We start from the raw sequence: 115343 nt of genomic DNA, 5'->3' as shown, positions 1-115343 counted from the left end.
GCGTTCTTCGCCACGCGCGCGGTGTTGCGCAGCGAGCGGAAGATCAGGTTGGTGTCGAGCTCGGTCGCCTCGACGATCCGGTCCTTCACCACCTGCGACACCGGCGACTCCACCGTGCACATGAAGCGCGAGCCCATGTTGACGCCGTCGGCACCTAGCGCGAGCGCCGCCGCGAGCCCGCGCCCGTCCGCGAAGCCGCCCGACGCGATGAACGGGATGGTGAGCGCGTCCGCCGCCGCGGGGATGAGCACCAGGCCGGGGACGTCGTCCTCGCCGGGGTGGCCCGCGCACTCGAAGCCGTCGATGGACACCGCGGTCACGCCCACCCGCTCGGCCTTGAGGGCGTGACGCACCGACGTGCACTTGTGGATCACCTTGACGCCGTGCGACCGGAACATGTCCATGTGCGGCTCGGGGTTGGAGCCCGCGGTCTCGACGATGGTGACGCCCGCGTCGACGATCGCCCGCCGGTACTCGTCGTACGGCGGCGGGTTGATCGACGGCAGGATGGTGAGGTTGACCCCGAACGGCTTGTCCGTGAGGGTCCGCGCCCGCTCGATCTCCTTGACCAGGTCCGCGGGCGTGGGCTGCGTGAGCGCGGTGATGATGCCCAGGCCGCCGGCCTCGGACACCGCCGCGGCGAGCTCGGCCCGCCCGACCCACATCATCCCGCCTTGGACCACCGGGTGCTCGATCCCGAGCGCCTCCGTGAAGCGTGTGCGCAGCATGGCCGCCTCCTACTCGTAGATCTCGCCCACGGCGGCGCGCGCCACCAGCGAGGCGGGCGGACGGAACCGCTCGCCGTAGCGGTCCGCGAGCTCGTGCGCGCGGGCGACGAATCCCGGCAGCCCGCCGGGGAACTGGTTGACGTACTGCAGCACGCCGCCCGTCCAGGCCGGGAAGCCGATCCCGAAGATCGACCCGATGTTCGCGTCCGCCACGGACGTGAGCACCCCGTGGTCGAGGCAGTCGATGGTGTCGAGCGCCTCCGCGAACAGCATCCGGTCCTGGAGATCCGCCAGCGGCATCTCGACCGAGCCCGACGCGTACCTCTCGCGCAGTCCCGGCCAGATGCCCGTCCGGCGGCCGGCCTCGTCGTAGTCGTAGAAGCCCTGACCCGCCTTGCGCCCGGGGCGCCCGGCCTCGTCGACCATCCAGTCCTCCACGGCCTCGGCGGGGTGCGCCACCCACTCGCCACCCTCGGCCACCTGGGCGGTGCGAGTCTCGGTGCGGATCTTCTGGGTCAGCGCGAGCGAGAGCTCGTCGACCAGCTGCAGCGGCCCGGCGGGGTAGCCCGCCTGCAGCGCCGCCTGCTCGACCGACGCGGGCTCGACGCCCTCTCCCACGGCCGCGACAGCCTCGTCGATGAAACGCCCGATCACGCGCGACGTGAAGAAGCCACGCGCATCGTTCACCACGATCGGCGTCTTGCGGATCTGCAGCACGAAGTCGAACACCTTCGCCAGCACCTCGTCCGACGTGCGGCGCCCGCGCACGATCTCGACCAGCGGCATCTTGTCGACGGGGGAGAAGAAGTGGATGCCGATGAAGTCGTCCTCCCGGTGCACGCCTTCCGCCAGCAGCGAGATCGGCAGCGTCGACGTGTTGGACCCGAGCACCGCGCCCGGCAGCACCACGTCCTGGATCTCCTGGAACACGGCCTGCTTGACCGGCACGGACTCGAACACGGCCTCGATCACGAAGTCGACTCCGCCGAAGTCCCGCGGGTCGCCCGTGGTGGTGATGCGGGCGAGCAGCTCCTCCGAGCGCTCGGGCGTGGTCTGGCCGCGGCTCAGCGCCTTCTCCTCGAGCCGCCGCCCGTAGTCCTTGCCACGCTCCGCCGCCTCGACCGAGACGTCCTTGAGGACCACCTCGATGCCGGCCTTCGCTGACACGTACGCGATCGCGGCGCCCATCATGCCCGCGCCGATCACGCCGACGCGCTTGGCCTGGTAGGTCGGGTAGCCGAGCGGTCGGCTCGCGCCCTTGTTGATGCTCTCGAGGTCGAAGAAGAACGCCTTGATCATGTTCTTGGCGACCTGCGTGTGGGTGAGGTGCACCAGGTAGCGGGTCTCGATGGACGATGCGGTGGCGAAGTCCACGTACGCGCCCTCCACCGCGGCGGCCATGGCGGCACGCGGGGCGGGTAGCGGGGCGCCCTTCAGCTGGCGGCGCAGCATCGCGGGCATGGCGGCGAGCACCGGCGCGAGACCGGGCGACGTGGGCGCGCCGCCCGGGATCCGGAAGCCCTTCTCATCCCACGGCTTCACCGGCGCGGGGTTCGCGGCGATCCACGCCTTCGCGCGGTCGCGGATCTCCGCGGCGGGCGCGACGTCGTCGATCAGGCCGGCGGCCATCGCGCCCTCGGCGGTGAACTTGGTCGCGGGCAGGATCACGTCCGCGAGCGCCTTCTGCAGGCCCAGCATGCGGACCACGCGGGTGACGCCACCGCCGCCGGGCAGCAGGCCCAGGGAGACCTCGGGCAGCCCGAAGCGCGCGCCCTTGACGTCCGAGGCCGCGATCCGGTGGTGCGTCGCGAGCGCGACCTCGAGGCCTCCGCCGAGCGCGGTGCCGGTGAGCGCGGCGACCACGGGCCGCCCGAGCTGCTCGAGGCGGCGCAGCAGCGCCTTGACGTGGTCGATGTGCGCGGCCTCCTCCGCGGCGCGCGACGGGTCCGCGGCGCGCAGCAGGTTGAGGTCGCCACCGGCGAACCAGCTCTTCTTCGCGGACGCGAGGATCACACCGGTGATCCGGTCCCGCTCGGCCTCGAGCCGCTCCACGGTGACCTCGAGCGCGGACACGAAGTGCGCGTTCATGGTGTTGACCGCGCTGTCCGGGTCGTCCATGGTGACGGTGACCACGCCGTCGGCATCCTGCTCCCAGGCGTAGCCGCGTGCCAGCTCCGCCGTCTCCTCGATGACGCTCATGCTCAACCCCTCTCAGACCCGCTCGATGATGGTCGCGACGCCCATGCCGGCGCCCACGCACAGCGTGGCGAGGCCACGCGTCAGGTCCCGGCGCTCGAGCTCGTCGAGCAGCGTGCCCAGGATCATGGCGCCGGTGGCCCCGAGGGGATGCCCCATCGCGATCGCGCCGCCGTTGACGTTCACCTTGCTGTGCGGGATGCCCATCTCGCGCTCCCAGCGCATCACCACGGACGCGAACGCCTCGTTGAGCTCGAACAGGTCGATGTCGTCGACCTCGAGGCCCGCCTTGGCGAGCGCCTTGCGGGTCGCCGGTGCCGGGCCGGTGAGCATGATGGTGGGCTCCGAGCCCGCGACCGCGGTCGCGACGATCCGCGCGCGCGGGGTGAGCCCCAGCCGCTCGCCGATCTCCGCGCTGCCGATCACCATGAGCGCCGCCCCATCCACGATCCCGGACGAGTTCGCCGCCGTGTGCACGTGGGAGATCCGCTCGACCCGGTGGTACTTCTGCAGCGCCACCGCGTCGTAGCCCGCCTCCACGCCCACGGTCGCGAACGCCGGGGCCAGCGCGCCCAGCGACTCCACGGTGGACCCGGGCCGGCGGTGCTCGTCCGTTTCCAGCAGCGTCACCCCGTTGAGGTCCTTCACCGGGACCACGGAGCGATCGAACCGGCCCTCGCGCCACGCATCGTCCGCCCGTCGCTGCGACTCGACGGCGTAGGCGTCGACGTCCTCGCGCGAGAAGCCCTCGAGGGTCGCGATGAGGTCCGCGCTGACCCCCTGGGGGATGAAGTGGAGGTCGTAGTTGGTGGTCGGGTCCTGGACGTACGCGCCGCCGTCGGAGCCGAGCGGGATGCGCGACATCGACTCGACGCCGCCGGCGAGCACCAGGTCCTCGAAGCCGCTCGCGACCTTCTGCGCCGCCGTGTTGACCGCCTCGAGGCCCGACGCGCAGAAGCGGTTGAGCTGCACGCCGGCGACGGTCTCGGGCAGGCCGGCGACCAGTGCCGCGGTGCGGGCGATGTCGCCTCCCTGCTCGCCTACGGGCGAGACCACGCCCAGCACCACGTCGTCGATCAGCGCCGGCTCGAGGGTGGGGTTGCGCGCCTCGAGGGCGTGGATGAGGCCCACCACGAGGTCGACGGGCTTGGTGCCGTGGAGCGCGCCGCCCCTGTTCCTGCCGCGCGGGGTGCGGACCGCGTCGTAGATGAATGCGTCTGCCATGGCTTCCTCTCAGAGTCCCAGGCCCCGACCGACGATCTCCTTCATGATCTCGGTGGTGCCGCCGTAGATGGTGGTGATGCGCGCGTCCTCGTAGTCGCGCGCGATCCGGTACTCGCGCATGTAGCCGTAGCCGCCGTGGAGCTGGAGGCAGCGGCCCACCACGTCGACGTACTGCTCGGTGGTGTGGAACTTCGCGGCCGCGGCGTCCTCGGGCGAGAGTCGTCCGTCGTTGTGCCGGACCAGGCAGGAGTCGATCCACGCGCGGCTCGCGCGGACCGCCGTCACCATCTCCGCGAGCTCGAAGCGCGTGTTCTGGAAGGACCCGATGGGCTTGCCGAACGCCGTGCGCTCCTTCACGTACGCGAGGGTGCGCTCGAGCACGCCCTCGCTCGACGCGACCGCGGCGGCCGCGATGGAGACGCGCTCCTGGGGCAGGTTGTTCATGAGCCCGGCGAAGCCGGAGCCCTCGGGACCCAGCAGGTTGGCCGCCGGGACGCGGACGGCCTGGAAGTGCAGCTCGCTCGTGTCCTGCGCGTGGAGGCCGATCTTGTCGAGCTTGCGGCCGCGTGAGAAGCCAGGGGAGTCGGTGGGGATGACCAGGAGGCTCAGCCCGCGGTGCGGGTCGGGACCGGTGCGCACCGCGGTGACCACGAGGTCGCAGTTCTGGCCGTTGGAGATGAACGTCTTGGAGCCGGTCACCACGTAGTGGTCGCCGTCGCGCACCGCCGCGCAACGGATGCCCGCGAGGTCGCTGCCGGTGCCGGGCTCCGACATCGCGACCGCGACGATGCTCTCGCCCGCCGCGATGCCCGGCAGCCAGCGGGCCTTCTGCTCGTCGGAGGTGAGGTCGGTGAAGTAGGGGATCACGATGTCGTTCGACAGCGCGATGCCCGCCATCCCCGAGGACACGGGGTTGCGGGCGAGCTCCTCACCCATGATCGCGTTGAAGCGGAAGTCGTCGCTCCCACCGCCGCCGTGCTCCTCGGGGATCCCGAAGCCCAGGATCCCGGCCTCTGCGGCCCTGGTGAAGAGCCAGCGGTCCACCCGGCCCTCCTCGTCCCAGCGGTCGGCGTGCGGCCGGGCGTGCTGCTCGACGAACGCGGCGACCATGCGGCGGAACTGCTCGTGCTCGTCCTCGTACAGGTCGCGCGGACCCGTGGCTCCCGTCGTGGCGCTCAGTCCGGGGCGGCTGGCGGTGGCGGTCATGCGGTCTCCGATCCTCGTTGATCTCGACGTCACATTTTTTATATCACATTAGAAAGTTGACCCGCCAGACCTTGTGTCGCGGCGTTTTGTTGCCATACTGGCGGCGTCGGTTTGAATCGCGATTAAGCAGACGCGCAACGGAGCGCGGGCGAGGGAGCAGCGATGACGCGGGTGGACGATGCGCCGGGCAGGCTGGCCGGGAGGGTCGCCGTGGTGACGGGCGCGAGCCGGGGGATCGGGTTCGCGATCGCGCGCCGCCTGGCGGAGGAGGGCGCCTCGCTCGTTCTCACCGCGCGCGGCGAGGAGGGCCTCGCGGAGGCCGCCGCGGCCCTCCCCGCGGAGAGGGTGCGCACCGTCGCCGGGCGCGCCCAGGACCCCGACCACCAGGCGGAGTCGGTCGCGGTCGCGGTGCGGGAGTTCGGCGGCCTCGACATCCTGGTGGCGAACGCGGGCATCAACCCGGTCTACGGGCCGCTGCTCGGGCTCGAGCACGAGGCCGCGCGGAAGGTGCTCGACGTCAACGTCCTCGGGACGCTCGCATGGGTGCAGGCCGCGTGCGCCGCCGGGCTCGGGGAACGACCCGGCGCCTCGGTGCTCGCGATGTCCTCGGTCACGGGCGCCGTCCCGTCGCCGGGGATCGGCTGGTACGGCGTGAGCAAGGCCGCGGTCTCGCACCTCACGGTCACGCTTGCCGCGGAGCTCGGTCCGCGGATCCGCGTCAACGCGCTCGCGCCGGCGGTGGTGCGCACCCGGTTCGCGCGTGCGCTCTACGAGGGGCGCGAGGAGGAGGTGGCCGCACGCTACCCAGCCGGACGCCTGGGCGAGCCGGGGGACGTCGCGAACGCCGCGGCATTCCTGTGCTCGGACGACGCGGGCTGGCTCACGGGCCAGGTGCTCACGCTCGACGGAGGGCTCCGCGCGGCCGGGGGCGTCGCATGAGCGCCGCGGACGTCGCGGAGGTGGTCGCGCGATCCCGGAGGTTCGTGCGCGACGTCGTCATCCCGGCTGAACCCCTCACCGGAACCCCGTTGGACCCCGAGGCACGGGCTGCGCTGCAGCGGCAGGCGCGCGCCGCCGGGGTGTTCGCCCCACACGTCCCGGTCGAGCTCGGCGGGCTGGGCCTGCCCCTCACCGCCTGGTCGCCCGTGTTCCAGGAGGCGGGGTACTCGCCCATCGGCCCGGCGGTGCTCAACTGCATGGCGCCCGACGAGGGCAACATGCTCCTGCTCGAGCGCCTCGCCACCCCCGCCCAACGCGAGAGCTTCCTGGTGCCGCTCGCAGCCGGGGACGTCCGATCGAGCTTCGCGATGACGGAGCCGCACCCGGGCGCGGGATCCGACCCGGCCGCGCTCGCGACCGTCGCCCACCGGAGAGGCGGCCGCTGGGTGATCGACGGCGAGAAGCGCTTCATCTCCGGCGCGGAGGAGGCGGCCTTCGCGATCGTGATGGCGCGCACCCCGGACCTGGGCGAGCGCGCGGCCACCATGTTCCTGGTCCCGATGGACGCGCCCGGCGTCGAGATCGGCCACGCGATCCGCACCCTCGAGACCGCCATCACCGGCGGTCACCCCCACGTGCGCTACCACGGCGTCGAGGTGGGGGAGGAGGCGGTGCTCGGGACCCCCGGCGAGGCGTTCCGGCACGCGCAGCTGCGCCTGGGCCCCGCGCGTCTCACCCACTGCATGCGGTGGCTGGGTCTCGCGCGCCGTGCCCAGGACACGGCGCTCGACCGGGTCCGCTCCCGTGAGCTCTTCGGCCACCCGCTCGGGGAGCTGGGCCTCGCGCAGGCCCTGCTGGCGGACTCCGAGATCGACCTCGCGAGCAGCGCGGCCCTGATCGACCGGGCCGCCGCCTCCCTGGTGGCCGACCCGCGGGAGGGGGCCACCGCATCGTCCCTCGCGAAGGTCCACGTGTCGGAGGCGGTGGGCCGCGTGATCGACCGTGCCGTGCAGCTGTGCGGCGGCGACGGGGTCACGCACGAGCTGCCGCTGCTGGGCTTCCTCAACGAGGTGCGGCCGTTCCGCGTGTACGACGGCTCCAGCGAGACCCATCGGTGGGCCATCGCGCGGCGGGCGATCGCCCGGAGGCGCGCGGAGGTGGAGGACGGCGAGGCGGCCCTCGACGTCGCCGAGGGCGCGCGGTGATCCCGCTCCCCGAGGCGCCGCTGGGGCGGTACCTCGACGGGCTCGGCGTGCCGCCGGGGGAGATCGCGTGGCGTCGCATCGGGGACGGCCAGGCGAACCTCACCTACGAGGTGACGCGCGGCGGGGACCGCATGGTGCTGAGGCGCGGCCCTCGACCGCCGTTCCCGCCCTCGGCGCATGACATGGTGCGCGAGGCGCGGTTCGTCGCCGCGATGGGGCGCGCGGGCGTGCCGGTGCCACGGGTGCGGGCGGTGTGCGAGGACCCCGAGGTGATCGGCGTGCCGTTCTACCTCATGAACCTCGTCGACGGGCACGTGATCACCGACGCCCTGCCGCCCGGCTTCGAGGCGCCGGGGGCGGGGCGCGCGACCGTCGACGCGGCCGTCGACGCGCTCGCCGCGCTTCACGCGGTCCCGCTCGAGGGCGACGTCGCCGCGCTGGGTCGCCCCGACGGCTACCTTGAGCGCCAGGTGCGCCGCTTCGCTCAACTGTGGCCGCTCAACACCCGCCGCGAGCTTCCGCGGCTCGAGCGCGTGGGGGAGGAGCTCTCCGCGACGCTGCCCGCCACCTCGCGGTGCGCCGTGGTCCACGGCGACTACCGGCTGGGCAACCTCATGTTCGCCGCCCCGGGGCGGGTCGCCGCGATCCTCGACTGGGAGATGGCCGCGCTGGGCGATCCGCTCGCGGACCTGGGCTACCTGGTGGCCACGTACTCGCAGGAGGGGTGGCCCGTGACCCCCATGGACCTCACGCCCGTGACGGCCGCGCCCGGCTTTCCCACGCGCGCCGATCTGGTCGCCCGGTATGCCGTGCATACCCAGGCGGACCTGTCGGCACTAGCCTGGTACGAGGCGCTCGCGCTGTGGAAGTCTGCGATCTTCTGCGAGGCCATGTACACGCGTTGGCTCGACGGGCAGCGGCCCGGAGATGGCTTCGCACCGACGCTCGTCACCGGTGTCCCCGCGCTCGCGGACGCCGCTGCCGAGGCGCTGGCACGGTTGGAGAAGGGAAGTACATGAGGATCCTGGTGCTGATGAAGGTGGTCCCGGACACGTACCGGGACCGCTCGTTGTCGCTCGAGACCGGCCTGGTGACGCGCGTGCCGGACGACGCGGTGCTCGACGAGATCGACGAGCGCGCCCTCGAGGTCGCGCTCGCGTACGCCGACGGCAACCCGGACACCGAGGTGGTCGCGCTCACCATGGCGCCCACCTCCGCGATCTCCAGCATCCGCAAGGCCCTCGCGATCGGCGCGACCGACGCGGTGCACGTGGTGGACGAGGCCCTGGTGGGCGCGGACACCATGCTCACCGCCGAGGTCCTTGCCGCCGCCGCCCGCCATGCGGGCTTCGACCTTATCATCGCCGGCAACGCCTCCACCGACGGCTGGAGCGGCGCCGTCCCGGCCGCCATGGCCGAGCTGCTCGGCCTCCCCGCCGCGACCTTCCTGTCCTCCGTCGAGATCACCACCGACGGCGTCTCGGGCGTCCGTGCCTCGGACGGCGCGGAGGTGAGCATCACCGCCCCGCTCCCCGCGCTCGTGTCGATCACCGAGCAGCTGCCCAGCGCGCGCCTGCCCAACTTCAAGGGCATCATCGCCGCGAAGAAGAAGGAGATCGGCACCCTGTCCCTCGCGGACCTGGGCGTCGACGCCGACGACCCGGAGAAGGCGCGGTCCATCATGATCGCCGCCAAGGAGCGCCCGGCCCGCGAGGCCGGCGTGAAGATCGTGGACACGGGCGACGCGGGCGAGCAGCTCGCCGCGTTCCTGGTCGAGAACAAGCTGGTGTGAGGGGATGACCATGACCGACAACGCTCCGATCCTGGTGCTCCTCGACCGCGACGCCGACGGCGCGCTCGCGGGATCCTCCGCCGCGCTCCTGGGCGCCGCCTCGACCGTGGGCACGCCCGTCGCGCTCATCGTGGGCGACGGCGCCGCCGATCTCGCCGCGACCGCCGGCTCGCTGGGCGCGGCGCGCGTCCTGCTCGCCCCCGCCGGTGAGACCGGTGTGGGCGCAGTGGACGCGCTCGGCGCGGCCGCGACCCTGGTGCGCCCCGCCGCCGTGCTCGCCTCGCACTCCATCGAGGGGCGCGAGGTGGCCGCGCGCTACGCCGCCCGTTCCCGGAGCGCCCTCGCGGTCGACGCGGTCGACGTCTCGCGCGACGCCGAGGGCGTGGTCGCGCACCACAGCGCGTTCGGCGGCACGTTCCTGGTCGACTCCGCGCCCACCTTCGGGGCGCCGGTCATCACGGTCCGCCTCGCCGCCATCGACGCCCGTGCCGCCGCCGTGGCAGCGCCCGTGGTCGAGGAGCTCGCGGTCGAGCCGTCCGGCCTGCCCGGCATCACGGTGACCGCCGTCGAGCCCATCGTCGAGACCTCCTCCCGCCCCGACCTGCGCAGCGCCAAGACCGTCGTGTCCGGCGGCCGCGGCCTCGAGTCGGCGGAGAAGTTCGTGCTGGTCGAGCAACTCGCGGACCTGCTGGGAGCCGCCGTCGGCGCCTCCCGCGTCGCCGTCGACGAGGGCTTCATCCCCACCTCCCACCAGATCGGCCAGACCGGCGTGACCGTGTCGCCCGACCTCTACATCGCGCTCGGCATCTCCGGCGCGATCCAGCACCGTTCCGGCATGCAGACCTCCAAGACCATCGTGGTGGTCAACACCGACGGCGACGCGCCGATCTTCGAGATCGCGGACTTCGGCGTGGTGGGTGACGTGTTCGAGGTGGTCCCGCAGCTGATCTCCGCGATCGAGGCGAGGCGCGGCGCGTGACCACCTACCAGCGGCGGGGCCTCCCGCGGTTGCCCGGCGGGGAGCCGTGGCCGCCCGAGCGCGAGGTCCCCTTCGCGGTGGACGATGCGCGGGCCGGGGCTCCCGACACGGTCGCCGCGGTCGCGGAAGAGCCGGGTACGGCGACCACTGCCGTCGCGGCGAGCGCTGCCGCCGTGAGCGCCGTCCCGCTGCGCCGGGGCCTGCCCCGCGTCGAGGGCGGCGAGCCGTGGCCCGCGGAGGGCTACGCGCCCGCGTGGGCGGTGGACGTCCCGGTGGAGGCGGAGGCGTCCGTCGCCGTCGAGTCTCCCGAGGCTCCGCCCGCCGCGATCGAGCCCGGCACCGTCCCGCTGCGCCGCGGCCTTCCGCGTATCGAGGGCGGCGAGCCGTGGCCTGCCGCCGGCTTCGCGCCGGCCTGGGCCGTGATCGCGGAGGCGGAGCCCGAGGTCTCGCCCGAGCCGGAGCCGGAGTCGCCGGTCGAACCCGCGTCACCCGCCCCCATCCCGGAGGCGAGCGCGCCGGAGAAGCCGGCCGGCGCATCGTCCCCCGTACCCACCCCGACCCCGCGCCGCCTGGGACGCGGCGGCCGCGCCGCGATCGGGATCGCCGTGCTGGTCGCGGTGCTCGGCGTCGTGGTGCTGATCGCGCGTTGGCTCATGGGGCTCGACGCGGTCGAGTCGTTCGTCGCGGACTATCCGGGCAACTACGAGCTGCCCGCGGACGCTCCCGTCGGCATCCCGACCTGGCTGTCCTGGCAGCACTTCTTCAACGTGTTCCTCATCGTGCTGATCGCCCGCACGGGCCTGCTGGTGCGGACGCAGGCGCGCCCGGAGGCGTACTGGGCGCCGCGGTCCGGCCGGGGCGATCGCATGAGCCTCATGGCGTGGACCCACCAGGCGCTCGACATCTTCTGGGTGGTGAACGGCGCCGTGTACATCGGGCTGCTGTTCATCACGGGGCAGTGGATGCGGATCGTGCCCACGGACTGGGCGGTCATCCCGAACGCGATCAGCGTGGTGCTGCAGTACGCGTCGCTCGACTGGCCGGCGGAGAACAGCTGGGTCTACTACAACTCGCTCCAGCAGCTGGGCTACTTCGTCACGGTGTTCATCGCCTCGCCGCTCGCGATCGCGACCGGCGTGCGCATGAGCGCGGCGTGGCGTGGCAGCGAGCGCCTGGACCGGCTCTACCCCAAGAGCGTCGCCCGCGCGCTGCACTTCCCGGTGATGCTGTACTTCGTGGCGTTCGTGATCCTGCACGTCGGGCTCGTGTTCGCGACCGGGGCGCGGCGCAACCTCAACCACATGTACGCCGGCACCGACGAGGTCAGCTGGGTGGGACTCGGGATCTTCGCGCTGTCGCTCGTGGTGATCGTCGCGGCGGCCATGGCGTTGCGGCCGCTGTTCATCGCGCCGGTGGCGCAGCGCTTCGGCACGGTGAGCAGCCGGTAGCCAGTCGCGACCAAATTCGCGGTTTCTGTATACAGAACTCGCCCAACGGTGTTAGGTTCGCATCGTTGGGCGAGTTTTTGTATGCAGAACCGCGAGGAGGCGGCGTGAGGACCAGCGAGCGCGTGTACGGGTTGCTCCGCGAGGAGATCCTCGACGGCACGCTCGCCCCGGGCGCCTCGCTCGCCGAGATCGAGCAGTCCGAGCGGCTCGGCGTCTCCCGCACCCCGCTGCGCGAGGCCCTCTCGCGGCTGCAGGGAGACGGCCTGGTCGCCGCGCGCGGCGGCCGCGGCCTGGTGGTCGCGGGGCTGTCCCTCGAGGACGTGCGCGAGCTTTTCGAGCTGCGCGAGGCGCTCGAGGTGAAGGCGGCGTCCCTCGCCGCCGCCCGGCGCGACCCCGCCGTGTTCGAGGCCCTGCGCGAGGAGGTGCGCGCGGCGGGGGAGACGCTCGGCCCGGCCACCGACCTCGAGGGCTTCTACGCGCTCACCGGCCGCATGGACGCGGCCATCTCCGAGGCCGCCGCCAACCCCTACCTCGAGGCCGCGCTGCGCAGCGTCCGCGCCCACGTCGCGCGCCTGCGCCGCGTCTCCCGCGACGACGAGTCGCGCCTGCGCGAGGCCACCCACGAGCACCTGCTGATCCTCGACGCGATCGTCGACGGCTCGCCCACCATGGCCGCCCACGCGACCGAGCTCCACCTCCACCGCAGCCTCGCGAGCATCGTCCGCTCGCTGGGCGCCCATCCCGTCCCCGAGGAGTCCCGTCAGTGAAGACCGTCTCCGTCCGCGCCCACACGTCCGCCGAGGCCCTGCCCCGCGAGCAGCAGCTCGCCTGGAGGATCGCCGAGGTCGCCGCCGAGCGCGTCGACGTCACCCCCGACGTCGAGGACATGGTGATCAACCGCATCATCGACAACGCCGCGGTCGCGGCCGCCTCGTACGCCCGCCCGGCCCCCGCGGCCGCTCGCGCGCAGGCCCTCGCCCACCGCGCATCGTCCGGCGGGGCCGGCGCGACCGTGTTCGGGGAGCCGGGCGCCACCCGCGTCAGCGCCGAGTGGGCCGCCTGGGCCAACGGCGTCGCGGTGCGGGAGCTCGACTTCCACGACACGTTCCTCGCGGAGGAGTACTCGCACCCGGGCGACAACATCCCGCCGCTGGTCGCGGTCGCCCAGCACGCCGCGGCGCGCGGCCTCACCGGCGCGGACCTGCTGCGCGGGATCGTCACCGGCTACGAGGTCCAGATCGACCTGGTCAAGGGCATCAGCCTCCACCGGCACAAGATCGACCACGTCGCGCACCTGGGCCCGTCCGCGGCGGCGGGCATCGGGACGATGCTGGGGCTGGCTCCCGAGGTGATCTTCCAGGCCGTGGGGCAGGCCTTGCACACCACCACCGCGACCCGGCAGTCCCGCAAGGGCGAGATCTCCTCATGGAAGGCGTACGCGCCGGCGCTGGCGGGGAAGCTCGCCGTCGAGGCGGTCGACCGCGCGATGCGCGGCCAGACCTCGCCGACCCCCATCTACGAGGGCGAGGACGGCGTGATCGCGTGGCTGCTGGGCGGCTTCGACGCCTCCTACGAGGTGGCGCTGCCCGAGCCGGGGGAGCCGCGGCGGGCGATCCTGGACTCGTACACCAAGCAGCACTCGGCGGAGTACCAGTCGCAGGCGTGGATCGACCTCGCGCGCCGGCTCCACCGCACGCACCCGGAGGTGGGCGACCCGTCGCGGGTCGACAGGATCGTGCTCGCGACCTCGCACCACACGCACTACGTCATCGGGTCCGGCTCGGGGGATCCCGAGAAGTACTCGCCGACCGCCTCGCGGGAGACGCTCGACCACTCGCTGCCGTACATCTTCACGGTGGCGCTGCAGGACGGCGCGTTCGACCATGAGCGCTCGTACGCCCCGGCCCGCGCCGCCCGCGAGGACACCGTCGCCCTGTGGCGGCGCATCGTCACCACCGAGGATCCCGAGTGGACGCGGCGCTACCACTCGAACGACCCCGCGGAGAAGGCGTTCGGCGGGTCCATCGAGGTGACCTTCACGGACGGGACGGTGTTCCGCGACTCGATCGCGGTCGCTGACGCGCACCCGCTGGGCGCCGCGCCTTTCGCGCGTGCCGACTACGTCGCGAAGTTCCGCGGCCTGGCGTCCGGGGTGGTCCCGGACGCGGAGCAGGACCGCTTCCTCGAGGCCGCTCAGCGGCTCGCGTCGCTCACCTCCGCGGAGCTGGGGGACCTCACGTTCACCGTGTCCGACGAGGTGCGAGCCTTCGCGCCTCACCCTGCCGGGCTGCTCTAGGAGGCCGCGTGCTCTATTCGACCGTCCCCGTCGCCGCGAAGCGCTCGACCTTTCGCGAGCGGCTCGCGTCCGGCGAGCTGCTGCGGCTTCCCGGCGCGTTCAACCCGCTGTCCGCTCGCCTCATTCAAGAGCGCGGCTTCGAGGGCGTCTACGTCTCCGGGGCGGTCCTGTCCGCGGACCTGGGGCTGCCGGACATCGGGCTCACCACGCTGACCGAGGTGGCAGGCCGCACGCGCCAGATCGCGCGGGTCACGGACCTGCCGGTGCTGGTGGACGCGGACACGGGTTTCGGGGAGCCGATGAACGTCGCGCGCACCGTGCAGGAGCTCGAGGACGCGGGCGTCGCGGGTCTGCACATCGAGGACCAGGTCAACCCCAAGCGCTGCGGCCACCTCGACGGCAAGGAGGTGGTGGGGCTCGACCTCGCGGTGCGCCGCATCCGTGCCGCCGCGGACGGGCGCCGCGACCCGAACCTCCTCATCATGGCGCGCACGGACGTGCGCGGGGTGTCGGGTTTGGCCGACGCGGTGGACCGGGCGCGCGCGTTGGTCGATGCCGGCGCGGACGCGATCTTCCCCGAGGCCATGGCGACGCTCGCCGAGTTCGAGGCGGTCCGCGCCGCCGTCGACGTGCCGATCCTCGCCAACATGACCGAGTTCGGGAAGTCCGAGCTCTTCACCGTCGACGCGCTGCGCGACGTGGGCGTCAACGTGGTGATCTGGCCGGTGTCGCTGCTGCGGCTCGCGATGGGGGCGGCGCTGCGGGGGCTCGAGACGCTCGAGGCGGACGGTGCGCTGACCTCCCGGCTCGGCGAGATGCAGCACCGTGCCGACCTCTACGACCTGCTCGACTACCAGGCGTACTCGCGCTTCGACGAGGACGTCTTCACCTTCACCGTCACCCGGGACTGACCCGGCCGTTCCCACCGCGACCATCACAAAGGAGTGATCATGAGCGAGACCCCCGAGATCAGGAAGGGCCTGGTCGGCGTGGTCGCCGACCGCACGGCCGTGTCGAAGGTCAACGTCGAGACCAACTCGCTGCTCTACCGCGGCTACCCCGTGCAGGAGCTCGCGGCGATGCGTGACTTCGAGGACGTGGTCTACCTGCTGTGGAACGGCGACCTTCCGTCGCCCGAGGAGCGGGAACGCGTGCGCGCCCTCGAGCACGCGCATCGCGACCTGGGCGACCGGCTCATGGGGGTGATCCAGCGCCTGCCCGACTCGACCCACCCGATGGACGTGGTGCGGACGGCGGTCAGCGTGATCGGCGGCGAGGACCCGACCGCGTGGAGCCACGACCCGGACGAGATCCGCGAGAAGGCGCTGCGGCTCATCGCGAAGGTGCCCGCCGTGGTCGCGTACATCCAACGCCACCGCCGCGGGCTGGACATCATCCCGCCACGCGAGGACCTGGGCTACTCGGCGAACTTCCTCTGGATGACCTTCGGCGAGGAGGCTCCCGAGGTGGTGCGCAAGGCTTTCGACGTGTCGATGACGCTGTACGCGGAGCACTCGTTCAACGCCTCGACGTTCACCGCGCGCGTGGTGACGTCGACGCTGTCCGACTACTACTCGGCGGTGGTCGCGGCCATCGGCGCGCTCAAGGGGCCGCTCCACGGCGGCGCGAACGAGGCGGTGATGCGGACCTTCGACGAGATCGGGTCCGCCGCGGCCGTGCCCGGCTGGCTCGACCAGGCGCTGGGGGAGAGGCGCAAGGTCATGGGCTTCGGCCACCGCGTCTATAAGCGCGGCGACTCGCGTGTGCCCACCATGAAGGCCGCGCTCGACACGCTCGTCGCCCACTACGACCGGCCCGACATCGCCGCGCTCTACGACGCGCTTGAGGAGGGCTTCGTGTCGCGCAAGGGCATCTACCCCAACCTCGACTACCCGTCGGGCCCCGCGTACCACCTCATGGGCTTCGACACGGAGCTGTTCACGCCCATCTTCGTGATGTCCCGCATCGCCGGCTGGACGGCGCACATCCAGGAGCAGCTCGCGGACAACGCGCTCATCCGCCCGCTGTCGGTCTACGACGGGGTGGGGGAGCGTCACATCGCCGGGTACGTGGCGGACGATGCGGCGGTCGCCGCCGCGACCCGTCAGGAGGAGATGGCGGGCTGAGCCGGGAACGCGTCGCCTCACCTTGGCCCTGCGGGACACTCACCGTGCTTTTTCCAGTGCCTGTGTTCCGGGCGGGACGCGAATCCACGCGGGCGCCTGACCCGCGCCGAGCCCACTGTCCCGTGGCGCGCATCATCGCCTCAAAAGTACCGGTGAGTGTCCCGCAGGAAGGGTGAGGCCGCAGGGCTCAGGGCACCAGGTCAGCGGCGATCGACTGCGCGGCCGCCTCGCGCTCGGCGGCGGTGCCGCCCAGGTCGCTGCCGGGCTTGTTGGCGATCAGCACCGTCATGATCGCCATGCGGATGCGCAGGCGGTCCTCGATGGACGCCTCGTCGGGCATCGCTGCCTCCCACAGCCGCACCTTGATGTCGTGGATGAGGCTGGTGGAGGCAAGGTTCTGCAGCGCGACCTCGTTCTGCTGGACGCAACGCATGACGTCCCCCGGGACGCCGTGGGTGATGTCGCCGAGGCGGCGGATCATCTCGAGCCGGCGCTCGCGCGTCGAGGGCTCGGCGCGCATCCACTCGACCAGCGCGTCGATCTCCGAGGAGGCCTCCGCGAGCAGCGACTCGAGGATCTCCTCCTTGGACTTGAAGTGGTAGTAGAGCGCGGCCTTGGTGACGCCCAGGTCCTCCGCGATCTCGCGCAGGGAGGTCTGGTCGTAGCCGTTGGCGGTGAAGCGGTCGAGCGCGACGTCCTGGATGCGCTCGCGCGTGTCCCCTCGGCGGCGGGTGGCGGTCTCCGACATCGCTTCCTCTCTGGCGCGTCTGTCGCGAATCTCGGGAATCAACTTGACGGCCGGTCAGTTCCAGCATAGCGTCGTATCCGTAACTTACCGGGCGGCTAGGAAGTTCCCCAGCCCCCGCATCGTCCCCCTCGCTCATCCAAGCCGCGGGGGAGGACCCCCTCCTGGCGAAGCCGCCCTCCCCGGACCTGCCGCGCCCCGGCGCGCTCACGAAAGGCACCCATGGACACCACACCCGATCCCCGCCGCTGGTGGGGCCTGGCCGCGATCGGCCTGGCACAGCTGATGGTCGTGCTCGACATGACCATCGTCAACATCGCGATGCCCACCGCGCAGGCCGACCTCGGGATCTCCGACGCCGACCGCCAGTGGATCATCACCGCCTACACGCTCGCCTTCGGCGGCCTCCTGCTGCTGGGCGGACGGCTCGGCGACGTGGTGGGGCGCAAGCGGATGCTCATCATCGGCCTGGTCGGCTTCGCGGCGGCCTCCGCGCTCGGCGGCGTCGCGCAGAGCTTCGAGATGCTCATCGCCGCCCGCGCCCTCCAGGGCGTGTTCGCCGCGGCCCTCGCGCCCGCGGCGCTGTCGATGCTCAACGTCACCTTCACCGAGGCGAGGGAGCGGGCGCGCGCGCTCGGCATCTACGGTGCGATCGCCGGTGGTGGCGCCGCGCTCGGCCTCATCCTGGGCGGCGCGCTCACGCAGTACCTCGACTGGCGCTGGACGCTCATGGTCAACGTGCCCATCGCGGTGGTCGCCGTGATCGGCGCCTCGATGTTCCTCCACGACCGCGGCATCCGCGCCGCGCACGCCCGCCTCGACATCCCCGGCGCGATCCTCGCGACCGCGGGCCTGCTGGCGATCGTGTTCGGCCTCAGCGAGGCCGAGCAGGACGGCTGGAGCTCGCCCCTGGTGCTGTCGATGCTCGCGATCGGCGTCGCGCTGCTCGCCGTGTTCGTCCTGGTGGAGCGCCGCACCCCGCACGCGTTGCTGCCGCTGCACCTGCTGCGCGAGCGCAACCGCGTGGGCGCGCTCGCCGCGGTGGGCCTCAGCCAGGTGGGCATGTTCGGCGTGTTCCTGTTCCTCACCTACTACCTGCAGGGCATCCAGGGCTACTCGCCCATGAAGACCGGCGTCGCGTTCCTGCCGATGGTGGTGGGCATGATGACGGGTTCCGTGGTGATCTCCGCGCGGCTGCTGCCGCGGGTGGGCCCCCGTCGCCTGATGGTGCCGGGCCTGACGTTGGCGGCGCTGGCGCTGGCGTTCCTCACGCAGATGCAGGTGGACTCCGGCTACTGGCTGCACGTGCTGCCGGGCCTGTTGTTCCTGGGCCTCGGCATGGGCATGACCTTCATGCCGTCGATGGCGACCGCGACGGGCGGCGTCCGCGGCACGGATGCCGGTGTGGTCTCGGCGACGCTCAACACCACCCAGCAGGTGGGCGGGTCGATCGGCATCGCGCTGCTCAACACCGTCGCGGCGACGGCGACCGCCAACTGGATCACCTCGAACGGGGCCTCCACGCAGGAGGCCATGGCCGAGGCCACGGTCCACGGGTTCTCGACCGCGATGTGGGTCTCGGTGGGCGCCGTGGTGCTCGCCGCGATCACCGCCGCGATCCTGGTGAACGCCCGCCCGGGTGTGGGCGGTGCGCATGGCGCGCCCGTCGAGCCCGCGGCAGCCGCTGCGGGGGAGGCGGTGTCCGGTGCAGACGCTGCCGCCGTTCCCGCGGGTGCGACCGGCTCTGCCGCTCCTAGCGGTGCGCGCGCCGATACCCGCTGACGACCCCTCTCACCTCGTATGGCGCCCCTGGGTTCTCCCAGGGGCGCCGCCGTGCGTCTGGCCACACGCCGCCTTCTCGAATCGTGAGGCATGGTGACGCTTGGGGCGTGCGTCGGCGCTTAGTCGTGCGCGATCGCGTCACCCGAACGCTGTTACCGGTGTGGGCGCCCGCGGCCGGCGACAGCCGACCTCACGGTTGACACTGTCGAGGCGCGAGAAACGTCACGAAGCCCCATGGTTGATGCTGGCGCCCTCGTGAAGGACCACGCCCGGATCCTCGAGCAGCTCCTGGACGAACGGCGACTCGCGCCCCGCCACCGTGAACACAGTGACCGACCGGCGGGCACGCGTGAGCGCCACGTAGAAGAGGCGCCGCTCCTCGGCGTGCTCGAACGGATCCGCACCCGGCATCGCGAGCGCCAGCAACGGATCCTCCGGGATGCTGCCGGGGAACCCGTAGCGGCCGGTGGTGACGTTCGGGAGGATGACGTGGTCCGCCTCGAGGCCCTTCGAGCGGTGCGCGGTCCGGAACGCGACCCGCAGCCCCGACGGACGCCGGGAGGGAAGCAGCTTCTCGTCGAAGCCGTACCGGCCCAGGACATCCACGGTGGCGCCGCCGTCCTCCGCGAGCACGGCGAGGTGCGCCTCGATCGCGGCCATCAGGTCACCCCTGCGCGGCACGCGCATCACGGTCACGGGCGCGCCGGACGCGCCCCGCGCGGCCCGTACCGTCTTCGCGATCTGCGCGGGGTTGCGCGACACGAACCGGCCCGCGACATCCGCGATCTCCTGCGGCGAGCGGAACGTGGTCTCCAGGCGACGTGTCAGCGCGGGCCCGAACACGGCGTCGAAGTCCGTCATGACGCTGAGGTCGGCGCCGGCGAAACGGTTGATGGCCTGCCAGTCGTCGCCGACGGCGAGCAGGTACGTGCCACGCGGGCGCAGCAGCGCGCGGACGAGGCGGGCACGGGCGCGGCTGGTGTCCTGGAACTCGTCGACCATGATGAGGTCCCAGCGTGCAAGGCCCGGATCGCGCTCCAGGTGCTCGGCGGCCATGGTCAGCATGTCGTCGAAGTCGACGGCGCGTGCCGCGCGCAGGTCCTCCTGCCACAGGTCGTGGACCTGCCAGTACAGGTCGAGGAACGCGCGCGTCCGGGCCACGTCGAGCCCAGGAACTCGCGAAGCCCGCCGCGCGACCTCCTCGCGCGTGAGTCCGTTGGCCTTCACATGAGACATGAAGCTGCGCACCAGCGGCGCCAGCTCCTTGCGCGCGACGCCAACGATCTCCGCGCCGCCCACCCGCGCGATCAGCTCGCGCACCTTGTCGACGTCGCGACCGGCCTCCACGAACGGAGCGATGCGCGGCTTGCGCCCCGTCGCCTCGCCGATCACCGACAGCCCGAACGAGTGGAACGTGGCCGCCTCCACGCCCTCGTGCGGCAGCCCCAGCGCGCCCAGCCGCGCCTCGAGCCGCTCGCGTAGCTCGGCCGCGGCGTCCGCGTTGAAGGCGAGCATGAGCACGCGGTCGGGGTCCACGAACCCCCGGCGGATCGCGTACGCCGCGCGCGCCACCATGACCGATGTCTTACCCGAGCCGGCCGCCGCGACCACGCGCACCCGATTGTCGAGCGACACCACCGCCCGCGCCTGCTCCTCGGTCAGGGGCGACTTCTCGACCGTCGCGAAGAACTCCTTGCCGGCCGCCAGCTCCCGCCGCGCGATCTCCGTGTTCGCGGCGGCCACGTGCCCGCGGTGGTCCTCGCCCAGGAACGCGAGCGCGCTGGCCTCGGGCTCGGAAAGGGTGGCTGCCAGCGCGTCGCGTTCCGCCGCGGTGAGGGTCGCGAGAAGCGCCTCGCGCCGGGGGAGCCCGGCGAGGACGGCGCTGACATCGTCGTACGCGATCCAGCGCTGCGTGCGTGCCCGCGTCGCGAGGAGCCGCGCGAACACTGGCTCCCGCGCGGCGGCGAGGGCGAGCGCGTCGCGCACCTTCGCACGGGCGACGATGCGCGCGAGAGTCGTGCGGATCGCCTCGCCGTCGCGCCGGTCCAGTCCCCGCATCCGCCTGCGCGTCCCGTCCGCCGGGGCGTCGACCACGAGGCAGCGGCTGAACCACCACCAGCCCACGCGGAGCCGCGCGGCATCCGTCCCGGCGAAGGCGTCGACGCGATCACCGTCGCGCAGCGTCAGCCGTCCCGCCTCGAGCGTGAGGGTCCACCCGGGGCGACCGGTCCACGTCTGAGGCACCGGACAATCCTGCCGCAGCCCGCCGACAGCCGGTGACCACGGTTCGGTCCGGTCAGGCGCGGGTTGCCACCCGCCGGAGGTCACGTACGTCGCGTTCCAGGCGATCGAGCGCGCCATGGAGGTCGACCCCGCGTTGCGACGCGAGCCCGTCGAGGATGAAGCCGCGGATCAGCGCGGAGACGGGCAGGTTCAGCTCCGCGGCGACGACGGTCAGCTCCGCGATGACCTCATTGGGGAGCCGCAGCGAGTAGACCGAAGATGCCTCGCGATTTCTGCGGCGCGCGGGAGTGCCTTCAGGTGGCGCCACGTCGCGAGACGTCTCGGAGTCCTCGATCGCTGCGGCGATGCGCTTCTCCAGCTCAGTCATGGTCGACCTCCTGCGAGTAGATCCGTTGGTAGGTGGGATTGGCGGGCCACGCGCCGCCGCTGCGCTGCACCCCGCTACCGTATGACGCACGTCATACGTCCTCAAGGGGCTGTGCACACTGGACCACCGCATCGTCCCTCCGCGATGGTCGGGGGAGCCTCCACGGGTGCCGTACCCTGGTCCGGCTCGACCGGCGCCAGCCGCGTCGCCCGTCCCCACGGCGTGGTGGGACCGCGAGGTCTGCGCGCCGCCCGAACCGAAGCAGGTCCCATGCCCCGCGCCCGCACCATCGTCCTCGCCGCCGCGGCCACCCTCGCGGTCGGCGTCACCGCCGCCTACTGGTACGAGCGGCCCATGCTTCTCACCGGCACGGGCTACGCCGCCCACAACGCGTGCGCCGTCACCGAGGTCGCCGGCAGGGACGATGCGGCGGCCGACCTCCCCGCGAACCCCCTGGTCCCCGTCCTGCGCACCTCGTTCGCGGACGGCGAGGCGTCGACCACCATCCTCGGCGTGCTCGCGAAGCAGCAGGCCTGGGCGACGCCCGGCTACGGCTGCACGCTCGCGTCCGAGCGACCTAAGGGCCTCCCCGAGCCGACCGCCGTGGACGCCAACCTCTACACCGACCTCCCGCTCACCCCGGGGGACGATGCGGCGGTCACCCAGGCGCTGGCGTACGGCTTCGGCGACGACCTGGGTGGGGACGAGCGCGCCGCGCTCGGCACGCGCGGCGTGGTGGTGTTGAAGGACGGCGAGCTGGTGGCGGAGCGGTACGCCGACGGCTTCGGACCGGAGACGCCGCAGCTCGGCTGGTCGATGACCAAGTCCGTGACCAACCTTCTGGTGGGCCGACTGGTGCAGGCGGGGGAGGTGTCGCTCGACGACGACCACCTGGTGGAGACGTGGACCGACGGCCGCGCCGACATCACGGTGCGGCAGCTCATGCAGATGACCTCCGGCCTCGCGTGGGACGAGACGTACGACCTCGGCACGCCCATCACCCAGATGCTCTACGGCGAGGGCGACATGGGCGCGTACGTCGCGTCGCAGGAGCTCGCGCACGAGCCCGGGGCGTACCTCCAGTACTCGAGCGGGTCGACCACGCTGCTGTGCGACGTGGTGACCCAGGGGCGCGGGGGAGCGGACGCGCCGCGTGCGCAGGTGTTCGCGCCGCTGGGCCTGTCGAGCGCCGTCATGGAGGTGGATGCGGCCGGGACTCCGGTGTGTTCGTCCTACATGTGGGCGACGCCGCGCGACTGGGCGACGGTCGGGCAGTTCGTGCTCCAGGACGGTGTCTGGGACGGCGAGCGGCTGCTGCCCGAGGGCTGGGTCGCGGAGTCGACGGTCCCGGTCGACACCGAGATCGAGGAGGGTTCGGACGGCTACGCGTCCGGCTGGTGGGCGAACACCCGCCCCGACGGCTCCGTGGTGGACCCGGAGCTGCCCGCAGATGCGTACTCGGCGTCGGGCCACGACGGCCAGAAGGTGATCGTGGTGCCATCCGAGGGGCTCGTGATCGCGCGGCTCGGATTCACGCCCGAGGCGGACGACAACCGGGTGCTCGCGATGGCGGAGCAGGTGATCGCGGCGCTCGGGTGAGGTGGGGCGCAGCGGCCAGCCCGCGCATCGTACCTGGCAAAGCGGAAGGCCCGCCTCCCTTCGACGGGGAGACGGGCCTTCGCGATGAGCGCTACGGCTTAGCAGTCGTAGTAGAGCTCGAACTCGTGCGGGTGCGGACGGAAGCGCAGCGGGTCGATCTCCTGCGTGCGCTTGAGGTCGATCCACATCTCGATGAGGTCCTCGGTGAACACGCCGCCCTCGGTGAGGAAGCCGTGGTCCGCCTCGAGGGCGTCAAGCACCGCGGGGAGCGAGGCCGGGACCTGAGCGATCTGGGCGTGCTCCTCGGGGGGCAGCTCGTAGAGGTCCTTGTCGACCGGGGCCGGGGGCTCGATGCGGTTCTTGATGCCGTCGATGCCGGCCATCAGGAGCGCCGCGAACGCGAGGTACGGGTTCGACGACGGGTCGGGCGCGCGGAACTCGATGCGCTTGGCCTTCGGGTTCGACCCGGTGATCGGGATGCGGACCGCGGCGGAGCGGTTACGCGCCGAGTAGACCAGGTTGACCGGGGCCTCGTAGCCCGGCACGAGGCGGTGGTACGAGTTGACGGTCGGGTTGGTGAACGCGAGCAGCGACGGCGCGTGCTTGAGGATGCCGCCGATGTACCAGCGGGCGAGGTCCGAGAGGCCGCCGTAGCCGGACTCGTCGTAGAAGAGTGGCTCGCCGTTCTTCCAGATCGACTGGTGGACGTGCATGCCCGAGCCGTTGTCGCCGAAGAGCGGCTTCGGCATGAAGGTCACGGTCTTGCCCGCGCGCCACGCGACGTTCTTGACGACGTACTTGAACTTCTGGATGTCGTCGCCCGCGTGCAGCAGCGTGTTGAAGCGGTAGTTGATCTCCTGCTGGCCGGCGGTGCCCACCTCGTGGTGCGCGCGCTCGAGCTCGAGGCCGACCTCGCCGAGGACCTTGCACATCTCGTCGCGGAGGTCCGCGAACTGGTCGCCGGGGGAGACGGGGAAGTAGCCGCCCTTGTAGCGCGTCTTGTAGCCGCGGTTCGGGGTGCCGTCCTCCTCGTACTCGACGCCGGTGTTCCACCAGGCCTCGGAGGAGTCGATGTGGTAGTAGCCCTCGTGCTGGTTCGTGTCGAAGCGAACCGAGTCGAAGATGAAGAACTCCGCCTCGGGGGCGAAGAAGGCGGTGTCACCGATGCCGGTGGACTTCAGGTACTCGACGGCCTTCGCCGCGATGTTGCGGGGGTCGCGCGAGTAGGGCTCGTTCGTGAACGGGTCCACGATCGAGAAGTTGATGACGAGCGTCTTCGCCTTGCGGAACGGGTCGACGAACGCGGTGGCGACATCCGGCAGCAGCTTCATGTCGGACTCGTTGATCGCCTGGAAGCCGCGGATCGACGAACCGTCGAACATCGCGCCCTCGGTGAACACGTCCTCGGTGAACTGCGACGCGGGGATGTTGAAGTGCTGCATCTGACCCGGCAGGTCGCAGAAGCGGATGTCGACGAACTCGACGCCCTCGTTCTTCACATACTCGATCGCCTCGTTGGCGTCTTTGAACATCCGGTACTCCTTGAAGAGGTTGGACAGGCCTTCGGTGGCACCTCACACCCTAGGGGCGGTCCGTTGCCTACGGATACACGGAATGTTTCCAGAGTGTTACATGTGGCACCTTTCGGGCCGTGGTAACGCCCGGGCACCGCGCGCGAGGAGGCCGCCTGGGGGACGATGCGCGGGCTGGGGGCCGCGCGCATCGTCCCCCGCGGTGCGGGTTGACTAGGCTTTCGGAGTGACCGAGCAGACCGCACCTTCCGCACTCGTCCCTCGCCGGCTGGCCGGCATCGCGATCGACTGGGTGCTGTGCCTGCTGATCTCGTCGGCGTTCTTCCCGGACCCGAGCTACCCGGCGGACACCGTGACCGGGCTCGAGCGGGCCTTCCTCGCGGGCTCGCCCTTCGCGACGCTCGCCGTGTGGGCCGTGCAGCACCTGCTGCTGGTCGCGACGCTCGGCACCACCATCGGGCACCGGCTGCTGGGCCTGCGCGTGGTGCGCGAGGAGGGGCCGCTGCCGGTGGGCTTCACCAAGGCCGCGATCCGCACCGCGCTGCTCGCGCTGGTGATCCCCGCGGTCGTGTGGGGTCCCGACGGGCGCGGGCTGCACGACAGGCTCGCGCACACCCGCGTGGTGCGCGCGGCGCGCGTCGGGGGAACGGAGGGCGTCGCATGACCGCCATCGAGGCCGCGGGCGTCCTGCTCGACATGGACGGCACGCTGATCGACTCCACCGCGACGGTGGACGTGGTGTGGGGCGACTTCGCGCGCCAGGCCGGATTCGACGTGGACGAGGTGCTCGCACACGTCCACGGCGTCCCCGCCCGCGCGACCCTGCGTCGCTTCCTGGGCGAGGACGCGGACATCGAGCCCTGGTTCCGCCAGATCGAGGAATGGGAGAACGAGCGCTTCGACGCCGACGTCGAGATCCCCGGCGCCGTCGCGGCGGTGCACGCGATCCCGTCCGGCCGATGGGCCGTGGTGACCTCGGCGCTGCGCGATGCCGCGCTGCGCCGGCTCGCGCGGCTGGGGTTCCCGGACGTGGAGGTGCTCGTGGCCGCGGAGGACGTGGAGCGCGGCAAGCCCGACCCGGAGCCGTACCGCCGGGGTGCCGAGGCGCTGTGCGTCGCGGTCGAGGACTGCGTGGTGTTCGAGGACTCCGACGCCGGCGTGCGGGCCGGGCTCGCGGCCGGCGCGACCGTGGTGGTCGTGGGTGGCCTGGCGACGCCCGCGACCGCGGGGTTGGCGCGGGTCGCCGACATGACCGCCGTGAGCTTCGCGCCGGGGGAGCGCGGCGTCACCGTCACCCTGAGCTGACCGCGCGCCCGCTCCGGGCCGCCACGGCGGTGTGGGTAGATGGTGGTCGGTTCTGGCGGGTCGCCGCGCGGCACTGGTAGATCAGTGTCGGCTGGCGCCGGCGACGCCCGCGTGCGGCGACGAGGACGCGAGAGCCGGCCGCCGCATCGTCCCCCGACAACCATCTACCGCTGCCGCGCGGCGACCCAGGAAAAGCGACAACCCCCTACCAATTCCCCGGGAGGGGAGCGGAGGGGGTTGGTCGCGAGACGGCTCAGCGGCCGCGCATGCCCTTGCGGTCGGGACGCGCGCGCACCGGGTCGATGCCCTTGGGCATCGGGGGCTTCGCGCCGCCGATCGCCTTGAGACGCGCCTCGACCGTCGGACGGTCGTTGCGGCCCAGGGCCTTCTTGGTCTTACGGATCGCCTTGGTGAGGCCGCCCAGCGGCACCTCGCCCTCGCCGCGGCCCACGTAGATCACGGTGACGGGGACGCCGGGGACCAGCTTCTCGATGCGCTTCTTCGAGGTCTCCGCGGGCTTGTGGATGATCGCGCCGCCCTCGGCGAGGAGGACGATGCCGCCCTTGCCGACGCCCTGGAACACCACGCCCTTGCCGCGGGTGTCCATGTTCACCGGGTTGTCCTCGAACTTCCATCCGGTGCGGATGGTCTGCGCGACCGCGAGGGAGGCGCCGGTCTGGCCCTCCATGCGCAGGAACGCGGTGCGCTCGAAACGGCGGGTCAGGAAGTACATCGAGCCGAGCAGGCCGGTCAGCACGCCGAAGATCGACGCGTAGATGATCGCGGCGGTGCCGCCGATCAGCGCGCCGATGAGCACCGCGATGCCCACCACGCCCACGAAGATGCCGATGATGCCGGGCAGCAGGGCCTTGTCGTGCGGGGCGGTGACCCGGTACGCCTGGGCGACCAGGTGGTACCAGCGCTGCTTCTTGGGCTTGCTCTCGGTGCTCTTGTCCTTAGCCATGATGCGCACAGTCTAGTCGCAGGCCCGGACACCTCCGGGACCCCCGCGACCCGCACATCGTCCCCCTGCGGTACCCCGCGGGAAGGATGGCCGGAAGGTCAGCCGAGCTCGGGGCGCGCCTTGAGCAGCGCCGAGGCCTCCTGGCGCGACTCGGTCGCCTCGCCGAGGTGCGCGAGCGCGTCCGGGATGGGACGGCCCTTGCTCTTCATGGCCTGGCCCCAGAGGCGGCCGGCGCGGTACGAGGAGCGCACCAGCGGGCCCGACATGACGCCGAGGAACCCGATCTCCTCCGCGATGTCCGAGAGCTCGACGAACTCGGCGGGCTTGACCCACCGGTCCACGGGGTGGTGGCGGGGGGAGGGGCGCAGGTACTGCGTGATGGTGATGAGGTCGCAGCCGGCGGCGTGGAGGTCGCGGAGCGCCTCGACGGCCTCGTCGAACGTCTCGCCCATGCCCAGGATCAGGTTGGACTTGGTGACCAGGCCGTCCTCCTGCGCCGCGGTGAGCACGGAGAGCGAGCGATCGTAGCGGAAGCCGGGACGGATGCGCTTGAACACGCGCGGCACGGTCTCGAGGTTGTGGGCGAGGACCTCGGGGCGCGAGGAGAACACCTCGGCGAGCTGGGCGGGGTCCGCGTTGAAGTCGGGGATGAGCAGCTCGACGCCGGTGCCCGGGTTGAGGGCGTGGATCTGGCGGACGGTCTCCGCGTAGAGCCAGGCGCCGCCGTCCTCGAGGTCGTCGCGCGCGACGCCCGTGATGGTCGAGTACTTGAGGCCCATCTGGCGCACGGACTCGGCGACGCGGCGAGGCTCGTCGGCGTCGAACGCCGCGGGCTTGCCGGTGTCGATCTGGCAGAAGTCGCAGCGGCGCGTGCACTGGTCGCCGCCGATGAGGAACGTCGCCTCGCGGTCCTCCCAGCACTCGAAGATGTTGGGGCAGCCGGCCTCCTCGCACACCGTGTGCAGGCCGCCGCTCTTCACCAGGCCCTTGAGGTCCTTGTACTCGGGTCCCATGGTCGCCTTGGTGCGGATCCACTCGGGCTTGCGCTCGATCGGGACGGCCGAGTTGCGGGCCTCGACGCGCAGCATCTTGCGGCCCTCGGGTGCGATGGTCACACGGGCTCCTTCGTGGGGAGGTGGGAGTCTGCGCCGGTGGGCGCCTGGGCCCACCTTACGTCGGCGAGGGCGGCTTCCAGGAATCGCACGGTCGGGTCGACCGCCTCGGCGAGGGGCACGTCGCGGCCCAGCTCGGCGGCGAGGGACGTGACGTCCGCGTCGGAGATGCCGCACGGGACGATGCGCTGGTACCAGTCGAGGTCGGGCGTGCAGTTGAGCGCGATGCCGTGCATGGTGACGCCCTTGGCCACGCGCACGCCGATTGCGCAGACCTTCCGCTCGCGGCGCGTGTCCGTGGCGGGCAGCCACACGCCGGAGCGGCCCTCCACGCGGATCGTGTCGAGCCCGAAGGTCGCGCACACGTCCATGACGGCCTGCTCGAGCTGGCGGACGTACCGGACCACGTCGACGGGCTCCGCGAGCCGCACGATCGGGTAGGCGACCAGCTGGCCCGGGCCGTGCCAGGTGATGCGGCCGCCGCGGTCGACGTCGATGACCGGGGTGCCGTCGACGGGACGGTCCCACGTGGCGGTCCGCTTGCCGGCGGTGTAGACGGGCTCGTGCTCGACCAGGAGGACCGTGTCCTCGGCCTCGCCGGCGACCACGGCGGCGTGGACCTCCCGCTGGAGATCCCACGCCTCCTGGTACGGCACCAGGCGCGAGCCGAGGTCGAGGGGGACTGTGCGCATCACAGGATGGTAACTCTTGGCGGGGTCGGGAATAGGAAGGCCTGCTTCCGGCATCATTCTCCACGTGAAGCTTCGATCCTGGGCACGTCCCCTGCTCATCATCCTCGTGATCTTCGGCTGGCTCGCCATCGGCGGCGCCGGCGGTCAGACGTTCGGCAAGCTCTCGGAGGTGCAGGAGAACGACTCCGCGGCCTTCCTCCCGTCGAGCGCCGAGTCCACCGAGGCCGCCGACCTGCATGCCGAGTTCGCCCCCACCGACTCCGTCCCCGCGCTCCTCGCCGTCGAGGGCGGCGCGGCGGACGTCGCGACCGTCCAGGCATTCGTCGACTCGGTCCTCGCCGAGCCGCTCGAGGGCGACCCCGAGGGCCGCACCGTCGGCGACATCACCCTCACCGGACCTCAGGGCCAGGGGCCCACCGCCGTGCCGTCCGAGGACGGGGAGGCCATCCTGGTGTCCTTCGCGGTCGACGCCGAGGTCTTCGACGAGATGGCGGGCGAGGAGTCCGTGGGCCAGCTCTACGTCGACACGCTCCGCACCGCGTGGTCGGAGGCCGACACCGGGCTGACCGGCTACGTCACAGGGCCCGCCGGCCTCGTCGCAGACCTGGTCGAGGCGTTCGGCGGCATCGACGGCATCCTGCTGCTCGTCGCGCTGGGTGTGGTGCTGATCATCCTGCTCATCGTCTACCGCAGCCCCGTGCTGCCGTTCCTGGTCCTCGCGACCTCCATGCTCGCCCTCACGGGCGCGATCATCGCGGTCTACGCCCTCGCCAACGCCGACGTCATCACGCTCAACGGCCAGAGCCAGGGCATCATGTTCATCCTGGTGGTCGGCGCGACCACCGACTACTCGCTGCTGCTGGTCGCCCGCTACCGCGAGGAGCTGCTGCGGATCGAGTCGCCCTACGCGGCCCTGGGTCACGCCTGGAAGCGCTCGCTCGAACCCATCGCCGCCTCGGCCGGCACCGTGATCCTGGGACTGCTGGTGCTGCTGCTGAGCGACCTCAAGTCGAACGCCGCGCTCGGCCCCGCCGGCGCGATCGGCATCGCGGCGTCCTTCCTCGCGGCGCTCACGCTGCTGCCCGCGCTGCTCCTCATCGGCGGCAAGCACGCCCGCGGCGTGTTCTGGCCCGCGATGCCGCGCTATCGCGGAGACGACGCCCACGAGTCCGAGGAGACCATCGAGGCCGTCGAGGCGCGCGCCGGCGTGTGGGGCCGCGTGTCCCGGTTCGTCGACTCCCGACCGCGCGCGGTCTGGGCGGCCGCCGCGCTGGGCCTCGCGATCCTCGCCGCGTTCGTGCCCACCTTCAAGTCGGGCGGCCTCGGCGAGCGGGACATCTTCACCGCCGAGACCGAGTCCGTCACCGGCTTCGAGTTCCTCGAGCAGCACTTCGAGGCGGGGGCCACGTCGCCCATCCGCATCATCACCGCGGAGGGCTCGGCGCAGGACGTGCTCGCGGCGGTCGAGGACGTCGAGGGCGTCACCCAGGCGTACCTGCTCACGCCCGCGGTCGCGGCCGGCGCCCCGGCGGGGGCCGTGCCCGAGGACCCGATCGTGGTCGACGGCCTGGTCGAGATCAACGCCATCACGCAGGTCTCGGCGTCCTCCGCCGAGGCGCTCGACATCGTCGCCGACGTCCGCACCGAGGCGCACGCGGTCGACGCCGAGGCACTGGTGGGCGGCCAGGCCGCCGAGTCCCTCGACACCCGTCTCACCAGCGAGCGCGATCTGAAGATCATCCTGCCGACCATCCTCGCGGTGATCCTGGTGGTCCTCATGCTGCTGCTGCGCTCGATCCTGGCGCCGGTGCTCATCATCCTCGCGAACGTGCTGAGCTTCGCGGCGACCATGGGCCTCGCGGCGATCGTGTTCAACCACGTGCTCGACTTCCCCGGCACGGACCCGTCCGTGCCGCTGCTCGGGTTCGTGTTCCTGGTGGCGCTCGGCGTCGACTACTCGATCTTCCTCATGTCGCGCGCGCGGGAGGAGTCGCTGCAGCACGGCGCGCGGGAGGGCATCCGGAGGGCGCTGGCGGTGACGGGCGGCGTGATCACGTCCGCGGGCATCGTGCTCGCGGCCACGTTCGCTGCGCTGGGCGTGATCCCGCTGATCTTCCTCGCGCAGATCGCGTTCATCGTGGCGGCGGGCGTGCTCATCGACACGTTCGTGGTGCGGTCGCTGCTGGTGCCGGGGCTCATCGCGGACATCGGCCGCCGCGCGTGGTGGCCGGCGCGTCGCATCGGCGACTGAATCCGCCCTGTGGAGAACGCACCGCTCCGCCGTCGCTGATGTGACGGTGGAGGGGTGCGGCACATCACCCCCCTCCGTCTCGACCGGGTCTCGCGGACCGTCGGTCGCGGCGACGCGGCCGAGCGGCTCGCGCGCGCCCGCGTCGCCGCCCTGAGCGTGGTCGAGCACCCGGGGGTCTGCGCGCCGCTCGACGTGGTGCGGGAGGACGATGCGGTGGTGGCCTTGTCGCCTCGCGTCGCCGGGGCGCCGCTCGCCACCGCCGGCCGGGCCGCGAGCGTGGGCGAGTGGGTGTGGCTGGTCGCGGGCGTCGCGGAGGCGCTGGACGCGCTGCACTCCCACGGGCTCGCGCACGGCGACGTGTCGCCGTCCAACGTCCTCGTGGGGGTGCGGCCCGTGCTCGTGGATCTCGTGGGACCCGCGCTCGGCGGCGAGCGCGGTACCCCGGGCTTCGCGGCGCCCGAGCGCGCCGCGGGCGGGCCGCCCACCGCGGCGGGCGACGTCCACGCGCTGGGCGCGGTCGCGCTCGCCGCGGCCTCGCCCGCGTTCCGCACGGAGGCGGAGGCGTGGATGGCGCCGCTGCTCGATCCCGATCCAGACGCCCGGCCGTCGGCCAGGGCGGTGGCGCGCGGGATCGTGGGGTGCGCGACGCCCGCGAGGTGGCGGCTCGAGCTCGCGGATCCGCCTCCGCAGCCCGCGGCGCGCTCCGTCCGCACCGAGCGCGATCCGCGCGCGTGGCACTGGCGGCTGCGGCGTCATCCGTCGCGGCTCGTGGCGGTTGCCGCCGCGGGCGCGCTCACCGCCGGATGGATGCTCTGGGGGCCCGTGCCGGTCGCGGTCGCCCCGGTGGTCGGCGTGGGAGTGGCAGGCGCGGGCGAGGCGCGCACGGGTGCCGCGGACCGCGCGAAGGCGACCGCCGCATCGTCCCTTCCTCCGCCTGCGGAGGCGGCGCGCGAGCTCACGCGCGAGCGGATCGAGGCCATCGCGGCGGGCGACGGGGACGCGTTGGTGGAGCTCACCGTCCCGGGGTCGCGGGCGTGGGCGACGGCGGCGCGCGAGGCGCGGCAGTTCGGGGAGGTGGAGGTGCGGGGCCTGGCGGTGGAGGTGGGCGACGCGACCGTGGTCCGCGGGGACGGCACGAGCATCACCGTGGAGGTCGCGTACACGCTCGCGGCGCACACGCTCGTGGACGGGCGCGAGCGGACCGAGGTGCCGGAGCAGCGTCAGGTGGCGCGGCTGGCGCTCGTCTGGTCGGGCGAGCGGTGGCGCGTCGAGCGGGTCAGCGTGCCGCCATGACCCAGCGCGTAGCGTCCTCGACGGTCGGGTGGCGCCACGCGAAGCCCAGGCGCGTCAGCACGGTCGGGGAGCCGTGCTGCGACGTGAGCAGGTCCTCGATCGCGCGTCCGACCGCGATGTCGAGGACGGTCTTGGGGACCCGGAAGCCCGGGCGTTTGCCCGCGGCCTCGGAGAAGGCGCGCATGAGGGCCGCGTCGCGCGTGGGGTGGGGGGAGATGCACAGCGCGACGCCGTGGTGATCGGAGTCGATGAGGAAGCGCAGCGCGCGGATGTGGTCCTCGAGGGTGATCCACGAGTGCCACGTGTCGGGACGTCCGAGCGCGCCGAGCAGCCCGCGCGACGTGAGCGGGAGCAGGCGTTCGGCGAAGCCGCCGTGCGAGGCGAGTACCAGCCCGGTGCGGGCGGTCACTACGCGCACGCCGGCGTCGCGCGCGGGCTGCGCCTCCGCCTCCCAGTCGCGCACGATCCCCGAGAGGAGCGTGCGGCCGGGACCCGAGGACTCGTCGAGCCGCTCCTCGGCGCGGTCGCCGTAGAAGCCCATCGCGGAGCCCTGGAGGAGCATGCCGGAGAACCCGGCCCCCGCATCGTCCCCGAGGATCGCCCGCACGATGGTGCGGGTCGAATCCACGCGGGATCGGCGCACCTCGGCGGCGTAGGAGTCGGTGAGGCGCTTGGCGCCGATCGAGGCGCCGGCGAGGTTGACCACCACGTCGGCCGAGCGGATCACGTCCGCGTCGATCGTGCCGGCGGCGGGGTCCCAGCGGGACTCGTGGGGTCCTGCGGGTGAACGCCGCACGAGGGCGACCACGTCGTGGCCGCCCTCGTGCAGGTCCTTCTTGAGCGCCGTGCCGATCAGCCCCGAGGAGCCTGCGATCACGACGCGCATCGTCAGCTGTCCCGGTCCGTTACAGGCCGAGCTCGGACTCGAACTCGCCGGCCTCGATGATCCGCTTCACGGTCTGCAGGAAGCGGGCCGCGTCCGCGCCGTCCACGATCCGGTGGTCGTAGCTGAGCGGGAGGTAGCACATCGGGCGGACGGAGATGACATCCTCGCCGTCGGGGCCCTTGACCACGACCGGCTTCTTGATGATCGCGCAGGTCGCGAGGATGCCCACCTGGGGCGCGGGGACGATCGGGGTGTCGAACAGCGTGCCGCCCGAGCCCGTGTTGGTCACCGAGAAGGTGCCACCCGAGATCTCGTCGGAGGACAGGCCGCCCTCGCGCGCCTTGGTGGCGAGGTCGACGATGCCCTTGGCGTGGTCGACGATCGTCTTCGAGTCCGCGTCCTTGAGCGTCGGGAGCATGAGGCCCTTGGGGGTGTCCACCGCGAGCGACAGGTTGACCGACGGGTGGTAGACGATGCTGCCGTCCTCGACCGACGCGTTGAGGAACGCGTGCTCCTGCAGCGCGATCGCCGTGGCGCGGGTGAAGAACGGCAGGAACGTGAGGTTCACGCCGTGCTTCGCTGAGAACGCGGACTTGTTCTTGGCGCGCAGCGCGAAGATCTTGGTGCAGTCGACCTCGACCACGGAGGTGAGCTGCGCCATGCCGTGCAGCGACTCCATCATCTTGTCGGCGGTGATCTTGCGGATGCGGGTCATCTTGACCGTCTGGCCGCGCAGCTCCGAGACCTCGACCTGGTTGGCCGACGTGGCGGGAGCGGCAGGCGCCGCGGCCGGAGCGGCGGCGGGGGCCTCGGGAGCCTTCGCCGCGGCCTCGAGGACGTCCTCCTTGCGGATGCGGCCACCCACGCCGGTGCCGGCGAGCGAGGACAGGTCCACGCCCTTCTCGGCGGCGAGCTTGCGCACGATGGGGGTGACGTAGCCCGAGCCGGACGATGCGGCGGCCGCGGGGGCCACCGGAGCGGCGGCGGCGGGGGCGGCCGGGGGCGCCGGGGGAGCGGGCGGGGCGACGGGAGCCGGGGCCGGGGCCGCGGGGGCGGCCGGCGCGGGTGCCGGAGCCTCGGCCGCAGGAGCGGCGGCGGGCGCGGGGGCGGCACCGGGCGCGCCGATGCGGGCCAGGACGGCGCCCACCTCGGCCTCCTCGTCCTCGCCCACGAGGATCTCGGTGAGGACGCCGGCGAACGGCGACGGGATCTCGGTGTCGACCTTGTCGGTCGAGACCTCGAGCAGGGGCTCGTCCGCCTCCACCGAGTCGCCGACGGCCTTGAGCCAGCGGGTGACGGTGCCCTCGGTCACCGACTCGCCCAGCGCGGGGAGGGTGACGTCGCGGCCGCCACCGGCGGGAGCGGCGGCAGGCGCCGGGGCCTCGGCGGCGGGAGCGGCGGGCGCGGGCGCCTCGGGGGCGGCCTCGACCGGAGCCGGAGCGGGCTCCGCGGGAGCGGCGGCCTCGGGTGCCGGGGCGGCGGCCGGAGCCTCGCCCGCCTCGCCGATGCGGGCCAGGACCGCGCCGACCTCGGCCTCCTCGTCCTCCTGGATGAGGATCTCGAGGAGCGTGCCCGCGAAGGGCGAGGGGATCTCGGTGTCGACCTTGTCGGTGGACACCTCGAGCAGGGGCTCGTCGGCGGCGACGGTGTCGCCGACGTTCTTCAGCCAGCGGGTGACGGTGCCCTCGGTGACGGACTCGCCGAGAGCGGGAAGGGTGACGTCGTTGCTCATGGGTTCTTCTTCCTCAGTCGAAGCGGATCAGTCGTGCGCGTGCAGGGGCTTGCCGGCGAGCGCGAGGTGCGCCTCGCCGAGCGCCTCGTTCTGCGTCGGGTGCGCGTGGATGAGCGGGGCGACGTCCTCGGGGTGCGCCTCCCAGTTGACGATGAGCGACGCCTCGCCGATCTGCTCGCCCACGCGGGCGCCGATCATGTGGATGCCGACCACGGGGCCGTCGACCACGCGCACCAGCTTGACGAAGCCGGTGGTGCCGAGGATCTGGCTCTTGCCGTTGCCGCCCAGGTTGTACTCGAGCGCCTGGACCTTGTCCGCGCCGTACTGCTCCTCGGCCTTCGCCTGCGTGAGGCCCACGGACGCGAGCTCGGGCTCGCAGTAGGTGACCTTGGGGATGTTGACGTCGGCGATGACCTGCGGGGCCAGGCCCGCGATCTCCTCGGAGACGAAGATGCCCTGCTGGAAGCCGCGGTGCGCGAGCTGGAGGCCGGGGACGATGTCGCCGACCGCGTAGATGTTCGCGACGCCGGTGTGGAGGCGCTCGTCGGTGAGCACGAATCCGCGGTCGACACGGATGCCCTGCTCCTCGTAGCCCAGGTCGGCGGTGCGCGGGCCGCGGCCCACGGCCACCAGGAGGATGTCGGCCTCGAGGGTGGTGCCGTCCTCGAGCGTCACGGTGACGCCCGCGTCGGACTGGGTCACGCCCTGGAAGCGGACGCCGACCTTGAAGTTGATGCCGCGCTTGCGGAACGCGCGCTCGAGGCCCTTGGAGAGCGCCTCGTCCTCGTTCGGCGCCAGGTGCGGGAGCGCCTCGACCACGGTGACGTCGGCCCCGAAGGACTTCCACACCGAGGCGAACTCGACGCCGATCACGCCGCCGCCGAGCACGATCGCACGCTGCGGGACCCACTCCATGCCGAGCGCCTGGTCGGACGTGATGACACGCCCGCCGATCTCGAGGCCGGGGAGCGAGCGGGCGTACGAGCCGGTGCCCAGGATGATGTTCGTGCCGGTGTAGCGCTCGCCGTTCACCTCGATGGTGTCGGGGCCCACCAGGCGGCCGTGACCCTCGATGACGGTCACCTTGCGGGACTTCACCAGGCCCTGGAGGCCGCGGTAGAGGCGGTCGATCACGCCCTGCTTGTAGGAGTTCACCTTGAGCATGTCGATGCCCTCGAGCGTGGTGTTGACGCCGTACTTCTCACCCTCGCGGGCGTTGTCGGCGAGCTCGGCGGCGTGCAGCAGCGCCTTCGTCGGGATGCAGCCGTTGTGAAGGCAGGTACCCCCCACCTTCGCCTCCTCGACCAGTCCGACCGTGAAGCCGAGCTGGGAGGCGCGCAGGGCGGCGGCATAGCCGCCCGACCCGCCGCCGAGGATGAGAACATCAAACGAGCGTGGGGTGGACTCGGACACTATGGGATCTCCTTGTAAGGGATGTCTGTACGGCCCATCTTGCCACGCGGCGGGTGACGCGCGAACCGCGCGACATGCCCGCCACCAGCCCACCCGGTGACTACGCTGGGGCCATGGGTCTGTTCTCCAGGAAGCCGAGGTCCAAGCAGGGTTCGGCCGCGCAGTCGGGCGGCCGCGACGCGAAGGCCGAGACCATCGCGCACCTGCGCGCGTTCGTGTCCGCGCACACCGGCTGCGAGGCCTTCGTCGAGCCCCCGACGCGTGTCACGCAGACCACCATGGTGATCGTCGCCGACACGGGGGAGTGGACGCGCCGTCGCGTCCCCGACGAGGCGACCGCGCGCAAGCTCGCGCAGCAGTTCTCCATCCCGGCGTTCGACGTCAACCTGTCGGGCTACCCGTCGCGCATGCGCGAGTGGAACGAGAAGCAGCGCAAGAACCACGGCTGACGCCGTTCCGCCCGACGCTCGCGCGGGCCAGCACCGCAGGACCCGACTCGCATCGGTCCTGCATACGGGTCGCCGCGACCCGCATGCAGGACTGTCATTGGTGCGCACCTGCATGCAGGACGCCGCCGCCGGCGGCGCGGCACCGCGGCACGCATGGGGGACGATGCGGCGCGCGCCCGGGCATGGGAAAGGCCCGGCCCCCGCGTGGGGACCGGGCCTCGCCCAGCGATCAGCAGCGGATCACGCCTGCGCGCGCTCCTCGAGGAAGCGGAACAGCGTGCGCAGCGAGTGCCCGGTGGAGCCGGCGACGTTCTCCGCCCACGGCTTGCCCTCGTTGTAGGACGGGCGGGCGATGTCGAGGTGCGCCCACGGGGTGTCGCCCACGAACTCGCGCAGGAAGATGCCGGCGGACAGCATGCCGCCTCCCTGCGGGTCGCCGATGTTCTGCAGGTCCGCGATCTTCGAGTCGACCGACTCGCGCAGGTGCTCGGGCAGGGGCATCGCCCACATCGCCTCGTCGACCTCGTTCGCGCGGGCCACGACCTCGTCGCGGATCTCGGGGGTGCCCATGACGCCCGAGGTGCGGGTGCCGAGCGCCACGCCCTGCGCGCCGGTGAGGGTCGCGACGTCGAGCAGCACGTCGGGGTTCTCCTCGCGCGCCTTGACCAGGCCGTCCGCCATGACCAGGCGGCCCTCGGCGTCGGTGTTGAGGACCTCGACGGTCTGGCCGCCGTAGATGCGGATGACGTCGGAGGGGCGCTGGGCGGTGCCGGACGGCATGTTCTCGGCGATGCACAGCCACGCGGTGACCGCGATGGGCAGCTCGGCGCGGGCCGCGGCGATGACGGCGTGCAGCACGGTGGCGGCGCCGGTCATGTCGGACTTCATGGTCTCCATCGACTTCGACGGCTTGAGCGAGATGCCGCCCGTGTCGAACGTGATGCCCTTGCCCACCAGCGCGACGTGCTGGGTGGCGTCGGACGGCTTGTAGGCCACCTTCACCAGGCGGGGCAGGCGCGAGGAGCCCATGCCGACGGCGAGGATGCCGCCGAAGCCCTCGTCGGCGAGGCGCTGCGCCTCCCACACCTCGACCTCGACGCCGGCCTGCGCGCCCAGCTGCTCGGCGACCTCGGCGAACGAGCCCGGGTAGAGGTCGAGCGGGGGCGTGTTGACGAGGTCGCGGATGCCGGCGGCGGCCTGCACCAGGATCTCGGCGCGCGCGATCGCGGCGTCCGAGGCGCCGGCGACGATCCACGCGGTGTCGACCGCCGCGGAGACGTCGGACTTGTAGTCGGTGAACGTGTACGCGCCCAGCAGGGCGCCCTGCGCGACGGCGACCGCCGCATCGTCCCCCTCGACGGGAAGGGCCACGACGACGGTGGTGGGCTTCTTGCCCACCTGGCGCGAGGCCTCGCCGGCGGCGACGCGCAGGTCCGCGGGGGTGCCCGCGCCGATGCCGACGACCACGACTCGGCGGGCCTCGGTGCCGGCGCCCGGCACGACGGTGACCTTGCCGGCCTTCGACGACGCGTCGAGGAGCGAGGCGCCCGCGGCGATGGTCTCGCGGGCCTCGTCGGAGAGGAGGGGGTGGGCGGCGACGGTGTTGTCCGCGGTCCAGCCGACGATGATGGCGTCGGCCTCGAGGGACGCGACCTGGTCCTGGGTGGTGGTGAGTGAGGTCATGCCGTCGAGCCTAGCCCCGGTAACTTGGGTCCCGTGTACGCCCCCCTCTACCGCCACGTCCTGTCCCGCACCGACGCCGAATGGGCTCACCGGTTCGGCGTCGTCTCGATCGGCAGGGGCGCGTGGGCGTTCCGGACGATGCGCCGGCTGGGCCTCGTCGCGACGCCCGATCCGCGAGGCGCGGTGGAGGCGCTGGGGCTGAGGTTCCCCGCCCCCGTGGGCCTCGCGGCGGGCATGGACAAGGACGCCGAGGCGGTCGCGGGGCTCGCGGCCGCGGGCTTCGGGTTCGTCGAGGTCGGGACCGTCACGCCGAAGGGCCAGCCGGGCAACGAGAAGCCTCGCTCGTGGCGCGAGAAGGACGTCCGGGGCCTGCGCAACCGCATGGGCTTCAACAACTCGGGCGCGGACGCGATGGCGGAGCGGCTCGAGGCGCTCCGCTCGACCCCGGCCGGCCGGCGGATCGTGCTCGGGGTGAACCTGGGCAAGAACAAGGCGACCCCGGCGGAGGGCGCGGCGGACGACTACGCGTACTCGGCGCGGTTGCTCGCGCGGTACGCGGACTACCTGGTGGTCAACGTGTCCTCGCCCAACACGCCCGGCCTGCGCGACCTCCAGTCGGTGGAGACGCTGCGGCCCATCCTCGCCGCGACGCGCGCCGCCGCCGACGACGCCGTCGCCGAGCGCCGCGTCCCGCTCCTGGTGAAGATCGCCCCGGACCTCGCGGATGCGGACGTCGACGCCGTCGCGGACCTCGCGCTCGAGCTGGGCCTCGACGGGATCGTGGCCTCCAACACCACCATCTCCCACGACCGCGGCCCCGGCGGCCTGTCCGGCCCCGTGCTGCTGCCGCGGCTGGTCGAGGTGATGGCGCGCCTGCGCGGACGCGTGGGCCCCGACATGTGCCTCATCGGCGTCGGCGGCATCTCCTCGGAGGAGGACGCGCGCGAGGTGCTCGCCGCGGGCGCCACGCTGCTCCAGGTCTACACGGCGTTCGTGTACCAGGGCCCGTGGTGGGTCGCGCGGCTCAATCGCGCGCTGACCGCGCGCTGACCGCGCGCCGGACCCGCCACATCCGCCGTTCGGGACGCTCGGTCCTCAGGATCCGGCCATCGCGGGGCGGTTCGGGACGCTGAGTCCTCGACCGCGCCGCGCACGCAGGTCGCGCACGGTCCCGGTGGCGGCGACGCCCCAGCCCGCGAGCAGCAGCGCGAACAGCGCGACGGCCAGCGCGGACAGCGCCGCGGCGTCCGTGTGCGTCGCGAGGGACGATGCGCCGGTCGCCAGGGTGCCGACGGGGAACGTGAACGCCCAGAAGGCCAGGGAGAACGGCAGCCCCTCGCGCGCGGTGGTCGCGGTGACGGCGCCGGCGATCGCGAGCCACAGCAGCGCGAAGCCCATGAGGGGCATGCCGACGGCGACGGCGACGACGGTGAGGACGCCGCGATCGGCGCCCAGTCCGGGTCCGGCGAGGTCGGCCAGCAGACCCGCAGCGGTGGTGCCCTGGCCCAGCGGGCCGAGCACCATCCACAGGGTGGGCACCGCGACTGCCGCTCCGCGTCCGTGATGGGCCAGGCGGGACCAGATCTGCGGCAGCAGCGCGAGCGTCGCGAGGCCCGCGGCGCCGGCCATGAGCACGCACGCGTAGGCGAGCGCCTGGGCCGCACCGCCGTGGAGGTAGGGAAGCAGGAGCGCGCCGCCCGCGGCGGAGACCATCGGCGGCACCACGGGCATGAGCCAGGCGCCGGAAGCGGCGTCCGGCGCGACCGTGTGCCGCGTGAACGCGAGCACCGGGACGCCCACCGCCGTCGCGAGGCCCAGCGCGGTGCCGATCACCCACAGCGCGCCCGCGGTCGCCACCGCCGCGCGGCCCAGCAGCGGCTCCGCGACCAGCAGCGTCGCGGTGCCGAACGCGAGCAGCCCCATCGCTGCGGCGCCGTAGAACGGCGCGACCTGGGGGTCGAGCAGGTAGCCGCGCAGCGCGCCGCGGTCCGTCACCAGGTGGACCGCCGTCGCCGCGACCACCGTGACAAGGATGGCGCCGGCGGCCGCCCACGCGAGCCACGCGACCGCGTCCAGCCCGGGCAGGCGCACCGGCAGCGCGTGCGCCGCGGTGGCGACGATCGACGTGCCCATGACCGCGGCGAACCAGTTCGGCGGGACGGAACGGACGCGTGCGCTGCTCATGGAACCACCCTCCCAAGCCTCGCGGTGGGGCGGTAGTGCAAGAATCATGGGGAACTACAAGCACAGGTTGTGACGGAGGGCGCATGGCGGGGACATCGGTCGAGGAGCTGCGGATGCTGGTCGAGGTGGAGCGCGGCGGCAGCCTCACGGGCGCCGCGCGCGAGCTCGGCGTGAGCCAGCAGGCTGTATCGCAGCGGATGCGCGCGCTCGAGCGGCGCTGGGGCGTGGCGCTGTTCACCCGCGGGGCGCGCGGCACCTCGCTCACGGATCGCGGCGTCATGGTCGCGGGCTGGGCGGCCGCGGTGCTCGCCCAGGTGGACGGCTTCGAGACGGCGGTCGCGGCCCTGCGCGCGGACACCGCCGCGCATCTGCGGATCGCCGCGAGCCTCACGGTGGCCGAGCACCTGCTGCCCGGCTGGCTGGTCGCCTACTCCCGCACCGCGGACGCGGCCCAGGTCGAGCTGACCGCGGTCAACAGCGCGAGCGTCGCGGCGCGCGTGCGGGACGGCGTCGACGACCTCGGCTTCGTCGAGACGCCCGACCCGCCGCCGGGCCTCGCCTCGCTCGTGGTCGCTCACGACGCCGTGGTGATCGTGGTCGCGCCCGGCCACCCGTGGGCGCGGCGCACCTCGGTGAGCGCCGCGGAGGTCGCGCGCACGCCCCTGCTTAGCCGTGAGCCGGGCTCCGGCACCCGGCTGACGCTCGAGAGGGCGCTCGAGTCCGCTCTCGGCCCGGGCACGGTCGCGGCGCCCGCGGCGGAGCTGTCGACCACCGCGGCGATCCGCGCGACGGTGCTCGCGGGCGGGGGAGTGGCGGCCCTCAGCGAGCGCGCGGTGCGCGAGGACGTCGCCGCCGGGCGCCTCACCCGCGTCCCCGTGCAGGGGCCGTCCCTCACCCGCCCGCTCGCCGCCGTGTGGGACCCGCGACGGCGCCTGTCGCCCGCGGCCACGCGCGTCCTCGACATCGCCTCGGCTCCCGCGGGCCGCGCCTGACGGGACGTCACCGCGCGGCGGCCTCCTCGAGCAGCCGGATCACCTCGGACTCGGGCGTCTGGGAGAAGTTGAGGTACCACTGGCCCACCGCGGCCAGGCGGTTGGGGATGAGCGCCGCGAGCGCCAGGTCCGCGGACGCGTCCTTCATCAGCGCGTGGAGCGACTCGGGCGCTGCCACCCCCGCCGCGATGATCACCCGCGACGCCCCGGCGGACCGCGCCACGTGCGCCGCGGCCCGCGCGGTGCCGCCCGTCGCGATGCCGTCGTCCACCACGATCGCGGTGCGCCCCGCGATCGGCACGCGCGGACGCACCGCCCGGTACGCCGTGAGCCGCGCCTCGAGGATCTCCCGCTCGCGCGCCTCGATCCGCTCGACGTCCTCGTCGGTGATCCGCAGCACCGCCATCGCCTCGCGGTCGAGCACGCGCACCCCGCCCTCGCCCACGGCCCCGAACCCGTACTCGGGGTTGGACGGCGCCCCGAGCTTGCGCACCACGACCACGTCCAGCGGCAGGCCCAGCCCTCGTGCGATCGCCGCGCCCACCGGCACCCCGCCGCGCGGCAGGCCCAGGACCACGGCGCCCGTCGCGTCGCCCTGCGTCACCAGAGGCGACAGCAGCCAGGTCAACCGGGCCCCCGCATCGTCGCGATCCCGAAGGAGCTCCATCCCTCCAGTCTGCGCCCGCGGGAACACGTCCGCCCACCCGCGCGTTCACCCCATGTACGCACCTGCCAGGCGTACGAGCATTGTTTTCTCCTTTGATGCAGCGAAGGCCCCGGGATCATCCCGGGGCCTTCGTGTGTCTGCGGCGTGCGCGGCGGTCGGTCAGCGCGACAGCGGACCCGCCTCGGTGGTCCGCGCCGGGTCGCGCTCGACGATGTCGCCCAGCACCTCGTCGATCCGCACCATCAGCTCGGCGGGGATCTCGACGCCCGACGCCTTGGCGTTGTCGACGATCTGCTCGGGACGCGACGCGCCGATGATCGCCGCGGAGACGTTGTCGTTCTGCAGCACCCACGCGATCGCGAGCTGCGCCATGGTGAGGCCCAGCTCGTCCGCGATCGGCTGCAGCCCCGCGACGCGCGTGAGGATGTCGTCCTTCATGAAGCGCTCGATGAAGCGCGCGCCCGACTTCTCGTCGGTGGCCCGCGACCCGGCGGGGGCCGGCTGGCCCGGCTTGTACTTGCCGGTGAGGATGCCCTGCGCGACCGGCGACCACACGATCTGCCCGACGCCCACCTCCTTCGATGCCGGCACCACCTCGTCCTCGATCACGCGCCACAGCATCGAGTACTGCGGCTGCGAGGACACGAACGGGATCCGCAGCTCCTTGGCGAGCGCCGCGCCGGCCCGGATCTGGTCCGCCGTCCACTCGCTCACGCCGATGTAGTGCGCCTTGCCCGCGTGCACGATGTCCGCGAATGCGCTCATCGTCTCCTCGAGCGGCGTGTCGTAGTCGTAGCGATGCGCCTGGTAGAGGTCCACGTAGTCGGTCTTGAGGCGCGTGAGGGAGCCGTTGATGGACTCCATGATGTGCTTGCGCGACAGCCCGGTGTCGTTGGCGCCGCCGGGGCCGGTGGGCCAGTAGACCTTGGTGAAGATCTCGAGGCTCTCGCGACGCTCGCCCCGCAGCGCGTCTCCCAGCACCGTCTCCGCGGCGGTGTTCGCGTACACGTCCGCGGTGTCGAAGGACGTGATGCCGACGTCCAGCGCGGCGCGCACGCACGCCTTCGCCTGGTCGTTCTCGACCTGCGACGCGTGGGTGATCCAGTTGCCGTAGGTGAGCTCGGTGATCTTGAGTCCGGAGTTGCCCAGGTAGCGATAGTTGACCATGGGTCGACCCTAGAGGGAGGGACGATGCGCCGCTCGCCCGGGCGCGGCCGTTTCAGCGGCGCGCGAAACGGGGAATGCGGCGGAGACGACGAGAGCCCGGGCCGTGGGCCCGGGCTCTCGTGAAGGGTGACGCGGTCCGGTCAGACCGGGTACTCGCCGCGCTTGACCACAGGCTTGGGGGCGCGGAAGCGGCGGATGTTGAGGTGGCGGGCGATCACGTAGAACGTCCAGCCGCGGGGGATGCGCTTGACCCCGAACTTCTCGATGAAGCGCTTCTTGAGACGGCGGATCATCAGCCACGTGTCGACCGCGACGCCGAGCACGATGACGTAGAACAGCACGATCAGCCCGAGGCCCAGCCACGACTCGGCGGGCACCAGGAGCGACGCGATCACGAAGACGATCGACAGGGGCAGCAGGAACTCGCCGGGCGAGGTGCGGGCGTCGACCGAGTCGCGCAGCCAGCGACGCTCGGGGCCGCGGTGCTCGTACGGCATGTTGCGCTCGTCGCCCTCGCGCATCGCCTGGAACTCCTTCTCGCGCTGCACGCGCTGGCGCTCGCGCTGCGCCTTCTTGTCCGCCTTGGTGTCGGCGACCACGGGACGGCGGCGCGCGGCCTCCTGGTCCTTGCGCTTGGGGGTCGGGCGGCCCTTGGTGGCGGGGGAGACGCCGGGGGTCTCGGTCTCGGGGGTGTTGTTGTCGCTCATGAGCAATGCGGGCCGGGGCCCGTGTCCGTCCTTCTGGTCAGTCCTTGGCAGGGTGGAGCGCGGGCAGCGCGAGCATGCGGTCGAGCGCGACCTTGGCGAGGCGCTGCGTCTCGTCGTCGACGACGATCCGGTTGGGCACCTCGCCCGCGACGAGCGTCTCGAGCGCCCACACGAGGTGGGGCAGGTCGATGCGGTTCATGGTGGAGCAGAAGCACACTGTGTCCTCGAGGAAGTGCACCTCCTTGTCGGGGTGCGCGTTCGCGACCCGACGGACCAGGTTGAGCTCCGTGCCGATGACCCACTTGGAGCCGGGCTCGGCGGCGTCGAGGGTGTTGATGATGTACTCGGTGGAGCCCACGTGGTCCGCGGCCGTCACGACCTCGTGCGCGCACTCGGGGTGCACCAGCACGTTGATCCCGGGCACCTGCTCGCGGAACTTGTCGACGTGGCTGCGGCGGAAGCGGCCGTGCACCGAGCAGTGGCCCTTCCACAGGATGACGCGCGCCGCCTCGACCGCCTCGGGGGTGTTGCCGCCCAGGGGCTTGCGGGGGTCCCACACGATGCAGTCGTCGAGCGACAGGCCGAGCTTGAGGACGGCGGTGTTGCGGCCCAGGTGCTGGTCGGGCAGGAACAGCACCTTGCCGTCGCCGTCGACGCCGCCCACCTGGTCGTACGCCCAGCGCATCGCGACCTCCGCGTTGGATGAGGTGCAGACCACGCCGCCGTGCTCGCCGCAGAACGCCTTGATGGCGGCGGTCGAGTTCATGTACGTCACCGGCACGGTGCGCGAGGCGACGCCGGCCTCCTCGAGCTGCGCCCAGGCGTCGTCGACCTGGTTGATGTTCGCCATGTCCGCCATCGAGCAGCCGGCCGCCATGTCGGGCAGCACCACGGCCTGCTGGTCGGACGTGAGGATGTCCGCGCTCTCGGCCATGAAGTGGACGCCGCAGAAGACGATGAACTCGGCCTCCGGACGCGCGGCCGCGTCGCGCGCGAGCTTGAACGAGTCGCCCGTGACGTCCGCGAACTGGATGACCTCGTCGCGCTGGTAGTGGTGACCGAGGATGAACACCCGGTCGCCCAGGGCCTCCTTGGCCGCGCGTGCGCGCTCCACCAGGTCGGGATCCGAGGGCGACGGCAAGGCGCCGGTGCAGTCGACCCCACGCTCCGAGAGCGGGTCGCGACGCTCGCCCAGGAGCATCAGCGCAGACGGCGAGGGCTCATGGAAGGTCTGGGTCATCTGCTCATTGTCGCACGGTCGGCAGGGCACACTTGAGCCCATGCGTGCCGTCATCGCAGCCCAGAGCTGGCCCCTCGTCGACGCCGGGACGCTGTCCCCGGACGCCACCGCCCGAATGGTCCGAGATGCCTGGTCCGCGGCGGCTTCACGGGTGTCCCTGACGGTGGTCGGCACGCCCGCGGGCGGGCCCCGCACGGCCGATGCGCTGGCCGGCGAGCCCTGGCCCGTCGGCGGCGCGACGGCCCGGCGGGCGGCCGGGGTGGTGGTGCTCGCTCCCGTCACGGGCACGCGCTGGGAGCCGGGTGCGCTGAGCGCGGCGCTGCTCGGGCTCGCGGCCGCGGGCGAGACCGGACGCGTGGTGGTGCCCCTGGGCGACGAGCCCCCTGCGGGCGACGCCGCGGACCTGTGGAGCGGCGGCCTCGAGGCCGCGCGCGCCGGCGTCGCGACGCTCGACATCGTCGCGCTCGTCGGGTCCGACCGGCCCCTGCTGGGATTCACCGGCATGAGCGCTGCGGTGCGGGACGGCAGGGAGCACGATGCGGCGCTCGCCCAGGCGGCGCAGGTCCAGGAGGAGCGGTGGGCGGCGATCGCACGGGACGCCGATCCGGTGGCGTCGCGCCGGGCGCTGCTCGGGCCGACGCGCCTGTCGGACGAGCCGGGCACGGGTGCGGCGGGCGGCCTCGCCTACGCCCTCGCGGCGATCGGAGCGCGCCTCATGCCGGCGGCACCGGCGGCCGCCGAGCTCGCGGGCCTCGACGCGGCGGCCGCGGACGCCGACCTGGTGGTCGCCGTGGTCGAGCGGCTGGCGGCCCGCGACCTCGACCACGGGGTCGCCTCCGCCGCCTCGACGCTCGCCGCGCGCCGGGGCGTCCCGTGCGTGGTGGTCACGTCGCACCTCGCGGTCGGCAGGCGCGACCTCATGGCCGCGGGGATCGCGGCGGCGCACGAGGCCCCTCCGGGGGAGGCTGCGCTGACGGACCAGATCCGTCGGGTGGCCCACACGTGGACGCCCGATCGCTGACGTATCCACCAATCTTCCGCCGGGGGTTCGGAATACCGGGCGGGCGGCGTACGCTTGACAAGGAAACCCGAGAGAGAGGAGGCGTCGATGACTGATCTCGCAACCGAGACCACGTCGCACGGCGTCGTCATCACCGATGCTGCGGCGGCGAAGGTCAGGAGCCTTCTCGAGCAGGAGGGCCGCGAAGACCTTCGACTGCGCCTCGCGGTGCAGCCGGGCGGTTGCTCGGGCCTGATCTACCAGCTCTACTTCGACGAGCGCTCGCTGGACGGAGACGCGGTTCGCGACTTCGACGGCGTGGAGGTCGTGGTCGACAAGATGTCGGTCCCGTACCTGGACGGCGCGACGATCGACTTCGCGGACACCATCGAGAAGCAGGGTTTCACCATCGATAACCCGAACGCTTCGAGCTCCTGCGCGTGTGGAGACTCCTTCAGCTGACCGGTAGCGGATTCAGCGGAGACGGACGGTGAGGGCTATGCCCGCACCGTCCGTCTTCATCTCTCCCACGAACTCGTGGCCCGTCATGCGGGCCCACGCCGGCACGTCGACCCGCGCGGCGACGTCCGTGCACAGCACCGTGATCTCGGTGCCGGCCTCCCTGCCGCGGGCCGCCTTCGCCAGCTCGATGATGGGCAGCGGGCACACCAGGCCCATCGCGTCGACGGTGACGTGACCGCCGTCCGCGACCGCCGCATCGTCCCCCGTCACGTCAGGCCACCTCGGGCGCGCCCGCCTCGGCGCGCAGGTCCGCGATCACGCGCGGCATGAGCGCGACGAGCCGGTCGATGTCGGCGTCCGTGACGCCCGGGTGCAGGCCCAGGCGCACGTTGCCGTGGCTGAGCGCCCCCACGGCGGCGAGCACGCGGCTGGGCTCGAGCGTGCTGGTGGTGCAGGCCGAGCCGGAGCCCACCGCGATGCCCTCGCGGTCGAGCCGCGTCAGCAGCGCCTCGCCATCGACGTACAGGCACGAGAAGGTGACGACGTGGGGGAGGCGCTCGTCGGGATCGCCCACCACGTCGACGCCGGGCCACGCCGCGGCGGCGTCGCGCACGCGGGAGACCAGGCCGTGCAGGCGCAGCGACGTGGCGTCGAGCTCCTCACGCCGCTCCTGCAGCGCGACAGCGGCGGCGAGGACGGCGGGGACCAGGACGCCGCCGGGCGCCCAGTCGTCGCCCTCGGGCCACGCGGGCAGCCACCGCGTCTGGGGGCGCAGCGCCACGATGCCGAGCCCGGCGGGGCCGCCCCAGTCCGCGGGGTTCGCCACCAGCGCGTCCCAGTGCGCGGGGGAGGGGCCGTGACCGATGCTCGCCGTCGCGTCGACCAGCAGCGGCACCTTGGCCGCGGCGGTGAGCGCCGCGACGTCCGCGAGGCGCTGCACGGTGCCGATCTCGTGATTGGCGTGCTGGACCGCGGCGAGCGCGACGTCGGGCACGGCGATCTCCGCGGCGAACGCCTCGAGGTCGAGGTGGCCGCGGGCATCCACGGGGACGGTCGTGACGTTCCCTGCCGCGACGTGGGTGGCGGCGTGCAGCGTGGCGTCGCGCTCGACGGCGGACGCGACGATGCGGTCGCGGCCGCGGCGCGCCGTGAACACGCCCGCGATGACCCGCTCGATCGCGGCATGGGGGGAGTGCGCGAGGTGCGTGTGCTCGGGGCGGGCGCCCAGCGCCTCCGCGATCGCCTCGCGCGACGCGTCGAGAAGCTGCCTGGCACGACGCGACTCGGTGTGGAGGCGGGCGGGATCCGTCCATCCGTCCGCGAGGCCGGCCTGGAACGCCTCGAGCGTCCTGTTCGTCATAGGAGCGGAACCACTGGCGTCCAGGAACATGCGCGCGACCTGCATGGCATCACGGTACAGCGCGCTAGACTGCCAGCGTGTCCCACCTTTCACGTCCCCGCGTGCCCGGAAAAGCCCTGGCAGGCATCGCTGTCCTGGGACTGACGTCCCTCCTGGCAGGATGCGCCAACGGCATCGAGAACGGCGCACTTCCCAGCTCGCCTGAAGTCACCAACCAGACCGGGCGGATCATCACCCTCTGGAACGGTTCCTGGATCGCCGCGCTCACCGTCGGCGTCATCACCTGGGGCCTGATCCTGTGGGCGGTCGCCGTCTACCGCAAGCGCAAGGGGGACAACAAGCTCCCCGTGCAGACGCGTGCGAACGTGCCGCTCGAGCTGATGTACACCATCGTCCCGCTGCTGATGATCGGCGTGCTGTTCAAGTACACCGCCGAGGACATCGCGGCCATCAAGGACACCTCCGAGACGCCCGACATCCACATCAACGTGGTGGGCAAGCAGTGGAGCTGGGACTTCAACTACGTCGACGACGACGTCTACGACCCGGGCGTCCAGGCCACCCTCACCGGCGAGGAGGGCGTCGAGGAGACGCTCCCGACCCTGTACCTCCCGGTCGACGAGCGCGTCGAGTTCACGCTCGACTCGCGCGACGTCATCCACTCGTTCTGGATCCCCGCGTTCCTCTACAAGGAGGACGTGATCCCGGGCAAGACCAACACGTTCCAGGTCATCCCCACGCAGGAGGGCCTCTACCAGGGCAAGTGCGCCGAGCTCTGCGGCGAGTACCACGCCTCCATGCTCTTCAACGTGGCCGTGGTGTCCCGCGAGGAGTACGACGCCCACATGGAGGAGCTCCGCAACGAGGGCTACTCGGGTCAGATCGGCGTCGACGAGTACAGCCGCGACCAGGTGGTCCAGCTGACCGAGCAGCACGAGGAGTCTGAGTCCTGATGGCCACCGTCCCCTTCGAGGTCTCCGGCGACGAGCGCCGGACCGCCGTCATCCCCGCGACCCCGACCCGTCGCGGCTCCCTGGTCATCAAGTGGATCACCTCCACCGACCACAAGACCATCGGGTACATGTACCTGATCACGTCGTTCTTCTTCTTCATCGTGGGCGGCCTGCTCGCGCTGCTGATCCGCGCCGAGCTGTTCGAGCCCGGCATCCAGGTGGTGCAGTCGGCGGAGCAGTACAACCAGCTGTTCACCATGCACGGCACGATCATGCTGCTGCTGTTCGCGACGCCGCTCTTCGCGGGCTTCGCGAACTTCATCATGCCGCTGCAGATCGGCGCGCCCGACGTCGCGTTCCCGCGCCTCAACATGCTCGCCTACTGGCTGTACCTGTTCGGCGGCGTCATCGCGATGGCCGGCTTCTTCACGCCGCAGGGCGCCGCGTCGTTCGGCTGGTTCGCGTACGCGCCGCTGTCGAACTCCGTGTACTCGCCCGGCGTGGGCGGCGACCTGTGGGTCTTCGGGCTCGCGCTCGGCGGCTTCGGCACCATCCTCGGCTCGGTGAACTTCATCACCACCATCGTCACCATGCGTGCGCCGGGCATGACCATGTTCCGCATGCCGATCTTCACCTGGAACATCCTGGTGACGTCGATGCTGGTCCTGCTGGCCTTCCCGCCGCTCGCCTCGGCGCTGTTCGCGCTGGGCTCGGACCGCGTGCTGCACTCGCAGGTGTTCAACCCGGACAACGGCGGAGCCATCCTGTGGCAGCACCTGTTCTGGTTCTTCGGTCACCCCGAGGTGTACATCATCGCGCTGCCGTTCTTCGGCATCGTCTCCGAGATCTTCCCGGTGTTCTCGCGCAAGCCGATCTTCGGCTATCACGGCCTCATCTACGCGACCATCGCGATCGCGGCGCTGTCCGTCACCGTGTGGGCGCACCACATGTACGTCACGGGTGCGGTGCTGCTGCCGTTCTTCGCGTTCATGACCATGCTCATCGCGGTCCCGACCGGTGTGAAGTTCTTCAACTGGATCGGCACCCTGTGGCGAGGGAAGCTCACGTTCGAGACGCCCATGCTGTGGTCGGTGGGCTTCCTCATCACCTTCCTCTTCGGCGGCCTCACCGGCATCATCCTGAGCTCGCCGGTGCTCGACTTCCCGCTGTCCGACTCGTACTTCGTGGTCGCGCACTTCCACTACGTGGTGTTCGGCACCGTGGTGTTCGCGATGTTCGCGGGCTTCTACTTCTGGTGGCCCAAGTTCACCGGCAAGATGCTCAACGAGCCGCTCGGCAAGCTCCACTTCTGGCTGCTGTTCATCGGCTTCCACACCACCTTCCTGGTCCAGCACTGGCTGGGCGCGCACGGCATGGCGCGACGCTACGTCGACTACATGCCCGAGGACGGCTTCACCTGGATGAACCAGCTGTCGACCATCGGCGCCGTGGTGCTGGCCCTGTCGACGCTGCCGTTCTTCTGGAACGTGTACATCACGTCGAAGCGCGCGCCGCTGGTCACGGTCGACGACCCGTGGGGCTTCGGCAACTCGCTCGAGTGGGCGACCTCCTGCCCGCCGCCGCGCCACAACTTCACGTCCATCCCGCGCATCCGCTCGGAGCGTCCCGCGTTCGACCTGCACCACCCCGGTGCCGCGGCGCGCGACCACTACCAGGCCGAGCGTGACGCCAGCGATCACGCGCCCGTCGCGTAAGGAGCTCGACAGTTGCGTACCGAAGCCAACATCTTCATCGTCCCCGCCCTGTTCTTCTTCCTGGCGGGCACCGCGTACGGCATCTTCACCCACTGGTCCGAGTGGGTCGGGTTCCTCGCGATCTACCTCACCGGCGGCATGTTCGGCATGGTCGCCATCTACTTCAAGATGCTCGAGCGGCGTCACGGCCAGCGCGCCGAGGACCGCCTCGACGCGGAGATCTCCGAGGACTCCGGCGAGCAGGGCGTGTTCGCGCCCTGGAGCTGGTGGCCGCTGGTGTGCGGCGCCGGCGCGGCGCTCGTGTTCGTGGCCGCCGCGGTCGACTGGTGGATCATGGCCCCGGCCGGCGTCCTCGCGGTGATCGGCCTGGTCGGCTGGGTCATGGAGTACTCGCGCGGCCAGCACGCGCACTGACCCGCAGCCTCACGCAGCGGCCCGTCCCCGGCAGGGGGCGGGCCGCTGTCGCGTTCCCCGGGCAGCGGGACGATGCGGCGGCCGGCGCGGTCGCGGCCGTCGCCGCGCGCGGGTCGCGGGGACGCTGTCGGTGCCATGCGCCACAATGTCGCCATGGAGTCCCCCCACGCCGCTGACGCGCACGACCTCATCAGGGTCGAGGGCGCGCGAGAGAACAACCTCAAGGACATCAGCGTCACCCTGCCCAAGAGGCGCCTGACGGTCTTCACCGGGGTCTCCGGCTCCGGCAAGAGCTCCCTGGTGTTCGAGACCATCGCCGCGGAGTCACGGCGCATGATCAACGAGACCTACAGCTCCTTCATCCAGGGCTTCATGCCCAGCCAGTCGCGCCCCGACGTCGACGTGCTCGAGGGGCTCACCACCGCGATCATCGTGGACCAGGAGCCCATGGGCGCGAACGTGCGCTCGACGGTGGGCACCGCGACGGACGTGCACGCGATGCTGCGCATCCTGTTCTCCCGGCTGGGCGACCCTTACGTGGGCCCGCCGCAGGCGTTCAGCTTCAACGTGGCGTCCTCCTCCGGGTCGGGCTCGGCGACGGTGACCCGCAAGGACGGCAGCACGGTGCGCGAGCACCGCGAGTACACGGTCACCGGCGGCATGTGCGTGCGCTGCGAGGGGACGGGACGCATCAGCGAGCTCGACCTGAGCCAGATCGTCGACGAGTCGCGCTCGCTCGCCGAGGGCGCCATCACCATCCCCGGGTACACCGCGGACGGCTGGGCGGTGCGCATGTACACGGAGTCGGGCTTCCTCGACGGCGACAAGCCGGTCAAGGACTACTCGGCCAAGGAGCGCGACTCGCTCCTGTACAAGGAGCAGACCAAGGTCAAGATCGCCGGGATCAACATGACCTACGAGGGCCTCATCCCCAAGATCCAGAAGTCGATGCTGTCCAAGGATCCCGACGCGATGCAGCCGCACATCCGCGCGTTCGTCGACCGCGCCGTGACGTTCGCGGCGTGCCCCGACTGCGGCGGCACCCGCCTGAGCGAGCTGGCGCGCTCCTCGAAGATCCGCGGCGCCTCCATCGCCGAGCTCTCCGCGATGCAGATCTCCGACCTCGCCGCGTGGATGCGCGAGCTCGACGAGCCGTCCGTCGCGCCCCTGGTGACGGGCCTGCGGGGCACCCTCGACTCGTTCGTGGAGATCGGGCTCGGCTACCTGTCCCTCGATCGCGCCGCGAGCACCCTGTCCGGGGGAGAGGCGCAGCGCACCAAGATGATCCGTCACCTCGGCTCCGCGCTGACCGACATCACGTACGTGTTCGACGAGCCGACCGTGGGCCTCCACCCGCATGACATCGCCCGGATGAACGTCCTGCTCCAGCGCCTGCGCGACAAGGGCAACACCGTTCTCGTGGTCGAGCACAAGCCCGAGGCGATCGCGATCGCGGACCACGTGGTGGACCTGGGGCCCGGTGCCGGTGGCGCGGGCGGAGAGATCTGCTTCGAGGGCACCGTCGAGGAGCTGCGGGGATCCGAGACCCTCACGGGACGCCACCTCGGCTACCGCGCGGCGCTCAAGGAGGCCGTGCGGAAGGCCACCGGTGCGATCGAGGTGCGCGGCGCATCGTCCCACAACCTCCAGGACGTGGACGTCGACATCCCGCTCGGCGTGCTCACGGTGGTGACGGGCGTCGCCGGGTCGGGCAAGAGCTCGCTCATCCACGGCGGCATCCCGGCCGCTGCGGGCGTGGTGACCGTGGATCAGCAGCCCATCCGCGGCTCGCGCCGCTCCAACCCCGCCACCTACACGGGCGTGCTCGAGCCCATCCGCAAGGCGTTCGCGAAGGCGAACGGCGTCAAGCCGGCGCTGTTCAGCGCCAACTCCGAGGGCGCGTGCCCCGTCTGCAAGGGCGCGGGGATGATCTACACGGAGCTCGGCGTGATGGAGACCGTCGCGAGCGTGTGCGAGGCGTGCGAGGGCCGTCGGTTCAGCGACGAGGTGCTCGAGTACCACCTGGGCGGGCGCTCCATCGCGGACGTGCTGGAGATGCCTGTCGAGGCCGCGCACGCGTTCTTCGCCGACGGCGAGGCCAGGAACCCCGCGGCCGCGAAGACCCTGGGCCACCTGGTCGACGTGGGGCTGGGCTACCTGTCGCTCGGGCAGCCGCTCACCACGCTGTCCGGCGGGGAGCGCCAGCGCCTCAAGCTCGCGATGCACATGGGCGACAAGGGAGGCGTCTACGTCCTCGACGAGCCGACCACGGGCCTCCACCTCGCGGACGTCGCGCACCTGCTGTCGCTGCTCGACCGGCTGGTCGAGGCGGGCAAGACGGTGATCGTGATCGAGCACCACCAGGCCGTGATGGCGCACGCCGACTGGATCATCGACCTGGGCCCGGGTGCCGGCCACGACGGCGGGCGGGTGGTGTTCGAGGGCACGCCTGCCGACCTGGTGGGGGCGCGCTCGACGCTCACGGGCGAGCACCTCGCCGCGTACGTGGGGGCGTAAGGGCGCGGCGGCGAGGGTCAGGCGTCGTCGGCGCTGCCGGGGGCGCGCACGTCGCGCTGAGCGAAGCCCGCAACGCCGACCAGGCGTGCGATCACCACCGCGACGAACAGCGTCCCCACCACGGCCTCGAACGACCACAGCGAGCGTGCCCAGGGCTCGACGGGCACGATGTCCCCGAAGCCCAGCGTCGCGAGCGTGACGTAGCTGCCGTACAGCAGCGCCTGCCACGTCAGCGGGCCGCCGGCGTTGGGATCGGCGAAGCTGGCGGGGTGCGAGTGCTCGAGCAGCGCCGAGAGCACGCCGAACACGCCGCCGAGCAGCAGGTACGCGCACACCGCCACCAGCAGCAGGTCGATGGTGCGGGCGCGCGCCGGCGGGTGCATGAGCGAGCCGATCATGGAGACCACCAGGCTCAGCTGCAGGAGCCCGATGCCGGAGAGCATGGCGACGGTGGCGCGGGCGTCGTCCTGCTGGATCGCGAACCACGTCGCGCCGGCCACCAGCGCGACGGACGCGACGAACAGCGGCCAGCGCCGCCGCCTGTCCTCGTTCGCGCGGCGGATGCTGAACGCCACCACGCCGATGTACACGAGCAGGTAGAGCACCGTCCAGCCTGGGCCCTCGAACGTGATCGGGTAGCCGAACTGGAGCACCACGAGCGTCGCGAGCAGCATCCACAGCATCGGGCGGTGGCGCGCCGCCTCGGTGAGGCGGTCGCCGGGGCTCGCGGCTTCGGTCGACATGGTCTCACCGTAGCGTCGCGCCTGGTGCGGGCGCGAGTGCGGGCCGGGCACGGCGAAGGGGCGGCCTCCCGGGTGGGAGACCGCCCCTGAGGACGATGCGCCGATGGCCTTACAGGTTGATGAGGCCCTGCGCGGCGGTCGCGTTGGCGAAGCGCTGGCCGACGTTGCCCCAGTCGACCACGTTCCACCAGGCGTTGATGTAGTCCGCCTTGACGTTCTTGTACTGCAGGTAGAAGGCGTGCTCCCACATGTCGAGCATGAGCAGCGGGACCAGGCCCACCGGCACGTTGCCCTGCTGGTCGTAGAGCTGGACGATCACGAGCTTCTTGCCGAGCGCGTCCCACGCAAGGATCGACCAGCCGGAGCCCATGATGGTCATCGCGTTGTTGGTGAAGTGCGCGCGGAACCCGTCGAAGGACCCGAAGTGCTCGTCGATCGCGGCCGCGAGCTCGCCCTCGGGCTTGTCGCCGCCCTCGGGGGACAGGTTGGTCCAGAAGATCGAGTGGTTGATGTGGCCGCCCAGGTTGAAGGCGAGCGCCTTCTCGAGGCCCGCGATGGCGCCGAAGTCGCCCGACTCGCGCGCGCCCGCCATCTTCTCGAGCGCGGTGTTCGCGCCGGCGACGTACGCGGCGTGGTGCTTGCTGTGGTGGAGCTCCATGATCTGACCCGCGATGTGCGGGTCGAGGGCGCCGTAGTCGTACGAGAGGTCCGGCAGCGTGTAGTCGGCCATTCTTCCTCCAAGGTCGGGCCGCGGCGTGGGTGCACGGCGCGGCCGGGTTTCCGGGAACGCTCCGAGCCTAGCGACCCGCGCGGGTCGGAGCGAGGTGGGACACGGGTGACAACCTCGGCGGATGCCAGGGAATTCCGGCATCCCGTGCGCAGTTGGCGCGGCGGTGGAATCCCCATGGCGGTTGTGACGGGTGGGGCGCGTGACCGCTCCTTTGGCTGTCACATCCTTCACGCCGGTACATCTGAGCTACAAGTGTCATCGGCTGTCCGACGCCCGAGGCGACGCCGGGGGAGAACCGGCCCGCGCATCGTCCCCCTGCGAGTCCCAGGAACGCCGAAGGGGCGCCCGGCGGATGCCGGACGCCCCTTGCGGACGGTGCTGCTAGTGGTGCTCGTGCTTCGCGGCCTCGAGCTCCTCCGGGGTGACGGGGGAGATGCGCTTCTCGAAGTACAGGTGCGACAGCCACTTCTTGAAGCGGTCCCACCGGTAGCCCTTGCGGCGCACGCCGCGGTCGTTGTACTCGTCCTCGATCTCGAGCGGGGCGATGTCGTCGTAGGAGACGAGCAGCCAGCGCTCCTGGTCGGTGAGCGGCTCGTGGACCTCGACGTACTCGCCGTGCTCGTGACGCACGATCCGGCCGGTCTCCTTGCCGTGCAGCACCAGCTCGCGGTCCTTGCGCTGGAGGCCGAAGCAGATGCGACGGGTGATCCAGAACGCGAGCACCGGCAGCACGAAGATGCCGATCCGGAAGAAGTAGGTGAGGTCGTTGAGCGACAGGTGGAAGAGGTTCGCGATGATGTCGTTCGAGCCCTCCATCACCAGCACCACGTAGAACGTGATGAGGGCGACGCCGATGCCGGTGCGGACCGGCGCGTTGCGCGGACGGTCGAGCACGTGCTTCTCGCCGCGGTCGCCGGTGGCCCAGGCCTCGATCCACGGGTACAGCGCGAGGAAGCCGAAGAACAGGCCCGGCAGGATCAGCGCGGGGATGAGGAGGTTCCAGGACAGCGTGTAGCCCCAGATCTCCCACTCCATCGGGATCACGTCGAACAGCCAGCCCGGCATGAGGCGCAGGGCGCCGTCGACGAACAGGATGTACCAGTCGGGCTGCGTGCCGGCCGACACGGGCGACGGGTCGTACGGGCCGTAGTTCCACACCGGGTTGATGGTGAACACGGCCGCGACCAGCGCGACGATGCCGAAGACGACGAAGAAGAAACCGCCGGCCTTCGCGGTGTACACGGGGAAGAGGGGCAGGCCCACCACGTTGGTGTGCTTGCGGCCGCCGCCCGGGTACTGCGTGTGCTTGTGCAGGAACACCAGGAACAGGTGCAGCGCGATCAGCACGAGGATGAGGCCGGGCACCAGCAGGATGTGCATGGTGAACAGGCGGGGGATGAGGATCTCGCCGGGGAACTCGCCGCCGAAGATCCAGTACGAGATGTACTCGCCGACGATCGGGATCGAGCGGGTGACGCCTTCGATGATGCGCAGGCCGTTGCCGGAGAGCACGTCGTCGGGGAGCGAGTAGCCCGAGAAGCCCGCCGCGAGCGACAGGATCATCAGCGTGAAGCCGACGAGCCAGTTGAGCTCGCGCGGCTTGCGGAACGCGCCGGTGAAGAACACGCGAGCCATGTGGGTGACGATCGCGGCGGTGAACAGCAGCGCCGACCAGTGGTGGATCTGGCGCATGAGGAGGCCGCCGGGGACCTCGAACGACATGTGCAGCGTCGAGGCGAAGGCCTCGGACATCTCCACGCCCTGCATGGTCGCGAGGGGTCCGTCGTACGTGACGATCGTCATCGACGGGACGAAGAACGCGGTGAGGAACACGCCCGACAGCAGCAGGACGATGAACGAGTACAGCGCGATCTCGCCCAGCATGAACGACCAGTGGTCGGGGAACAGCTTGCGCGCGAAGAACTTGACGAACCCGCCGATCGAGGTGCGCTCGTCGACCCAGTTGGCCGTGCCGGCGGCAGCGGTGTTGACGCGAGCGCCCATCAGTGGCTGCTCCCCTCGGTCTCATCGGCGTGCAGGCCGTCGGAGGTGTCCTTGAGGCGCGTCCAGTAGGACGGGCCGATCGGCTCGTGGAAGTCGCTCTGGGCGATGATGTAGCCCTCGTCGTCGACCGTGATCGGGAGCTGGGGGAGCGGACGCTTCGCGGGACCGAAGACCACCTTGGCGCCGTTGGCGACGTCGAACGTCGACTGGTGGCACGGGCACAGCAGGTGGTGGGTCTGCTGCTCGTACAGCGCCACGGGGCAGCCGACGTGCGTGCAGATCTTCGAGAACGCGATGATGCCGTCGAAGGACCAGTCCTCGCGGCCCGGCTGCAGGTTGAGGTCGCGCGGGTCGAGGCGGAGCAGGAGGACGACGGCCTTGGCCTTCTCCTCGATCTTGTGGTGCTCGAGCTCGTTGAGTCCCTCGGGGATCACGTGGAACGCGGAGCCGATGGTGACGTCCGACGCCTTGATGGGCGTGCCGTCGGGGTCGCGCGTGAGCTTCATGCCCTTGCGCCACATGGTGTGGCCGAAGTTCGACGTGTTCCAGTCCGCGCCCATGTTGCCGATCTGCGGCCACAGGATGGCGAGCGGGGCGGCGAGCAGCGCGGTGAGCATCGAGCCCACGAGCACCGGACGGCGCTTGACGCCGCCCAGGCCGGAGTCCTCGGCGCCGTCCTTGAGGTTCTGGATGGCGCCCTCGCGGGACTCGTCGGACGAGCGGAGCGCGTGACGCTCCTCGACCATCTCGTGGTCGCGCATGAGGGTCTTGGCCCAGTGGATCGCGCCGAGGCCGATGCCCATCATGGCGAGGAAGATGCCGAGGCCGATCGCCATGTTGACGAACCGGATCGAGTCGATCTCGTCGGTCATGTCGAGCGCCATGTACGAGCCGACGGCGATGACGGTGCCGACGATCGACACGCCGAAGAGGGCGGCTACCTGGCGCTCGGCCTTCTTGTCGGCCTTGGGGTCCACGTCCGCGCGGCGCGGGCGGTGGTAGGGCATGCCCGGGTTCTCGAAGCCGTTGGTGGTCTCCGAGCCCTCGGGGCCGTGCCCGGTCGAGTTCTCAGTGGTGCTCATGAAGAACGGCTTCCAATCCACACGGTGCTGGCGATGATGAGTCCGAGGGCGACGAGCCACCCCCACATGCCCTCGGCGACGGGGCCGATGGTGCCGAGGCGGAGACCGCCCGGCGAGCCCTCGTCCTGCGCCTTGAGGTAGGCGATGATGTCGCGCTTGCCCTCGGGGTCGATGTTGGCGTCGTTGAACACCGGCATCGACTGCGGGCCGGTGAGCATAGCCTCGTAGATGTGGGTGGGAGTGGTCTCCCACAGGTTCGGCGCGTACTTGCCCTGCGTGAGGGCACCGCCGCCGCCGACGGAGCCGTGGCACATGGCGCAGTTGGTGCGGAAGAGCTCCATGCCGTTCGCCGGATCGCCGAGCGCGGGGTCGACCTGCTCCTCGGTGGGGATGGCGGGGCCGGCGCCGAGCGACGCGACGAACGCGGCGAGCTGCGAGATCTCCTCCTGGGAGAACTGCGGCGCCTTCGCGCGGGCCTGCGGGCCGGAGGCCTGCATGGGCATGCGGCCGGTGCCGACCTGGAAGTCGACGGCCGCGGCACCCACGCCCACGAGCGAGGGGGCGACGCCGTCGGTGCCCTGGGCGTCGAGGCCGTGGCAGGACGCGCAGTTGGCGGCGAAGAGCTTCTGGCCCTCGGTGACGTCGTCGGCGGTGGCCGTGGTGGCCTCGGCGGACGATGCGGTGGAGACCGCGGCGGCGACGCCGGCGATGAGGGCGAGGAGGAGGAGGACGAGGACCACCGGCGCGGCGCGGTGGTAGCGGTGACGTGCGAGTGCGTTCACGGTGATCAGCCCTTACTGGATCAGGTAGATCACGGCGAACAGCGCGATCCACACCACGTCGACGAAGTGCCAGTAGTACGAGACGACGATGGTGGTCGTCGCCTCGTGCGGGCCGAACTTCTTCGCGGCGAACGAGCGCGCGAGGACGAACAGCATGGCGATGAGACCGCCGAGCACGTGGAGGCCGTGGAAGCCGGTGGTCAGGTAGAAGACGGAGCCGTAGGGGCTCGACGAGATCGTCAGCCCCTCCGAGATGAGCATCGCGTACTCGTACACCTGGCCGGCGATGAACACCGAGCCCATGATGTACGTGAGCACGAACCACTCATGCATGCCCCAGCCCTTGACCTGGTACAGCTTGCCCGTACGGCGGCGCTGGTAGCGCTCGGCCGCCCACACGCCCGCCTGGGCGGTGAAGGAGGACAGCACCAGGACGGTGGTGTTGGCGAGGGCGAAGGGGATGTTCAGCAGCTCGGTCTTGTCGGCCCAGACCTCGGGAACCTGAGCACGCAGGGTGAAGTACATCGCGAAAAGACCCGCGAAGAACATCAGCTCGGAGCTCAGCCACACGATGGTGCCGACGGCTACCTGATTGGGCCGGGTCGCGTGGATGGGCGACGGCGCAGTCGTGGCGTGGGACATAGGTCCCATTAAAGCGTACGGAGCACCCGGGACTCACCATCCAACGGCCGAACGTCGGCATGTGTTCCCACGGCCGCGCGAGCCGCCTCGGCACCCGGTGCCCGTGGCCGCCGGCGACGGGACGATGCGGGGCGGACCGGCCCTGGTGTCGTGCCAGAATGGGCGCCATGAGCGACGTGGTCAAGCACGAGTCCGGGGACGTGGCCGTCCGCAAGGCTCGCATCCTCCTGTACAGCGACGATCGCAACGTGCGCGAGAAGGTGCGCTTCGCGGTCGGCCCGACCACCCACGGGCGTCCGATCGAGTGGACCGAGACCGCGACGCACGCGGCCGTGATCGACGCGGTGGACTCGTCCGAGTTCGACCTGGTCATCCTCGACGGCGAGGCCGCGAAGGTGGGCGGCATGGCGATCGCGCGCCAGATGCGCCACGAGCTGTACGTGCTCCCGCCGATCCTGCTGCTCGTGGGCCGTCCCGGTGACGCCTGGCTCGCGACCTGGTCGGAGGCCGACGCGGCGGTGTCGCACCCGCTCGACCCGTTCGCGGTGCGCGACGCGGTCGACTCGTTCTTCGCTCCCGCGACCGCCTGAGGCGCGCGATGCCCACGCTCCAGGACCTGCTCGCGCGCCTGGTCGAGCACGAGGACCTCACGGCCGAGGAGACCGGGGCCGTCATGGACCTGGTGCTCACCGACTCCGCCTCGCCTGTGGTGATGGGCGCGTTCCTCGCGGCGCTGCGCGTCAAGCGCGAGACCCCCGAGGAGGTGGCCGGCCTCGCCGCCGCCATGCTCGAGCACGCGGTTCGCTTCGAGGTGCCCGGTCGCACCGTCGACATCGTCGGCACGGGCGGCGACGGCGCGCACACCGTCAACATCTCGACCATGGCGTCGATCGTGATCGCGGGCGCCGGACCCACGGTGGTCAAGCACGGCAACCGCGCCGCCACGTCGAAGTCGGGCTCCGCGGACGTGCTCGGCGCGCTAGGCGTACGCCTCGACCTCCCCGTCGAGCGGGTCAAGGAGCTCGCCACCGAGGTGGGCATCACGTTCTGCTTCGCCCAGGTGTTCCACCCCGCGATGCGCTTCGCGATGCCGATCCGCAAGGAGCTGGGCATCCCCACCACGCTCAACATCCTGGGCCCGCTGACCAACCCGGCGCAGCCGCAGGCGACCGCCATCGGTTCGTCGTCGCTGCGCGTGTCGCCCGTGCTCGCCGGCGTCATCGCGTCGCAGGGGCGCGAGGCGCTGGTGTTCCACGGCGACGACGGCCTCGACGAGCTCGCGCCGACGGGCGCCGCCACGGTCTGGGAGGTGCGCGGCGGCGGGGTCACCGAGCTGCGCCTCGACCCGGTCGCGGACCTCGGGCTCGCCCGGATCACCCTCGGGGACCTGCGCGGAGGCGACGCGGAGGAGAACGCCGCGGTGGTGCGCGACGTGCTCGCGGGCGCCGCCGGCCCGGTGCGCGACACGGTCCTGCTCAACGCCGCGTCGGGCCTCGTGGCCGACGCGACCCTGCCGGGGACCTCGAGCGGCACCCTGGTGGAGCGGTTCGAGGCCGGCATGGAGCACGCCGCGCGCGCGGTCGACTCGGGTGCGGCCGCGAACGTCCTCGACCGGTGGGTCGCGGCGACGCGGTCCTGAGGCACGCGGCCCCGGACTACGCCTACTCCTCTCGCCCGCGCGTGAGCGGGCGCGCGCTGCGGTCCGCGTTGCGCGCCTCGACCCAGCGCGCATGGCGGCCCGCTCCGCCGACGGGGTTCGACCACTCGCCGTCGACGTAGAGCAGGCGGGTGCCCGGCGACTCGATCCATCGCGACACGAGCTCGCGCTCCTCGATCAGCACCTCTTGTTCCAGGCCCAGGTCGTCCGTGAGCGTGTGCAGGCGGTCCGCGGCGTCCCACACGCCGTCCTTGACACGCTCCGAGCCCACCAGCGCGCCTCCACGGAACGCGGCGACGTCCCACCCGTCGCCGACGCGGCGCACCGCCACGATCCCGCAGCGGGCGAGCGCGGCCAGCCGCTGCGCGCGCATCGCGCCGTCGATGACGGCGCTCACGCCGTCGCGGAGCTCAGCCGCGCGTTCGTAGTCCAGCGCCTCGGCGCGCTCCGCGATCTGCTGCTGGATCGCGTCCACCACCGCGGTCGGGTCGCGATGCAGGGCGGTGCGCGCGGCCTCGGCGGTCGAGTCGTAGCCCGACGCCTCGCCGCGGACGCACGGTGCGGCGCACGCGCCGAGGTCCTTGAGGAGACAGGCGCGCGCTCCCGTGCGCGGGGTGATCGGGAGACGCGTGGTGCACGTGCGGATCCCGAGCGCTCCCTGGAGGACCTCGATGGCGAGCCGGGCGTCACCGCCCGACCGCATGGGTCCGAGCGCGCCCTCGGGACCGGCGACCGCGCGCGAGACCACGAGCCGGGGGTACCGCTCCTCCGTGAGCCTCACCCAGGGGGTCCGTTCCGGCCGTGCCGACCTGCGGTTGTAGCGGGGCTTGTACTGGGCGATCAGCCGCACCTCGCGCACGTTCGCCTCGAGCTCGGTGGCGCATACGATGGTGTCGACGCCCGCCGCGAGCTCGAGCATGTCCCTGATGGAGCGCCGCTGCTCCGCGGTGGTGAAGTACGACTTCACGCGCGACCGCAGGTTCTTCGAGGTGCCCACGTAGAGACGCTCGCCTCGGGGGCCGCGGAAGATGTAGACGCCGGGCTTGGGTGGGACGCCCTCCGCCATCGCCGACTTCTTCCGGATGGACTCCGGCATCGGGTTGCGCAGCGCGTCGAGGTCCTCGCGGTGCGTGATGCCGAACGCCGCGATGCGCTCGAGCATGCGGTGGAGGATCTCGGAGGTGGCGCGCGCGTCCTCAAGCGCGCGGTGGTTCGGCTCCACGGTGGTGCCGAACACCCGCGCGAGCGTGGACAGCTTCTTGTTGGGCGCCTCCTCCTTGGTGGTCGCGCGGCGCGCGAGCGTCACCGTGTCGACCACCTGGTTGCCCGGCCAGCGGTAGCCGTGCTCCTTGCACGCCGCGCGCAGGAAGCCGGTGTCGAAGGGGGCGTTGTGCGCGACCAGGACCGCGTCCCCGAGGAACTCGAGGAACGCGGGCAGCACCGCCTCGATGCGCGGGGCGGCCACCAGCATCGCGTCCGTGATGCCGGTGAGCGCGACGATCATGGGCGGGATGGGCATCCCCGGGTCGACGAGCGTCTGGAACTCGCCGATCACCTCCCCGCCGCGCGTCTTGACCGCGCCGATCTCCGTGATCCGCGCGGTGCCCGGAGAGGTGCCGGTGGTCTCGAGGTCGACCACCACGAAGGTGGTGCGGTGCAGAGGCTCGCCGACGTCCTCGAAGGAGCGCTGCTGGTGCAGCAGCTGCTCGACGGTGGAGGAGGGGCCTGTCATGCGAACGACGGTACGTCAGCCCTCCGACAGCGTCCGCTCCCGCGTCCCTTTCCACGTGCGGACCAGGCATCACATCGCAATGTCAGACCCCCTCTCTAGCGTGAGGAGCATGTTGATCGATTGCGATTCGTGCGAGATGCGCGGCAGGAGCTGCGGCGACTGCGTGGTGTCGTTCCTCACCATCGAGGTGCGACCGTCCGACCGGTCCAGGGTCGAGCTCGATGATGACCAGGCGAGCGCGGTGTCGGCGTTGGCGGACGCGGGGCTCGTGCCGCCCCTGCGGCTCGTGCGCCCGCCACGCGCGTCCTGAGACGGCCGGACGCGCCGGCGGGGCCGAGGCCCCACCGGCGCGCCGCAGGCGTGCGTTCAGTCCGTGGGACCGTGGCGGCGGACCACCGTGCCGTCGGGGTCGTAGGACAGCCGGACGGCGTCCAGGCGGTCCACGGCGACCCCGACGAGCGTGCGCTCGGCGGTGGGCCGCTCGACGAAGTTCGCGTACTGGTGGTCGCCCACCCACGGCCCGAGCGAGGCGAGCGCGACGTCGACCATCGCCACGGCCTGGTCGAGGGCGGCCGCCGGCGTCACCGGGGCGACCGCGACCGCGGCCACCGCCCCGTCGATGCCGGTGAGCGCCGCATCGTCCACGGAGCCGTGGGCGAGCGCGCCGCCCAGGTGGCGGAGCTCGGCGGCGACCACGCCGGCGCAGTGGTCGCTGTCGAGCGCCGCGAGCCAGGCCTCGATCGCGGCGTCGTCGAGCGAGGCCAGGATCACGCCCTCCGCGGCGCCGGCGGACGGGTCGGGCGGGTCCATCGCCAGGTGCCCGAGGGCGTCGGGCGTGACGGGCGCGACGTCGTCCATGACGGGGTCGAGCGCGCGCAGGGGCGCGAGCAGGCGATCGGCGAGCCACGGGGATCCGACCACCGCGGCCTGGACCAGCACGAACGATCCGCCGCGGATGGCCGGGGGCACCTCGTCGATGTCGGGGAAGCGCAGCACGCGCGCGGTCGACGTGATCTCGCGGGGGAGCGTGGGCAGCAGGCGGGACCAGGTCTTGAGCACCTCGTCCGCGCGTTCGCGGGGCCACCACAGGGTGCCCGCCGTGAGGCGCGGGACGTCGTAGAGGCGGACCGTGAGCTCGGTGACCACGCCGGCACCGCCGCCGCCGCGCAGCGCCCACCACAGGTCCGCGTGCTCGGACGCGGACGCGACCACCACGGCGCCGCCGGGAAGCGCGACGCGCGCCGAGAGGACGGAGTGCGCGCCCAGCCCGTGGAGGCGGCCGAGCCATCCGAGCCCGCCGCCCAGGCAGTAGCCGACCACGCCCACGGTGCCGGAGGATCCGGACAGCCCTGAGAGCCCGTGCGGCGCCGCGGCCGCGAGCACGTCGCCCCAAGTGGCGCCCGCGCCCACGGTGGCGGTGCGCCGCTCCGCGTCGATCGTCACGTACGCGAGGGCCGCGGTCCGCAGCAGGATGGCGTCGGAGAGGTCCCCGACGGCGGCGGCGCCGTGACCGGTGCCCTGAGGGGCGACGCGCACGCCCATGCGAGACGCGAGGCGGAGCGTGCGGGCGATGTCGGCCTCGGACCGGGCGACCACCACGGCGACGGGCCGCTGGTCGACGCCCAGCTGCCAGGCGGCGCGCGCCTGGTCCCAGCCGGTCTCGGACGGACGGACGACCTCGCCGTCGAGCAGGGCGGCGAGGTCGTCGATCGCGGCGTCGAGGGTGATGCCGGAGAGGGTGGTGCGGGAGGGGTTCGAGAGGGTGGAACGGGCGGTCGAGACGGTCTCGAGCGCGGTGGTGGACAAGGACATGGTGAGAACCTCCGGGTTGGATTCGCCACCATGCTGTGCATGTCCGGAATGTCCGGCCAGCCCCGACTTGTGGTGCCACCCGCATGGGTGCCCCCCGCATGCGGGGCATCCGGCATGCGGTGCCGCGACCCCTGGTGCGCCTACCAGCCGGTTCAGCGCGGGACGGGCGCGTACAGGCGCTCGATGTCCTCGGCGAAGTCGCGCAGTACCTGTGCGCGCTTGAGCTTGAGCGACGGGGTGAGGTACCCGTTCTCGACCGTGAAGTCGTCCGCGAGGATGTCCCACTTGCGGATCGACTCCGCCCGCGACACCGCCCGGTTCGCGCGGTCCACCGCCTTCTCGAGGTGCTCGCGCACCAGCGGGTCGGCGGCCGCCTCGGCGACGGTGAGCTCGGGCAGCCCGTGGGCCTTGAGCCAGCCGGGCAGCGCCTCGGCGTCCAGCGTCAGCAGCGCACCGATGAACGGCTTCGCGTCGCCGACCACCACGCACTGGCTCACCAGGGCGTAGCCGCGGAGCCGGTCCTCGAGCACGGCGGGCGCGACGTTCTTGCCGCCCGCGGTCACGATGATCTCCTTCTTGCGACCCGTGATGTAGAGGTAGCCCTCCGCGTCCTCGTGGCCGATGTCGCCGGTGTGGAACCATCCGTCGGCCATGGCCGCGTCCGTGGCCTCCGCGTTGCGGTGATAGCCGGTGAACAGCATGTCGCCGCGCATGAGGATCTCGCCGTCGTCCGCGATCCGCACCTCGAAGCCCGGCAGCGCCGTCCCGACGGAGCCGATCTTCGACAGCCGCGTGCGGTTGACGTGCGACGCCGCGGTGACCTCGGTGAGACCGTAGCCCTCGAGCACCTGCAGCCCGAGACCGTTGTAGAAGTGCCCCAGCCGGTCGCCGAGCGGCGCCGAGCCCGAGATGGCGTGGCGTGCCCGGCCGCCGAGCACCTCGCGGATCTTCGACAGCACCAGACGGTCGGCGATCGCGTGACGCGCCTTGAGCGCCAGCGACGGACCGCCGGAGGTGGCGAGGGCGCGCGAGTACTCGATCGACTGCTTCGCGGCCCAGCGGAAGATCTTCACCTTGCCGCCCGCGGCGGCCTTCTGCTCGGCGGCGTTGTAGACCTTCTCGAACACGCGCGGCACCGCGAGGATCAGCGTCGGCTGGAAGCTCGCGAAGTACGGCACCAGCTTGCGCGAGTCGGGGCAGTACCCGATCACGGTCCCCGAGGCGAGCAGCACCACCTCGACCAGGCGCGCGAGCGAGTGCGCGAGGGTGAGGAACAGGACGGTGCTCGCGCCGTCGAACAGCAGCACGTCGTCGAGCTCGTCCTGGATCCCGTAGGTGTGGCGCACGAAGTTGAAGTGCGTGAGCACCGCGCCCTTGGGGCGGCCCGTGGTGCCCGACGTGTAGACGATGGTCGCGGGGGAGTCGAGCGTCGCGAGCGCCGAGCGCTCCGCGATGATCGAGTCGGGGATGCCGGCGCCCGCGGCGCGCAGGTCCTCCATGCAGCCCTCGTCGATCACGAGGATGTCGCGCAGCGGGCTCTCGGGGTCCGCCGCGACGGAGCGCGCGAGCGCGGCGTGCTCCGCGGTCTCGACCACCAGCACGGAGATGTCCGCATCCGAGGTGATCCAGTCGATCTGGGACGCCGACGAGGTGTCGTAGATGGGCACCGGCAGGGCGCCGACCGTCCAGATCGCGACGTCGAGGATCGACCACTCGATCCGGGTGCGCGCCATGATGCCGACGCTCTGCCCGGGCTCGACGCCGCGCGCGACGAGCCCTTTCGCGGTGGCGTCGACCATGGCCTGCGCCTCCGCGCCGGTGACGTCGATCCACCGGTCGTCCTCATCGGCGTAGCGCATCACCACGGCGTCCGCGTGGGTGCGCCAGCGCTCCGCGATGAGCGCGACGATGTTGGGTGCGTATTCCGCGCGTGAGGGCTGGCTCATCCTTGGGACTCCCGTGGCAGTAGAGGCGACGTCACAGACGATAGCCTTGACGCAGTCCCAGCGGAGTATCGGAAGGCACCTCAGCATGCATGCAATCGGCGTGGACATCGGCGGCACCAAGATCGCTGTCGGTGTGGTCGACGAGCACGGCACCATCATCGCGAAGACCAAGCGCAAGACGCAGCCGCAGGACCCCGCGAGCATCGACGCCGCGATCGCCGATGCGGTGGCCGAGCTGGCGAAGGACCACGAGTTCCACTCGGTGGGCCTCGCCGCCGCCGGATTCGTCTCCTCCGACCAGGAGCACGTGCTGTTCGCCCCCAACATCGCCTGGCGCGACTACCCGCTCGCCGAGAACGTGGGCCGCCTGCTGGGCCGTGACGACGTCGCCGTGGTCGTGGAGAACGATGCGAACGCGGCCGGGTGGGCCGAGTTCGCCTTCGGCGCGGCGCGAGACGTGCAGCACATGGTGCTGCTCACCATCGGCACGGGCCTGGGCGCGGCGATGGTCGTGGACGGCAAGCTGGTGCGCGGCGCGTACGGCTTCGCCGCCGAGCTCGGCCACCTGCGCGTGGTGCCCGGCGGGCACTCGTGCGGCTGCGGACTGCGCGGTTGCTGGGAGCAGTACGCCTCGGGCTCCGCGCTCACCCGCGAGGCGCGCCGCGCCGCGGTGGACCGGCCGGTGCGCGCCGCGCACCTGCTCGAGCTCGCCGGCGGCGACGCCGCGTCGATCAAGGGTCCCCACGTGACCGAAGCCGCGGTCGAGGGCGACGACCTGGGCATCGAGCTGCTCGCGGAGCTGGGCCGCTGGATCGGCGAGGGCTCCGCCTCGCTCGCGGCGGCGCTCGACCCTGAGCTGTTCGTCATCGGCGGCGGCGTGGTCGCCGCGGGCGACCTCCTGCTGCACCCGGCGCGCAAGGCCTTCGAGGACAACCTGCCCGCGCGCGGTCACCGGCCCATCGTGCCGATCGTGCCCGCGCAGATGGGCAACGATGCGGGTATCGTCGGTGCCGCCGACCTCGCCCGCATCGCAGCCGCGAACCGCTAGGACACCATGAGCGATACGTACTACCGCCTCTTCAAGCACGTGCTCGTGGGCCCCGCGCTCAAGGGCGTGTACAAGCCGTCCGTCGAGGGCGAGGAGCACATCCCCGAGACCGGGGGCGCGATCCTCGCGTCCAACCACCTGTCCTTCTCCGACTCGGTGTTCCTGCCGGTCGTGATCAAGCGCAAGGTGGTGTTCCTCGGCAAGGAGGAGTACTTCACCGGCAAGGGCGTGAAGGGGTACGCCACCAAGGCCTTCATGGAGGGCGTGGGCACCATCCCCGTCCACCGCGGCGGCGGGCGTGCGTCCGAGGCCGCGCTGCGCACCGGTCTCCAGGTGGTGCAGGGCGGCGAGCTTCTCGGCATCTACCCGGAGGGCACCCGCAGCCCCGACGGCCGCCTGTACCGCGGCAAGACGGGCGTCGCGCGTCTCGCGATCGAGTCCGGCGCGCCCGTGATCCCCGTCGCGATGATCGACACCCACATCGCGCAGCCCATCGGCCAGAAGGTGCCCAAGCGCCACCCGATCGGCGTGCGCATCGGCCCCGCGATCGACCTGTCCGAGTTCGACGGCCGCCAGGACGACCGCACCGCGCTGCGCGAGGCGACGGACCGGATCATGGCCGCGATCGCGGCGCTGTCGGGCCAGGAGTACGTCGAGCGCGACGCCGCGTCGGTCAAGCGCGAGCTCGCCAAGGACAAGGATCCCGAGGCAGGGGAGTAGGTCCCCCGTCCCGGTGCCGCGCCCTCAGGCGCGCGCCTAGAATGACCACGAATTCCGCAAGTCATACGACGAAAGGTTTGTCATGTCGGTTCGCCGCGTTGCCCTTCTGACCGCCGGTGGGTTCGCACCCTGCCTGTCCTCCGCGGTGGGCGGTCTGATCGAGCGCTACACCGAGATCGCCCCCGAGGTGGAGATCATCGCCTATGAGCACGGCTACTGGGGCCTGCTGCTCGGCAGGAAGATCGTGATCGACGACGAGGTGCGCAAGCACGCCGGCCTGCTCCACGAGTTCGGCGGCTCGCCCATCGGCAACTCGCGGGTCAAGCTCACCAACGTCGCGGACTGCGTCAAGCGCGGTCTGGTGCAGGAAGGCGAGGACCCGCTGAAGGTCGCCGCCGAGCAGCTCAAGGCCGACGGCATCGACGTCCTCCACACCATCGGCGGCGACGACACGAACACCACCGCCGCGGACCTCGCCGCCTACCTCGCGGAGAACGACTACGGCCTCACCGTGGTGGGCCTGCCCAAGACCATCGACAACGACGTGGTGCCCATCCGCCAGTCGCTCGGCGCGTGGACCGCGGCCGAGGAGGCCGCGAAGTTCGGCCGCAACATCATCGGCGAGCACCGCTCGGGCCCGCGCATGCTCATCATCCACGAGGTCATGGGCCGTGCGTGCGGCTGGCTCACGGCCGCCGCCGCGATGAAGTACCGCGAGGACCTCGAGACCCGCACGTTCCTGCCCGGCATCGGCCTCACCAAGGAGCGCTGGGACATCCACGCCGTCTACGTGCCGGAGCAGAAGCTCGACATCGACGCCGAGGCGGCGCGCCTGCGCACCGTCATGGACGAGGTCGGCAACGTCAACATCTTCCTGTCGGAGGGTGCGGGCGTGCCCGAGATCATCGCCGAGATGGAGGCCACCGGCCAGGAGGTCAAGCGCGACCCCTTCGGCCACGTGCGTCTCGACGAGATCAACCCCGGCCAGTGGTTCGCGAAGCAGTTCGCGGAGAAGCTCGGCGCGGAGAAGGTCATGGTCCAGAAGTCGGGCTACTTCTCCCGCGCGGCCGCGGCGAACGCCGAGGACCTGCGCCTCATCAAGTCGATGACCGACTACGCGGTCGAGTGCGCCCTGCGCGGCGAGCCCGGCGTGATCGGCCACGACGAGGAGGACGGCGACCGCCTCAAGGCGATCCCGTTCCCGCGCATCGCCGGCCACAAGCCCTTCGACACCACGACCCCGTGGTACGTCGAGACCCTCGAGGCGATCGGACAGGCGTAATCACATGACCGAGGCTGCCCTGGCGGCGGCGGGCGTCGACTCGTACCTCTCCAAGGAGGCGAGGCAGCAGCCGCAGTGGCCCGACGCCGCTGCGCTGCGACGCGCGACCGACCGTCTCTCGCAGGTCCCCCCTCTGGTGTTCGCGGGCGAGGCGGACCGGCTGCGTGCGCAGCTGGCCGCCGCGTCCCGCGGCGAGGCCTTCGTCCTCCAGGGCGGTGACTGCGCGGAGATCTTCGCGGAGGCCACCGCGGACCGCATCCGCAACAAGATCAAGACCATCCTCCAGATGGCCGTCATCCTCACGTACGGCGCCTCGACGCCGGTGGTGAAGATCGGCCGCATGGCGGGCCAGTACGCGAAGCCGCGCTCGTCGGACACGGAGACCCGTGACGGCGTGACGCTGCCCGTGTACCGCGGCGACATCGTCAACTCCTCGGGGTTCACCGAGGAGGAGCGCATCCCCAACCCCGAGCGGCTCGTCGACGCGTACCACGTGTCCGCGTCCACGCTGAACCTCATCCGCGCGTTCACGCAGGGCGGCTTCGCCGACCTGCGCCGCGTGCACCAGTGGAACAAGGGCTTCGCGGCGAACCCGGCGTACGCCAAGTACGAGCAGTTCGCGGCGGAGATCGACCGGGCGGTGCGCTTCATGGGCGCCGCGGGCGGCGACTTCGAGGCGCTCAAGACGGTCGAGCTCTTCTCGAGCCACGAGGCGCTGCTGCTCGACTACGAGCGGGCGCTCACGCGGATCGACTCGCGCTCGGGCCTGGCCTACGACTGCTCCGCCCACTTCCTGTGGATCGGCGAGCGCACCCGTCAGCTCGACGGCGCGCACGTCGAGTTCCTGTCGAAGGTGCACAACCCGCTCGCCGTGAAGCTCGGCCCCACGGCCTCGTCGCAGGACGCTGTGCGGCTCGCGGAGATCCTCAACCCCGACAACGTCCCCGGACGCCTCACGTTCGTGGCGCGCATGGGGGCGGACAAGGTGCGCGACGCGCTGCCGTCGATCGTCGAGGGCGTGCGCGACTCCGGCGTCGCGGTCACCTGGCTGACCGACCCGATGCACGGCAACACCTTCACCTCGGACTCGGGGTACAAGACCCGCAAGTTCGACACCATCCTCGACGAGGTCACCGGCTTCTTCGAGGTGCACGAGGCGCTCGGCACCGTCCCCGGCGGCCTCCACGTCGAGCTCACCGGCGACGACGTCACCGAGGTCATGGGCGGCACCGAGAAGATCGACGACGAGGGCCTGGCCCGGCGCTACGAGACCAAGGTCGACCCGCGCCTCAACCACCAGCAGTCGCTGGAGATGGCGTTCCTGGTCGCGGACCTGCTCGCCCGTCACAAGGCGCGACTGCCGCAGCCCGAGGAGATCGCCTAGCCCGCGCATCGTCCCGACGCCCCGTCCCGGTCACCCCGGGGCGGGGCGTTCTGCCTTCCCCGGGCGTGGGGGAGCGGCGGCACGCCGCGAGGGACGATGCGGCGGCTCAGTTGTACTTGAGCGTGATGGTGGTGCCCTGCTCCACCTGGTTGCCGGGCACGATCGACTGGTCGACCACGCCGCCCTTCGAGCTCCACGGCCAGAACGGGTAGAGCTGCACGTCGAGGCCCGCGTCCTGCGCCGCCTTCTCCGCCTTGTCGACCTTCATGCCGATGTAGTCGTCGACGGTGACCAGCGGAGGGCCGTCGGAGACGGTGAGGGTGATGGAGTCGAGGCGGTGCCCGGCGGCACCCGCCTCGGGGCTCTGGAGGAACACCTCGCCCGCGGGCGCCTCGACGGTGCGGGCGCGCTCGACCACCACGGTCAGCCCGTAGTCGTTCTCGAGCAGGCTGCGCGCCTCCTCCTCGGTCATGCCGGTGACGTCGGGGAACTCGATGGGCGCGGGGCCGTCGGAGACCTGGAGGTCCACGGGGGTGTCGTGGCGGACGCTCTTGCCTGCCTTGGGCGTGATCGCCATGACCTGGCCCGCGGGAACCGTGTCGGAGTACTGGGTGGTCACGTCGCCCAGCGGCAGCTCCAGCTCCTCGAGCTGGGACTCGGCCTCCTCCTGGGACGTGCCCACGAGCTTGGGCACCGTGGTCATGCGCGGGCCCTTGGACACCGTGACGGCGACCGTGCCGCCCTCGAGGATGCGCTCCTGCGCCCCGGGGTCGGTGCTGATCACGATCCCCTCGGCGACCTCGTCGTCGAACACGCGCGTGACCTGAGGGTCCAGCCCGGCGCCCTCGAGCAGCTGGACCGCGTCCGCCTGGGTCTCGGCGACGACCGACGGGACGGTCGTGTACGCGCCCGGGCCGATCGAGTTGTACCACCACAGCCCGCCGCCGCCGAGGACCAGCACCGCGACCGCGATCGCGGCGATCCACCAGCCGGCGCGACGGTCGGCGCGCGCGGGTGCCTTCGCCTCCGGGTCGTCGTCGGGCAGTGCGGCGAGCTCGGTGCCGACCGCGGGGAACGGGTGTCCCAGGCCGATGGGCAGCGCGACGGTGGCGCCGGCCGGCGTCGCGGCGAGGATGGCGGTGGCGTCCGCGTCGTGCACCGTGGCGGTCGAGCCCGACGGCGGGTCGGCGCGGCGGGCGAGCGTCGGCTCGTCGAGCAGCCCGGCGGTGCGGCGCACCAGCTGGAGGGCCTCGCCGGCGTCGGCGGGTCGCGCGTCCGGCTCGCGCGCGGTCAGCGCGGCGACCAGCTCGTCGATCTCCGCCGGCAACCACGCGACCACGGTCGACGGCGCGGGGATGTCCTCGTGGACGTGCTTGGTCGCGACCTGGATGGCCGTGGTCCCCGTGTGGGGTTGGCGGCCCGTGATCATCTCGTAGAGCAGCACGCCGCTGGCGTACACGTCGGTGCGGGCGTCGGAGACGCCGCTGGTGATGAGCTCGGGGCCCAGGTACGCGACGGTGCCGAGGATGGTGCCCGACGTGGAGGAGGTGACCTCGGTGACGGCGCGGGCGAGACCGAAGTCGGCCACCCGCGGCCGTCCGTCGTCGCCGATCAGCACGTTCTCCGGCTTGACGTCCTGGTGCACCAGGCCCAGCCGGTGCGCGGACGCGAGCGCGTCGAGGACCTGCTCGAGCGTGGTGAGCGACTCGCGCAGCGACATCGGGCCCGTGAGGGCCATGTGCTCGCGCAGGTTCTCGCCCTCGACGTACTCCATGGTGAGGTAGGAGACGTCCTCGTCGATGCCCTGGTCGTAGACGCGCACCACGCCGGGGTGGGTGAGCCGCGCCGCGGCCTTCGCCTCGCGGCGGAAGCGGGCGACGAACTCGCGCGAGTTGGGGTCCACCTCGAGGTGGCGGTGCATCACCTTGAGCGCGACGTCCCTCTCGAGACGGCGGTCGAACGCGAGGTACACGGTCGCCATGCCACCCGCCGCGACCCGCTCGCGCACCTCGTAGCGGCCGTCGATGACGCGGCCGAGGAGGGGGTCGGTGAGGGTGTCTGACACGGTGAACATTCTAGGCTGACCCCGCGGCGGCTCCCGCAGCGCCCCTGCGGCGCGCCGCGACCAGGGGGGACGATGCTCGGGTCACCCTGGGCGGCCGGGTCACCCGAACCGGGTCATGAGGGCCTTCACGCTGGCCACGTAGTCGACCGTGTCCGAGTGGTAGCCGTGGTCGCGCACGGCCGCCGCGCCTTGGTAGTAGCCGGCGATCGCATCGTCCACCGAGGAGAAGGACCGCGTGAGGTAGCGGAGGATGAGGATCCCCGCCGTCACGTTGTCCTCGGGATCGAGCAGGTCCAGGCGACGCCCCGCCATGTCCGACGCCCAGTCGCCGGACGTGGGGATGACCTGCATGACGCCCACGGCGTTGGCGGGGGAGACCGCGCGCATGTCGAAGCCGGACTCCTGGTAGGAGATCGCCTGCGCGAGCGCCGGGTCGACGCCGTAGCGGCGGGCGGTGGAGACCACGAGCGCCTGCATGCTGTCGCGCGACGGCACCCACCGCTCGAGCAGGGTGGCCTTGTTGATGTTGGCGGCGGACACGATGTCGCGTGCGTACGTGCGTCCGGCGAAGGTGTCGCCCACCAGGCCGGACGCGGGCTTCGCGGAGCCCGCACCGGAGATGCGCAGCCGCTGGCCCACGTAGATGGTCGAGGCGTTGGCGAGCGTGTTGGCGCGGGCGAGCGTCGCGACGGTGGTGCCGTGGCGCTGCGCGATCGCGGACAGCGTGTCGCCCGCGCGGACCGTGTAGACGGCAGTCGCGGCCGTGGTGGTGGACGGCGTGGACGCGCTCGCCATGGTGCCCGCGCCCGAGCCCGGGATGGTGAGCCGCTGGCCCACGGCGATGAAGGACGCGTTGGGCAGGTTGTTCGCGCGGGCGATCGCGGCGACGGTGGTGCCGTGGCGCTGCGCGAGCTCCGAGAGCGTGTCCCCTGCCTCGACGGTGTGGGTCGAGCCCGAGCGGGCGGCGCCCGTCGAGGACGTCGAGACCGGCGTGGCCTTGCCGGAGCCGCCGATGGTGAGGCGCTGGCCCGGGTAGATGAGGCCCGCGTTCGCGAGCGAGTTCTCGCGGGCGAGTGCCGCGACGGTGGTGCCGTGCCGGTGTGCGATCTCGGACAGCGTGTCCCCGGACCGCACGGTGTACGTGGCGGACAGCGTGGGGGTGGAGGCCTGCGCTGAGCCGCCCTTGGTCGGGACGGTCACCGTGGTGCCGACGTAGATGGTCGCGCGGGAGTCGAGCCCGTTGGCGGCGACGATCGCGGGGATAGTGCTGCCGTAGCGGTGCGCGAGGTCGGAGACGGTGTCGCCCTCGCGGACGCGGTGGCGCTCGTCGGCCACCGCCGGTGCGGTGGTGGTGAACCCGAGCGCGGTGACGATCGCGGCCGTGGTGACGGCCCGGGCCGCGGGGATCGACGCGGTCGACGCTGCCATGCGTGCCTCCAGTGTGAGAGATGGGGGTGGAGTGACAGATGTGACAAATGTGACCGTAACCCGGGTTCCGTCCCCGTCGCAAGGCCGGACGCTCTTCTCAGTACCCTGGAGCCATGAACGACGACGCCGCCTGGCTCACCGTGCCCGACTTCGCCGACCGGCTCGCCACCACCGCGAGCAAGGTCAGGGAGATGCTCCGCGAGGGGCAGCTCCTCGCCGTGCGCCGCGGCGAGCGGCAGACCCTCCAGATCCCCGCGGGGGTGATCGTGGACGGCGAGCGCGGCCCCGAGGTGGTCCACACCCTCCACGGCACGCTCACGCTTCTGCGCGACGCGGGGATGGACGACGCCGAGTGCGCCGAGTGGCTGCTCGCCGAGGACGCCGAGCTGGGCATGGCCCCGCTCGACGCCCTCCGCGAGGGGCGCCGGGCGCACGTGCGTCGCATCGCGCAGGCGCTGCTGTAGCGGTCGCGGCGCCTGGGGTGCCGCTCAGGCGCTCCGGTGGACCGCGGCGTCGACCAGCCCGAGCACGGGCCCGGCGTCCGCGAGCGCCTCGACGAGCGCGGCGCGCGCGGCGGCCGCGTGCGCGGCGATCTGCCGCTCGGCGGCGTCGAGCGCGCCGGAGCCGCGGATGGCGTCCACGGCGGCGGAGATCTCCCGGGCCGTGGCGTCCGCCCTGCCGAGCACGCCCAGCACCGCCTCGCGCTGCTCGGGGGTGCCGTGCGCGACGGCGTGCCAGACCAGGAGCGTCCGCTTGCCCTCGCGCAGGTCGTCGCCGACAGGCTTGCCCGTGACGTCGGGCGCGCCGGTGAGCCCTAGCACGTCGTCGCGGAGCTGGAACGCGAAGCCCAGCGGCAGCCCGGCCTCGCGCAGCGCCCTCACCGTCGCGTCGCTCGCGCCGGCGGCCGCCGCCCCGAGCGCCAGCGGGAACTCCGCGGTGTAGGAGGCCGTCTTGGCACGCATGATCGTGCGGATGTCCGCCTCGAGCGCCTTCAGGTTGTCCATGGGCGCGACCGCGACGCGCATGTCGAGGTGCTGCCCCGCGGTGACCAGGGCCGCCATCTCGTCGAACAGATCCGCGACCCGGTCGCCCACCCGGCGCGCGGCGAGGGTCGCGCCGCGCTGGGCCGCGATGAGCGCGACGTCTCCCGAGAGGATGGCGCCTGCGCGTCCGTAGGCCGCGGGGTCGCCCTGCCAGCCCGCCTCGCGATGCTGCGCCTCGAACACGCGGTGCGCGGCCGGTCGCCCGCGGCGCGTGTCGGAGCCGTCGAGCACGTCGTCGTGCAGGAGCGCGGCGGTCTGGAACAGCTCGACCGAGGCCGCGAGCCCGAGCGCCGCCTCGCGGTCGGCGCCGGCGCAGGCGTCGAACGTCGCGAGCAGGAGGCGGGCGCGGAACGCCTTGCCGCCCTCGGAGGACGCCGCGAGGCGGTCGGCGATGTCGTCCGCCGCGGCCCGGGCGGGCGCCATGGATGCGGCCGCCCAGCCGAGCAGGCGTGCGGTGCGATCCGCGATCGCGGATCGGGGGTCCTCGGCGGTCCGATGCATGCGACCAGCGTAGGGGCGTGAGGCGGGCCGATGTCCCCAGGGTCCGGCGAGCCGCGCGCCGTCCACAGATCCGGAGGAGCGGCGTGCCCGGCGGCGCCCGACTGCCGACCCTGGACCCATGACAGTGATCACCGGACCCGGCGAGCTCGCCTCCCTCCTGCCCACCCTGCTCGGATTCCAGCCGCGGGAGAGCGTGGTGACGGTGCTGCTGCGAGAACGCGGGGAGCTGGGCGCTATCCTCCGGCTCGACGTGTGGGACCTCATCAACGACGAGGCCTCCCTCGCGGCGCACGACCTGGGATGGGCCGCCATGCGTGAGGGCGCGCGTCGGGCCGTGGTGCTCGCGTACACGGATCGGGAGGACGAGGGCTGCCTCGCGCTCGCGACCGCCGTGAACGCGCTCGAGGACACCGTCGCGACGGTCGAGCCGTGGATGGTGACGGACGGCCGCTACTACAACCCGGGATGCGAGGACCCGCGCTGCTGCCCGCCGGGCGGACGGGCGGTGCCCGCCGCCACGGCGCGCTCGGCGCGCTCCCGCGGCCCGTCCGTCGATCCGGGCGCCACGCGGGCGCCCGCCGCCGAGCGGCGCCTCGTGGCCAGGGCGGCGGCGCGCTGGGAGAGGCGACGTGCGCGCGGCGAGGAGGAGTGGCGGGGCGAGAGCGCCGAGCTGTGGCGCCGCGCGCTGAACGAGGGCGTGGAGGGACCGGCGCCGCTCGGCAGGCTCGCCGCCTCGCTCGGCGACGTCCGGGTGCGCGACGCGCTGCTGCTCATGCTGATCCCGCGCTCCGGTCGCGCGGTCCGCGACGCGCTCGCCGGGCGAGACTCCACCGCGGTCGCCGCGGCGCTCGGATCCGGGTTGCGCCCCTCGCGGCCCCCGGTCGCCGCGCGCTTCGCGGCCGCGCGGACGCTCCTCGAGGAGGTGCTCGAGCACGCGCCCCGGCGCCTGTGCGCGTCCGCGGCGTCGACCCTCGCGGTGATGGCATGGTGGGAGGAGTCGCCCGGGGTCGCGCGGGCGTGGTGCGCGGTCGCGCTCGACCACGATCCCGGGTATCGTCTCGCGCTGCTCGTGCTCGCCCTCATCGATTCCGCGGGTCCAGGCCCCGAGGACGGGGCCGGGTGAGTGTCGCGGAACGAATCGCTTGCGGTGGGCGTTACAATCTAATGGATTTGCGCGAGGCGATCAGCGGGGCCTCACCATCCACTCCGTGACAGGTCGAGAGGGTAGCCGTGTCGCCGAAGCAGCCGGGTCGCGCCGACGGTCAGTCCGTCGGTGCAGCGACGGGTGGTGCCCGTCGTCCGGCTCTCGCAACCCCCGCATCGTCCGACGCTTCGCTGCCGCCTGCCGGCAGCTCAACCGAGAAGGAGAAGGCCACGACTACCGCAGCCGCTTCCAAGTCCACCGGAGCCTCCACGAAGGCCGCCCCCAAGCGCGCCGCCAAGGCCGCCGACGAGGCGATCGAGGAGACCACGGCGGCGACCGCCGCCCCCGCGCGCAAGGCCGCTCCCCGGCGCACCACCAAGGCCGCCGCGAAGGCGGCCCCCGCGAAGGGGAAGGCCTCCGAGGACGAGGCGACGGAGGAGGTCGAGCTCGAGGACGCCGACCTCGAGGCCGACGCCTCCGAGGAGGACGGCGCCAAGCCCGCCGAGAAGGAGGAGGAGTCCGACAGCCGCGGATTCGTCCTCGGCACCGGCGACGACGACGCCCCTGTCCAGCAGGTGATGACCGCCGGCGCCACCGCCGACCCGGTCAAGGACTACCTCAAGCAGATCGGCAAGGTCGCGCTCCTCAACGCGGAGCAGGAGGTCGACCTCGCCAAGCGCATCGAGGCGGGCCTGTTCGCGGAGGAGAAGCTTGGCTCCGGCGAGAAGCTCGCCCCGAAGCTGCGTCGTGAGCTCGAGTGGATCGCGAACGACGGCCGCCACGCCAAGAACCACCTGCTCGAGGCCAACCTTCGCCTCGTCGTCTCGCTCGCCAAGCGCTACACCGGCCGCGGCATGCTCTTCCTGGACCTCATCCAGGAGGGCAACCTCGGTCTCATCCGTGCGGTCGAGAAGTTCGACTACACCAAGGGCTACAAGTTCTCGACCTACGCGACGTGGTGGATCCGTCAGGCCATCACCCGGGCGATGGCGGACCAGGCGCGTACCATCCGCATCCCCGTCCACATGGTCGAGGTCATCAACAAGCTCGCGCGCGTCCAGCGCCAGATGCTTCAGGACCTGGGTCGCGAGCCCACGCCCGAGGAGCTGGCCAAGGAGCTCGACATGACCCCCGAGAAGGTGGTCGAGGTCCAGAAGTACGGCCGCGAGCCCATCTCGCTCCACACCCCGCTGGGTGAGGACGGCGACTCCGAGTTCGGCGACCTGATCGAGGACTCCGAGGCCGTGGTCCCCGCCGACGCGGTGGGCTTCACCCTGCTCCAGGAGGAGCTGAGCAAGGTCATGGACACGCTCAGCGAGCGCGAGGCCGGCGTGGTCGGCATGCGCTTCGGCCTCACGGACGGCCAGCCCAAGACGCTCGACGAGATCGGCCGCGTGTTCGGGGTCACCCGCGAGCGCATCCGTCAGATCGAGTCGAAGACCATGTCGAAGCTGCGCCACCCGTCGCGCTCGCAGGTCCTCCGCGACTACCTCGACTGAACCGCGGCCCGGTCCGCGCGCGAGAGGCGCCCTTCCCCGTGCCGGGGGAGGGCGCCTCTCGGCGTTCAGGCGGGCGCCCTATCCTTCGCCGGGCAGGCCTGTCACGGACCGCTCGTCCTCCCACGCCTCGATCCGCGCGACGCCGGGCAGCGCATCCCGGGTGAACACCGGGTCGCGCCCCGCACGCACCTGATCGGAGTAGTGGCGCAGCAGGCGGAACACGTGGCGCGAGAGCGGGGCGATCGCGAGCAGGTTGAGCAGCGCGAGCAGCCCGAGCAGCAGGTCCGCGAGCGACCACACGAGCGTCGCGGACACCAGCCCGCCCACGAGCACCACCGCGACCACCACGCTGCGGTACGCGAGCAGCACGGAACGCCGCTCGGTGATGTACTCGATGTTCGACTCGCCGTAGAAGTTCAGGCCCAGGATGGTGCTGAACGCGAGCAGGAACACGATCACCGACAGGAGCACGCCTGCCCACGTGCCGAGCGACCCGACCACCGCATCGTGCGTCATCGCCACGCCCGGCTCCGCGGTCTCGAGGTCGGGACGTGTCACCAGGATGATGAACGCCGTGATGGAGCAGACGAACAGGGTGTCGAAGTAGACCCCGAGAGACTGGACCAGGCCCTGCTTCACGGGATGGGTGGTGGCGGCGCTCGCGGCCGCGTTCGGGGCGGTGCCGAAGCCGGCCTCGTTCGAGAACATGCCCCGCTGGACACCCGTGAGGATGACCGTGCCGAGGGCGCCGCCCGCCACCGCCTCGCCCGACACCGCGTCCTCGAGGATCGCCTGCAGGACGGGGCCGATCGCCTCGGCGTGGAGGACCACGATGATGATCCCCAGCCCGAGGTACAGCAGCGCCATCGCGGGCACCACCGCCTCAGTCACCCGGGCGATGCGGTGCGCGCCGCCGAAGGTCACCGCCGCGGTCAGCAGCGCGACGATGGTCGCGACCGCCGGCGCCACCCAGCCGGGGGCGCCGCCGTCGAACGACCCGGTCACCGTCTCCGCGATGGTGAACGACTGCAGCATGGTCACCGCGAACGGCGCCGCGAGGATGAGCACCACGGCCAGCACCACTCCGAGCCAGCGTGAGCCGAGCCCGCGCTGCACGTAGTACGCCGGCCCGCCGCGGAACCCCTCCGCGTCGCGGTGCTTGTACAGCTGCGCGAGCGTCGATTCGACGAAGCTGGTCGCGGCTCCGAAGATCGCCATCAGCCACATCCAGGCCACCGCGCCGGGCCCGCCGACCGCGATGGCCGTGCCCACGCCCGCGATGTTGCCGATGCCCACGCGGGACGCCGCCGACACCGTGAACGCCTGGAACGCGGACAGCGACTGCGGGCGGCCCTCGGCATCCGTGGGTGTGCGGTCGGTGAGGCCCTTGACCATGCGGGGCAGCAACCGGATCTGCACCGCCCCGGAGCGGATGGTGAAGTACACCGCGAGCACCACGACGAGCGGCAGCAGCAGCCAGGTCCACAGGGTGTCGGTGGTGGACACCACCCACTCTTCGAGCGCGTTCATAGGACTCTCACGGTAGGCGCTGCGGACCCGGCATGCGCGCGCTGCGTCCTCGCAGGCAGGTGCCGGGGGAGGCAGTAGCATCGTGCCGTCCGTCCCGAACCCCTGGAGCCTCCCCATGAGCGTCCTGCGCACCGTCCTGCTGGTCCTTCACCTCGTCGGCGTCGCGGCGCTGCTGGGACCCGCGCTCGAGCAGCTCACGGCCAAGGCCAAGCGCATCACCATGCTGATGGTGTGGGGAGCGCGCGCGCAGATCGTGACGGGGCTCGCGCTCACGGGCGTCGCCTACGCGAGCGACCACGAGCCCGACCACGTGAAGATCGCCGTCAAGCTGCTGATCGCGCTCGCGATCGCGGGCGTGGCGGAGGCGACCCGCAAGCGGGAGAACCCCGTGGTGCCGTTCTGGATCGTGACCGGCCTGACGCTCGTGAACGTCGTCGTGGCCGTCGCATGGCGCTGACGTGACCGAGGTCCGCCCGGCCGTCACGGCGGACGCCGCCGAGATCGTCCACCTGGGCGCGCTCATGTACAAGGCGGTGGGTGCCAGACCCACGCCCACGTGGGCGGTCGAGTCGACGCGCATGGTGCGCGACCGCCTGGGGCAGGACCTGTTCGGCATGGTCATCGACGCGCCCGAGGGCGGCCTCGCGGCCTGCGGCCTGGTCAACGTCGCGCCTCGCCTCGCCCGTCCGGGTGCGGACGCGCATCAGATGGGCTACATCCAGTGGGTGTCGACCGCGCCGCAGCACCAGCGCAAGGGCTACGCCCGGGCCATCATGGAGGCGCTGCTCGAGGAGACGGACCGGCGGGGCATCGAGGTGGTCGAGCTGCACGCCAGCCCGGCCGGCCTGCACCTGTACCAGGATCTCGGCTTCTTCATCAAGCACGACAACGTCGCGATGAGCTCCGTGCGGCGCCGGCCCCGCCGCTAGCTAGGGCTGGCGGCGGCGCGCCCAGCGCAGCGCCCGGACCTGCGTCGCCACGGTGGTGACGGCCGTCGTCAGGACCACCGAGGCCGCCGCGCCGATTGCGGCCCACGCGACCGTCGCATCGTCCGGCAGCGCGAACAGCCGCGCCTCGCCCACCCAGGCCAGCCCCCACGCGAGCGTCGCCGTCGTGGTCCACGCGAGCACCGGCGACGTGGACAGGTCGCGCGCCATCGCGATCCCCACGAAGGCGGTGGCGACCAGGACGCCGACCGCGGCCCACGTCCCGTCCTCCGGGTCGCTGCCGACCCACCACGCGCCCACGGCAGTGACGTTGGCGACCGTCGCGACCGTCGCCCACCCGAGATAGAGGCCAACCGCGGCGTCGGCGGCGACCGCCTCGACCACGGTCTCCGGCCGCGAGCGCGCGAGTCGCGCGGCAGCGACGCCGAGGCACACCAGGATCGCCGCGAGGACGGCCATCGACGCCGCGATCCACTCGCGCTGGACCACCCAGATCCACGCGGCGTTGAGGACCATGGCCGCCAGCAGCGGCCACGCGACCGCGCGGATCCTCGGGCTCGCGCCCGGGCCCGGCAGCGCCTGCGCCACGGCGAAGACGGCGAGCGCGGCGTAGATGACGCTCCACACGCCGAAGGCGGGGGAGCCGGGCGCGAGCAGCGTCGCGTCGGCGGCGAAGATGCCGCCGGCCGCGTCCTCGATCGGGGTCCCGCCGAACGCTCCGGACCCCCAGGCCGCGCCCGCGATCGCGAGGACCGCCCCCGCCGCCACGAGCGCGCGCTCGAGCACGTCCCTCGTGGAGATGTCCCGTTCCGCCGCCACCGTCATCGTCAGCCTCCCTGCCAGGGACAACGCTCCCACGTCCGGCGATCATCCGCACACCCGCGGTGGGCCTGCGCCGCGATGTCGGAGGGCGCAACTAAGATGTCCGCCGTGGCGAACGACTACTCCGCTAGGCATCTGTCCGTCCTCGAGGGGCTCGAGGCGGTGCGCAAGCGACCCGGCATGTACATCGGCACCACGGACTCCCGGGGCCTCATGCACTGCCTGTGGGAGATCATCGACAACTCGGTCGACGAGGCGCTGGGCGGGTTCGGCGACCGCATCGAGATCGTGCTGCACCCCGACGACTCGGTGGAGGTGCGCGACTCCGGCCGCGGCATCCCCGTCGACATCGAGCCCAAGACCGGGCTCACGGGCGTCGAGGTCGTCATGACCAAGCTCCACGCGGGCGGCAAGTTCGGCGGCGGCTCGTACGCCGCGTCGGGCGGCCTGCACGGCGTGGGCGCCTCCGTGGTGAACGCCCTGTCCGAGCGGCTCGACGTGTGGGTCGACCGCGGCGGCAAGACGCACCACATGGGCTTCCGGCGCGGCGAGCCGGGCTACTTCAAGGACCCCGCCTCCGGCGCGGTGCCCGACGCCGAGTTCATGCCGTTCGTCACCGGCTCCGAGCTCGCGGTCGTCGGCAAGGTCGCGAAGGCACGCACCGGCACCCGGATCCGCTACTGGGCGGACCGCCAGATCTTCAACAAGACCGCGTCCTTCAGCTACGACGACCTGCTGGTGCGCGCGCGCCAGACCGCGTTCCTGGTGCCCGGCCTCACGCTGGTGGTGCGCGACCAGCGCAACCCCGCGGAGCCCCACGAGGAGGAGTTCCGGTACGAGGGCGGCGCCAAGGACTTCGTCGACTTCATCGCCGCGGACGTCGCGGTGACGGACACCTGGGAGCTCTCGGGTCAGGGCACCTACACGGAGACCGTGCCGGTGCTCAAGCCCAACGGGCACCTGGTCTCCGAGGAGGTCGAGCGCGAGTGCACCGTCGATGTGGCGCTGCGTTGGGGCACGGGCTACGAGACCGAGACCCGCTCGTTCGTCAACATCATCTCCACCCCCAAGGGCGGCACCCACCTCGCCGGCTTCGAGGCCGGGCTGGTGAAGGTGCTGCGCGCGCAGATCGCCGCCAACGCGCGCCGCCTCAAGCTCACGGGCAAGGACGGCGCGGAGCGGATCGAGAAGGACGACATCATGGCGGGCCTCACCGCCGTGGTGACCGTGCGCATCCCCGAGCCGCAGTTCGAGGGCCAGACCAAGGAGGTTCTGGGCACGGGCCCCGTGCGCGGCATCGTGGCGAAGGTGGTCGAGCAGCAGCTCGCCGCCATCCTCACCTCGACCAAGCGCGACACCAAGGCCCAGGCGAACACCGTCCTCGAGAAGGTGGTCGCGGAGATGCGCGCGCGCGTCGCCGCCCGCAAGCAGAAGGAGATCTCGCGCCGCAAGAACGCGCTCGAGACCTCCTCGCTGCCGGCGAAGCTCGCGGACTGCCGCTCGAACGACGTGGAGCAGTCGGAGCTGTTCATCGTCGAGGGCGACTCGGCGCTCGGCACCGCGAAGCTCGCGCGCCGCTCCGACTTCCAGGCGCTGCTGCCCATCCGCGGCAAGATCCTCAACGTCCAGAAGGCGTCCGTCACCGACATGCTCCACAACGCCGAGTGCGCGTCGATCATCCAGGTGGTGGGCGCGGGCTCGGGACGCACGTTCGACCTCGACGCGGCCCGTTACGGCAAGATCATCCTGATGACGGACGCGGACGTCGACGGCGCGCACATCCGCACGCTGCTGCTCACGCTGTTCTTCCGCTACATGCGGCCGCTCGTCGACGCCGGACGCGTGTTCGCGGCAGTGCCGCCGCTGCACCGCATCGAGGTGTCCGGCTCCGCGCGCCGCGAGAAGGAGTACATCTACACGTACTCCGAGAAGGAGCTGCAGGAGACCCTGCGCGACCTCAAGCGTGCCGGCCGCAAGTTCAAGGACGACATCCAGCGCTACAAGGGCCTGGGCGAGATGGACGCCGACCAGCTCGCCGAGACCACGATGGACCCGGGCAAGCGCACCCTGCGCCGCGTCACCAGCGCGGACGCCGCCGCGGCCGAGCGCGTGTTCGAGCTGCTCATGGGCAACGACGTGGCACCCCGCCGCGACTTCATCATCGCCGGCGCCGCGTCGCTCGACCGCTCGAGGATCGACGCATGAGCGGCCTGCCCGCGCGCGCGACGGAGGTTCGCGAGGGCGCCCCGCCGTGCCCCGTGCACCCCTACGGCTTCCACCAGCGCCCGCAGGTGCGGGAACTGGGCGCCCGCACGGTGTTCCGCACGGCTCCCGTCCACGGGCTGCCGGCGCGCTGCGCGCTGCTGGAGGAGGAGCTCATGGAGTCCGAGCGCGAGCTCGACCTCCTCGACGAGCTGTGGCGCCGCGAGCACGCCGCCCCGGGTCACGGTCTCGCCATCCTGGGCACCGCGATCGCGGCGGCCGTCGTGATCGCGCTGGTGCTCACCGGCGTCGCGACCGCCGGAGCGGTGGCCGCGACCGTCGTCGGCGGGCTCGCCGTGGTGGGCCTCGACCGCGGCGACCGTGCGCTGCACGACTCGCGGCTGGCGCGGGTACGCGACTGGCACCGCCGCGTCGGCACCCCGCGCTGATCCGCGCGGCGCCGTCCGCGCCGCACCACGCTTTGCCACAATGAAGTCCCCGGAGCACCCAGCGGCGCAGCCGCGCCACCGACACGAGGGATGAGATGGCCGACGAACGCGCGACACCCCGGGACCCCGAGCACTCGTTGGAGCCCGTGGGGCTGATCCAGCAGTCCGGGGCGATCCTCCGCGTCGGCCGCATGATGCTCGCCGCCGGCACCGCGAGCTACCGGGTGAAGGAGGCGATGGACGCCGTCGCGCGCGCGCTCGGGATCGACCGGCACACCGCCGCCGTGACGTTCACGGAGATCACCGCCACCACGCATCGCGGCGCGATCTTCCGCACCGAGGTGACGGAGGTGCGCAAGTTCGGCGTCAACGCGGAGCGCATCCAGCTGCTCGACGACTTCCGCACCACCATCCCCGACCGCACCACCGTCGAGGACGTCAACGCCGCCCTCGACCGGATCGAGGCCAAGCCCGCGCTGTACCACCCGGCGGTCAACGCCCTCTCCGCCGGCGCCGCCTGCGCGGCGTTCGCGGTGCTCAACAACGCGCGCCCGCTCGAGGTGCTCGCGGTCCTCATCGCCGCCACGCTCGGCCAGTTCATGCGCCGCGCCCTCGCGCACCGGGGCTTCAACCCCTTCGGCACCACCATGGCCGCCGCGGCGCTCGCCTGCGGGATCTACCTCGCGTCCGTCGCCGTGTTCGCGCTGTTCGGCACCACCGTGGACGTGCATGCGTCCGGCTACATCGCGTGCACGCTGTTCCTGCTGCCGGGCTTCCCGCTCATCACCGCGGCGTTGGACATGGCCAAGCTCGACTTCTCGGCGGGCATCTCGCGCCTGGTCTTCGCGACCATGATGATCGTGGGCGCCGCGCTGTCGGTGTGGGCGATGACCCTGGTGGGCGCCCTCGACTCGAGCGCGCGCGAGCCCATCGCGCTCGACCCGGTCCCGCACTTCGCCCTCATGGCCGTCGCGAGCCTGGTGGGTGTCCTCGGCTTCGCGCTCATGTTCAACTCACCGTGGCGCATGGCGATCGCGGCGGCGCTCATCGGCATGGTGTCGAACACGTTCCGCCTCGTCCTCATCGACCAGGGCGTCATGATCCAGATGGCGACCGTGGTGGCGTGCGTGCTCGTCGGGGTGCTGGTGGCCGTCGCGGCACCGCGCACCCCGTCCCCGATCATCACGCTCCAGGTGCCCGCGGTGCTGGTGATGATCCCCGGCGTGCTCGCGTTCCAGTCGGTGGTGAGCCTCAACGAGGGCAGCTACACCGACACCATCGGTGCGATCCTGCAGGTGGTGCTGGTGGTGCTGTCGATCATGGTCGGCCTGGTGATCGCGAAGCTCATCACCGACCGCGACTGGGCGTTCGACCGGGGCTGACCGGCGACGCGAAGGGAGGGGCGCATGGGGCCGTCGAGGTATCGCGATCTGGAGCCCGCGCTGCCGTGGATGGGCGCGGGGATGCTCCCTCGCCGGGTGAGGGTGGACGATGCGCGGGCCGTGTCGGGCGCGCAGGATCCGGTCGCGCTCGGGCTGATGCTGGCGTACGCGCGGTCCTACGCGGGCGCGCTCGGGGGCGTGGTGATGGGGCTCGGTGCCGCCGGAGGCCTCGCGCTGGCCGGTCGACGGCGGGCCGCGACGTGGGCGCTGGGCTCCGCCGCGTTCGCGGCGCTGGGCGTGGTGGAGGCGCGCCGGCGCGCGCGGCGGTGGGAGGCGCTGGTCGAGGCGCGGCTCACGACCCTCGCGGGGGAGGTCCGATGACGCCCGTGATCGAGCCGACGCGCCGCATCGCGGTGCTCGACGGCCACCGCTTCAGCGAGCGCGGGCTCGCGCGCATCGCGGACGCGGCCGCCTCGGTGGTGATGCTGAGCTCCGACGCGCTGTTCGACGACGCGGAGAGGCTGCGCGAGCGCGCGCCGGACCTCGACATCGCCGACGGCGGGCTGGTCCGCGGCGACGTGCGCGAGGCGATCGTGCGCGCCGCGGACCTGGGATGCCGCCTGCTGGTGGTCCCCGAGCCGCTGCGCCGCCGCCGCTTCCTCCACCTCGCCGTCAACGGCGCGATCGACGCGGCGGAGCGCGGTCATCCCACGGTCGCGGTGCTCGTCCTGCGCGAGCGGGAGGTGCCCGGCGACGTGGCGGTGTTCTCGAACACGGGGGAGGCCTCGGGCTACGGGCTCGCGTTCGCGCTCGAGATCGCGATGCGCCGCGGTGTCGCGGTCGCCCGGGTGCTCCCGAAGAAGGGCCTGTATGTGCGCCGCACCGCGGAGGTGGGGCATCGAGCGGACGTCGAGGCGGGGGAGCACGGCGTCAAGGTGCGCTACCGCAAGGTCGCCCGCCCGCTCGAGACCGTGCTGCGCGGCCAGTACACCCTCGCGGTCCACTCGGTGCTCGACGTGATCGGGAAGCGCTCGGCGCGCGCCGGCGCGGGCGCTCCCGCCCGCATCCAGCACGACCCGAACGTCGACGCGGTGCTGTGGCTGCTGCGGTTCTTCCGCGGCGACGTGCTCCTGGTCGCGGACGGCGTCCGCCTGCGCGAGGGACGCGCGAGCGCGGGGCCCTCGCTGCTGGACGACCAGGGCGAGCCGGGGCTCTGACCCGGCCCCCGCATCGTCCCTCCGGTACCCGGGCTCAGCCCAGCCCGGCCACCGGGGTGGGCAGGCTCGCGCCCGAGCCGTCGCGCCTGCCCGGCTCGGCCGGCAGCTCGACCGGCTGACCCGCGGACGTCGCGGCGCGCGGGGGAGTGGGGCCCGCCCAGGCGAGGAGCAGCACGTCCTCGCCCTTGAGGAAGCGGTGCGCGCGCACGCCTCCGGTCGCGCGGCCCTTGGCCGGGAACTCGGACATGGGGGTCCACTTCGCGGTGCCCGCAGCCACGCCCGGGAGGCCGTCGGACGGTCCCGCGATGGTCGCGACGGCGCCCTCGGTGCCCGCCCGCAGCACGCCGAAGAAGATCACCTTCGCGCCCGCGGCGAGCTTGATGCCCGCCATGCCGCCGCCCGCGCGGCCCTGCGGGCGCACGTTCCCGGCGTCGAAGTGCAGCATGCTCGCGTCGTCGGCGAGGAACACCAGGTCGTCGCCGTCGGCGGCCGCGCCTGCGCCCACCACCACGTCGCCGTCGGCGAGCGCGATGGCCTCCCACACGTCCTTGTTCGGGATGTCGTCCGCCTTCACGCGCTTGACCACGCCCTGGCGGGTGCCCATCGCGACCGGGGTGGTGCCGTCGAGCGGCACGAGGCCCACGGCCTCCTCACCGCGCTCGAGCACCACGAGCTCCGCGACCGGCGTGCCGCCGCCGAGCGACGGCGGTTCCTGGCTGGGCGGCAGCGCCGGTACGTCGAGCAGCGACAGGCGGACGATGCGCCCGGCGCTGGTCACCACGCCCACGTCCGCGCGGGCGGACGAGTGGACCACGCTGCGCAGGGCGTCGTGGGCGGAGCGGCGGCCCTCGCGGGCCGGGGCCTCGTCCTCCGCGGTGCGCGCCACCAGCCCGGTGGTCGAGAGCATCGCGTAGCAGGGCGAGTCCTCGATCTCGAGGGACATGGCCGGGGCCTTGGCGCCGGCTCGTGCCGGAGCGCCCGCGACGGAGGCGGCCGAGGAGACCGCGCCGCCGTCGGCGAGCAGGATGGTGCGGCGCGGCGTGCCGTACTGGCCCGCGGCGGCGTCCATCTCGCGGCCCACGACGTCGCGCAGGACGGCGTCCGAGCCGAGGATCTCCTGGAGCTCCGCGATCTCGGCGAGCAGCTGCGCCTTCTCGTTCTCCAGCTCGAGGCGGGAGAACTTGGTGAGGCGGCGCAGGCGCAGCTCGAGGATGTACTCGGCCTGGATCTCCGACAGGTCGAACGCGGTGCGCAGGCGCTCCCTGGCGACCGACGCGTCGTCGGCGGCGCGGATGATCTGGATGACCTCGTCGATGTCGAGGATCGCGATGAGCAGGCCGTCCACCAGGTGGAGGCGGTCCTGGCGCGCCTTGAGGCGGAACGCGCTGCGGCGGCGGACCACGTCGAGGCGGTGGTCCACCCACACGCGCAGCAGCTCCTTGAGCCCCAGCGTGCGAGGCTCGCCGCCCACGAGCGCGACGTTGTTGATGGAGAAGGACTCCTCGAGCGGCGTCACCCGGTAGAGCTTCTCGAGCACGGCCTCGGGGTTGAAGCCGTTCTTGATCTCGATGACCAGGCGCAGGCCGTGGTGGCGGTCCGTGAGGTCCGTGACCGCGGAGATGCCGTCGAGCTTCTTGGACGAGACGCCGTCCTTGATCTTCTCGATGACCTTCTCGGGGCCCACCATGTACGGCAGCTCGGTCACCACGATCCCCTGGCGTCGGGCGGTGACCTTCTCGATGCGCGTGGTGGCGCGGGTGATGAACTTGCCGCGGCCGGATTCGTAGGCCTCCTTGACGCCCTCGAGCCCCACGATCTTGCCGCCGGTGGGCAGGTCGGGCCCGGGCACGAACCGCATGAGCTCCTCGAGCGAGGCGCCCGGGTGGTGCAGCAGGTGCTTCGCGGCGGAGACCACCTCGACCAGGTTGTGCGGCGCCATGTTGGTCGCCATGCCCACCGCGATGCCCGCCGCGCCGTTGACCAGCAGGTTGGGGATCGCCGACGGCAGCACGGCGGGCTGCGTCAGCTTGTTGTCGTAGTTGGGGACGAAGTCGACGACGTCCTCGTCGAGGTTCTCCGTCATCACCATCGACGCGGGCGCGAGGCGGCACTCGGTGTAGCGCGACGCGGCCGGGCCGTCGTCGAGCGAGCCGAAGTTGCCGTGGCCGTCGACCAGGGGCAGGCGCAGCGAGAAGGACTGCGCCATGCGCACCAGCGCGTCGTAGATCGCGGAGTCGCCGTGGGGGTGGAGCTTTCCCATCACCTCGCCGACCACGCGCGCGGACTTCACGTAGGCGCGCTCGGGACGCAGGCCCATGTCCTGCATCATGTAGACGATGCGCCGCTGGACGGGCTTGAGGCCGTCGCGGGCGTCGGGGAGGGCGCGGGAGTAGATCACCGAGTACGCGTACTCGAGGAACGACGCCTCCATCTCGGCGCTGACGTCGATATCGACGATCTGCGCGTCGGGTGCGTCGGCCATCTGCCACCTCGTCTCTTCGGGGTCCGGATCCAGCCCGTATTGTCTCGCGTCCGTCCGACACGTGCGCACAGGCTCGCGGGCCGCCCGCCTGGCCCGCGCATCGTCCCTGGGGGATGCGCGGTGGGGGAGCCCACGAAGGTGAGAGAATATCGGCCATGGCTCAGACCCTCGACCAGGCGGTGCGGATCGCGGGGTACTACCCGGCGCTCGCCACCTCCGTCCTCCGTTCCGCGATCGGCGCCGAGACCGTGCGCGCGCACTTCGTCCACGCGGAGACCACGTTCGACGACCGCGAGGTCCGCCGGCACATGACCGTGCTGGTCATCACCGACACGCGCCTGCTGCGCGTCCACATGGACGACGGCGCGGGCCACACCGTCGAGGGGCGCCACGAGGCCTCCGCGACCGTCGAGACCACGGCGCTGTCCGCGATCCGCAACACCGCGATGACGCACGTGGTGCACGAGCCGGAGCGGTTCAAGGAGGGCGACCTGCCCAGCGAGCTGGTGCTCGCGGTCGGCGGCTCCGTGCACTCGCGCGTGGATCTCGAGCCCGCCTCGTGCGGCGACGAGAGCTGCGAGGCGGACCACGGCTACACGGGCAACCTCACCTCGGACGACATCCTGGTGCGCGTCAGCATGATCGCCGACGGCGAGGACTCGATCCGGGCGCTTCAGGACTTCGCGGGCGTGCTGCAGGGAGCGATCGGGGCGCGGGGGTGAATCCCGCCGGGCGGCTGACCGCCGCCGGGCTGTCCCTTCCCGACTACGGCGGGCTCGAGCTGGGAGCGGTGCTGCCCGGCGCGCTCGCCGCGGTGGGCGCGGGCGACGCGGTCACCGGGCGCGACGCCGAGGCGGACCGGATCCGCCTGGGCATCCCCACCGCGGACCACATCGTGGTGGTGCTGCTCGACGGGCTCGGCCACCACCAGCTCGACGCGCGCCGCGGGCACGCGCCGTTCCTGCGCTCCACGGAGTCAGGCGTCATCACCGCCGGCTTCCCGACCACCACCGCGACCTCGCTCGCGCTGTTCGGCACGGGCCGCGCGTCCGGCGCGACCGGCATGACCGGGTACACGGCGCACAACCCGGCGACGGGCGCCGCCGCGAACCTCGTGTCGTGGGAGGGCGCCGACGACCCGGACACGTGGCAGCGCGAGCCCTCGCTCATGCGCGTCGCGCACGAGGGCGGCCTCCCCGTCGCCTCGCTCGGCAAGCGCCGCTTCGCCGGCTCCGGCCTCACGCGCGCGGCGCTGTCGGGCGGCGAGTTCGTGGGCGCGGAGCGGCTGTCCGACCGCGTCGACGAGGCGATCCAGCGCGCCCGCAGGCCGGGCCTCACGTACTGCTACTGGGGCGACATCGACGCCGCCGGCCACAAGCACGGCTGGCAGTCGGACGAGTGGGTGGCCGCGCTCGAGGACGCCGACCAGGAGCTGCGCCGCCTGCGCGCCCGCCTGCCCCGCCACGCCGCGATGGTGGTGACCGCGGACCACGGCATGGTCGACGTCACCGGCGCGCCCCGTTGGGACCTGGGCGCGGAGCCCGCGCTGGCGCGCGACGTGCGCCTGGTGGCGGGGGAGCCGCGCGCGCTGCACCTTCACATGGACGATGCGGGGGTCGCCCCCGCGGTCGCGGCCAGGTGGCGCGACGTGCTGGGGGACAACGCGGCGGTGCTGCTGCGCGACGAGGCCGTGAGCCTGGGGCTGTTCGGTCCCGTCTCGGGGCACGTCGAGGAGCGGATCGGCGACGTGGTGGTCGCGATGGCGGGCCGCGCCACCGTGGTGGACTCGCGCACGCAGACCGCGCAGGCGCTCGCGCTCGTGGGTGTCCACGGGTCGCTCACCGAGGAGGAGCTGCAGGTGCCGCTCCTGGTCGCCGGGGAGGCGTAGGGGCGGGTCAGCCCTGGTCGTTCTTCGCGCCGAAGACGATCTCGTCCCAGCTGGGCACCGACGCGCGTCCGCGCTTGCTCGCGCGGCGCTCGACGGGCTCCTCAGCCTTCGCCTGAGGCACCTCGGCGGTCGGAGCCGTCGCTTCCTCGCGGGCACGCCCGGCGGGGTGCGTGAAGCCGGTCTCCGCCTCGCGGGCGCGGACCGCCGGGCCGAATCCCTCGAACTCCTCGTCGTCCTCGTCCTCGTCGACCGTCTCGCGCGTGCCGCGGCGCAGGTCCAGGTCGTCGAGCAGCAGCTCGGTGGGGCTCGGCTCCACGCGCGGAGGCAACGCGATGCGCTCGGCGACCGCCGCATCGTCCTGCCGCACCACGGGCGTCGCCGCGGTCGCGGGGGCGGGCGGCCGGGTGGCCTCGAGCGGGCGCAGCAGGTCGCCCTCGCTCTCGCGCACGGCGCTGAGGTGGCGGCGGGGGATCGGGACGTCGAGCAGCTCGGTCTCGGAGAGCCAGCGGGCCTCCTCGTCCTCGGCGGTGACGGTGCGGGCGGCGTGGTCGAACGTCCACAGGGCGCGCACGCCTCGGCCGGACACGCGGTAGTCGGCGGCGACGCGCCACGGCTCGTCGATCTCGCGCCACGCGTCCCACGCCACGGACTCCGGGTCCACGCCGCGCGCGGCGAGGCGGTCCGTCACGAGCTCGCCCAGCTGGGGGGCGCTCGGGTCGCGGCCGATCCGGGTCTCGCGGGCGAGGTCCGCGATGTACTGCCGCTCGGCGGCCACGGGGCCCTCGTACTTCTCGATCGCGGCGAGCGACATGCCGGTGAGCTCGGCGAGCTCACCGGCGGTCAGCCCGGAACGGATGCGCTGCTGGATCTCGCGCGGCGTCATGGTGGGCGCCTCGGCCTCCTCGACCGTCTCCGCCGCCCGGCGCGCGGGTCTGGTGTAGCGCACCGCGTGGCGCAGCTCGTCGGTCAGGGGGAGCTCGAAGCGGTCACCCGACTCGGCCTCCACGACAAGGTGAAGGCCGTCCTCGGAGGGACCCACGAGGGTGAGGCGAGTCATGGCATCAGGGTGCCACGCGCCGGACGGACCGGACGCACGACACCCCGGGCCGGACGGATTGGCGCGGCGCCTACGATGTGGACCATGACCACGCCGACAGAGCTGCTCGACGTCGCGTCCGCGTTGGCCTCCGAGGCCGGCCGGCTCATCACCGAGGGCAGGCGCGACGCGCGCGTGGCCCTCACCAAGAGCTCGTCCGTCGACATCGTCACGCAGATGGACATCGCCGCCGAGCGCCTCATCCGCGACCGCCTCGCGGAGCTCCGCCCCGAGGACGGCGTGCTGGGCGAGGAGGGCGACCACGTGCCCGGCACGTCGGGCATCACGTGGGTGGTGGACCCGATCGACGGCACCGTGAACTACCTCTACGGGATCCCGCACTACTCGGTGTGCGTCGCCGCGGTGAGCGGGCCGCCCGAGCCCCGCCGCTGGACCATCGAGGCGGGCGCGGTGATGGACGGGGCGGGGGTGCTGTGGACGGCCGCGCGCGGCCAGGGCGCGTGGCGCGACGGCGCGCCCCTGCGCAGGGACGATGCGCCGCCCCTGGACCGTACGCTCGTCGCCACAGGATTCCAGTACGTGGCGGAGAGGCGCGCGCTGCAGGGCCAGGTGGTGGCGCGGCTGCTGCCGCAGGTGCGCGACATCCGCCGCCTGGGCTCCGCCTCCGTCGACCTGGTGCACGTCGCGGCCGGGCTGGTGGACGCGTACTACGAGCAGGGGCTCCAGCCGTGGGACTTCGCCGCGGGCGCGCTCATCGCCGCGGAGGCCGGCGTGCGGGTGGCCGGCACGGACGGCGGCCCGGCGGACTCCGACATGCTCATCGCCGCGATGCCGGAGGCGTGGGACGCGCTCCGGGACGCCCTGGTCGAGGCGGGTGCGCGACCCTTCTGACGGGGCGCCGCGCCGCGCCGGTCGATCACGAGGTGCATTCCTCGGCCGAATGGTGCACAATGCGTCAGCCGCGCGGGAACAAAACGCCCGCGCCAGGCATTGACAAGCCGCAACCATCGAGGAAGGGACGCAAGCCGCATGGCAACGGATTACGACGCGCCACGCAAGACCGACGACGAGATCTCGGCCGACTCGATCGAGGAGCTGAAGGCTCGTCGGGCGGACAAGACCTCCGGCGTGGTCGACGAGGACGAGACCGAGGCTGCCGAGGGCTTCGAGCTCCCGGGCGCGGACCTGTCCGGCGAGGAGCTCTCGGTCCGCGTGCTGCCCGCGCAGCAGGACGAGTTCACCTGCATGTCCTGCTTCCTGGTGCACCACCGCAGCCAGCTCGCCACCTTCAAGAACGACCAGCCGATCTGCTCGGAGTGCGCGGCCTGACGCATGGCCGACCTCGAGATCCTGGTCAGCACGACCGAGCCGGACGTGCCGCTCCCGCGCTACTCCCACCCGGGTGACGCGGGGGCGGACGTCACGACCCGCATCGACGTGACGCTCCAGCCGGGGGAGAGGGCCACCGTGCCCACCGGCCTCAAGATCGCGCTGCCCGACGGGTACGCCGCGTTCGTCCACCCCCGCTCGGGCCTCGCGGCCAAGCACGGGGTCACCATCGTCAACGCGCCCGGCACGGTCGACGCCGGCTACCGCGGCGAGATCGCGGTCACCCTGCTCAACACGGACGCCACGCAGGCCGTCACCCTGGCGAAGGGCGACCGCATCGCGCAGCTGGTGATCCAGCGCATCGAGCGTGCCGCCTTCGTGCCCGTCGAGTCGCTGCCCGGCTCGCACCGCGGCGACGGCGGCTTCGGGTCGACGGGCGTCGCGACGGGCGTCGCGCCGTGACGGAGACCGCCACCACCACGATCGCCGAGGCGCAGCCGCGCGGCATGGTCCGCGTCGAGGGCCGCGTGGTCGCGGTCCAGGTGGAGCCGTCCGACGCTCCTCCCGCGTTCACCGTGCGGCTCGAGGACGGCACGGGCCGCATCGACGCCGTCTTCATGGGCCGCCGCGAGGTGCCGGGCATCGGGCCGGGCACGCGCCTGTGCCTCGAGGGCCGGGTGTGCGAGTCCGACGCGCTGCCGCGCCTGTACAACCCGCGCTACGAGCTGCTCGCGAGCGCATGACCGAGGAGCAGCCCGCCGCGGACAACCGCGCGGCACGCCTGCTCGGCGGCGAGTCCTTCGACCTCCACGAGGCCGTAGGCGGCTGGCGCGGCTTCATCGAGTCGTCGCTGCCCGGCGTGGTGTTCGTCGCCGCGTACCTGCTGTGGGGCGGCTTCCGCGTCCCCGTGATCGCGGCCGGCGCCGTGATGGCGGTGCTCGTCATCGTCCGCCTCATCCAGCGCACACCCGCCGTCCAGGCCGCCTCCGGCGCGGTCGGCGTCGCGATCGGCGCCGTGTGGGCGTGGCGGTCGGGGGACGCGTCCGGGTACTTCGTGCCCGGGCTGTGGCTCAACGCCGCCTACCTGGCCGGCATCCTGCTGTCGATGGCGGTGCGCTGGCCCGTGGTCGGGATCGTCATGGGGCTGCTCCGGGGCGAGGGCACGCAGTGGCGCGCCGACCGCGCGGAGATGCGTCGCTACCAGCTCGCATCCGCGGTGCTCGCGGCGATGTTCGCGCTGCGCCTCGCGGTGCAGGTGCCGCTCTACCTCGCGGGCGAGGTCGCGGTGCTCGGCACGGTCAAGCTCGCGATGGGCCTGCCGCTGTTCGCCCTCACGCTGTGGGGCGTATGGCTGCTGGCCCGCGACGCAGGAGCTGCTCGAGAGACTCAGGATCCGCCTCCGACGACACGATGAACAGCAGCTCGTCGTGAGCCTCGAGGGTGTCGTCCGGCGTGGGCGCGATGGTGCGGTCGCCGCGGATGATGGTCGCGAGGACGATGTCGACGGGCCACTGGATCTCGCGCAGCAGCACCCCGACGACGGGTGACGAGGCAGGCAGCGTCACCTCGACCAGCGCGGCGCCCGACTGGCGGAACGTGAACACGCGCACCAGGTCGCCGATCGCGACGGCCTCCTCGACCATGGCGGTCATGATGCGCGGCGTCGACACGGCGACGTCCACGCCCCACTGCGCGTCGTACATCCACTCGTTGCGCGGGTTGTTCACGCGCGCCACGGTGCGCGGCACCCCGAACTCGGTCTTGGCGAGGAAGGACACCACGAGGTTGGCCTTGTCGTCGCCGGTGGCCGCGACCACCACGTCCATGGTCTCGACCTGCGCGTCGCGCAGCGCGGACATCTCGCACACGTCGGCGAGCATCCACTCGGCCTCGGCGACCTGGGCGACGCGCATGGCCGCGGGGTTGGAGTCGACCAGGAGCACCTCGTGCCCGTGCTCGAGCAGGTCGCGCGCGATCGACCGGCCCACGGAGCCTGCGCCCGCGATCATGACCTTCACTTGGACACCTCCGGGGAGCGGCCCGTCACGCGGGCCGGGTCGGCGCCCGTGCCGGGCACCATGGTGAAGTACGCCTCGTCGCCCTCCTGGACCAGGGTCTCCGGGTCGGGCAGCAGCGGCTCGCCGAACCGCACCAGGTAGGCGACGCGCGCGCGGGCGCGCGTCTCGAGCTCGGAGTAGCGATGGCCCACCCAGCCCGCGTCGAGGGGGAGCCTGCTGAGGCTCACCCCGGCGCTCGGGTCGTGATAGAGCGCGTCGGAGCCGCCGGGCAGGAGCCGCGAGACGATCTGCGCGGCGGTCCACGGCACCGGCGCGACGGTGGGGATGCCGAGCCGGCGGTACACCTCGGCGCGACCGGAGTCCGCGATGCGGGCCACCACGTTGTCGATGCCGTAGGTCTCGCGCACCACGCGCGCGGCGAGGATGTTCGAGTTGTCGCCGTCGGAGACCGCGGCGAACGCGTAGGCGTCCTCGACTCCCGCGGACACCAGCGTGTCGCGGTCGAAGCCGATGCCGGTGATGCGCTGGCCCTCGAAGGTGGGGGGGAGCCTGCGGAAGGCGTCGCCCGACTGGTCGATCACCGCGACGGTGTGGCCGCGCGCCTCGAACTCGGTCGCCAACGTCGCTCCCGTGCGGCCGCAGCCCATGATCACGATGTGCACGGCAACCCACGGTATACCCCTTGAGCCTAGGATGGTGCGACGTGCAGAGGTTTCTCGAGCGACTGAAACTGCTGGTGTTCGGGCGTCCCATCGCGACCGGCCGGTCCGAGCGCGTCGGCCTGAAGACGCGGCTCGCGCTGCCCGTGTTCGGCGCGAGCCTGCTGTCGACGGTGGCGTACGCCCCCGACGCGGTGGTGGACGCGCTACGCAAGGGCGGCGTGCAGTCCACGCTGCCTGTCATGGCGCTGGCCGTGGTAGCGATCATGGTGCTGCTGGGCTTCGCTTACCGCTCCAACGTGCGCAAGCGCCCCGACGAGCGCGGCGACTACGGCCTCGTGTCGGACAAGCTGGGCCCCACCGCGTCGATCGTCACCGGCGCGTCGCTCCTGGTCGACTACGTCTTCACGGTGGCCGTGTCCGTCGCGGCCATCGCGCAGTTCGTCGCGTTCGTGGTGCCGTCGCTGAGCGACCGCCACACGTCCATCGCGGTCGCCTCGATCCTGGTGATGACGCTCGCGCACCTGCGCGGCATCCAGGAGCGCGCCCGCGTGCTGCTGGTGGTGTGGTTCGGCTTCCTGCTCGTGATCGGGCTGGTGGTGGCGTTCGGCTCCACTCGCACCGACGTGGTCGCGCCCACCTCGCCGCCCGAGCCCACGTGGTCCTCCGCGATCGCCTTCGCGGGAGCCATCGCGTCGGGCGCGGTGATGCTCACCGGCATCGAGCACCTCGCGTCGTCCGCGCCGCAGCACGCCGAGCCGCGCGCCAAGCGCGCCGGCCGCACGCTGATCCTCGCCGTGCTCGCGGGCGCCGCCGGCTTCCTCGCCGTCACCCTGATGGTGTGGCGCTACCGCGTCTCCGGCTGGCAGTCCGGGCCGGTGCTGCTCCAGGCCACCGACCGCATCTTCGAGTCGACGTGGCCCGTGTGGGTGGTCGCGCTGCCCGCGATCGCGATCCTGTACTCGGCGGCCTCCGCGGTGTTCCGCCGCTTCTCGCGCCTCACGTCGCTGCTCGCGCGCGACTCCTACCTGCCGCGCCAGCTGTCGCAGCAGAGCGAGCGCCTGGTGTTCCGCGGCGGCGTGCTGTGGGTGGCGGGCGCGTCCGCGGTGATCGTGGTGGTCACCGGCGCGCGGCTCGACCAGCTGGTGCACATGTACCTCATCGGCGCGTTCGCCGCGATCGTGCTGAGCCAGTTCGCGATGGTGCGCTACCAGTCGCTGCGCATCGCGCTCGAGCCGTCGGGCCGCTCGCGGCTGCGGATGAAGGGCACGCGCGTGCTCCACGTCGCCGCGGCGATCGTGGCCGCCGCCGTGTGGATCATCATCGCGGTGTTCAACTTCGCCGCCGGCGCGTGGTTCGCCCTCGCGCTCGTCGCGGGCCTGGTGCTGCTCATGCGCGGCATCCACGCCCACTACGACGACGTGGCGCGCCAGCTCGCGATCCAGCCCAACGACCGCGCCTCGGCGCGTCCGAGCGCCACGCACGGCATCGTGCTGGTCGCACAGCTCCACCGTCCCGCGCTGCGCGCGATCGCGTACGCGAAGGCGGCGCGTCACTCCTCTCTCGAGGCCGTCGCCGTGCAGGTGGATCCCGCCGCCACCGCGCGGCTCCAGCGCAGCTGGGGCGAGCTCAACCTGGGCGTGCCGCTGGTGATCCTCGACTCGCCGTACCGCGACCTGGTGGGCCCCGTGCTCGACCACGTGAAGTCCATCCACCGGCTGTCGCCGCGCGACATGGTCGTGGTCTACGTGCCCGAGTACATCGTGGGCCGCTGGTGGGAGCGCTTCCTGCACAACCGGGCGTCGCTTCGCCTGCGCTCGCGCCTGCTGTCCGTGCCGCGCGTGGTGGTCGCGGCGGTGCCGTGGCACCTGCAGTCCTCGCTCGAGCTGGGCGACGGCGCGGCCTTCACCCAGGAGCTGCCGCGGGTGGACCTCGCGGCCGAGGAGGCGGCGAACCGTGGCTGACATCGAGCTCGAGATCGGCGCCGTCGCGCACGGCGGCCACTGCGTCGCCCGTCACGAGGGCCGCGTGGTGTTCGTCCGCCACGCCCTGCCCGGTGAGCGCGTGCGCGCCCGCCTCACGGAGGCCGGTGACGACGCCCGGCTGTGGCGCGCCGACGCCGTCGAGATCCTGTCCGCGTCGCCCGACCGCGTCGACTCGCCGTGGCCCGAGGCGGGACCCGGCGGGATCGGCGGCGGCGAGCTCGCGCACGTGTCGCTGCCCGCGCAGCGGCGCTGGAAGCACGACGTCCTGCGCGAGGCGTTCATTCGCTTCGCCGATCAGGAGTTCCCCGGCGAGGTCCACGCCGCGCCGGGGGACGATGTGCGGGCCGGGCTGGGCTACCGGACGCGGGTGGCCGCGGTGGCCGGGCCCGACGGGCGGGCCTCGATGCACCTCCACCGCTCGCGCGAGCTGCGGCCGCTCGCGTCCCTGCCCATCGCGGCCCCTGCGCTCGAGGAGCTGCTGCTGTCGACGCGGTTCCCCGCGGGGTCCCACGTCCAGGCCGTCGCCCCCGGCGGCGAGGCGCCCCGCCTCGTGGTCGACGGCGTGCCGTGGAAGGGCGGGCGTCCCGACCACCGCGACAACGCCCCCCGCCGCGTGCGCGAGAGCGTCGCGACCGCGCAGGGGGAGTGGACGTACCAGGTCGATGTCGAGGGCTTCTGGCAGGTGCACGTCGAGGCGCCCGCGGTCCTGGTGGACGCGGTGCTGTCGCGCGTGGGCGACGGCGAGCGGGTGCTCGACCTATACGCGGGCGCGGGCCTGTTCACCGTGCCGCTCGCCGCGACGGGTCGCGACGTCACGTCTGTCGAGGCGGATGCGCGGGCCTCGCGTGACGCGCGCCGCAACGCTCACGGGCTCCCCGGCGCGCGCATCGTCCACGGCGACACCAGGGCGTTCCTGTCCGGAACCGGGGTGACCGCCGACGTGGTCGTGCTCGACCCGCCGCGCTCGGGCGCGGGTGCGAAGACCGTCGACGCCGTCGCGGCGACGAACGCCGCGCGGGTGGTCTACGTGGCGTGCGACCCCGTCGCGCTCGCCCGCGACACCGCGCTGCTGGGCCACCACGGCTACGCGCTCGAGGAGGCGCAGGCGTTCGACCTGTTCCCCATGACGCACCACGTGGAGACGGTGGCGACGTTCGTGCGCGGATAGCGGCGCGGGCGGGGGAACGGCGTCCGTAGCGGGGTGGATAGGATGGCCCCAGACCCATCGCCGGGAGACCCCACACGGAGGAGACGCATGAGCGCGAACACCCTTGGATCCAAGTCGACGCTGCAGGTGGGCCCGCAGCAGTACGAGATCTTCCGACTCGACGCGGTTCCGGGGCTGGACGCCCTCCCGTACTCGCTGAAGATCCTCGCCGAGGCGCTGCTGCGCACCGAGGACGGCGCCAACATCACCGCGGACCACGTGCGCGCGCTCGCCGCGTGGGACCCGCAGGCGGAGCCCGACACCGAGATCCAGTTCACCCCCGCGCGCGTCGTGATGCAGGACTTCACCGGCGTCCCCTGCGTGGTGGACCTCGCGACCATGCGCGAGGCCGTGAGCGAGCTGGGCGGCGACCCGAACGTCATCAACCCGCTCGCGCCCGCGGAGCTGGTGATCGACCACTCGGTGGTCATCGACATCTTCGGCCGCGGCGACGCGCTCGAGCGCAACACGGACCTCGAGTACCAGCGCAACCGCGAGCGCTACCAGTTCCTGCGCTGGGGCCAGACGGCGTTCGACAACTTCAAGGTGGTGCCCCCGGGCACCGGGATCGTCCACCAGGTCAACCTCGAGTACCTCGCGCGCGGCGTCATGACGCGCGACAAGGGCGGCGCCACGCAGGCGTACCCGGACTCGTGCGTCGGCACCGACTCGCACACCACCATGATCAACGGCCTGGGCGTGCTCGGCTGGGGCGTGGGCGGCATCGAGGCCGAGGCGGCGATGCTCGGCCAGCCGGTGTCGATGCTCATCCCCAAGGTGGTGGGCTTCAAGCTCACCGGCGCGATCCCCGCCGGCGCGACGGCGACCGACGTGGTGCTCACCATCACGCAGATGCTGCGTCAGCACGGCGTGGTGGGCAAGTTCGTCGAGTTCTACGGCGAGGGCGTGGGCCAGGTGCCGCTCGCCAACCGCGCCACCATCGGCAACATGAGCCCCGAGTTCGGCTCGACCGCGGCGATCTTCCCGATCGACGCCGTCACCGTCGACTACCTGCGCCTCACCGGCCGCAGCGCCGAGCAGGTCGCTCTCGTCGAGGCGTACTGCAAGGAGCAGGGCCTCTGGCACGACCCGTCGCGTGAGGCCGCGTACTCCGAGTACCTCGAGCTCGACCTGTCGACCGTGGTGCCGTCCATCGCGGGACCCAAGCGCCCGCAGGACCGCATCGAGCTCACCGACGCGAAGAACGCGTTCGGCCGCTCGATCCTCGACTACGCGCAGCACGAGGACCTGCACGGCCTCGACGAGTCGGTCGAGGAGACCTTCCCCGCGTCCGACCCGATCGCAGCCGAGGCCCACGCGGGCGACGCGCCCGAGCCGGCCCGCGCATCGTCCACCGTCACCACGACCCGCCCGCACAAGCACGTGCCGGTCACGCTCGCCGACGGCACGGAGACCGCGCTCGACCACGGCGCCGTGGTGATCGCGTCGATCACGTCCTGCACCAACACGTCGAACCCGTCGGTGATGCTCGCGGCCGCGCTGCTCGCGCGCAACGCCAACGAGAAGGGCCTGACCTCGAAGCCGTGGGTCAAGACGTCGATGGCGCCCGGCTCGCAGGTGGTGACGGACTACTACGAGAAGGCCGGGCTCTGGCCCGACCTCGAGGCGCTCGGCTTCCACCTGGTGGGCTACGGCTGCACCACGTGCATCGGCAACTCGGGCCCCCTCCCGCAGGAGGTCTCGGACGTGGTCAACGACAACGACCTCGCGGTCGTCTCGGTGCTGTCCGGTAACCGCAACTTCGAGGGCCGCATCAACCCCGACGTGAAGATGAACTACCTCGCGTCGCCCCCGCTGGTCATCGCGTACGCGCTCGCCGGCACCATGGACCACGACTTCGAGAACGAGCCGCTCGGCACCGGCTCGGACGGCCAGGACGTGTACCTGCGCGACATCTGGCCCGACCCGGCCGAGGTGGAGTCGATCGTCGGCTCGTCGATCACGCAGGAGATGTTCGAGAAGGACTATGCGGACGTGTTCGCGGGCGACTCGCGCTGGCAGAGCCTGCCGACGCCCGCCGGCGCGACGTTCGAGTGGTCGGACGAGTCGACCTACGTGCGCAAGGCCCCGTACTTCGAGGGCATGGGCATGGAGCCCGAGGCCGTCGAGGACATCACGGGCGCCCGCGTGCTTGCGCTGCTCGGCGACTCGGTCACCACGGACCACATCTCGCCCGCCGGCTCGATCAAGGCCGACAGCCCCGCCGGCGTGTACCTCGCCGAGCACGGGGTGGACCGCAAGGACTTCAACTCGTACGGCTCGCGGCGCGGCAACCACGAGGTGATGATCCGCGGCACGTTCGCGAACATCCGCCTGAAGAACCTGCTCCTCGACGGCGTCGAGGGCGGCTTCACGCTCGACCACCTCACGGGCGAGCAGACCACCATCTACGACGCTTCCGTCGCATACCAGGCGGCCGGCGTACCGCTCGTGGTGCTCGCGGGCAAGGAGTACGGCTCCGGGTCCTCGCGCGACTGGGCGGCCAAGGGCACGTCGCTGCTGGGCGTCCGCGCGGTCATCACCGAGAGCTTCGAGCGCATCCACCGCTCGAACCTCATCGGCATGGGCGTGCTGCCGCTGCAGTTCCCGGCGGGGGAGAGCGCCGCGTCGCTCGGCCTCGACGGCACCGAGACCTTCGACATCACGGGCGTCGCCGCGTTCTCCGCGGGCGAGCACCCGAAGTCGCTGCCCGTGACGGCCACGAAGGCCGACGGCACCACCGTCACGTTCGACGCGGTGGTCCGCATCGACACTCCCGGCGAGGCGGACTACTTCCGCAACGGCGGCATCCTGCAGTACGTGCTGCGCTCGCTCGTCTCGTAGCGCGCAGCGGCCCCGACGGCCCCGCCCGGCATGCGCCGGGCGGGGCCGCGGTTGTCTTGTACGGAAGGCGACCCGCGCATCGTCCCGGCACGATGCGCGGGTCACCCGGGCGGGCCCGGCGCGCCGGGCGGCGGGACCCGGAGGCCGTACAGTGGAACGTCAACAGCGAGTGAGGAGCAACGGGTGCTGGAGCGCATCGGGTCGCCGCGGGATCTGCGCGGGCTGACCTACGAGGAGCTGGCGGAGCTCTCGAGCGAGATCCGCGACTTCCTGGTCGACAACGTGTCCCGCACGGGCGGCCACCTGGGCCCGAACCTGGGCGTGGTCGAGCTCACCATCGGCATCCACCGCGTGTTCCACTCGCCGCACGACTCGATCGTGTTCGACACGGGCCATCAGTCGTACGTGCACAAGCTGCTCACCGGCCGCCACGACTTCTCCACGCTGCGCCGCCGCGGCGGGATCTCCGGCTACCCGGACCGGCAGGAGAGCGTCCACGACATCGTGGAGAACTCGCACGCGTCCACGGCGCTGTCGTGGGCCGCGGGCATCGCGCGCGGTCACACGCTGCGCGGCGAGACGGGCCGGTCCACCGTGGCCGTGATCGGCGACGGCGCGCTCACGGGCGGCATGGCATGGGAGGCGCTCAACTCGCTGGGCGCGTCGCAGGACCGCGTGGTGGTGGTGATCAACGACAACGGGCGGTCCTACGCGCCCACCATCGGCGGGCTCGCGCGCAAGCTCGACACCATCCGCGTCGACCGCCGCTACGAGGAGTTCCTGGGCTGGGGCAAGCGCACCTTCCAGGGTCGCGGGCGCCTGCGCGGGTGGACTTACCAGACCGTCATGCACGGCAAGCGCGCCCTCAAGGGGCTGCTGACCGACGACGGCGTGTTCTCGGACCTGGGGCTCAAGTACATCGGGCCGATCGACGGTCATGACCTCCGCCACGTCGAGCGCGCCCTGCACCAGGCGCACGACTTCGCGGGCCCCGTCATCGTGCACGTCCTCACGGAGAAGGGGCGCGGATACTCGCCCGCCGAGCAGGACGTCGCCGACCGCTTCCACGCGGTGGGCAAGATCCACCCCGAGACGGGGCTGCCGATCGAGCCGTCGCGCTTCGGGTGGACGTCGGTGTTCGCGGACGAGATCTGCGCCGTCGCGGAGGACCGCCCCGACGTGGTCGCGATCACCGCGGCGATGCTCGCGCCGGTGGGGCTGCAGCCGTTCGCGGACGCGTACCCGTCGCGCGTGATCGACGTGGGCATCGCGGAGCAGCACGCGGTCACGAGCGCCGCCGGCCTCGCCTACGCCGGGCTGCACCCGGTGGTCGCTGTCTACGCGACGTTCCTCAACCGCGCGTTCGACCAGCTGCTCATGGACGTCGCGCTGCACCGCGCCGGAGTCACGTTCATGCTGGACCGGGCCGGGCTGACCGGCGACGACGGCCCCAGCCACAACGGCATGTGGGACATGGCGCTGCTGCGTCACGTGCCGGGCCTGCGCCTCGCGGCTCCGCGGGACGAGCCGACGCTGCGCCAGGCCTTCCGCGACGCGCTCGACGTCGACGACGCGCCCACGGTGGTCCGCTACCCCAAGGGCGCCGTGGCGGAGCCGCTGCCCGCGCTGCGGTCCGTCGGGGACCTCGACGTGCTCGCGGAGCACGGCGACTCGCCCCGCGTGGTGGTGGTGGGTCTGGGCTCGATGGCGCACACGGCCGTGGAGGCGGCGGAGAAGATCGCCGCGGACGGGATCGACACCGTGGCCGCGACGGCGACGTGGGTGCATCCGGTGCCGTCGGGGCTGGCGGAGCTGGTCGCGGGCGCCGAGCTGGTCGTCACGGTCGAGGACGGGCTCACCGACGCCGGCATCGGCGAGGAGTGGGCGCAGTACGCGCGGCTCGCGGGGCTGGGAGCCGCGTGGGCGCACCACGGCATCCCGCGCGAGTTCCTCCAGCACGCGTCGCGCGCGCAGCTGGTCGACGAGCTCGGGCTGGACCCGAGCGCCATCGCCGCCGAGACCCTGGCGGCGCTGCAGCAGGACTGAGGGGCGGCGCGCTCCCGGCGGCGCCCCGCACTGCGCACCTGCACCGCGCTCCGCGCGCTGCGGGGAACTCACCGACGCTTTCGGGAGGTCTGTGCCTCCTGTGGGGAATTGAGCGACGTGGCCACCGACCGGTCGAGGCCACGTCGCTCAGTTCCCCACAGGATTCCGCCAACCGCCGGAACCGTCGCTCAGGTCCCCCTGGCGCGCGCCAGCGCCGGGACGATGCGCCGGTTCAGTCCTCCGGCGAGGTCGCCGTGGACGCGGGCGAAGGCGCGACAGGCGCCGCGAACGCCTGGCCGAGCTCGGGCGCGACCAGCTCGATCTGCCACTCGCGCGCCCCGCGGCCCGCGAGGAAGTCGCGGATCCACGGCTCGCCGCCGTCGACGTACTCCCAACAGGTGCGGCGCAGGGCGTCGGGCTGGAGCAGGTTCTCGGCAGGGATCTCGAGGCGCTCGACCAGCGCCGTGATGCGCTCGCGCGCCGCGCTCAGCCGCACGAACGCCTCGGGACGCTTGTCCTTCCACATCCGCTGCTGCGGCGGCCCGTCACCCTGGGGGGCGCGGCGCGACGGCAGCGCCTTGTCGGGAAGCGTCATGGCCTCCTCGATGGCCTTGTACCACTGGGGCGCGCGGCGCTTGGTGCCCTTGGACTGGAACTCACGCACCCCGAGGAGCGCGTCGAGCGAGGCGGGCTTCGCCTGCGCGGCCGCCACGATCGCCTGGTCCCGCAGCACCCGGCCGGGGGAGACGTCGCGGCGGCGGGCCTCCTTGTCGCGCGCCTCCCACAGCGACCGGACGATCGCGAGGCCGCGCTGGTCGCGCACCATGTGCGAGCCGGAGGTGCGGCGCCACGGCTCCTCGCGGGGCTCGGGCGGGGGAGCGAGGCGCACCGCCTCGAACTCCTGCTCGGCCCACTCGAGCTTGCCGGCGGCCTCGAGGTGGGCGGCCAGGCGGTCGCGCAGGTCGAGCAGCACCTCGACGTCGAGCGCCGCGTAGACCAGCCAGTCGTGGGGGAGCGGCCGCGTGGACCAGTCCTGCGCCGAGTGCTCCTTGGCCAGCGCGAAGCCGAGCTCGCGCTCGACCACGGCGGCGAGGCCCACGCGCGGCCAGCCGAGCAGACGTGCGCCCAGCTCGGTGTCGAACACCTTGGCGGGGGTCATGCCGAGGTCGCGCATGCCGGGCAGGTCCTGGCTCGCGGCGTGGAAGATCCACTCGGCGTCGCCGAGCGCCTCCCCGAAGCTCGACAGGTCCGGCAGCGCGGCCGTGTCGATCAGCGCGATGCCCGCGCCCTCGCGCTTGAACTGCGCGAGGTAGGTGCCTTGGCCGTAACGGAATCCGGAGGCCCTCTCGGCGTCGGCCGCGACCGGGCCGGTGCCGGCGGCGAAGGCCGCGCACGCCTCGGCGAGCGCCTCGGGGGTGTCGATGATGGGGGGCACGCCGTCCGCGGGTGCGGTGAGCGGGATGGCGGCGGGCGCATCGTCCGTGGTGGACGATGCGGCGGTCGGCTCGGTCACTGGGTCCTTCCCGGCAGGGTGCGGACGCCGTGCGGCGTCGGGGGGACGCCGGCGCACGCTGCCATGAGATCCGTCCACGCCGCGATGTGCGGGGCGAGATCGGTGGTGGTGGGCGTCCAGGACGCCCGCAGCTCGATGTTGACCTCGTCCGGTCGGTCGCCCATCTCACCGAAGGACTGCGAGGTCACCTTGGTCACGGTACCGCCGCGCGCGCGATGGGGCGCACGCGCGAGGGACTCCGACAGCCAGGACCATGCGACGTCTCCCCAGAGCTCGTCGCGGCCTATCTCCGGATCTGCCGTCGCCTTCACGAGGGCGACGATGCGCATCGTCCCCTCCCACGCGGCCTGGCCGTCGGGGTCGTGAAGGATGACGAACCGGCCCGACGCCTCGAGGTCCTCGATCTCGCCGCTGATCGCGGCGGCATAGGGGGCGATGCGGTGCGGCGCGGGCACCTCGGTGAGGCGCACCGAGGGATGCGTGGGGGCGTCGCGCAGCGACAGGAGCGCCTCGCGGAAGTCCGCAGGCGCCTCGCTGAGATCGCTGGCCATAAGCGGAGCCTATGCCCGCGGCCCCCTGCGGCCCGCGTACGCCACGCTCGATGCGAGCGTCTAGGCTGGCCCCGTACCCCGGCAACCTCCCTTGAAGGATGGACGATGGCGCTCGCTCAGATCGGTGTGACCGGCCTCGCGGTCATGGGCCGCAACCTGGCCCGCAACTTTGCTCGCAACGGATTCACGGTGGCGGTGCACAACCGCTCGCCCGAGAAGATGCGCTCGCTGATCGCCGACCACGGCGACGAGGGCGACTTCATCGGCTCGGAGACGCTCGAGGAGTTCGTGGCGTCGCTGCAGGTGCCGCGCACCGTCGTGATCATGGTGCAGGCGGGTGGCCCCACCGACGCCGTCATCGACCAGCTCACCGGGCTGCTCGAGAAGGGCGACATCATCGTGGACGCGGGCAACGCGCTCTACACGGACACCATGCGCCGCGAGAAGGACCTCGCCGCGAAGGGCCTGCACTTCGTGGGCTCCGGCGTCTCGGGCGGCGAGGAGGGCGCGCTGCTCGGCCCCTCGATCATGCCCGGCGGCCCCGCCGAGTCCTACGTGACGCTCGGCCCGATCCTCGAGAAGATCGCCGCGAAGGCGGAGGACGGCACCCCGTGCTGCGTGCACATCGGCCCCGACGGCGCCGGCCACTTCGTCAAGATGGTGCACAACGGCATCGAGTACGCCGACATGCAGCTGATCGGCGAGGCCTACGACCTGCTCCGCACCGGCCTGGACCTCGAGCCCGCCGAGATCGCGGACATCTTCGCCGAGTGGAACCAGGGCGACCTGGAGTCCTTCCTCATCGAGATCACCGCCGAGGTGCTGCGCCAGACCGACGCGAAGACCGGGAAGGCGCTCGTCGACGTCATCAAGGACGAGGCCGGCCAGAAGGGCACCGGCCGCTGGACCGTCAAGTCCGCGCTCGACCTGGGCGTCCCGGTCACCGGCATCGCCGAGGCCACGTTCGCCCGCGCGATCTCCTCGCAGGTGGCGCAGCGCGCAGCGGCCCGCGACGTGCTCACCGCGTCGACCGGCGACTTCCACATCAACAACCGCGAGGGCTTCATCGAGGACGTGCGCCTCGCGCTCTACGCGTCCAAGGTGGTCGCGTACGCGCAGGGCTTCGACCAGATCCGCGCCGCCTCCGAGGAGTTCGGCTGGGACATCACGCTCGGCGACATGGCGAAGATCTGGCGCGCCGGCTGCATCATCCGCGCCCGCTTCCTCGACCGCATCACCGACGCGTTCCAGCGCGACGCCGACCTGCCGACGCTGCTGGTCGACCCGTACTTCTCGGACGCGATCGCGAACGGCGTGGGCGCCTGGCGCCGCGTGGTGGCGCAGGCCGCGCTCACCGGCGTGCCCGCCCCGGCGTTCTCCTCGTCGCTCTCGTACTACGACTCGCTGCGTGCCGAGCGCCTGCCCGCCGCGCTGATCCAGGGTCAGCGCGACTTCTTCGGCGCGCACACCTACAAGCGCGTCGACATGGACGGCACCTTCCACACGCAGTGGTCGGGCGACCGGACCGAGATCTCCGCGTAACGGCGGACGGGACGATGCGGGGCGCGCCGGGATCTCCCGGCGCGCCCCGCGCTGTTCCCGGGCACCTAGGCTGGGCGCCGTGAGCATCGAGCTGGTCGGGCGCAGGCCCGTGGTCGCCCCCGAGGACCTGATCGCGGGTCTGGTGCCGCCGCCGCACTTCGGCCAGGCGTCGTTCGAGACCTACCGTCCGGACCCGGAGCACCCGTCGCAGGCCGCGGCCGTCGCGGCGGTGCGCGAGTTCGCGGGGGAGCATCTGCGACGCTTCCGGCCCCGTCGCGGCCCGGGTGCCGGGCTGTACCTCGACGGCGGTTTCGGCGTGGGCAAGACCCATCTGCTGGCCTCGCTCGCGCATGCGCTCGGTCCGCGCCGTGCGGTCTTCGGGACGTTCGTCGAGTACACCAACCTGGTGGGCGCGCTCGGGTTCATCGCCGCGCGTGAGGCGCTGTCGACGTTCGCCGTGGTGTGCATCGACGAGTTCGAGCTCGACGACCCGGGCGACACGCTCATCATGGCGCGCCTGATGCGCGAGCTCACCGACGCGGGGACGTGCGTCGCGGCTACGTCGAACACCCTCCCCGACGCGCTGGGCGAGGGCAGGTTCGCCGCCGACGACTTCCAGCGCGAGATCCAGGCCGTCGCGCGCGTGTTCACCACGGTGCGCATCGACGGCCCCGACTACCGCCACCGCGGCTCGCTGGACTTCCCGGCGCCCGCATCGCGCGAGGCGGTGGACGCCGTCGCGGCGGCGCCCAGGGGAGCAGTGGCGGCGTGGCCCGCGCTGCTCGCCGACCTGGTCGAGGTGCATCCGAGCAGGTACGGCGCCTACGTCGACGGTGTCGCCGCGCTGGCGCTCACGGACGTCGCGCCGCTCGATGACCAGAACCAGGCGCTGAGGCTGGTCGCGCTCGTGGATCGGCTGTACGACCGCGACGCCGTGGTGATCGCGTCGGGCGCGTCGCTCCAGGAGGTGTTCACGCCGGACATGATGCGCGGCGGCTACCGCAAGAAGTACCTGCGCGCGCTGTCGCGCCTCGAGTCGATGGCGCACGCCGCCCTCGAGCACACCCGCCCGGTCTGAGCGGCGGTCGCGGCGGGGTCAGCGCTTCTTCTTGGCTGGGGCGGCCGGCGCATCGTCCGCCGCGACCGGCATGAGCGCCGCGAGGCGCGCCCGCTCGGCGTCGAGGTCGAACGTCGCGGGCGGCCACGCCAGGTTCATGTCCTCGAGCGTGTCGACCAGCAGCTGGGTCACGGCGAGCCGCGCGTACCACTTGCGGTCCGCGGGCACCACGTGCCACGGCGCGCTCGCCGTGGAGGTGGCGTCGAAGACGTCCTGGTAGGCGTGCAAGTAGTCGTCCCAGCGCTCGCGCGAGTCGAGGTCGCTCGGGTGGTACTTCCAGAACTTCTCCGGGCGCTCGAGGCGGGATGCGAGGCGCGCGAGCTGCTCGTCGGGCGAGATCATGAGGGCGCACTTGACCACCGTGACGCCGGCGGCCTCCGTGAGCCGTTCGAACCGGTTGATCTCCGCGTAGCGCCGGGCCCAGGGGTCGCCGTCCACCAGGCCCTCGACGCGCGCGATCAGCACGTCCTCGTAGTGGGACCGGTCGAACACGCCGATGCGCCCGGGCTGCGGGAGCGCGCGGCGCACCCGCCACAGGTAGTGGTGGCGCAGCTCCTCGGCGGTGGGGGCGCCGAAGGACCGCACGGTCACGCCCTGCGGGTCGACCATGCCGAGCACGTGGCGAGAGATGCCTCCCTTCCCCGAGGTGTCCATGCCCTGGAGGACCAGCACCACGGCCCGCGTGCCGCCGGACCGGCCCTCCGCGAACAGCATCTCCTGGAGGTCCGACAGCCGGCCGCCGAGCCGCGCCATCGCGGCCTCGCCCTCCGCCTTGCCGCCCTCGAAGCCCGGCGTGCCGGCGGTGTCGAAGCCGCCGAGGTCGAAGCCCGCGCCCACTCGCAGGATCTCCGACGGCCGTGCCCGCCAGCCCTGTCCGGTCATCGCATCCTCCCTGGATCCACGCGCCTGAGCCCACCGTAGCCGCACGTCACCGCTCGCGCCGGGAGCGCGGTCCTGCTAGACCGGAGGGTGGGGGGAGACGCGCGATCGGGGGACGTCATGGCGAACAACACGGGCGCGGCCGCGGGCGGGGGAGGCTACTTCCTTGCGATGATCGGCTCTGCGGTGTGGTTCTGGCAGCAGGCCGACAGCTTCTGGGAGTACGTGGGCGCGCTGCTCCAGGCGATCGTCTGGCCGGCGTTCCTCATCTACGACGTGTTCTCGTTCCTCAACGCTCCGTGACGGGGGTCGGGGACGGAACCACCGCATCGTCCACGGGGGTCGGGGACGGAACCACCGCATCGTCCCCGGGTCCGCGCAGGACCAGGTAGATCGCGGCCGCCAGGCCGAGGATCGCCGTGCCGAGGACCACGTCCCACACGGACAGCGGCCGCAGCGTCGCGGCGAGCACCACGAACACCACGCCGAGCCACAGCCACAGCAGCCACGGGAGGCGGCGCAGCACGGTGGGCACGCCCTCGGGGCGCCAGCCGCGCGCGTCGAGCGCCGCGGATCCGCGGGCGAGCATGCCCGACCCGGAGCGGCGCGCCGCGCCCGCGCCCGAGGAGCCGCCGGAGAGCACCCCGGCGATGATCGCGATCGCGCCGAGCACCGCGTACGCGAGCATCACTGCGGCGGTCTCACCGGTGAGCGCGCCGTAGATCGCGGCGGTGGCGCCGGTGGGGACCTGCGTCGCGATGAGGGCGGCCGTGACCGAGCCGCCGACCGCGATGGCGGTGGCGAGCACCGCCCCCGTGATGAGGAGCAGCGTGCCCACGACGATCACCGCGCGCGGGCGGCGCGGGTGGATCGCGACGCCCACGATCACGAGCACGATCGCGACCCACGGCAGCAGGTTGCCCACCGTGGTGAGGATCGAGTAGGCCAGGCGCGCCTGCGCGACGGCGGGGACCTCCGCGACGGTGATGCTCGCGTCGACCTCGGGGATCGAGTCCGCGAGGGTGAAGCCGGCATCGACCAGGGCGGGCTTGAGCTCGTCGAGGATGGGGCCGAGCTGGATCGCGACCACGCCCGCGTCGTCGATCGAGATGGCGCCGTCCGCGTCCGCCTCGAGCACGTTGACCAGCTGCTGGTGGGTGAGGCGCAGCGCCTCCTCCCAGACCTTCGCGAAGGCGTCGGACTCGATCACGAAGGTGAGCGCGCTGCGCGTGGCGGCGCGGGCCTGGTCGGCGAGCAGGGGGCCCAGGACGCCCTGCGCGTTAGCGAGGCGCGGGGTGGACTGCTCGTCGATGACGGAGGAGAGGAGCTCGTCGACAAGGGCGTCGGTGTCGAGCTGCGCGTCGATCGCGGCGGCGGCCTGGTCGACGATGAGGGCCTGGACGTCGGGATCCTCGGCGAGCGGGGCGAGCGTGCGGACGAAGGCCTCCGAGTCGCTCGCCTGGCGGGCCGCGAAGCCCACCACGGTCGCGAGCGGGGCGATAAGCGTGCCGAGCACGATGAGCGTGATCGCCAGGAACGCGCGGCCGCGGTGGCGCGGCTTGGCAGGGGACGATGCGGGGGCCGGGGGCGTCGCGTGAGCCATGGGGGCGCCTGGGGCGCCGGGGGTCGCGCGCGCGTCGAGCGCGGCGCGAAGGGACGCGTTCTCGGTCTCCATCTCGAGCAGTCGGGCCTCGAGCTGCGCCTTGGTCATGCCTGCCATGGTGTCCTCCCCTTGGCGCCTGAACCCGCTGGTAGGCGCCCCAAGGATGAGCCTAGGGCGTGACGGGGTCCATGGCGATGTCCACAGCCCGTGGGCGGCCTTCATTTATCCACATACCAGGAGTGATGGTCGGACGGCGATGTCAGAGGGCGGTGCTTGACTGGTTCCATGGAGATCTCGGTCATGGATGTCGCGAAGGGGCTGGTGCCGCTCAAGCCCTTCGCGGAGCGTGACCTACAGACGTTGACCGAGGCCGAGCTCGCGAGCGCGATCGAGGTCTCCGCCCGGCTGGTGCGCCTGGCCGCGGTGCCGCAGGCGATGCTCGCGGCGGAGGTTTCGCGCCGTTCGGAGGACAAGCCCGGCGGTGGCATGGCGCGACGCCAGGGCCATCGCAACGCCACGCGCATGGTCGCTCAGGGGCAAGGCGGCACCGCGGGGCAGGCGCGGGACGCGATTGTCACAGGTGGGCTCTTCGGTGGCGAGGGTGGAGGTGAGGAGTCCGGCGCCGAGGGCGGCGTGCGGTGGCCGGCGATCGCGGCCGCGGTGACCGCCGGCGACCTGTCCCAGGCTCAAGCCCGCCTCCTGATCGAGACGCTCGAGGGCCTGATCGATGAGGACTGCCCCGACGCCGCAGACCTGTGGCAGCGCCTGCGCGAGCTGGAGCAGAGGCTGGCGGAGAAGGCGCTGGCGCTGTCGCTGGCGGACCTGCGCAAGGTCTGCCTGGACGTGACGGCGCGCTGGAACCAGGGAGACTGGGAGGCCAAGGAGCGGCAGCGCCGTGCTCAGCGTTTCCTGAGCTTCAGCGAGCGCGCCGACGGGATGGTCTCCGTCACGGGCCTGCTCGATCCCGCCTCCGCGGCCCCCATCATCACCTGGCTCGACGCGCAGGTCGCAGACAAGTTCCGCAAGAAGCGCGACGCCGGCGAAGGTCCCGCGGAGCCGGGCGAGGCTGGGCGGATCCGCCTCGACGCGCTCGTGGACCTGGCCCGCCATGGGATGCGCTGCGATCAGCCCGGCTCGGGGGTGTCGACCACGGTGGTGGTGCGCGTGTCCGAGGAGGCGCTGCGCACCGGGCTGGGGTTCGGCACCTGCGATGCCCTCGCGACACCGTTCTCCGGTGGAGAACTGCGGCGCATGGCAGTCGATGCCGGCATCCTCCCCATCGTGCTGGGAGGCGGCTCCGCGCCCCTGGACGTGGGATACGCGCTCCGGTTCTTCACTGCCGCGCAACGCCATGCCTTGGCCGAGCGTGACGGCGGCTGCGCGTTCTGCCATGCGCCCGTCTCCTGGTGCGACGCGCACCATCTGGCCTGGTGGAAGCTCGATTCTGGCCCCACAGACCTGGCGAACGGCGTGCTCCTATGCACTCGCTGTCATCACAGGATTCATGACGATGGCTGGGAGGTCAGGGCCACCCGCACCCGGGTGTGGTTCATCCCGCCCGCGAGCGTCGACCCCACCCGCACGCCGCGCGAGGGCGGCAAGGCCGCCCTCCACGTCGACCTGCCCGGGCGCGCCGGTCCGCCCAGATGACCCCGCCTCGGCGGCGCTCATCCCCTCGCGGGGAGGCGCCGCTGAGGCGCGCACGGGCTCAGCCTTCGGCCGCCACCAGCGCCACCGCGTCAGGCGCGAGCACCAACGCGCCCTCGATCGCCTCGACGGAGCCGAACACCGCGAGCGCGGACGCCTCCGTCTCGACCACCATGGGCGACGTCGACAGGTTCGCGTGCACCCGCACCGGCCCGTGCATGGTGAGCTGTCGCGGCGCGAGCTCCGAGACCCCGGCCGGGTGCGCCTCCCAGGCGGCGGGCGGCAGCGTGCCCGACCGCGCCGCCATCACCGCGGCCACCCACTCCTCGATCAGCCGGTGCGACGCCGTCGACGCCGAGACCCCCGAGCCCAGCTTCGACCGCAGGAACGTCTGCCGGTCCTGCGGATCGGGGACCCGCACGGCCCCGCCGTACAGCTCTTCCCAGCCATGTCCGGCGAACTCGCTCATGCGGCCCTCGGAGACCGCGGAGCCGAGCGACTCGTCGTGATCGGTGAAGAACATGAAGGGCCGGGTCTCGCCGTACTCCTCGCCCATGAACAGCATCGGCGTGAAGGGGGAGAGCAGCACCAGCGCAAGCGACGCCGCCTGGGCGCCGGGGGAGAGCCGCGACGCGGGCCGGTCGCCGATGGCCCGGTTGCCCACCTGGTCGTGGTTCGAGGCGAAGACCACGAACCGCCGCCGGTCTACGGACGCCGGCACCGGAGCGCCCCAGTCGCGTCCCCGGAAGGTCGAGAACGAGCCGTCGTGGAGGAACACGTCCCGGTAGACCTTGTCGAGCGCCTCGATGCTGCCGAAGTCGCAGTAGTAGCCGTGCCGTTCGCCGGTGAGATAGGCGTGAAGGGCGTGGTGGACGTCATCGGCCCACTGCGCCGTCATGCCGAGCCCGCCCTCGGAGGTCGGCGTGACCATCGACGCGTCGTTGAGGTCCGACTCCGCCGTGAGCGACAGGGGCCGCCCCAGCTGCGCGGCGAGCGCGGCGGTCTCGTCGGCGAGCTCGGCGAGGATGTGCCGCTCGGAGTCGTCCACCAGGGCATGAACGGCGTCGAGCCGGAGCGCGTCGACGTGGAAGTCCTCGAACCATCGCAGCGCGTTGTCCACGATGAACGCGCGCATGCCCGCCGCGGCCGGCTGGTCCAGGTTGACCGCCCAGCCCCACGGGGTCTCGTGCGCGTCGGTGAAGTACGGGCCGAACCGTGCCAGGTAGTTCCCGTCAGGGCCCAGGTGGTTGTAGACCACGTCCAGGCACACGCCCATGCCGTGCCGGTGCGCGCGGTCCACGAACCGCTGCAGCGCCTCCGGCCCGCCGTACGCCTCGTGCACGGAGTAGAGGGCGACGCCGTCGTAGCCCCAGCCGCGGGTGCCGGGGAAGGCCGCGAGCGGCATCAGCTCGATCATCTCGACGCCGCGTGCCGCGAGGTCGCGCAGCTGATGCCCGTCGACCGCGTCGAGCGTGCCGCCCGGGGTGAACGTGCCCACATGCAGCTCGTAGTGCACCGCACCGCGGGCGTCGAGACCCTCCCACGCCTGGTCGCCCCACGCGTAGGCGTCGGCGTCGAAGGTGCGCGACGGCCCGTGCACGCCGTGCGGCTGCCACG

101 protein-coding genes and 1 pseudogene (2 of these 102 running past the window's edge) are annotated in these 115343 nt (G+C 72.4%); 57 read left to right on the top strand and 45 right to left on the bottom strand.

The genetic code is table 11. The features are described from left to right. The 4 genes in view from AOM05_RS07445 to AOM05_RS07430 are tightly spaced (at most 12 nt apart) and all read right to left on the bottom strand, a layout consistent with a single transcriptional unit that may run on beyond the window. Positions 1-728 carry the 5' portion of an NAD(P)H-dependent flavin oxidoreductase gene (locus AOM05_RS07445; RefSeq protein ID WP_062520822.1) on the bottom strand. Its footprint begins 259 nt before the window's first position, so 728 of the gene's 987 nt are visible here — the first part of the coding sequence; its start codon is at positions 726-728; its stop codon lies beyond the left edge, outside the window. 9 nt (positions 729-737) lie between these two features. Next, positions 738-2927 (bottom strand): 3-hydroxyacyl-CoA dehydrogenase NAD-binding domain-containing protein, encoded by a 2190-nt coding sequence (locus tag AOM05_RS07440; protein WP_062520820.1) that lies wholly within the window; start codon positions 2925-2927, stop codon positions 738-740. A 12-nt stretch (positions 2928-2939) separates the two neighbouring features. Further along, complete coding sequence (locus tag AOM05_RS07435) at positions 2940-4148, bottom strand: acetyl-CoA C-acetyltransferase (protein ID WP_062520818.1); 1209 nt, start codon at positions 4146-4148, stop codon at positions 2940-2942. Between the two features lie 9 nt (positions 4149-4157). Continuing rightward, complete coding sequence (locus AOM05_RS07430; RefSeq protein ID WP_062520816.1) at positions 4158-5354, bottom strand: acyl-CoA dehydrogenase family protein; 1197 nt, start codon at positions 5352-5354, stop codon at positions 4158-4160. A 162-nt stretch (positions 5355-5516) separates the two neighbouring features. Between AOM05_RS07430 and AOM05_RS07425 the strand changes: the two genes are divergently transcribed. The 10 genes from AOM05_RS07425 (at position 5517) to AOM05_RS07380 (ending at position 16139) form a co-directional block, all read left to right on the top strand. Continuing rightward, the gene (locus AOM05_RS07425; RefSeq protein WP_062520814.1) at positions 5517-6293 is read left to right on the top strand and encodes an SDR family oxidoreductase; all 777 of its coding nucleotides are present in this window, start codon (positions 5517-5519) and stop codon (positions 6291-6293) included. Continuing rightward, positions 6290-7498, top strand: a complete 1209-nt coding sequence (locus tag AOM05_RS07420) for an acyl-CoA dehydrogenase family protein (RefSeq protein ID WP_062520812.1) — start codon at positions 6290-6292, stop codon at positions 7496-7498. The genes AOM05_RS07425 and AOM05_RS07420 overlap by 4 nt, the downstream gene beginning before the upstream one ends. After that, positions 7495-8517, top strand: coding sequence for a phosphotransferase family protein (locus AOM05_RS07415; RefSeq protein WP_062520810.1), 1023 nt, complete (start codon positions 7495-7497; stop codon positions 8515-8517). Before AOM05_RS07420 ends, AOM05_RS07415 begins: the two co-directional genes overlap by 4 nt. Beyond that, the gene (locus AOM05_RS07410; protein WP_062520808.1) at positions 8514-9290 is read left to right on the top strand and encodes an electron transfer flavoprotein subunit beta/FixA family protein; all 777 of its coding nucleotides are present in this window, start codon (positions 8514-8516) and stop codon (positions 9288-9290) included. Before AOM05_RS07415 ends, AOM05_RS07410 begins: the two co-directional genes overlap by 4 nt. 10 nt (positions 9291-9300) lie before the next feature. Further along, positions 9301-10269 (top strand): electron transfer flavoprotein subunit alpha/FixB family protein, encoded by a 969-nt coding sequence (locus tag AOM05_RS07405; protein ID WP_062520806.1) that lies wholly within the window; start codon positions 9301-9303, stop codon positions 10267-10269. Beyond that, positions 10266-11717, top strand: a complete 1452-nt coding sequence (locus AOM05_RS07400; protein WP_062520803.1) for a cytochrome b/b6 domain-containing protein — start codon at positions 10266-10268, stop codon at positions 11715-11717. Before AOM05_RS07405 ends, AOM05_RS07400 begins: the two co-directional genes overlap by 4 nt. Positions 11718-11821: 104 nt before the next feature. Next, on the top strand, positions 11822-12484 hold the full coding sequence (locus tag AOM05_RS07395) for a GntR family transcriptional regulator (protein ID WP_062520801.1): 663 nt from the start codon (positions 11822-11824) through the stop codon (positions 12482-12484). Continuing rightward, positions 12481-14013 (top strand): MmgE/PrpD family protein, encoded by a 1533-nt coding sequence (locus tag AOM05_RS07390; protein ID WP_062520799.1) that lies wholly within the window; start codon positions 12481-12483, stop codon positions 14011-14013. Before AOM05_RS07395 ends, AOM05_RS07390 begins: the two co-directional genes overlap by 4 nt. Positions 14014-14021: 8 nt before the next feature. Beyond that, the gene (gene prpB / locus AOM05_RS07385; protein ID WP_062520797.1) at positions 14022-14924 is read left to right on the top strand and encodes a methylisocitrate lyase; all 903 of its coding nucleotides are present in this window, start codon (positions 14022-14024) and stop codon (positions 14922-14924) included. A 39-nt stretch (positions 14925-14963) separates the two neighbouring features. Further along, on the top strand, positions 14964-16139 hold the full coding sequence (locus AOM05_RS07380; protein ID WP_062520795.1) for a bifunctional 2-methylcitrate synthase/citrate synthase: 1176 nt from the start codon (positions 14964-14966) through the stop codon (positions 16137-16139). Positions 16140-16326: 187 nt separating this feature from the next. Here the strand turns inward: AOM05_RS07380 and AOM05_RS07375 are convergent, their stop codons facing one another. Further along, a complete protein-coding gene (locus AOM05_RS07375; RefSeq protein ID WP_062520792.1) occupies positions 16327-16887 on the bottom strand; it encodes a TetR/AcrR family transcriptional regulator in 561 nt (186 codons plus the stop codon). A gap of 219 nt (positions 16888-17106) precedes the next feature. Here AOM05_RS07375 and AOM05_RS07370 point away from each other — a divergent pair, with 219 nt between their 5' ends. Continuing rightward, a complete protein-coding gene (locus AOM05_RS07370) occupies positions 17107-18666 on the top strand; it encodes an MFS transporter (RefSeq protein ID WP_082097350.1) in 1560 nt (519 codons plus the stop codon). A gap of 222 nt (positions 18667-18888) precedes the next feature. Here AOM05_RS07370 and AOM05_RS07365 read toward each other — a convergent pair whose 3' ends face one another. Then, entirely contained in the window at positions 18889-20910 is a 2022-nt protein-coding gene (locus AOM05_RS07365; RefSeq protein ID WP_062520789.1) for a UvrD-helicase domain-containing protein, read from the bottom strand. Between the two features lie 52 nt (positions 20911-20962). Continuing rightward, the gene (locus tag AOM05_RS07360) at positions 20963-21277 is read right to left on the bottom strand and encodes a hypothetical protein (protein WP_062520787.1); all 315 of its coding nucleotides are present in this window, start codon (positions 21275-21277) and stop codon (positions 20963-20965) included. Positions 21278-21547: 270 nt separating this feature from the next. Between AOM05_RS07360 and AOM05_RS07355 the strand changes: the two genes are divergently transcribed. Further along, positions 21548-22876, top strand: coding sequence for a serine hydrolase domain-containing protein (locus AOM05_RS07355; protein ID WP_062520785.1), 1329 nt, complete (start codon positions 21548-21550; stop codon positions 22874-22876). A 98-nt stretch (positions 22877-22974) separates the two neighbouring features. On the opposite strand, the gene glnA is transcribed toward AOM05_RS07355, so the two are convergent. After that, positions 22975-24408 (bottom strand): type I glutamate--ammonia ligase, encoded by a 1434-nt coding sequence (gene glnA, locus AOM05_RS07350; RefSeq protein ID WP_062520783.1) that lies wholly within the window; start codon positions 24406-24408, stop codon positions 22975-22977. A gap of 226 nt (positions 24409-24634) precedes the next feature. Between glnA and AOM05_RS07345 the strand changes: the two genes are divergently transcribed. Then, the gene (locus tag AOM05_RS07345; RefSeq protein ID WP_062520781.1) at positions 24635-25072 is read left to right on the top strand and encodes an RDD family protein; all 438 of its coding nucleotides are present in this window, start codon (positions 24635-24637) and stop codon (positions 25070-25072) included. After that, the gene (locus AOM05_RS07340) at positions 25069-25713 is read left to right on the top strand and encodes an HAD-IA family hydrolase (protein WP_062520778.1); all 645 of its coding nucleotides are present in this window, start codon (positions 25069-25071) and stop codon (positions 25711-25713) included. The genes AOM05_RS07345 and AOM05_RS07340 overlap by 4 nt, the downstream gene beginning before the upstream one ends. A 253-nt stretch (positions 25714-25966) precedes the next feature. On the opposite strand, the gene AOM05_RS07335 is transcribed toward AOM05_RS07340, so the two are convergent. The 3 genes from AOM05_RS07335 to lipB form a co-directional block, all read right to left on the bottom strand. Continuing rightward, complete coding sequence (locus AOM05_RS07335; RefSeq protein ID WP_062520776.1) at positions 25967-26677, bottom strand: DUF4191 domain-containing protein; 711 nt, start codon at positions 26675-26677, stop codon at positions 25967-25969. A gap of 98 nt (positions 26678-26775) precedes the next feature. After that, positions 26776-27792, bottom strand: coding sequence for a lipoyl synthase (gene lipA, locus AOM05_RS07330; RefSeq protein ID WP_062520774.1), 1017 nt, complete (start codon positions 27790-27792; stop codon positions 26776-26778). After that, positions 27789-28481, bottom strand: coding sequence for a lipoyl(octanoyl) transferase LipB (lipB, locus tag AOM05_RS07325; RefSeq protein ID WP_062520771.1), 693 nt, complete (start codon positions 28479-28481; stop codon positions 27789-27791). Before lipB ends, lipA begins: the two co-directional genes overlap by 4 nt. Before the next feature lie 64 nt (positions 28482-28545). Between lipB and AOM05_RS07320 the strand changes: the two genes are divergently transcribed. Next, positions 28546-30732: an MMPL family transporter gene (locus AOM05_RS07320; protein ID WP_156165090.1), complete on the top strand. Its 2187-nt coding sequence runs from the start codon at positions 28546-28548 to the stop codon at positions 30730-30732. Between the two features lie 54 nt (positions 30733-30786). Beyond that, positions 30787-32025: a protein kinase family protein gene (locus tag AOM05_RS07315; protein WP_062520769.1), complete on the top strand. Its 1239-nt coding sequence runs from the start codon at positions 30787-30789 to the stop codon at positions 32023-32025. Here AOM05_RS07315 and AOM05_RS07310 read toward each other — a convergent pair. Genes AOM05_RS07310 through lpdA form a run of 3 tightly spaced genes read right to left on the bottom strand, consistent with a single transcriptional unit; the run spans position 32009 to position 36056 of the window. After that, on the bottom strand, positions 32009-32902 hold the full coding sequence (locus tag AOM05_RS07310) for a TIGR01777 family oxidoreductase (RefSeq protein ID WP_169746732.1): 894 nt from the start codon (positions 32900-32902) through the stop codon (positions 32009-32011). The genes AOM05_RS07315 and AOM05_RS07310 overlap by 17 nt on opposite strands. 28 nt (positions 32903-32930) lie before the next feature. Further along, positions 32931-34643, bottom strand: a complete 1713-nt coding sequence (sucB, locus tag AOM05_RS07305; RefSeq protein WP_062520765.1) for a 2-oxoglutarate dehydrogenase, E2 component, dihydrolipoamide succinyltransferase — start codon at positions 34641-34643, stop codon at positions 32931-32933. A 27-nt stretch (positions 34644-34670) separates the two neighbouring features. Beyond that, entirely contained in the window at positions 34671-36056 is a 1386-nt protein-coding gene (gene lpdA, locus AOM05_RS07300; protein ID WP_062520763.1) for a dihydrolipoyl dehydrogenase, read from the bottom strand. Between the two features lie 113 nt (positions 36057-36169). On the opposite strand from lpdA, the gene AOM05_RS07295 reads away from it, so the two are divergent. Further along, positions 36170-36505, top strand: coding sequence for a hypothetical protein (locus AOM05_RS07295; RefSeq protein WP_062520760.1), 336 nt, complete (start codon positions 36170-36172; stop codon positions 36503-36505). A gap of 240 nt (positions 36506-36745) precedes the next feature. Here AOM05_RS07295 and AOM05_RS07290 read toward each other — a convergent pair whose 3' ends face one another. After that, a complete protein-coding gene (locus AOM05_RS07290; RefSeq protein WP_062520757.1) occupies positions 36746-38188 on the bottom strand; it encodes a leucyl aminopeptidase in 1443 nt (480 codons plus the stop codon). Between the two features lie 33 nt (positions 38189-38221). On the opposite strand from AOM05_RS07290, the gene pyrD reads away from it, so the two are divergent. Further along, the gene (gene pyrD / locus AOM05_RS07285) at positions 38222-39238 is read left to right on the top strand and encodes a dihydroorotate dehydrogenase (quinone) (protein ID WP_062520755.1); all 1017 of its coding nucleotides are present in this window, start codon (positions 38222-38224) and stop codon (positions 39236-39238) included. 45 nt (positions 39239-39283) lie between these two features. Here pyrD and AOM05_RS07280 read toward each other — a convergent pair whose 3' ends face one another. Then, the gene (locus tag AOM05_RS07280; protein WP_062520754.1) at positions 39284-40372 is read right to left on the bottom strand and encodes an SLAC1 family transporter; all 1089 of its coding nucleotides are present in this window, start codon (positions 40370-40372) and stop codon (positions 39284-39286) included. A gap of 83 nt (positions 40373-40455) precedes the next feature. On the opposite strand from AOM05_RS07280, the gene AOM05_RS07275 reads away from it, so the two are divergent. Next, complete coding sequence (locus AOM05_RS07275; RefSeq protein ID WP_082097348.1) at positions 40456-41364, top strand: LysR family transcriptional regulator; 909 nt, start codon at positions 40456-40458, stop codon at positions 41362-41364. Between the two features lie 7 nt (positions 41365-41371). Here AOM05_RS07275 and AOM05_RS07270 read toward each other — a convergent pair whose 3' ends face one another. The 4 genes from AOM05_RS07270 to nadA form a co-directional block, all read right to left on the bottom strand. Beyond that, positions 41372-42031 carry a phosphoribosyltransferase gene (locus AOM05_RS07270; RefSeq protein WP_062520752.1) on the bottom strand — a complete coding sequence of 220 codons (660 nt, stop codon included), beginning with the start codon at positions 42029-42031 and terminating at the stop codon, positions 41372-41374. A 159-nt stretch (positions 42032-42190) separates the two neighbouring features. Further along, the gene (locus AOM05_RS07265; RefSeq protein ID WP_062520750.1) at positions 42191-43198 is read right to left on the bottom strand and encodes an aldo/keto reductase family protein; all 1008 of its coding nucleotides are present in this window, start codon (positions 43196-43198) and stop codon (positions 42191-42193) included. A 140-nt stretch (positions 43199-43338) separates the two neighbouring features. Then, a complete protein-coding gene (locus tag AOM05_RS07260) occupies positions 43339-43905 on the bottom strand; it encodes a DUF3043 domain-containing protein (RefSeq protein WP_062520748.1) in 567 nt (188 codons plus the stop codon). Between the two features lie 37 nt (positions 43906-43942). Beyond that, entirely contained in the window at positions 43943-45145 is a 1203-nt protein-coding gene (gene nadA / locus AOM05_RS07255) for a quinolinate synthase NadA (protein ID WP_062520746.1), read from the bottom strand. A 40-nt stretch (positions 45146-45185) separates the two neighbouring features. Here nadA and AOM05_RS07250 point away from each other — a divergent pair, with 40 nt between their 5' ends. After that, positions 45186-46166 (top strand): glycerate kinase, encoded by a 981-nt coding sequence (locus tag AOM05_RS07250; protein ID WP_156165088.1) that lies wholly within the window; start codon positions 45186-45188, stop codon positions 46164-46166. A gap of 87 nt (positions 46167-46253) precedes the next feature. Next, the gene (gene erpA, locus AOM05_RS07245; RefSeq protein WP_062520741.1) at positions 46254-46607 is read left to right on the top strand and encodes an iron-sulfur cluster insertion protein ErpA; all 354 of its coding nucleotides are present in this window, start codon (positions 46254-46256) and stop codon (positions 46605-46607) included. Positions 46608-46619: 12 nt separating this feature from the next. Here the strand turns inward: erpA and AOM05_RS07240 are convergent, their stop codons facing one another. Together AOM05_RS07240 and AOM05_RS07235 are read right to left on the bottom strand one after the other, a co-directional pair. Continuing rightward, entirely contained in the window at positions 46620-46877 is a 258-nt protein-coding gene (locus tag AOM05_RS07240; protein ID WP_228373232.1) for a sulfurtransferase TusA family protein, read from the bottom strand. Between the two features lies 1 nt (position 46878). Then, on the bottom strand, positions 46879-47997 hold the full coding sequence (locus tag AOM05_RS07235) for a cysteine desulfurase family protein (protein WP_228373236.1): 1119 nt from the start codon (positions 47995-47997) through the stop codon (positions 46879-46881). A gap of 47 nt (positions 47998-48044) precedes the next feature. Between AOM05_RS07235 and ctaC the strand changes: the two genes are divergently transcribed. The 4 genes from ctaC (at position 48045) to AOM05_RS07215 (ending at position 53566) form a co-directional block, all read left to right on the top strand. Then, positions 48045-48920 (top strand): aa3-type cytochrome oxidase subunit II, encoded by an 876-nt coding sequence (gene ctaC / locus AOM05_RS07230; protein ID WP_062520737.1) that lies wholly within the window; start codon positions 48045-48047, stop codon positions 48918-48920. Continuing rightward, entirely contained in the window at positions 48920-50635 is a 1716-nt protein-coding gene (gene ctaD / locus AOM05_RS07225) for an aa3-type cytochrome oxidase subunit I (RefSeq protein ID WP_062520735.1), read from the top strand. Before ctaC ends, ctaD begins: the two co-directional genes overlap by 1 nt. A 12-nt stretch (positions 50636-50647) precedes the next feature. Next, a complete protein-coding gene (locus AOM05_RS07220; protein ID WP_062520734.1) occupies positions 50648-51049 on the top strand; it encodes a cytochrome c oxidase subunit 4 in 402 nt (133 codons plus the stop codon). A gap of 153 nt (positions 51050-51202) precedes the next feature. Next, entirely contained in the window at positions 51203-53566 is a 2364-nt protein-coding gene (locus AOM05_RS07215) for an ATP-binding cassette domain-containing protein (protein WP_062520732.1), read from the top strand. A gap of 17 nt (positions 53567-53583) precedes the next feature. Here AOM05_RS07215 and AOM05_RS07210 read toward each other — a convergent pair whose 3' ends face one another. The 6 genes from AOM05_RS07210 to ctaE all read right to left on the bottom strand — a co-directional run bounded on the left by AOM05_RS07210 (position 53584) and on the right by ctaE (position 59549). After that, positions 53584-54309 (bottom strand): potassium channel family protein, encoded by a 726-nt coding sequence (locus tag AOM05_RS07210; RefSeq protein ID WP_062520730.1) that lies wholly within the window; start codon positions 54307-54309, stop codon positions 53584-53586. 109 nt (positions 54310-54418) lie between these two features. Further along, positions 54419-55039: a superoxide dismutase gene (locus AOM05_RS07205; protein ID WP_062520729.1), complete on the bottom strand. Its 621-nt coding sequence runs from the start codon at positions 55037-55039 to the stop codon at positions 54419-54421. A 381-nt stretch (positions 55040-55420) separates the two neighbouring features. Continuing rightward, complete coding sequence (gene qcrB / locus AOM05_RS07200) at positions 55421-57043, bottom strand: cytochrome bc1 complex cytochrome b subunit (RefSeq protein ID WP_062520727.1); 1623 nt, start codon at positions 57041-57043, stop codon at positions 55421-55423. Next, on the bottom strand, positions 57043-58125 hold the full coding sequence (qcrA, locus tag AOM05_RS07195) for a cytochrome bc1 complex Rieske iron-sulfur subunit (RefSeq protein ID WP_062520726.1): 1083 nt from the start codon (positions 58123-58125) through the stop codon (positions 57043-57045). The genes qcrB and qcrA overlap by 1 nt, the downstream gene beginning before the upstream one ends. Beyond that, positions 58122-58907, bottom strand: a complete 786-nt coding sequence (gene qcrC, locus AOM05_RS07190) for a cytochrome bc1 complex diheme cytochrome c subunit (protein ID WP_062520724.1) — start codon at positions 58905-58907, stop codon at positions 58122-58124. The genes qcrA and qcrC overlap by 4 nt, the downstream gene beginning before the upstream one ends. Before the next feature lie 12 nt (positions 58908-58919). Beyond that, complete coding sequence (gene ctaE, locus AOM05_RS07185; RefSeq protein WP_062520721.1) at positions 58920-59549, bottom strand: aa3-type cytochrome oxidase subunit III; 630 nt, start codon at positions 59547-59549, stop codon at positions 58920-58922. Positions 59550-59716: 167 nt separating this feature from the next. Here ctaE and AOM05_RS07180 point away from each other — a divergent pair, with 167 nt between their 5' ends. Then, positions 59717-60139: a response regulator gene (locus AOM05_RS07180; protein ID WP_062520887.1), complete on the top strand. Its 423-nt coding sequence runs from the start codon at positions 59717-59719 to the stop codon at positions 60137-60139. A gap of 8 nt (positions 60140-60147) precedes the next feature. After that, positions 60148-61188, top strand: coding sequence for an anthranilate phosphoribosyltransferase (gene trpD, locus AOM05_RS07175; protein ID WP_062520719.1), 1041 nt, complete (start codon positions 60148-60150; stop codon positions 61186-61188). A 22-nt stretch (positions 61189-61210) separates the two neighbouring features. On the opposite strand, the gene AOM05_RS07170 is transcribed toward trpD, so the two are convergent. Next, the gene (locus tag AOM05_RS07170; protein ID WP_082097347.1) at positions 61211-62938 is read right to left on the bottom strand and encodes a DEDD exonuclease domain-containing protein; all 1728 of its coding nucleotides are present in this window, start codon (positions 62936-62938) and stop codon (positions 61211-61213) included. A 109-nt stretch (positions 62939-63047) separates the two neighbouring features. Between AOM05_RS07170 and AOM05_RS07165 the strand changes: the two genes are divergently transcribed. Then, positions 63048-63248, top strand: a complete 201-nt coding sequence (locus tag AOM05_RS07165) for a hypothetical protein (RefSeq protein ID WP_062520885.1) — start codon at positions 63048-63050, stop codon at positions 63246-63248. A gap of 56 nt (positions 63249-63304) precedes the next feature. Here the strand turns inward: AOM05_RS07165 and AOM05_RS07160 are convergent, their stop codons facing one another. Further along, complete coding sequence (locus AOM05_RS07160; RefSeq protein WP_082097346.1) at positions 63305-64750, bottom strand: FAD-binding oxidoreductase; 1446 nt, start codon at positions 64748-64750, stop codon at positions 63305-63307. A 152-nt stretch (positions 64751-64902) separates the two neighbouring features. Next, positions 64903-66696 carry an AMP-dependent synthetase/ligase gene (locus AOM05_RS07155; RefSeq protein ID WP_062520717.1) on the bottom strand — a complete coding sequence of 598 codons (1794 nt, stop codon included), beginning with the start codon at positions 66694-66696 and terminating at the stop codon, positions 64903-64905. Positions 66697-66781: 85 nt separating this feature from the next. Here AOM05_RS07155 and AOM05_RS07150 point away from each other — a divergent pair, with 85 nt between their 5' ends. The 4 genes from AOM05_RS07150 to AOM05_RS07135 all read left to right on the top strand — a co-directional run bounded on the left by AOM05_RS07150 (position 66782) and on the right by AOM05_RS07135 (position 71130). Further along, positions 66782-67744: an ROK family glucokinase gene (locus tag AOM05_RS07150; protein WP_062520715.1), complete on the top strand. Its 963-nt coding sequence runs from the start codon at positions 66782-66784 to the stop codon at positions 67742-67744. Between the two features lie 6 nt (positions 67745-67750). Beyond that, complete coding sequence (locus AOM05_RS07145; protein WP_062520713.1) at positions 67751-68464, top strand: lysophospholipid acyltransferase family protein; 714 nt, start codon at positions 67751-67753, stop codon at positions 68462-68464. Between the two features lie 82 nt (positions 68465-68546). Next, on the top strand, positions 68547-69746 hold the full coding sequence (locus tag AOM05_RS07140; protein ID WP_062520711.1) for a pyrophosphate--fructose-6-phosphate 1-phosphotransferase: 1200 nt from the start codon (positions 68547-68549) through the stop codon (positions 69744-69746). 4 nt (positions 69747-69750) lie between these two features. After that, entirely contained in the window at positions 69751-71130 is a 1380-nt protein-coding gene (locus tag AOM05_RS07135) for a class II 3-deoxy-7-phosphoheptulonate synthase (RefSeq protein ID WP_062520709.1), read from the top strand. A 106-nt stretch (positions 71131-71236) separates the two neighbouring features. Here the strand turns inward: AOM05_RS07135 and pknB are convergent, their stop codons facing one another. Both pknB and AOM05_RS07125 read right to left on the bottom strand, forming a co-directional pair. Continuing rightward, positions 71237-73204, bottom strand: coding sequence for a Stk1 family PASTA domain-containing Ser/Thr kinase (pknB, locus tag AOM05_RS07130; protein WP_062520707.1), 1968 nt, complete (start codon positions 73202-73204; stop codon positions 71237-71239). Between the two features lie 90 nt (positions 73205-73294). Then, positions 73295-74623 carry a lytic transglycosylase domain-containing protein gene (locus AOM05_RS07125; RefSeq protein WP_062520705.1) on the bottom strand — a complete coding sequence of 443 codons (1329 nt, stop codon included), beginning with the start codon at positions 74621-74623 and terminating at the stop codon, positions 73295-73297. Positions 74624-74736: 113 nt separating this feature from the next. Between AOM05_RS07125 and AOM05_RS07120 the strand changes: the two genes are divergently transcribed. Next, positions 74737-75087 carry an Rv2175c family DNA-binding protein gene (locus AOM05_RS07120; protein WP_062520703.1) on the top strand — a complete coding sequence of 117 codons (351 nt, stop codon included), beginning with the start codon at positions 74737-74739 and terminating at the stop codon, positions 75085-75087. 24 nt (positions 75088-75111) lie between these two features. On the opposite strand, the gene AOM05_RS07115 is transcribed toward AOM05_RS07120, so the two are convergent. Then, on the bottom strand, positions 75112-76167 hold the full coding sequence (locus AOM05_RS07115) for a polyprenyl synthetase family protein (protein ID WP_062520700.1): 1056 nt from the start codon (positions 76165-76167) through the stop codon (positions 75112-75114). A 118-nt stretch (positions 76168-76285) separates the two neighbouring features. Here AOM05_RS07115 and AOM05_RS07110 point away from each other — a divergent pair, with 118 nt between their 5' ends. Further along, positions 76286-77290, top strand: a complete 1005-nt coding sequence (locus tag AOM05_RS07110; RefSeq protein ID WP_062520698.1) for a DUF4192 family protein — start codon at positions 76286-76288, stop codon at positions 77288-77290. Between the two features lie 107 nt (positions 77291-77397). Further along, positions 77398-78810, top strand: coding sequence for an RNA polymerase sigma factor (locus tag AOM05_RS07105; protein WP_082097344.1), 1413 nt, complete (start codon positions 77398-77400; stop codon positions 78808-78810). A 78-nt stretch (positions 78811-78888) separates the two neighbouring features. On the opposite strand, the gene AOM05_RS07100 is transcribed toward AOM05_RS07105, so the two are convergent. Then, entirely contained in the window at positions 78889-80340 is a 1452-nt protein-coding gene (locus AOM05_RS07100; protein WP_062520696.1) for an alanine/glycine:cation symporter family protein, read from the bottom strand. 115 nt (positions 80341-80455) lie between these two features. Between AOM05_RS07100 and AOM05_RS07095 the strand changes: the two genes are divergently transcribed. After that, positions 80456-80797: a hypothetical protein gene (locus AOM05_RS07095; protein ID WP_062520693.1), complete on the top strand. Its 342-nt coding sequence runs from the start codon at positions 80456-80458 to the stop codon at positions 80795-80797. Between the two features lies 1 nt (position 80798). Further along, positions 80799-81269 (top strand): GNAT family N-acetyltransferase, encoded by a 471-nt coding sequence (locus AOM05_RS07090; protein ID WP_062520691.1) that lies wholly within the window; start codon positions 80799-80801, stop codon positions 81267-81269. Here the strand turns inward: AOM05_RS07090 and AOM05_RS07085 are convergent, their stop codons facing one another. Next, positions 81270-82112: a TspO-related membrane protein gene (locus AOM05_RS07085; RefSeq protein WP_062520689.1), complete on the bottom strand. Its 843-nt coding sequence runs from the start codon at positions 82110-82112 to the stop codon at positions 81270-81272. Between the two features lie 96 nt (positions 82113-82208). Here AOM05_RS07085 and AOM05_RS07080 point away from each other — a divergent pair, with 96 nt between their 5' ends. From AOM05_RS07080 to AOM05_RS07060, 5 genes are all read left to right on the top strand, one after another. Beyond that, complete coding sequence (locus AOM05_RS07080) at positions 82209-84314, top strand: DNA gyrase/topoisomerase IV subunit B (RefSeq protein WP_062520687.1); 2106 nt, start codon at positions 82209-82211, stop codon at positions 84312-84314. Continuing rightward, positions 84311-84760, top strand: coding sequence for a hypothetical protein (locus AOM05_RS07075; RefSeq protein WP_062520685.1), 450 nt, complete (start codon positions 84311-84313; stop codon positions 84758-84760). The genes AOM05_RS07080 and AOM05_RS07075 overlap by 4 nt, the downstream gene beginning before the upstream one ends. A gap of 95 nt (positions 84761-84855) precedes the next feature. Beyond that, the gene (locus AOM05_RS07070; protein WP_062520683.1) at positions 84856-86142 is read left to right on the top strand and encodes a threonine/serine exporter family protein; all 1287 of its coding nucleotides are present in this window, start codon (positions 84856-84858) and stop codon (positions 86140-86142) included. A 24-nt stretch (positions 86143-86166) separates the two neighbouring features. After that, positions 86167-86523 carry a hypothetical protein gene (locus AOM05_RS07065; RefSeq protein WP_062520681.1) on the top strand — a complete coding sequence of 119 codons (357 nt, stop codon included), beginning with the start codon at positions 86167-86169 and terminating at the stop codon, positions 86521-86523. Beyond that, a complete protein-coding gene (locus tag AOM05_RS07060) occupies positions 86520-87359 on the top strand; it encodes a hypothetical protein (protein WP_062520678.1) in 840 nt (279 codons plus the stop codon). The genes AOM05_RS07065 and AOM05_RS07060 overlap by 4 nt, the downstream gene beginning before the upstream one ends. Positions 87360-87393: 34 nt before the next feature. On the opposite strand, the gene AOM05_RS07055 is transcribed toward AOM05_RS07060, so the two are convergent. Further along, positions 87394-89841 (bottom strand): DNA gyrase/topoisomerase IV subunit A, encoded by a 2448-nt coding sequence (locus AOM05_RS07055; protein WP_062520676.1) that lies wholly within the window; start codon positions 89839-89841, stop codon positions 87394-87396. Between the two features lie 155 nt (positions 89842-89996). On the opposite strand from AOM05_RS07055, the gene AOM05_RS07050 reads away from it, so the two are divergent. Beyond that, positions 89997-90563 (top strand): DUF5998 family protein, encoded by a 567-nt coding sequence (locus AOM05_RS07050; RefSeq protein WP_156165086.1) that lies wholly within the window; start codon positions 89997-89999, stop codon positions 90561-90563. Further along, positions 90560-91729, top strand: a complete 1170-nt coding sequence (locus tag AOM05_RS07045) for an alkaline phosphatase family protein (RefSeq protein WP_062520674.1) — start codon at positions 90560-90562, stop codon at positions 91727-91729. The genes AOM05_RS07050 and AOM05_RS07045 overlap by 4 nt, the downstream gene beginning before the upstream one ends. A gap of 7 nt (positions 91730-91736) precedes the next feature. On the opposite strand, the gene sepH is transcribed toward AOM05_RS07045, so the two are convergent. Then, the gene (gene sepH, locus AOM05_RS07040; RefSeq protein WP_062520672.1) at positions 91737-92786 is read right to left on the bottom strand and encodes a septation protein SepH; all 1050 of its coding nucleotides are present in this window, start codon (positions 92784-92786) and stop codon (positions 91737-91739) included. 84 nt (positions 92787-92870) lie between these two features. Here sepH and AOM05_RS07035 point away from each other — a divergent pair, with 84 nt between their 5' ends. The 5 genes from AOM05_RS07035 (at position 92871) to AOM05_RS07015 (ending at position 95529) form a co-directional block, all read left to right on the top strand. Then, positions 92871-93677 (top strand): inositol monophosphatase family protein, encoded by an 807-nt coding sequence (locus AOM05_RS07035; protein WP_062520670.1) that lies wholly within the window; start codon positions 92871-92873, stop codon positions 93675-93677. A 138-nt stretch (positions 93678-93815) separates the two neighbouring features. Next, the gene (locus AOM05_RS07030) at positions 93816-94115 is read left to right on the top strand and encodes a DUF4193 domain-containing protein (protein ID WP_062293544.1); all 300 of its coding nucleotides are present in this window, start codon (positions 93816-93818) and stop codon (positions 94113-94115) included. A gap of 3 nt (positions 94116-94118) precedes the next feature. Further along, on the top strand, positions 94119-94577 hold the full coding sequence (dut, locus tag AOM05_RS07025) for a dUTP diphosphatase (protein ID WP_062520668.1): 459 nt from the start codon (positions 94119-94121) through the stop codon (positions 94575-94577). Continuing rightward, complete coding sequence (locus AOM05_RS07020; RefSeq protein WP_062520666.1) at positions 94574-94858, top strand: OB-fold nucleic acid binding domain-containing protein; 285 nt, start codon at positions 94574-94576, stop codon at positions 94856-94858. The genes dut and AOM05_RS07020 overlap by 4 nt, the downstream gene beginning before the upstream one ends. Next, complete coding sequence (locus AOM05_RS07015; RefSeq protein ID WP_062520664.1) at positions 94855-95529, top strand: DUF3159 domain-containing protein; 675 nt, start codon at positions 94855-94857, stop codon at positions 95527-95529. The genes AOM05_RS07020 and AOM05_RS07015 overlap by 4 nt, the downstream gene beginning before the upstream one ends. On the opposite strand, the gene AOM05_RS07010 is transcribed toward AOM05_RS07015, so the two are convergent. Then, positions 95447-96436, bottom strand: coding sequence for a potassium channel family protein (locus tag AOM05_RS07010; protein WP_439644559.1), 990 nt, complete (start codon positions 96434-96436; stop codon positions 95447-95449). The two genes, AOM05_RS07015 and AOM05_RS07010, sit on opposite strands and share 83 nt — an antisense overlap. Before the next feature lie 71 nt (positions 96437-96507). Then, positions 96508-96780 (bottom strand): annotated as a pseudogene (locus AOM05_RS14745) (NAD-binding protein); the annotation flags it as partial. A 56-nt stretch (positions 96781-96836) separates the two neighbouring features. On the opposite strand from AOM05_RS14745, the gene AOM05_RS07000 reads away from it, so the two are divergent. The 4 genes from AOM05_RS07000 to dxs all read left to right on the top strand — a co-directional run bounded on the left by AOM05_RS07000 (position 96837) and on the right by dxs (position 104874). Next, entirely contained in the window at positions 96837-98756 is a 1920-nt protein-coding gene (locus tag AOM05_RS07000; protein ID WP_169746731.1) for an APC family permease, read from the top strand. Next, positions 98749-99945 (top strand): class I SAM-dependent RNA methyltransferase, encoded by a 1197-nt coding sequence (locus tag AOM05_RS06995; protein WP_062520657.1) that lies wholly within the window; start codon positions 98749-98751, stop codon positions 99943-99945. The genes AOM05_RS07000 and AOM05_RS06995 overlap by 8 nt, the downstream gene beginning before the upstream one ends. 87 nt (positions 99946-100032) lie before the next feature. Then, positions 100033-102828, top strand: a complete 2796-nt coding sequence (acnA, locus tag AOM05_RS06990; RefSeq protein WP_062520654.1) for an aconitate hydratase AcnA — start codon at positions 100033-100035, stop codon at positions 102826-102828. A gap of 183 nt (positions 102829-103011) precedes the next feature. Continuing rightward, on the top strand, positions 103012-104874 hold the full coding sequence (gene dxs / locus AOM05_RS06985) for a 1-deoxy-D-xylulose-5-phosphate synthase (RefSeq protein WP_062520653.1): 1863 nt from the start codon (positions 103012-103014) through the stop codon (positions 104872-104874). Between the two features lie 232 nt (positions 104875-105106). Here the strand turns inward: dxs and AOM05_RS06980 are convergent, their stop codons facing one another. Next, positions 105107-106387 carry an HRDC domain-containing protein gene (locus tag AOM05_RS06980; protein ID WP_062520651.1) on the bottom strand — a complete coding sequence of 427 codons (1281 nt, stop codon included), beginning with the start codon at positions 106385-106387 and terminating at the stop codon, positions 105107-105109. After that, complete coding sequence (locus tag AOM05_RS06975) at positions 106384-106938, bottom strand: DUF3000 domain-containing protein (protein WP_062520649.1); 555 nt, start codon at positions 106936-106938, stop codon at positions 106384-106386. The genes AOM05_RS06980 and AOM05_RS06975 overlap by 4 nt, the downstream gene beginning before the upstream one ends. A 105-nt stretch (positions 106939-107043) precedes the next feature. On the opposite strand from AOM05_RS06975, the gene gnd reads away from it, so the two are divergent. Both gnd and zapE read left to right on the top strand, forming a co-directional pair. Then, positions 107044-108480 (top strand): NADP-dependent phosphogluconate dehydrogenase, encoded by a 1437-nt coding sequence (gnd, locus tag AOM05_RS06970; protein ID WP_062520647.1) that lies wholly within the window; start codon positions 107044-107046, stop codon positions 108478-108480. A gap of 79 nt (positions 108481-108559) precedes the next feature. Beyond that, positions 108560-109558 (top strand): cell division protein ZapE, encoded by a 999-nt coding sequence (gene zapE, locus AOM05_RS06965; protein WP_062520645.1) that lies wholly within the window; start codon positions 108560-108562, stop codon positions 109556-109558. 18 nt (positions 109559-109576) lie between these two features. Here the strand turns inward: zapE and AOM05_RS06960 are convergent, their stop codons facing one another. Further along, positions 109577-110479, bottom strand: a complete 903-nt coding sequence (locus AOM05_RS06960) for a polyphosphate kinase 2 family protein (protein ID WP_062520643.1) — start codon at positions 110477-110479, stop codon at positions 109577-109579. A gap of 117 nt (positions 110480-110596) precedes the next feature. On the opposite strand from AOM05_RS06960, the gene AOM05_RS06955 reads away from it, so the two are divergent. Then, the gene (locus tag AOM05_RS06955) at positions 110597-110779 is read left to right on the top strand and encodes a hypothetical protein (RefSeq protein ID WP_062520641.1); all 183 of its coding nucleotides are present in this window, start codon (positions 110597-110599) and stop codon (positions 110777-110779) included. Here AOM05_RS06955 and AOM05_RS06950 read toward each other — a convergent pair. Next, complete coding sequence (locus AOM05_RS06950) at positions 110766-112187, bottom strand: hypothetical protein (RefSeq protein ID WP_062520639.1); 1422 nt, start codon at positions 112185-112187, stop codon at positions 110766-110768. The two genes, AOM05_RS06955 and AOM05_RS06950, sit on opposite strands and share 14 nt — an antisense overlap. Positions 112188-112439: 252 nt before the next feature. Between AOM05_RS06950 and AOM05_RS06945 the strand changes: the two genes are divergently transcribed. Continuing rightward, positions 112440-113729: an HNH endonuclease signature motif containing protein gene (locus AOM05_RS06945; RefSeq protein ID WP_228373231.1), complete on the top strand. Its 1290-nt coding sequence runs from the start codon at positions 112440-112442 to the stop codon at positions 113727-113729. A 58-nt stretch (positions 113730-113787) separates the two neighbouring features. Here AOM05_RS06945 and treZ read toward each other — a convergent pair whose 3' ends face one another. After that, positions 113788-115343, bottom strand: partial view of a malto-oligosyltrehalose trehalohydrolase gene (treZ, locus tag AOM05_RS06940; RefSeq protein WP_062520633.1) — the 3' portion only. The gene runs 193 nt beyond the window's last position; the window shows 1556 of its 1749 coding nt (coding positions 194-1749); its start codon lies off the right edge, out of view — the gene reads right to left on this strand; the stop codon is at positions 113788-113790.

Source organism: Demequina silvatica (assembly GCF_000971215.1).
GTDB lineage: Bacteria > Actinomycetota > Actinomycetes > Actinomycetales > Demequinaceae > Demequina > Demequina silvatica.
Note: the sequence above shows the minus strand (reverse complement) of the source record. Positions and strands in the feature narration are given on the sequence as shown.

Bases quoted from the DNA above. Each gene is read 5' to 3' on its own strand.
- AOM05_RS07440 (WP_062520820.1), bottom strand. From the start codon at position 2,927: ATGAGCGTCATCGAGGAGACGGCGGAGCTGGCACGCGGCTACGCCTGG.
- AOM05_RS07435 (WP_062520818.1), bottom strand. From the start codon at position 4,148: ATGGCAGACGCATTCATCTACGACGCGGTCCGCACCCCGCGCGGCAGG.
- AOM05_RS07430 (WP_062520816.1), bottom strand. From the start codon at position 5,354: ATGACCGCCACCGCCAGCCGCCCCGGACTGAGCGCCACGACGGGAGCC.
- AOM05_RS07425 (WP_062520814.1), top strand. From the start codon at position 5,517: ATGACGCGGGTGGACGATGCGCCGGGCAGGCTGGCCGGGAGGGTCGCC.
- AOM05_RS07420 (WP_062520812.1), top strand. From the start codon at position 6,290: ATGAGCGCCGCGGACGTCGCGGAGGTGGTCGCGCGATCCCGGAGGTTC.
- AOM05_RS07410 (WP_062520808.1), top strand. From the start codon at position 8,514: ATGAGGATCCTGGTGCTGATGAAGGTGGTCCCGGACACGTACCGGGAC.
- AOM05_RS07405 (WP_062520806.1), top strand. From the start codon at position 9,301: ATGACCGACAACGCTCCGATCCTGGTGCTCCTCGACCGCGACGCCGAC.
- AOM05_RS07380 (WP_062520795.1), top strand. From the start codon at position 14,964: ATGAGCGAGACCCCCGAGATCAGGAAGGGCCTGGTCGGCGTGGTCGCC.
- AOM05_RS07375 (WP_062520792.1), bottom strand. From the start codon at position 16,887: ATGTCGGAGACCGCCACCCGCCGCCGAGGGGACACGCGCGAGCGCATC.
- AOM05_RS07370 (WP_082097350.1), top strand. From the start codon at position 17,107: ATGGACACCACACCCGATCCCCGCCGCTGGTGGGGCCTGGCCGCGATC.
- AOM05_RS07360 (WP_062520787.1), bottom strand. From the start codon at position 21,277: ATGACTGAGCTGGAGAAGCGCATCGCCGCAGCGATCGAGGACTCCGAG.
- AOM05_RS07355 (WP_062520785.1), top strand. From the start codon at position 21,548: ATGCCCCGCGCCCGCACCATCGTCCTCGCCGCCGCGGCCACCCTCGCG.
- glnA (WP_062520783.1), bottom strand. From the start codon at position 24,408: ATGTTCAAAGACGCCAACGAGGCGATCGAGTATGTGAAGAACGAGGGC.
- AOM05_RS07340 (WP_062520778.1), top strand. From the start codon at position 25,069: ATGACCGCCATCGAGGCCGCGGGCGTCCTGCTCGACATGGACGGCACG.
- AOM05_RS07335 (WP_062520776.1), bottom strand. From the start codon at position 26,677: ATGGCTAAGGACAAGAGCACCGAGAGCAAGCCCAAGAAGCAGCGCTGG.
- lipB (WP_062520771.1), bottom strand. From the start codon at position 28,481: ATGCGCACAGTCCCCCTCGACCTCGGCTCGCGCCTGGTGCCGTACCAG.
- sucB (WP_062520765.1), bottom strand. From the start codon at position 34,643: ATGAGCAACGACGTCACCCTTCCCGCTCTCGGCGAGTCCGTCACCGAG.
- AOM05_RS07295 (WP_062520760.1), top strand. From the start codon at position 36,170: ATGGGTCTGTTCTCCAGGAAGCCGAGGTCCAAGCAGGGTTCGGCCGCG.
- AOM05_RS07290 (WP_062520757.1), bottom strand. From the start codon at position 38,188: ATGACCTCACTCACCACCACCCAGGACCAGGTCGCGTCCCTCGAGGCC.
- AOM05_RS07280 (WP_062520754.1), bottom strand. From the start codon at position 40,372: ATGAGCAGCGCACGCGTCCGTTCCGTCCCGCCGAACTGGTTCGCCGCG.
- AOM05_RS07275 (WP_082097348.1), top strand. From the start codon at position 40,456: ATGGCGGGGACATCGGTCGAGGAGCTGCGGATGCTGGTCGAGGTGGAG.
- AOM05_RS07270 (WP_062520752.1), bottom strand. From the start codon at position 42,031: ATGGAGCTCCTTCGGGATCGCGACGATGCGGGGGCCCGGTTGACCTGG.
- AOM05_RS07265 (WP_062520750.1), bottom strand. From the start codon at position 43,198: ATGGTCAACTATCGCTACCTGGGCAACTCCGGACTCAAGATCACCGAG.
- AOM05_RS07260 (WP_062520748.1), bottom strand. From the start codon at position 43,905: ATGAGCGACAACAACACCCCCGAGACCGAGACCCCCGGCGTCTCCCCC.
- nadA (WP_062520746.1), bottom strand. From the start codon at position 45,145: ATGACCCAGACCTTCCATGAGCCCTCGCCGTCTGCGCTGATGCTCCTG.
- AOM05_RS07250 (WP_156165088.1), top strand. From the start codon at position 45,186: ATGCGTGCCGTCATCGCAGCCCAGAGCTGGCCCCTCGTCGACGCCGGG.
- erpA (WP_062520741.1), top strand. From the start codon at position 46,254: ATGACTGATCTCGCAACCGAGACCACGTCGCACGGCGTCGTCATCACC.
- AOM05_RS07235 (WP_228373236.1), bottom strand. From the start codon at position 47,997: ATGTTCCTGGACGCCAGTGGTTCCGCTCCTATGACGAACAGGACGCTC.
- ctaD (WP_062520735.1), top strand. From the start codon at position 48,920: ATGGCCACCGTCCCCTTCGAGGTCTCCGGCGACGAGCGCCGGACCGCC.
- AOM05_RS07215 (WP_062520732.1), top strand. From the start codon at position 51,203: ATGGAGTCCCCCCACGCCGCTGACGCGCACGACCTCATCAGGGTCGAG.
- AOM05_RS07210 (WP_062520730.1), bottom strand. From the start codon at position 54,309: ATGTCGACCGAAGCCGCGAGCCCCGGCGACCGCCTCACCGAGGCGGCG.
- AOM05_RS07205 (WP_062520729.1), bottom strand. From the start codon at position 55,039: ATGGCCGACTACACGCTGCCGGACCTCTCGTACGACTACGGCGCCCTC.
- qcrB (WP_062520727.1), bottom strand. From the start codon at position 57,043: ATGGGCGCTCGCGTCAACACCGCTGCCGCCGGCACGGCCAACTGGGTC.
- qcrA (WP_062520726.1), bottom strand. From the start codon at position 58,125: ATGAGCACCACTGAGAACTCGACCGGGCACGGCCCCGAGGGCTCGGAG.
- ctaE (WP_062520721.1), bottom strand. From the start codon at position 59,549: ATGTCCCACGCCACGACTGCGCCGTCGCCCATCCACGCGACCCGGCCC.
- AOM05_RS07180 (WP_062520887.1), top strand. From the start codon at position 59,717: ATGAGCGACGTGGTCAAGCACGAGTCCGGGGACGTGGCCGTCCGCAAG.
- trpD (WP_062520719.1), top strand. From the start codon at position 60,148: ATGCCCACGCTCCAGGACCTGCTCGCGCGCCTGGTCGAGCACGAGGAC.
- AOM05_RS07170 (WP_082097347.1), bottom strand. From the start codon at position 62,938: ATGACAGGCCCCTCCTCCACCGTCGAGCAGCTGCTGCACCAGCAGCGC.
- AOM05_RS07165 (WP_062520885.1), top strand. From the start codon at position 63,048: ATGTTGATCGATTGCGATTCGTGCGAGATGCGCGGCAGGAGCTGCGGC.
- AOM05_RS07160 (WP_082097346.1), bottom strand. From the start codon at position 64,750: ATGTCCTTGTCCACCACCGCGCTCGAGACCGTCTCGACCGCCCGTTCC.
- AOM05_RS07155 (WP_062520717.1), bottom strand. From the start codon at position 66,696: ATGAGCCAGCCCTCACGCGCGGAATACGCACCCAACATCGTCGCGCTC.
- AOM05_RS07150 (WP_062520715.1), top strand. From the start codon at position 66,782: ATGCATGCAATCGGCGTGGACATCGGCGGCACCAAGATCGCTGTCGGT.
- AOM05_RS07145 (WP_062520713.1), top strand. From the start codon at position 67,751: ATGAGCGATACGTACTACCGCCTCTTCAAGCACGTGCTCGTGGGCCCC.
- AOM05_RS07140 (WP_062520711.1), top strand. From the start codon at position 68,547: ATGTCGGTTCGCCGCGTTGCCCTTCTGACCGCCGGTGGGTTCGCACCC.
- AOM05_RS07135 (WP_062520709.1), top strand. From the start codon at position 69,751: ATGACCGAGGCTGCCCTGGCGGCGGCGGGCGTCGACTCGTACCTCTCC.
- pknB (WP_062520707.1), bottom strand. From the start codon at position 73,204: ATGTTCACCGTGTCAGACACCCTCACCGACCCCCTCCTCGGCCGCGTC.
- AOM05_RS07125 (WP_062520705.1), bottom strand. From the start codon at position 74,623: ATGGCAGCGTCGACCGCGTCGATCCCCGCGGCCCGGGCCGTCACCACG.
- AOM05_RS07120 (WP_062520703.1), top strand. From the start codon at position 74,737: ATGAACGACGACGCCGCCTGGCTCACCGTGCCCGACTTCGCCGACCGG.
- AOM05_RS07115 (WP_062520700.1), bottom strand. From the start codon at position 76,167: ATGCATCGGACCGCCGAGGACCCCCGATCCGCGATCGCGGATCGCACC.
- AOM05_RS07110 (WP_062520698.1), top strand. From the start codon at position 76,286: ATGACAGTGATCACCGGACCCGGCGAGCTCGCCTCCCTCCTGCCCACC.
- AOM05_RS07100 (WP_062520696.1), bottom strand. From the start codon at position 80,340: ATGAACGCGCTCGAAGAGTGGGTGGTGTCCACCACCGACACCCTGTGG.
- AOM05_RS07095 (WP_062520693.1), top strand. From the start codon at position 80,456: ATGAGCGTCCTGCGCACCGTCCTGCTGGTCCTTCACCTCGTCGGCGTC.
- AOM05_RS07085 (WP_062520689.1), bottom strand. From the start codon at position 82,112: ATGACGGTGGCGGCGGAACGGGACATCTCCACGAGGGACGTGCTCGAG.
- AOM05_RS07080 (WP_062520687.1), top strand. From the start codon at position 82,209: ATGTCCGCCGTGGCGAACGACTACTCCGCTAGGCATCTGTCCGTCCTC.
- AOM05_RS07075 (WP_062520685.1), top strand. From the start codon at position 84,311: ATGAGCGGCCTGCCCGCGCGCGCGACGGAGGTTCGCGAGGGCGCCCCG.
- AOM05_RS07070 (WP_062520683.1), top strand. From the start codon at position 84,856: ATGGCCGACGAACGCGCGACACCCCGGGACCCCGAGCACTCGTTGGAG.
- AOM05_RS07065 (WP_062520681.1), top strand. From the start codon at position 86,167: ATGGGGCCGTCGAGGTATCGCGATCTGGAGCCCGCGCTGCCGTGGATG.
- AOM05_RS07060 (WP_062520678.1), top strand. From the start codon at position 86,520: ATGACGCCCGTGATCGAGCCGACGCGCCGCATCGCGGTGCTCGACGGC.
- AOM05_RS07055 (WP_062520676.1), bottom strand. From the start codon at position 89,841: ATGGCCGACGCACCCGACGCGCAGATCGTCGATATCGACGTCAGCGCC.
- AOM05_RS07050 (WP_156165086.1), top strand. From the start codon at position 89,997: ATGGCTCAGACCCTCGACCAGGCGGTGCGGATCGCGGGGTACTACCCG.
- sepH (WP_062520672.1), bottom strand. From the start codon at position 92,786: ATGACTCGCCTCACCCTCGTGGGTCCCTCCGAGGACGGCCTTCACCTT.
- AOM05_RS07035 (WP_062520670.1), top strand. From the start codon at position 92,871: ATGACCACGCCGACAGAGCTGCTCGACGTCGCGTCCGCGTTGGCCTCC.
- AOM05_RS07030 (WP_062293544.1), top strand. From the start codon at position 93,816: ATGGCAACGGATTACGACGCGCCACGCAAGACCGACGACGAGATCTCG.
- dut (WP_062520668.1), top strand. From the start codon at position 94,119: ATGGCCGACCTCGAGATCCTGGTCAGCACGACCGAGCCGGACGTGCCG.
- AOM05_RS07015 (WP_062520664.1), top strand. From the start codon at position 94,855: ATGACCGAGGAGCAGCCCGCCGCGGACAACCGCGCGGCACGCCTGCTC.
- acnA (WP_062520654.1), top strand. From the start codon at position 100,033: ATGAGCGCGAACACCCTTGGATCCAAGTCGACGCTGCAGGTGGGCCCG.
- AOM05_RS06975 (WP_062520649.1), bottom strand. From the start codon at position 106,938: ATGGCCAGCGATCTCAGCGAGGCGCCTGCGGACTTCCGCGAGGCGCTC.
- gnd (WP_062520647.1), top strand. From the start codon at position 107,044: ATGGCGCTCGCTCAGATCGGTGTGACCGGCCTCGCGGTCATGGGCCGC.
- AOM05_RS06960 (WP_062520643.1), bottom strand. From the start codon at position 110,479: ATGACCGGACAGGGCTGGCGGGCACGGCCGTCGGAGATCCTGCGAGTG.
- AOM05_RS06955 (WP_062520641.1), top strand. From the start codon at position 110,597: ATGGCGAACAACACGGGCGCGGCCGCGGGCGGGGGAGGCTACTTCCTT.
- AOM05_RS06950 (WP_062520639.1), bottom strand. From the start codon at position 112,187: ATGACCAAGGCGCAGCTCGAGGCCCGACTGCTCGAGATGGAGACCGAG.